At 58.0% G+C, this 113,687-nt stretch carries 107 protein-coding genes, 1 tRNA gene and 6 pseudogenes (1 of these 114 running past the window's edge); 54 read left to right on the forward strand and 60 right to left on the reverse strand.

Annotated features, from left to right (window positions below):
- The 5 genes and pseudogenes from ybgF to nadA form a co-directional block, all read left to right on the forward strand.
- Window positions 1-786, forward strand: a pseudogene (ybgF, locus tag ACIF4X_RS10095) (tol-pal system protein YbgF); the annotation flags it as partial.
- A 165-nt stretch (window positions 787-951) separates the two neighbouring features.
- Window positions 952-1,599, forward strand: a complete 648-nt coding sequence (queE, locus tag ACIF4X_RS10100; protein WP_223028042.1) for a 7-carboxy-7-deazaguanine synthase QueE — start codon at window positions 952-954, stop codon at window positions 1,597-1,599.
- A 1-nt stretch (window position 1,600) separates the two neighbouring features.
- Window positions 1,601-2,293, forward strand: a complete 693-nt coding sequence (queC, locus tag ACIF4X_RS10105; RefSeq protein WP_397482008.1) for a 7-cyano-7-deazaguanine synthase QueC — start codon at window positions 1,601-1,603, stop codon at window positions 2,291-2,293.
- 62 nt (window positions 2,294-2,355) lie between these two features.
- A tRNA-Lys gene (locus tag ACIF4X_RS10110) sits at window positions 2,356-2,431 on the forward strand.
- Window positions 2,432-2,702: 271 nt separating this feature from the next.
- Entirely contained in the window at window positions 2,703-3,761 is a 1,059-nt protein-coding gene (gene nadA / locus ACIF4X_RS10115; RefSeq protein ID WP_003227499.1) for a quinolinate synthase NadA, read from the forward strand.
- An 83-nt stretch (window positions 3,762-3,844) separates the two neighbouring features.
- Here nadA and ACIF4X_RS10120 read toward each other — a convergent pair whose 3' ends face one another.
- The 12 genes from ACIF4X_RS10120 to arcD (ACIF4X_RS10175) all read right to left on the reverse strand — a co-directional run bounded on the left by ACIF4X_RS10120 (window position 3,845) and on the right by arcD (ACIF4X_RS10175) (window position 18,773).
- Entirely contained in the window at window positions 3,845-4,333 is a 489-nt protein-coding gene (locus ACIF4X_RS10120) for an RDD family protein (RefSeq protein WP_397482009.1), read from the reverse strand.
- Between the two features lie 97 nt (window positions 4,334-4,430).
- A complete protein-coding gene (locus ACIF4X_RS10125) occupies window positions 4,431-4,643 on the reverse strand; it encodes a cold-shock protein (RefSeq protein ID WP_003227496.1) in 213 nt (70 codons plus the stop codon).
- A gap of 404 nt (window positions 4,644-5,047) precedes the next feature.
- The gene (gene gcvT / locus ACIF4X_RS10130; protein WP_397482010.1) at window positions 5,048-6,172 is read right to left on the reverse strand and encodes a glycine cleavage system aminomethyltransferase GcvT; all 1,125 of its coding nucleotides are present in this window, start codon (window positions 6,170-6,172) and stop codon (window positions 5,048-5,050) included.
- A 139-nt stretch (window positions 6,173-6,311) separates the two neighbouring features.
- A complete protein-coding gene (locus ACIF4X_RS10135; protein ID WP_397482011.1) occupies window positions 6,312-7,688 on the reverse strand; it encodes an L-serine ammonia-lyase in 1,377 nt (458 codons plus the stop codon).
- Window positions 7,689-7,891: 203 nt separating this feature from the next.
- Window positions 7,892-10,744, reverse strand: a complete 2,853-nt coding sequence (gene gcvP, locus ACIF4X_RS10140; protein ID WP_397482012.1) for an aminomethyl-transferring glycine dehydrogenase — start codon at window positions 10,742-10,744, stop codon at window positions 7,892-7,894.
- 11 nt (window positions 10,745-10,755) lie between these two features.
- Window positions 10,756-11,139 carry a glycine cleavage system protein GcvH gene (gene gcvH / locus ACIF4X_RS10145; RefSeq protein ID WP_397482013.1) on the reverse strand — a complete coding sequence of 128 codons (384 nt, stop codon included), beginning with the start codon at window positions 11,137-11,139 and terminating at the stop codon, window positions 10,756-10,758.
- A gap of 432 nt (window positions 11,140-11,571) precedes the next feature.
- Window positions 11,572-13,080, reverse strand: a complete 1,509-nt coding sequence (locus tag ACIF4X_RS10150; RefSeq protein WP_397482014.1) for a sigma-54-dependent transcriptional regulator — start codon at window positions 13,078-13,080, stop codon at window positions 11,572-11,574.
- Window positions 13,081-13,468: 388 nt separating this feature from the next.
- Window positions 13,469-13,831 carry a DUF5064 family protein gene (locus tag ACIF4X_RS10155; protein WP_397482015.1) on the reverse strand — a complete coding sequence of 121 codons (363 nt, stop codon included), beginning with the start codon at window positions 13,829-13,831 and terminating at the stop codon, window positions 13,469-13,471.
- Between the two features lie 62 nt (window positions 13,832-13,893).
- Window positions 13,894-14,823 (reverse strand): carbamate kinase, encoded by a 930-nt coding sequence (arcC, locus tag ACIF4X_RS10160; protein WP_016983838.1) that lies wholly within the window; start codon window positions 14,821-14,823, stop codon window positions 13,894-13,896.
- Between the two features lie 152 nt (window positions 14,824-14,975).
- Window positions 14,976-15,986 (reverse strand): ornithine carbamoyltransferase, encoded by a 1,011-nt coding sequence (locus ACIF4X_RS10165; RefSeq protein WP_016983839.1) that lies wholly within the window; start codon window positions 15,984-15,986, stop codon window positions 14,976-14,978.
- 69 nt (window positions 15,987-16,055) lie between these two features.
- Window positions 16,056-17,312: an arginine deiminase gene (gene arcA / locus ACIF4X_RS10170; protein WP_008086806.1), complete on the reverse strand. Its 1,257-nt coding sequence runs from the start codon at window positions 17,310-17,312 to the stop codon at window positions 16,056-16,058.
- 33 nt (window positions 17,313-17,345) lie between these two features.
- The gene (gene arcD, locus ACIF4X_RS10175) at window positions 17,346-18,773 is read right to left on the reverse strand and encodes an arginine-ornithine antiporter (protein ID WP_397482016.1); all 1,428 of its coding nucleotides are present in this window, start codon (window positions 18,771-18,773) and stop codon (window positions 17,346-17,348) included.
- A 438-nt stretch (window positions 18,774-19,211) separates the two neighbouring features.
- Between arcD (ACIF4X_RS10175) and arcD (ACIF4X_RS10180) the strand changes: the two genes are divergently transcribed.
- Together arcD (ACIF4X_RS10180) and ACIF4X_RS10185 are read left to right on the forward strand one after the other, a co-directional pair.
- Entirely contained in the window at window positions 19,212-20,639 is a 1,428-nt protein-coding gene (arcD, locus tag ACIF4X_RS10180; RefSeq protein ID WP_160041547.1) for an arginine-ornithine antiporter, read from the forward strand.
- Window positions 20,636-21,499 (forward strand): DNA-3-methyladenine glycosylase family protein, encoded by an 864-nt coding sequence (locus tag ACIF4X_RS10185; protein ID WP_397482017.1) that lies wholly within the window; start codon window positions 20,636-20,638, stop codon window positions 21,497-21,499. The genes arcD (ACIF4X_RS10180) and ACIF4X_RS10185 overlap by 4 nt, the downstream gene beginning before the upstream one ends.
- A 224-nt stretch (window positions 21,500-21,723) precedes the next feature.
- On the opposite strand, the gene ACIF4X_RS10190 is transcribed toward ACIF4X_RS10185, so the two are convergent.
- The 9 genes and pseudogenes from ACIF4X_RS10190 to gap all read right to left on the reverse strand — a co-directional run bounded on the left by ACIF4X_RS10190 (window position 21,724) and on the right by gap (window position 32,386).
- The gene (locus ACIF4X_RS10190; protein WP_397482018.1) at window positions 21,724-23,073 is read right to left on the reverse strand and encodes a CoA transferase; all 1,350 of its coding nucleotides are present in this window, start codon (window positions 23,071-23,073) and stop codon (window positions 21,724-21,726) included.
- Window positions 23,074-23,279: 206 nt separating this feature from the next.
- Window positions 23,280-24,035, reverse strand: coding sequence for a methyl-accepting chemotaxis protein (locus tag ACIF4X_RS10195; RefSeq protein WP_371260381.1), 756 nt, complete (start codon window positions 24,033-24,035; stop codon window positions 23,280-23,282).
- A 150-nt stretch (window positions 24,036-24,185) separates the two neighbouring features.
- Window positions 24,186-25,418 (reverse strand): annotated as a pseudogene (locus ACIF4X_RS10200) (chemotaxis protein); the annotation flags it as partial.
- Window positions 25,419-25,608: 190 nt separating this feature from the next.
- Complete coding sequence (locus ACIF4X_RS10205; protein ID WP_397482019.1) at window positions 25,609-26,019, reverse strand: YbaN family protein; 411 nt, start codon at window positions 26,017-26,019, stop codon at window positions 25,609-25,611.
- Between the two features lie 153 nt (window positions 26,020-26,172).
- A complete protein-coding gene (locus ACIF4X_RS10210) occupies window positions 26,173-26,769 on the reverse strand; it encodes a biliverdin-producing heme oxygenase (RefSeq protein WP_397482020.1) in 597 nt (198 codons plus the stop codon).
- 111 nt (window positions 26,770-26,880) lie between these two features.
- A complete protein-coding gene (locus tag ACIF4X_RS10215) occupies window positions 26,881-29,466 on the reverse strand; it encodes a TonB-dependent receptor (RefSeq protein WP_397482021.1) in 2,586 nt (861 codons plus the stop codon).
- Between the two features lie 121 nt (window positions 29,467-29,587).
- On the reverse strand, window positions 29,588-30,553 hold the full coding sequence (locus ACIF4X_RS10220; RefSeq protein WP_397482022.1) for a FecR family protein: 966 nt from the start codon (window positions 30,551-30,553) through the stop codon (window positions 29,588-29,590).
- A 125-nt stretch (window positions 30,554-30,678) separates the two neighbouring features.
- A complete protein-coding gene (locus ACIF4X_RS10225; RefSeq protein ID WP_093430467.1) occupies window positions 30,679-31,197 on the reverse strand; it encodes an RNA polymerase sigma factor in 519 nt (172 codons plus the stop codon).
- A 187-nt stretch (window positions 31,198-31,384) separates the two neighbouring features.
- A complete protein-coding gene (gene gap / locus ACIF4X_RS10230) occupies window positions 31,385-32,386 on the reverse strand; it encodes a type I glyceraldehyde-3-phosphate dehydrogenase (RefSeq protein WP_077574258.1) in 1,002 nt (333 codons plus the stop codon).
- 220 nt (window positions 32,387-32,606) lie between these two features.
- Here gap and edd point away from each other — a divergent pair, with 220 nt between their 5' ends.
- From edd to ACIF4X_RS10285, 11 genes are all read left to right on the forward strand, one after another.
- Window positions 32,607-34,433, forward strand: a complete 1,827-nt coding sequence (gene edd / locus ACIF4X_RS10235) for a phosphogluconate dehydratase (RefSeq protein ID WP_095112266.1) — start codon at window positions 32,607-32,609, stop codon at window positions 34,431-34,433.
- Entirely contained in the window at window positions 34,430-35,383 is a 954-nt protein-coding gene (locus tag ACIF4X_RS10240; protein WP_397482023.1) for a glucokinase, read from the forward strand. The genes edd and ACIF4X_RS10240 overlap by 4 nt, the downstream gene beginning before the upstream one ends.
- A 154-nt stretch (window positions 35,384-35,537) precedes the next feature.
- Window positions 35,538-36,269 carry a response regulator gene (locus ACIF4X_RS10245; RefSeq protein WP_025112821.1) on the forward strand — a complete coding sequence of 244 codons (732 nt, stop codon included), beginning with the start codon at window positions 35,538-35,540 and terminating at the stop codon, window positions 36,267-36,269.
- Entirely contained in the window at window positions 36,259-37,728 is a 1,470-nt protein-coding gene (locus ACIF4X_RS10250; protein WP_397482024.1) for an ATP-binding protein, read from the forward strand. The genes ACIF4X_RS10245 and ACIF4X_RS10250 overlap by 11 nt, the downstream gene beginning before the upstream one ends.
- Window positions 37,729-38,023: 295 nt before the next feature.
- The gene (locus tag ACIF4X_RS10255; protein ID WP_397482025.1) at window positions 38,024-39,283 is read left to right on the forward strand and encodes an AGE family epimerase/isomerase; all 1,260 of its coding nucleotides are present in this window, start codon (window positions 38,024-38,026) and stop codon (window positions 39,281-39,283) included.
- Between the two features lie 118 nt (window positions 39,284-39,401).
- Window positions 39,402-40,703 carry an ABC transporter substrate-binding protein gene (locus tag ACIF4X_RS10260; protein WP_016983700.1) on the forward strand — a complete coding sequence of 434 codons (1,302 nt, stop codon included), beginning with the start codon at window positions 39,402-39,404 and terminating at the stop codon, window positions 40,701-40,703.
- 155 nt (window positions 40,704-40,858) lie between these two features.
- Window positions 40,859-41,767, forward strand: coding sequence for a carbohydrate ABC transporter permease (locus ACIF4X_RS10265; RefSeq protein ID WP_007917874.1), 909 nt, complete (start codon window positions 40,859-40,861; stop codon window positions 41,765-41,767).
- Entirely contained in the window at window positions 41,760-42,605 is an 846-nt protein-coding gene (locus ACIF4X_RS10270; RefSeq protein ID WP_277758977.1) for a carbohydrate ABC transporter permease, read from the forward strand. Before ACIF4X_RS10265 ends, ACIF4X_RS10270 begins: the two co-directional genes overlap by 8 nt.
- A 2-nt stretch (window positions 42,606-42,607) precedes the next feature.
- Window positions 42,608-43,768 carry an ABC transporter ATP-binding protein gene (locus tag ACIF4X_RS10275; RefSeq protein WP_397482026.1) on the forward strand — a complete coding sequence of 387 codons (1,161 nt, stop codon included), beginning with the start codon at window positions 42,608-42,610 and terminating at the stop codon, window positions 43,766-43,768.
- A 221-nt stretch (window positions 43,769-43,989) separates the two neighbouring features.
- Window positions 43,990-45,339: a carbohydrate porin gene (locus ACIF4X_RS10280; protein WP_007917870.1), complete on the forward strand. Its 1,350-nt coding sequence runs from the start codon at window positions 43,990-43,992 to the stop codon at window positions 45,337-45,339.
- A gap of 113 nt (window positions 45,340-45,452) precedes the next feature.
- Window positions 45,453-46,307, forward strand: coding sequence for a D-hexose-6-phosphate mutarotase (locus ACIF4X_RS10285; protein WP_397482027.1), 855 nt, complete (start codon window positions 45,453-45,455; stop codon window positions 46,305-46,307).
- Window positions 46,308-46,514: 207 nt separating this feature from the next.
- Here ACIF4X_RS10285 and ACIF4X_RS10290 read toward each other — a convergent pair whose 3' ends face one another.
- Complete coding sequence (locus tag ACIF4X_RS10290; protein WP_171057240.1) at window positions 46,515-47,375, reverse strand: MurR/RpiR family transcriptional regulator; 861 nt, start codon at window positions 47,373-47,375, stop codon at window positions 46,515-46,517.
- Between the two features lie 226 nt (window positions 47,376-47,601).
- Here ACIF4X_RS10290 and zwf point away from each other — a divergent pair, with 226 nt between their 5' ends.
- From zwf to ACIF4X_RS10310, 4 genes are all read left to right on the forward strand, one after another.
- Window positions 47,602-49,068 (forward strand): glucose-6-phosphate dehydrogenase, encoded by a 1,467-nt coding sequence (zwf, locus tag ACIF4X_RS10295; RefSeq protein WP_064119140.1) that lies wholly within the window; start codon window positions 47,602-47,604, stop codon window positions 49,066-49,068.
- Window positions 49,055-49,768, forward strand: coding sequence for a 6-phosphogluconolactonase (pgl, locus tag ACIF4X_RS10300; protein ID WP_397482028.1), 714 nt, complete (start codon window positions 49,055-49,057; stop codon window positions 49,766-49,768). Before zwf ends, pgl begins: the two co-directional genes overlap by 14 nt.
- Window positions 49,769-49,860: 92 nt before the next feature.
- A complete protein-coding gene (locus tag ACIF4X_RS10305) occupies window positions 49,861-50,451 on the forward strand; it encodes a bifunctional 4-hydroxy-2-oxoglutarate aldolase/2-dehydro-3-deoxy-phosphogluconate aldolase (RefSeq protein WP_397482095.1) in 591 nt (196 codons plus the stop codon).
- Between the two features lie 267 nt (window positions 50,452-50,718).
- Window positions 50,719-51,198: a hypothetical protein gene (locus ACIF4X_RS10310; protein ID WP_397482029.1), complete on the forward strand. Its 480-nt coding sequence runs from the start codon at window positions 50,719-50,721 to the stop codon at window positions 51,196-51,198.
- Here the strand turns inward: ACIF4X_RS10310 and ACIF4X_RS10315 are convergent.
- Window positions 51,195-52,376, reverse strand: coding sequence for an aminotransferase class V-fold PLP-dependent enzyme (locus ACIF4X_RS10315; protein WP_397482030.1), 1,182 nt, complete (start codon window positions 52,374-52,376; stop codon window positions 51,195-51,197). The two genes, ACIF4X_RS10310 and ACIF4X_RS10315, sit on opposite strands and share 4 nt — an antisense overlap.
- Window positions 52,377-52,406: 30 nt before the next feature.
- A complete protein-coding gene (locus ACIF4X_RS10320) occupies window positions 52,407-52,643 on the reverse strand; it encodes a DUF3820 family protein (RefSeq protein ID WP_003227425.1) in 237 nt (78 codons plus the stop codon).
- Window positions 52,644-52,848: 205 nt separating this feature from the next.
- Between ACIF4X_RS10320 and ACIF4X_RS10325 the strand changes: the two genes are divergently transcribed.
- The gene (locus tag ACIF4X_RS10325) at window positions 52,849-53,316 is read left to right on the forward strand and encodes a PA2169 family four-helix-bundle protein (RefSeq protein WP_034153383.1); all 468 of its coding nucleotides are present in this window, start codon (window positions 52,849-52,851) and stop codon (window positions 53,314-53,316) included.
- 277 nt (window positions 53,317-53,593) lie between these two features.
- On the opposite strand, the gene ACIF4X_RS10330 is transcribed toward ACIF4X_RS10325, so the two are convergent.
- Together ACIF4X_RS10330 and ACIF4X_RS10335 are read right to left on the reverse strand one after the other, a co-directional pair.
- Window positions 53,594-54,064, reverse strand: coding sequence for a MaoC family dehydratase (locus tag ACIF4X_RS10330; protein WP_003227420.1), 471 nt, complete (start codon window positions 54,062-54,064; stop codon window positions 53,594-53,596).
- A 42-nt stretch (window positions 54,065-54,106) separates the two neighbouring features.
- Entirely contained in the window at window positions 54,107-55,051 is a 945-nt protein-coding gene (locus tag ACIF4X_RS10335) for a lysophospholipase (protein WP_397482031.1), read from the reverse strand.
- A 200-nt stretch (window positions 55,052-55,251) separates the two neighbouring features.
- On the opposite strand from ACIF4X_RS10335, the gene fadD2 reads away from it, so the two are divergent.
- Together fadD2 and fadD1 are read left to right on the forward strand one after the other, a co-directional pair.
- Window positions 55,252-56,940 (forward strand): long-chain-fatty-acid--CoA ligase FadD2, encoded by a 1,689-nt coding sequence (gene fadD2 / locus ACIF4X_RS10340; RefSeq protein ID WP_116029959.1) that lies wholly within the window; start codon window positions 55,252-55,254, stop codon window positions 56,938-56,940.
- Window positions 56,941-57,287: 347 nt separating this feature from the next.
- Window positions 57,288-58,985 (forward strand): long-chain-fatty-acid--CoA ligase FadD1, encoded by a 1,698-nt coding sequence (gene fadD1, locus ACIF4X_RS10345; RefSeq protein WP_077574244.1) that lies wholly within the window; start codon window positions 57,288-57,290, stop codon window positions 58,983-58,985.
- A gap of 252 nt (window positions 58,986-59,237) precedes the next feature.
- On the opposite strand, the gene ACIF4X_RS10350 is transcribed toward fadD1, so the two are convergent.
- Window positions 59,238-59,615: a hypothetical protein gene (locus ACIF4X_RS10350; RefSeq protein ID WP_007917843.1), complete on the reverse strand. Its 378-nt coding sequence runs from the start codon at window positions 59,613-59,615 to the stop codon at window positions 59,238-59,240.
- A 198-nt stretch (window positions 59,616-59,813) separates the two neighbouring features.
- Between ACIF4X_RS10350 and ACIF4X_RS10355 the strand changes: the two genes are divergently transcribed.
- The 3 genes from ACIF4X_RS10355 (at window position 59,814) to def (ending at window position 61,663) form a co-directional block, all read left to right on the forward strand.
- The gene (locus ACIF4X_RS10355) at window positions 59,814-60,005 is read left to right on the forward strand and encodes a CsbD family protein (RefSeq protein ID WP_053122994.1); all 192 of its coding nucleotides are present in this window, start codon (window positions 59,814-59,816) and stop codon (window positions 60,003-60,005) included.
- A 165-nt stretch (window positions 60,006-60,170) separates the two neighbouring features.
- Window positions 60,171-61,121, forward strand: coding sequence for a YihY/virulence factor BrkB family protein (locus ACIF4X_RS10360; protein WP_397482032.1), 951 nt, complete (start codon window positions 60,171-60,173; stop codon window positions 61,119-61,121).
- Between the two features lie 2 nt (window positions 61,122-61,123).
- Window positions 61,124-61,663: a peptide deformylase gene (gene def / locus ACIF4X_RS10365; RefSeq protein ID WP_397482033.1), complete on the forward strand. Its 540-nt coding sequence runs from the start codon at window positions 61,124-61,126 to the stop codon at window positions 61,661-61,663.
- A 129-nt stretch (window positions 61,664-61,792) separates the two neighbouring features.
- Here the strand turns inward: def and ACIF4X_RS10370 are convergent, their stop codons facing one another.
- Window positions 61,793-62,212: a GNAT family N-acetyltransferase gene (locus tag ACIF4X_RS10370; protein ID WP_397482034.1), complete on the reverse strand. Its 420-nt coding sequence runs from the start codon at window positions 62,210-62,212 to the stop codon at window positions 61,793-61,795.
- 325 nt (window positions 62,213-62,537) lie between these two features.
- Between ACIF4X_RS10370 and ACIF4X_RS10375 the strand changes: the two genes are divergently transcribed.
- The 6 genes and pseudogenes from ACIF4X_RS10375 to ACIF4X_RS10400 form a co-directional block, all read left to right on the forward strand.
- Entirely contained in the window at window positions 62,538-63,479 is a 942-nt protein-coding gene (locus ACIF4X_RS10375) for a fatty acid desaturase (protein WP_397482035.1), read from the forward strand.
- A 54-nt stretch (window positions 63,480-63,533) separates the two neighbouring features.
- The gene (locus tag ACIF4X_RS10380; RefSeq protein ID WP_397482036.1) at window positions 63,534-64,325 is read left to right on the forward strand and encodes a phosphate/phosphite/phosphonate ABC transporter substrate-binding protein; all 792 of its coding nucleotides are present in this window, start codon (window positions 63,534-63,536) and stop codon (window positions 64,323-64,325) included.
- Window positions 64,326-64,439: 114 nt separating this feature from the next.
- A complete protein-coding gene (locus ACIF4X_RS10385; protein ID WP_397482037.1) occupies window positions 64,440-64,967 on the forward strand; it encodes a sigma-70 family RNA polymerase sigma factor in 528 nt (175 codons plus the stop codon).
- Window positions 64,964-65,977, forward strand: coding sequence for an ABC transporter substrate-binding protein (locus tag ACIF4X_RS10390; protein WP_397482038.1), 1,014 nt, complete (start codon window positions 64,964-64,966; stop codon window positions 65,975-65,977). The genes ACIF4X_RS10385 and ACIF4X_RS10390 overlap by 4 nt, the downstream gene beginning before the upstream one ends.
- 580 nt (window positions 65,978-66,557) lie before the next feature.
- Window positions 66,558-67,334 (forward strand): annotated as a pseudogene (locus tag ACIF4X_RS10395) (PAS domain-containing protein); the annotation flags it as partial.
- Window positions 67,335-67,454: 120 nt separating this feature from the next.
- Window positions 67,455-67,877: pseudogene (locus ACIF4X_RS10400) on the forward strand (methyl-accepting chemotaxis protein); the annotation flags it as partial.
- A gap of 71 nt (window positions 67,878-67,948) precedes the next feature.
- On the opposite strand, the gene ACIF4X_RS10405 reads toward ACIF4X_RS10400, so the two are convergent.
- The 5 genes from ACIF4X_RS10405 to ACIF4X_RS10425 form a co-directional block, all read right to left on the reverse strand.
- On the reverse strand, window positions 67,949-68,377 hold the full coding sequence (locus ACIF4X_RS10405) for a hypothetical protein (RefSeq protein ID WP_397482039.1): 429 nt from the start codon (window positions 68,375-68,377) through the stop codon (window positions 67,949-67,951).
- Between the two features lie 39 nt (window positions 68,378-68,416).
- Entirely contained in the window at window positions 68,417-68,833 is a 417-nt protein-coding gene (locus ACIF4X_RS10410; RefSeq protein WP_322844529.1) for a hypothetical protein, read from the reverse strand.
- Window positions 68,834-69,016: 183 nt separating this feature from the next.
- Window positions 69,017-69,553, reverse strand: a complete 537-nt coding sequence (locus tag ACIF4X_RS10415) for a hypothetical protein (protein ID WP_397482040.1) — start codon at window positions 69,551-69,553, stop codon at window positions 69,017-69,019.
- Between the two features lie 155 nt (window positions 69,554-69,708).
- On the reverse strand, window positions 69,709-71,133 hold the full coding sequence (locus tag ACIF4X_RS10420) for an MFS transporter (protein WP_397482041.1): 1,425 nt from the start codon (window positions 71,131-71,133) through the stop codon (window positions 69,709-69,711).
- A 125-nt stretch (window positions 71,134-71,258) separates the two neighbouring features.
- On the reverse strand, window positions 71,259-71,699 hold the full coding sequence (locus ACIF4X_RS10425) for a PACE efflux transporter (protein WP_034153370.1): 441 nt from the start codon (window positions 71,697-71,699) through the stop codon (window positions 71,259-71,261).
- Between the two features lie 122 nt (window positions 71,700-71,821).
- On the opposite strand from ACIF4X_RS10425, the gene ACIF4X_RS10430 reads away from it, so the two are divergent.
- Window positions 71,822-72,694: a LysR family transcriptional regulator gene (locus ACIF4X_RS10430; protein ID WP_397482042.1), complete on the forward strand. Its 873-nt coding sequence runs from the start codon at window positions 71,822-71,824 to the stop codon at window positions 72,692-72,694.
- Window positions 72,695-72,735: 41 nt separating this feature from the next.
- On the opposite strand, the gene ACIF4X_RS10435 is transcribed toward ACIF4X_RS10430, so the two are convergent.
- Window positions 72,736-73,767, reverse strand: a complete 1,032-nt coding sequence (locus ACIF4X_RS10435) for a LacI family DNA-binding transcriptional regulator (protein ID WP_397482043.1) — start codon at window positions 73,765-73,767, stop codon at window positions 72,736-72,738.
- Between the two features lie 215 nt (window positions 73,768-73,982).
- On the opposite strand from ACIF4X_RS10435, the gene ACIF4X_RS10440 reads away from it, so the two are divergent.
- Together ACIF4X_RS10440 and ACIF4X_RS10445 are read left to right on the forward strand one after the other, a co-directional pair.
- Window positions 73,983-74,516 carry a gluconokinase gene (locus tag ACIF4X_RS10440; protein ID WP_007917804.1) on the forward strand — a complete coding sequence of 178 codons (534 nt, stop codon included), beginning with the start codon at window positions 73,983-73,985 and terminating at the stop codon, window positions 74,514-74,516.
- A gap of 82 nt (window positions 74,517-74,598) precedes the next feature.
- Complete coding sequence (locus ACIF4X_RS10445) at window positions 74,599-75,954, forward strand: GntP family permease (RefSeq protein ID WP_099756982.1); 1,356 nt, start codon at window positions 74,599-74,601, stop codon at window positions 75,952-75,954.
- A 163-nt stretch (window positions 75,955-76,117) separates the two neighbouring features.
- Here the strand turns inward: ACIF4X_RS10445 and alaC are convergent, their stop codons facing one another.
- Window positions 76,118-77,335: an alanine transaminase gene (gene alaC / locus ACIF4X_RS10450; protein WP_397482044.1), complete on the reverse strand. Its 1,218-nt coding sequence runs from the start codon at window positions 77,333-77,335 to the stop codon at window positions 76,118-76,120.
- Between the two features lie 139 nt (window positions 77,336-77,474).
- Here alaC and ACIF4X_RS10455 point away from each other — a divergent pair, with 139 nt between their 5' ends.
- The 3 genes from ACIF4X_RS10455 to ACIF4X_RS10465 all read left to right on the forward strand — a co-directional run bounded on the left by ACIF4X_RS10455 (window position 77,475) and on the right by ACIF4X_RS10465 (window position 79,512).
- Window positions 77,475-78,137 (forward strand): LysE family translocator, encoded by a 663-nt coding sequence (locus tag ACIF4X_RS10455; RefSeq protein WP_397482045.1) that lies wholly within the window; start codon window positions 77,475-77,477, stop codon window positions 78,135-78,137.
- Window positions 78,138-78,204: 67 nt separating this feature from the next.
- The gene (locus ACIF4X_RS10460; RefSeq protein ID WP_038362587.1) at window positions 78,205-78,699 is read left to right on the forward strand and encodes a GyrI-like domain-containing protein; all 495 of its coding nucleotides are present in this window, start codon (window positions 78,205-78,207) and stop codon (window positions 78,697-78,699) included.
- Window positions 78,700-79,023: 324 nt separating this feature from the next.
- Window positions 79,024-79,512 (forward strand): GNAT family N-acetyltransferase, encoded by a 489-nt coding sequence (locus ACIF4X_RS10465; protein WP_397482046.1) that lies wholly within the window; start codon window positions 79,024-79,026, stop codon window positions 79,510-79,512.
- A 212-nt stretch (window positions 79,513-79,724) separates the two neighbouring features.
- On the opposite strand, the gene ACIF4X_RS10470 is transcribed toward ACIF4X_RS10465, so the two are convergent.
- The 8 genes from ACIF4X_RS10470 to ACIF4X_RS10505 all read right to left on the reverse strand — a co-directional run bounded on the left by ACIF4X_RS10470 (window position 79,725) and on the right by ACIF4X_RS10505 (window position 87,301).
- Complete coding sequence (locus ACIF4X_RS10470) at window positions 79,725-80,411, reverse strand: dTMP kinase (protein WP_397482047.1); 687 nt, start codon at window positions 80,409-80,411, stop codon at window positions 79,725-79,727.
- Entirely contained in the window at window positions 80,408-81,544 is a 1,137-nt protein-coding gene (locus ACIF4X_RS10475) for a radical SAM protein (protein ID WP_397482048.1), read from the reverse strand. The genes ACIF4X_RS10470 and ACIF4X_RS10475 overlap by 4 nt, the downstream gene beginning before the upstream one ends.
- Before the next feature lie 22 nt (window positions 81,545-81,566).
- Window positions 81,567-82,403 carry an inositol monophosphatase family protein gene (locus tag ACIF4X_RS10480; RefSeq protein ID WP_397482049.1) on the reverse strand — a complete coding sequence of 279 codons (837 nt, stop codon included), beginning with the start codon at window positions 82,401-82,403 and terminating at the stop codon, window positions 81,567-81,569.
- Entirely contained in the window at window positions 82,400-83,257 is an 858-nt protein-coding gene (locus tag ACIF4X_RS10485) for a hypothetical protein (protein WP_397482050.1), read from the reverse strand. Before ACIF4X_RS10485 ends, ACIF4X_RS10480 begins: the two co-directional genes overlap by 4 nt.
- 233 nt (window positions 83,258-83,490) lie before the next feature.
- Window positions 83,491-84,822, reverse strand: coding sequence for an MATE family efflux transporter (locus tag ACIF4X_RS10490; RefSeq protein ID WP_397482051.1), 1,332 nt, complete (start codon window positions 84,820-84,822; stop codon window positions 83,491-83,493).
- A gap of 33 nt (window positions 84,823-84,855) precedes the next feature.
- Window positions 84,856-85,917, reverse strand: a complete 1,062-nt coding sequence (locus tag ACIF4X_RS10495) for a hypothetical protein (RefSeq protein WP_397482052.1) — start codon at window positions 85,915-85,917, stop codon at window positions 84,856-84,858.
- Between the two features lie 274 nt (window positions 85,918-86,191).
- On the reverse strand, window positions 86,192-86,797 hold the full coding sequence (locus tag ACIF4X_RS10500; RefSeq protein ID WP_397482053.1) for a pyridoxamine 5'-phosphate oxidase family protein: 606 nt from the start codon (window positions 86,795-86,797) through the stop codon (window positions 86,192-86,194).
- Window positions 86,798-86,815: 18 nt separating this feature from the next.
- Entirely contained in the window at window positions 86,816-87,301 is a 486-nt protein-coding gene (locus tag ACIF4X_RS10505; RefSeq protein ID WP_116029945.1) for an N-acetyltransferase, read from the reverse strand.
- A 141-nt stretch (window positions 87,302-87,442) separates the two neighbouring features.
- On the opposite strand from ACIF4X_RS10505, the gene ACIF4X_RS10510 reads away from it, so the two are divergent.
- The 3 genes from ACIF4X_RS10510 to ACIF4X_RS10520 are packed head-to-tail and all read left to right on the forward strand — an operon-like array spanning window position 87,443 to window position 89,487.
- The gene (locus ACIF4X_RS10510) at window positions 87,443-87,868 is read left to right on the forward strand and encodes a YybH family protein (protein ID WP_397482054.1); all 426 of its coding nucleotides are present in this window, start codon (window positions 87,443-87,445) and stop codon (window positions 87,866-87,868) included.
- 40 nt (window positions 87,869-87,908) lie between these two features.
- A complete protein-coding gene (locus ACIF4X_RS10515) occupies window positions 87,909-88,253 on the forward strand; it encodes a YciI family protein (protein ID WP_008081988.1) in 345 nt (114 codons plus the stop codon).
- On the forward strand, window positions 88,246-89,487 hold the full coding sequence (locus ACIF4X_RS10520; RefSeq protein WP_397482055.1) for an RNA polymerase sigma factor: 1,242 nt from the start codon (window positions 88,246-88,248) through the stop codon (window positions 89,485-89,487). Before ACIF4X_RS10515 ends, ACIF4X_RS10520 begins: the two co-directional genes overlap by 8 nt.
- Before the next feature lie 477 nt (window positions 89,488-89,964).
- On the opposite strand, the gene ACIF4X_RS10525 is transcribed toward ACIF4X_RS10520, so the two are convergent.
- Entirely contained in the window at window positions 89,965-90,819 is an 855-nt protein-coding gene (locus ACIF4X_RS10525; protein WP_397482056.1) for a LysR family transcriptional regulator, read from the reverse strand.
- An 89-nt stretch (window positions 90,820-90,908) separates the two neighbouring features.
- On the opposite strand from ACIF4X_RS10525, the gene ACIF4X_RS10530 reads away from it, so the two are divergent.
- Window positions 90,909-91,346 (forward strand): multidrug/biocide efflux PACE transporter, encoded by a 438-nt coding sequence (locus ACIF4X_RS10530; RefSeq protein WP_397482057.1) that lies wholly within the window; start codon window positions 90,909-90,911, stop codon window positions 91,344-91,346.
- 118 nt (window positions 91,347-91,464) lie between these two features.
- Here ACIF4X_RS10530 and ACIF4X_RS10535 read toward each other — a convergent pair whose 3' ends face one another.
- Window positions 91,465-92,223 (reverse strand): SDR family NAD(P)-dependent oxidoreductase, encoded by a 759-nt coding sequence (locus tag ACIF4X_RS10535; RefSeq protein WP_397482058.1) that lies wholly within the window; start codon window positions 92,221-92,223, stop codon window positions 91,465-91,467.
- Between the two features lie 123 nt (window positions 92,224-92,346).
- Between ACIF4X_RS10535 and ACIF4X_RS10540 the strand changes: the two genes are divergently transcribed.
- Window positions 92,347-93,243, forward strand: a complete 897-nt coding sequence (locus ACIF4X_RS10540; protein WP_397482059.1) for a LysR family transcriptional regulator — start codon at window positions 92,347-92,349, stop codon at window positions 93,241-93,243.
- A gap of 120 nt (window positions 93,244-93,363) precedes the next feature.
- Here ACIF4X_RS10540 and ACIF4X_RS10545 read toward each other — a convergent pair whose 3' ends face one another.
- Window positions 93,364-94,977 (reverse strand): inorganic phosphate transporter, encoded by a 1,614-nt coding sequence (locus ACIF4X_RS10545; RefSeq protein WP_397482060.1) that lies wholly within the window; start codon window positions 94,975-94,977, stop codon window positions 93,364-93,366.
- A 224-nt stretch (window positions 94,978-95,201) separates the two neighbouring features.
- The gene (locus ACIF4X_RS10550; protein WP_099756971.1) at window positions 95,202-96,224 is read right to left on the reverse strand and encodes a transporter; all 1,023 of its coding nucleotides are present in this window, start codon (window positions 96,222-96,224) and stop codon (window positions 95,202-95,204) included.
- Between the two features lie 856 nt (window positions 96,225-97,080).
- Between ACIF4X_RS10550 and ACIF4X_RS10555 the strand changes: the two are divergent.
- The 3 genes and pseudogenes from ACIF4X_RS10555 to ACIF4X_RS10565 all read left to right on the forward strand — a co-directional run.
- Window positions 97,081-97,191: pseudogene (locus tag ACIF4X_RS10555) on the forward strand (hypothetical protein); the annotation flags it as partial.
- Between the two features lie 228 nt (window positions 97,192-97,419).
- On the forward strand, window positions 97,420-98,124 hold the full coding sequence (locus tag ACIF4X_RS10560) for a methyl-accepting chemotaxis protein (protein WP_397482096.1): 705 nt from the start codon (window positions 97,420-97,422) through the stop codon (window positions 98,122-98,124).
- 110 nt (window positions 98,125-98,234) lie between these two features.
- Window positions 98,235-98,675 carry a hypothetical protein gene (locus tag ACIF4X_RS10565; RefSeq protein ID WP_397482061.1) on the forward strand — a complete coding sequence of 147 codons (441 nt, stop codon included), beginning with the start codon at window positions 98,235-98,237 and terminating at the stop codon, window positions 98,673-98,675.
- 256 nt (window positions 98,676-98,931) lie between these two features.
- Here ACIF4X_RS10565 and ACIF4X_RS10570 read toward each other — a convergent pair whose 3' ends face one another.
- Together ACIF4X_RS10570 and ACIF4X_RS10575 are read right to left on the reverse strand one after the other, a co-directional pair.
- Window positions 98,932-99,237, reverse strand: a complete 306-nt coding sequence (locus tag ACIF4X_RS10570; protein WP_007963131.1) for a PepSY domain-containing protein — start codon at window positions 99,235-99,237, stop codon at window positions 98,932-98,934.
- Between the two features lie 161 nt (window positions 99,238-99,398).
- Window positions 99,399-100,526 carry a glycerophosphodiester phosphodiesterase gene (locus tag ACIF4X_RS10575; protein WP_397482062.1) on the reverse strand — a complete coding sequence of 376 codons (1,128 nt, stop codon included), beginning with the start codon at window positions 100,524-100,526 and terminating at the stop codon, window positions 99,399-99,401.
- Between the two features lie 221 nt (window positions 100,527-100,747).
- On the opposite strand from ACIF4X_RS10575, the gene ACIF4X_RS10580 reads away from it, so the two are divergent.
- Entirely contained in the window at window positions 100,748-101,074 is a 327-nt protein-coding gene (locus ACIF4X_RS10580) for a DUF2025 family protein (RefSeq protein ID WP_397482063.1), read from the forward strand.
- 132 nt (window positions 101,075-101,206) lie between these two features.
- On the opposite strand, the gene ACIF4X_RS10585 is transcribed toward ACIF4X_RS10580, so the two are convergent.
- Window positions 101,207-101,512, reverse strand: a complete 306-nt coding sequence (locus tag ACIF4X_RS10585) for an antibiotic biosynthesis monooxygenase family protein (protein ID WP_397482064.1) — start codon at window positions 101,510-101,512, stop codon at window positions 101,207-101,209.
- Window positions 101,512-102,216 carry a CTP synthase gene (locus tag ACIF4X_RS10590; protein WP_397482065.1) on the reverse strand — a complete coding sequence of 235 codons (705 nt, stop codon included), beginning with the start codon at window positions 102,214-102,216 and terminating at the stop codon, window positions 101,512-101,514. The genes ACIF4X_RS10585 and ACIF4X_RS10590 overlap by 1 nt, the downstream gene beginning before the upstream one ends.
- 15 nt (window positions 102,217-102,231) lie before the next feature.
- Here ACIF4X_RS10590 and ACIF4X_RS10595 point away from each other — a divergent pair, with 15 nt between their 5' ends.
- Complete coding sequence (locus ACIF4X_RS10595) at window positions 102,232-103,173, forward strand: LysR family transcriptional regulator (RefSeq protein ID WP_397482066.1); 942 nt, start codon at window positions 102,232-102,234, stop codon at window positions 103,171-103,173.
- On the opposite strand, the gene ACIF4X_RS10600 is transcribed toward ACIF4X_RS10595, so the two are convergent.
- The 5 genes and pseudogenes from ACIF4X_RS10600 to ACIF4X_RS10620 form a co-directional block, all read right to left on the reverse strand.
- Window positions 103,174-103,707, reverse strand: coding sequence for a DUF1003 domain-containing protein (locus ACIF4X_RS10600; protein ID WP_397482067.1), 534 nt, complete (start codon window positions 103,705-103,707; stop codon window positions 103,174-103,176).
- A 176-nt stretch (window positions 103,708-103,883) separates the two neighbouring features.
- A complete protein-coding gene (locus tag ACIF4X_RS10605; protein ID WP_397482097.1) occupies window positions 103,884-104,444 on the reverse strand; it encodes a methyl-accepting chemotaxis protein in 561 nt (186 codons plus the stop codon).
- A pseudogene (locus tag ACIF4X_RS10610) lies at window positions 104,430-105,203 on the reverse strand (PAS domain-containing protein); the annotation flags it as partial. The gene ACIF4X_RS10605 and the pseudogene ACIF4X_RS10610, both read right to left, overlap by 15 nt.
- Window positions 105,204-105,393: 190 nt before the next feature.
- The gene (locus ACIF4X_RS10615; RefSeq protein ID WP_397482098.1) at window positions 105,394-106,461 is read right to left on the reverse strand and encodes a diguanylate cyclase; all 1,068 of its coding nucleotides are present in this window, start codon (window positions 106,459-106,461) and stop codon (window positions 105,394-105,396) included.
- A gap of 156 nt (window positions 106,462-106,617) precedes the next feature.
- Window positions 106,618-107,226, reverse strand: coding sequence for a TetR/AcrR family transcriptional regulator (locus tag ACIF4X_RS10620; protein WP_397482068.1), 609 nt, complete (start codon window positions 107,224-107,226; stop codon window positions 106,618-106,620).
- A gap of 215 nt (window positions 107,227-107,441) precedes the next feature.
- On the opposite strand from ACIF4X_RS10620, the gene ACIF4X_RS10625 reads away from it, so the two are divergent.
- Window positions 107,442-108,497 (forward strand): MBL fold metallo-hydrolase, encoded by a 1,056-nt coding sequence (locus tag ACIF4X_RS10625; RefSeq protein WP_397482069.1) that lies wholly within the window; start codon window positions 107,442-107,444, stop codon window positions 108,495-108,497.
- Window positions 108,498-108,518: 21 nt separating this feature from the next.
- Here ACIF4X_RS10625 and ACIF4X_RS10630 read toward each other — a convergent pair whose 3' ends face one another.
- The 3 genes from ACIF4X_RS10630 to ACIF4X_RS10640 form a co-directional block, all read right to left on the reverse strand.
- The gene (locus tag ACIF4X_RS10630; RefSeq protein WP_397482070.1) at window positions 108,519-108,800 is read right to left on the reverse strand and encodes a helix-turn-helix domain-containing protein; all 282 of its coding nucleotides are present in this window, start codon (window positions 108,798-108,800) and stop codon (window positions 108,519-108,521) included.
- Between the two features lie 10 nt (window positions 108,801-108,810).
- Complete coding sequence (locus ACIF4X_RS10635; RefSeq protein ID WP_397482071.1) at window positions 108,811-109,128, reverse strand: XRE family transcriptional regulator; 318 nt, start codon at window positions 109,126-109,128, stop codon at window positions 108,811-108,813.
- A 93-nt stretch (window positions 109,129-109,221) separates the two neighbouring features.
- On the reverse strand, window positions 109,222-109,989 hold the full coding sequence (locus ACIF4X_RS10640; RefSeq protein WP_397482072.1) for an AraC family transcriptional regulator: 768 nt from the start codon (window positions 109,987-109,989) through the stop codon (window positions 109,222-109,224).
- 112 nt (window positions 109,990-110,101) lie between these two features.
- Between ACIF4X_RS10640 and ACIF4X_RS10645 the strand changes: the two genes are divergently transcribed.
- From ACIF4X_RS10645 to ACIF4X_RS10655, 3 genes are all read left to right on the forward strand, one after another.
- Window positions 110,102-110,917, forward strand: coding sequence for a sulfite exporter TauE/SafE family protein (locus tag ACIF4X_RS10645; protein WP_397482073.1), 816 nt, complete (start codon window positions 110,102-110,104; stop codon window positions 110,915-110,917).
- Between the two features lie 77 nt (window positions 110,918-110,994).
- Window positions 110,995-111,714, forward strand: a complete 720-nt coding sequence (locus ACIF4X_RS10650) for a DUF6933 domain-containing protein (RefSeq protein WP_397482074.1) — start codon at window positions 110,995-110,997, stop codon at window positions 111,712-111,714.
- A gap of 85 nt (window positions 111,715-111,799) precedes the next feature.
- Window positions 111,800-112,990: a hypothetical protein gene (locus ACIF4X_RS10655; protein WP_397482075.1), complete on the forward strand. Its 1,191-nt coding sequence runs from the start codon at window positions 111,800-111,802 to the stop codon at window positions 112,988-112,990.
- A gap of 3 nt (window positions 112,991-112,993) precedes the next feature.
- Here ACIF4X_RS10655 and ACIF4X_RS10660 read toward each other — a convergent pair whose 3' ends face one another.
- Window positions 112,994-113,687, reverse strand: the 3' portion of a protein-coding gene (locus tag ACIF4X_RS10660) for a hypothetical protein (RefSeq protein ID WP_397482076.1). It continues 296 nt past the right edge of the window; only the last 694 of its 990 coding nucleotides appear in the window; the start codon falls outside the window, past its right edge; its stop codon occupies window positions 112,994-112,996.

Consider the following 113,687-nt stretch of genomic DNA (forward strand, 5'->3'; position numbering starts at 1 on the left):
GCCGCTTGCGGTGTGGGCTGCGGTTCCTGTGTCGATGACAACTCCGGTTATAACAATAGCGGGAGCAGTTATCCGCCTGCAGGTTACGGTACGAACGGCGCCTATGCCGGGGGAGCGGCTTCGGCCCCTGCCTCGGCACAAGGCATGCTGTTCAACCAACTGCAACAAATGCAGGATCAGATATCGCGCCAGCAAGGTGTGATTGAAGAACTGCAGAATCAGGTTGCGCGCATGAAGCAGGAATCCCTGGAGCGATACCAGGATCTTGATCGGCGCATAGGATCCGGTGCTGCACCTGCCGCGACTCCTGAGAATTCTTCTGCCGGTGGCGATGCAAGTGCTGCTGCCGGTGCTGCCGCTGGCGCCGGGGCTGCTGCCCAGGCACCTGCTGCAAGTACTGAACCGGGTGATCCGGCCAAGGAAAAGCTGTATTACGATGCCGCTTTTGACCTGATCAAAGCCAAGGACTTCGACAAGGCCAGCCAGGCTTTTGCCGCTTTCCTGCGCAAATATCCGAACAGCCAATATGCGGGCAATGCCCAGTACTGGTTGGGCGAAGTCAACTTGGCCAAAGGCGATCTGCAAGGTGCAGGTCAGGCGTTTGCCAAGGTTTCGCAGCTGTATCCCAAGCACGCCAAAGTGCCGGATTCGCTATACAAGCTGGCTGATGTAGAGCGCCGCCTTGGTCATACCGACAAGGTCAAAGGCATTCTGCAGCAGGTGGTGGCCCAATATCCGGGTACCTCTGCGGCTCAGTTGGCCCAACGCGATCTGCAACGCATGTAAGCACGCTGACCCGTTTGGAAGAAACCCGCGCTTGTCGCGGGTTTTTTCGTTAGAATTCACGCCCTTTTTCTGAAACACGCTTCTTGTAGTCCGCGCGTTGGCGCGATTACCTGAAGTGCCTGACGGAGGCGGACAGCCTGTTTAGCTGTTACGCCCGTGGCGACTATGCAAGACACATTGAGAATCACCGAAGTTTTCTACTCGTTGCAGGGGGAAACGCGGACTGCCGGGCTGCCCACGGTTTTTGTGCGCCTGACCGGTTGCCCATTGCGTTGCCAATACTGCGACAGCGCCTATGCCTTCAGTGGCGGTACCGTGCGCACCCTCGATGACATCCTCGAGCAAGTGGCCGGATTTCGCCCGCGCTACGTCTGTGTCACTGGCGGTGAGCCGCTGGCACAGCCCAATGCCATTCCTTTGCTCAAACAGTTGTGTGATGCCGGTTATGAGGTCTCGCTGGAAACCAGCGGCGCCCTCGACGTCTCGGCTGTCGATCCGCGCGTCAGTCGCGTTGTCGACCTGAAGACGCCGGACTCGAAAGAGGCCCATCGCAACCGTTACGAGAATATCGAACTGCTGACGCCCAACGATCAGGTGAAGTTTGTTATCTGCTCGCGGGACGACTATGACTGGGCCGTCTCCAAATTGATTCAGTACGGTCTCGATCAGCGTGCCGGCGAAGTGCTGTTTTCCCCAAGTCACCATGACCTCAATGCTCGGGATCTGGCGGACTGGGTGGTGGCGGACAACCTGCCGGTGCGGTTGCAATTGCAGTTGCATAAATATCTATGGAATGACGAGCCGGGGCGCTGAGATGACCGAACAACTGAACACCACCGAAAAACGTGCAGTCATTCTGCTGTCCGGCGGCCTCGATTCGGCTACCGTCGTCGCCATGGCGCGTGCCGAAGGTTACGCCTGCTACACCATGAGTTTCGATTACGGTCAACGTTCGCACGCCGAACTGCATGCCGCTGCGCGCGTGGCGCGCGATCTGGGCGTGGTTGAACACAAGGTGATCGGTCTCAATGTGAACGGCATGGGCGGTTCGGCGCTGACCGACAGCAGTATCGATATCCCGGAAGAACTGGGCGAAGGCATTCCGGTCACTTACGTGCCGGCGCGCAACACAGTGTTCTTATCGTTGGCGCTGGGCTGGGCAGAAGTGCTTGGTGCGCGCGACATCTTTATTGGTGTCAACGCTGTGGACTATTCCGGTTACCCGGATTGTCGTCCCGAGTTCATCGAGTCGTTTGAGCGCATGGCCAATCTGGCGACCAAGGCGGGCGTGGAAGGCAATGGTTTCCGCATCCAGGCGCCGTTGCAAAACCTGAGCAAGGCACAGATCGTCCAGGCGGGCGTGAAGCTCGGCGTTGATTATGGCCTCACCGTGTCCTGTTATCAGGCCGACGATGAAGGCCGCGCGTGCGGTAAATGCGACAGCTGCCGGCTGCGCGCAGAAGGCTTTGCGGCCGCTGGTGTGAGTGACCCAACACCTTATTTTTGATTATTTTCAAAAAGGTGTTGAATAGTCCTTAAAAATCAGTATTATACGCGCCACCACACAGCGGGTCGTTAGCTCAGTTGGTAGAGCAGTTGGCTTTTAACCAATTGGTCGTAGGTTCGAATCCCACACGACCCACCATATTTGGCGGTTTAGAAAATCCGGAAGGCCCACGAAAGTGAGGATTTCCGGGTTTTTTTTTGCCTGCAATTTCGCTCCGCGTTATTTCAATACCCGCAGCGCTGACGCAGGTCAGAATCATCTTTTGTATCAACGGGATATTCTGTAGCCTTGCGCAGCTTCAACGCTGTCCGTGCCTGATAATACTCACTCTCCCGGCGGTACCCTCAAGCGGTCCGGAGCCGGGTGTATACTCGACTTTCGCGCGAAAGCGCCTGCAGGTCTTGCGAACATGACGCAGATTTCCGAACGCCTTCTGGTTCAAGCCCATCTCGATGCCAAACAGCCCAAACCGCTGACGGCTGAGGAAGAGGCTTATTACCGTTCTGCCATCGCCGCCGAGCTCAAGGCTCAGGACGCGGTGTTGGTGGCCCACTTTTATTGCGACCCGGTCATTCAGGCTTTGGCCGAAGAAACCGGCGGTTGCGTGTCCGACTCCCTGGAGATGGCTCGCTTTGGCAACGCTCACCCGGCGAAGACTGTGGTGGTTGCCGGTGTGAAGTTCATGGGCGAGACCGCGAAGATCCTCAACCCGGAAAAACGCGTGCTGATGCCGACCCTCGACGCGACCTGTTCGCTGGACCTGGGTTGCCCGGTCGACGAGTTCTCGGCGTTCTGCGATCAGCACCCGGAGCGTACGGTGGTGGTCTACGCCAACACCTCCGCAGCTGTTAAGGCTCGAGCTGACTGGGTAGTAACGTCGAGTTGCGCGCTGGAAATCGTCGAAAGCCTGATGGACAACGGCGAGACCATCATCTGGGGCCCTGACAAGCATCTGGGCACGTACATCCAGCGCAAAACCGGCGCCGACATGCTGCTCTGGGACGGTGCCTGCATCGTCCATGAGGAGTTCAAGTCCAAGCAGCTCGAAGACATGAAGGCGCTGTACCCGGACGCCGCGATTCTGGTGCACCCGGAGTCACCCACTTCGGTGATTGAGCTGGCAGACGCCGTGGGCTCGACCAGTCAGCTGATTGCCGCTGCACAGTCGTTGCCGAACAAGACGCTGATCGTTGCGACTGACCGTGGCATCTTCTACAAGATGCAGCAGTTGTGCCCGGACAAGGTCTTCATCGAGGCGCCAACCGCCGGTAACGGCGCCGCGTGCCGCAGTTGCGCGCATTGCCCGTGGATGGCCATGAACACCCTTGAGCGCACGCTGAAGAGCTTGAAGGAAGGCACGAACGAGATCTTTGTGGATCCGGCGTTGATTCCGCAGGCGATCCGGCCGTTGAAGCGCATGCTCGATTTCACTCAGGCAGCGCGGATGAAGCTGGCCGGTAACGCCTGAAAGCAAAAGATCGCAGCCTTCGGCAGCTCCTACAGAGAACAATGTAGGAGCTGCCGAAGGCTGCGATCTTTTTTTGTGGGCGCTTACTTTTGTTTCTTCGGGATCCGCACTACGCGGGTGTCGGAATAGATGTCGTGCCACGTGCGCTTCTGCTTGTCGTACAGCGACCAGAAGAATCCCAACCCCACGCACAGCCACGATGCGATCGACACCATAAAGCGCAACAGCGCCTGCCACAGGCTGATCGCTGTGCCGTCCTTGTTCTGCACCCGAATGCCCCACACCTGCATGCCCAGTGTCTGCCCGCCATGGGTCCAGAACTTGGCGAAGAACCCAAACAGCACCAACAGCAGTACGGTGGAGTAGAGCGGATCGCCGTCGAGCTTGCCAGCATCGGTCATTACCCGCAGACGCTCTTCACCGATGATCGCTGCCTGGATCATTTTGTAAACGAAGCCGGTCACGATCAACAGCGCGGTGCACAGTAGAAAGTCATAGAACATCGCAGCCAGACGACGGCCCAGGCCAACGGCAGGAAAATCGCCCTGGGGCGTGAGCAGGTTTTTCGACATGGCAGCCTCTGAACGCAAAATGAAGCGCCATTTTACGGATTCGCGCGCACAAAAAAGCCCCTGATATCAATATCAGGGGCTTTTTCGTTACATAAGATCAGGCTTCTGCTTGTACTTCGTCAGCCTGCATGCCTTTCTGGCCTTGCACAGCAACGAAGGTCACTTTCTGGCCTTCTTTCAGGCTTTTGAAGCCGTTGCCCTGAATGGCGCGGAAATGCACAAACAGATCCGGACCGCTTTCTGGAGTGATAAAACCAAAACCTTTCTCGTCGTTAAACCACTTGACGGTACCGCTCTGACGTGTGGACATTTCTTATTTCCTTTGACGCAAAAATTGATGACAGTCTCTTTCTCATGAAAGAGTACTGGGGCTGGTTGCAGGAGAGTAAGAAGACGTCGAACGGGATGTAGCTAACTTGTAGGCTACTGCCCAGGTCACGATTCCAAGCTGACCCATGCAAACACAGTGGACAAACTCTACGCCAACTACGGGAGAAAAAACAAGCCCCCTGAAGGCCCCGGTTTTACTGTGCTTGATGGTAGTTAGTCAGTTCACTAGTGCAGCCTTAGACGATTCGCTTGTTCAATTGTTTTCGATCGTTATAAGCAAAGTTCATATTCGAATCGAATGTTAGAAAATGCACTTTTTTGTGGCGATTGCGTTACACATTAGTGCACGCATAACGCAATCGCGTTACTTATAGAAACAGTCAATCAACCACGATAGTAGCGTTGTGGAACAAATGGCATTTTGCTTACAAGCATTTGCACCTTTTTCCCACGAACGATGGCCCAGACCGATGTGTCGAGCGTTACATAAGCGCTGTCGAGATAACCCATAGCCAACGGCCCACCCAAGGTCGGACCGAAACCGCCACTGCACACGCTACCGATGATCTCGCCGGCTTCGTTGACGATTTCTGCGCCTTCGCGCACTGGCGTGCGTTCCTGAGGCAGCAGGCCGACGCGTTTGCGTGCGACGCCATTTTGTTGCTGGGCGAAAATGTTTTCTGCGCCCGGGAAGCCGCCAGCGCGTGCGCCGTCAGCGCGGCGTGGCTTGGACATCGCCCACAACAGGCTGGCTTCGATCGGCGTGGTCTCGGTGTTCATATCGTGGCCATACAGGCACAGGCCGGCTTCCAGGCGCAGCGAATCGCGGGCGCCGAGGCCGATGGCCTGGACTTCCGGCTCGGCGAGCAGGGCGCGGGCGAGTTTCTCGGCATCGACAGCCGGAACGGAGATTTCGAAACCGTCTTCACCGGTGTAACCCGAACGGCTGACAAAGCAATCCACGCCCAACAACGACACGCGGTTGAACTGCATGAAGGTCATCTTCGCCACGTCAGGAGCGAGGCGCGCCAGCACAGTAACGGCTGCCGGACCTTGCAACGCCAGAAGAGCACGCTCTTCAAACAGCGCCGTAATGGTGCACTGATCGCCAATGTGTTTTTGCAGGTGAGCCAGATCCTGATCCTTGCAGGCGGCGTTGACCACCAGGAACAGTTCGTCGTTGCCGAGATTGGCGACCATCAGGTCATCGAGGATGCCGCCGGTCTCGTTGGTGAACATCGCGTAACGCTGCATGCCCACCGGCAGATCGATGATGTCCACCGGCACCAGGCTTTCCAGGGCTTTGGCAGCGTTGGCGCCGGTCAGGCGAATCTGACCCATGTGCGAGACGTCGAACAGCCCGGCTTGTTCACGGGTGTGTTGGTGTTCTTTCATCACGCCAAGCGGGTACTGCACGGGCATGTCGTAGCCGGCGAACGGCACCATGCGGGCGCCGAGTTCGAGGTGCAGAGCGTGCAGCGGGGTTTTCGACAGTTGTTCGGTGGACATGCGTGGCTCCTTGAAATTTGAGTTTGGGGGTTGGGGCAAGATCAAGATCAAAAGCCCCTCACCCCAGCCCTCTCCCGGAGGGAGAGGGAGTTAGTAACGTTTCTCTCCCGCAGGGAGAGGGGGCTGGTTACGGGGCTGATCAGCATTCGATAATGTTGACCGCCAGACCGCCGCGGGCGGTCTCTTTGTATTTGCTTTTCATGTCGGCGCCAGTCTGGCGCATGGTGCGGATGACTTTGTCGAGGGAGACGAAATGCTGACCGTCGCCGCGCATCGCCATGCGCACCGCGTTGATCGCTTTCACCGAACCCATGGCATTGCGCTCGATGCACGGCACCTGAACTAACCCGCCAATCGGGTCGCAGGTCAGGCCGAGGTTGTGTTCCATGCCGATTTCTGCGGCGTTCTCGACTTGCTGTACGCTGCCGCCGAGCACTTCGCACAACGCACCGGCCGCCATCGAACAGGCCACGCCGACTTCACCCTGACAGCCGACTTCGGCGCCGGAGATCGAGGCGTTTTCCTTGTAGAGAATGCCGATGGCCGCCGCCGTCAGCAGAAATCGCACGACGCCGTCGTCGGTCGCGCCGGGGATGAAACGCATGTAGTAATGCAGCACCGCCGGCACGATCCCGGCCGCGCCGTTGGTAGGTGCGGTAACCACGCGCCCGCCGTTGGCGTTTTCTTCGTTGACGGCGAGTGCGTAGAGGTTGACCCAGTCGAGTACCGACAATGGATCGCGCAACGCTGATTCCGGGTTCTTGCACAGTTGCCGATGCAGCGCTGCCGCACGCCGTTTGACCTTCAAACCGCCCGGCAAAATACCTTCGTTACGGCAACCTGCAGCCACGCAGTCCTGCATCACCTGCCAGATTTTCAGCAGGCCGGCGCGGGTTTCCGCTTCCGGGCGCCAGGCGCTTTCGTTGGTCAGCATCACTTGGCTGATCGACAGCCCATAGGTGGCGCAATGACCGAGCAAGTCCTTGGCACTTTTGAACGGGAAGGTCAGTGGCGTGGCGTCCTCGACGATGCGATCGGCACCGGCAGCGTCCTCGTCGACAACAAAGCCACCGCCGACCGAGTAGTACTCGCGGCTGCGGACCTGAATCCCCGCGGCGTCGAAGGCGCGAAAAATCATGCCGTTGGGGTGATAGGCCAGCGGCTTGCGGATCATTGCCAGGTGTTCTTTCTCGTTGAACGCAATGCTGTGTTCACCGAGCAGATTCAGTCGGCCGTTGCCGCGAATCTCTTGCAGGCGCGCAGCGACGGTTTCGGTATCGACGGTGTCCGGATGTTCGCCTTCGAGGCCGAGCAGCACGGCTTTGTCGCTGCCGTGACCTTTACCGGTGGCGCCGAGGGAACCGTAGAGTTCAACGCGAACGCTGGCGGTGTTGGTCAGCAGATGTTCACGTCGCAGGCCTTCGGCGAAACGCGCAGCAGCACGCATCGGGCCGACGGTGTGGGAACTGGAAGGGCCGATGCCAATCTTGAACAGGTCGAACACGCTTAACGACATGAGTGGTTCTCCGGTTTCTTGTTATAGGAATTGGCGGAAATATCAGGCTTGATGCGTTCCTTGTGGGAGCTGGCTTGCCAGCGATGGCGGTGGGTCAGGCAACAAAGATGTAGGCTGATCCACCCTCATCGCTGGCAAGCCAGCTCCCACAGGGTTTTGTGGTGTTCTGGAGAAAGGGGCAGGTAAACCCGCCCCTCATTCCATTAAGCGTAGCTTTCGATCGACGGGCAGGCGCAGACCAGGTTGCGATCACCGAAGACGTTGTCGACACGACCGACCGGTGGCCAGTATTTGCCTTCAACCAACGACGCAACCGGGTACACGGCCTGCTCGCGGCTATACGGGTGAGCCCACTCGCCAACCAGCTCTGCCGCCGTGTGCGGAGCGTTTTTCAGCGGGTTGTCGTCCTTGTCCAGCGTGCCGTTTTCCACTGCGCGGATTTCTTCGCGGATGCGGATCATGGCGTCGCAGAAGCGATCCAGTTCTTCCTTGGATTCGCTTTCGGTCGGCTCGATCATCAGCGTGCCCGCTACCGGGAACGACATGGTCGGCGCGTGGAAACCGAAGTCGATCAAGCGCTTGGCGACGTCATCAACGCTGATGCCGCTGCTGTCTTTCAACGGACGCAGATCGAGAATGCACTCGTGCGCCACCAGACCGTTGCTGCCGGTGTACAGCACTGGGTAGTGCTCTTCGAGACGACGGGAAATGTAGTTGGCGTTGAGGATCGCCAGTTGCGAAGCGCGTTTCAGACCGGCGCCGCCCATCATGCGAATGTACATCCAGGTGATCGGCAAAATACTTGCGCTGCCGAACGGTGCCGCGCAGACCGCGCCTTCCTTGCGTTCCATCTGGCCGTGGCCCGGCAGGAACGGGGTCAGGTGCGACTTCACGCCAATCGGGCCGACACCCGGGCCGCCACCGCCGTGCGGGATGCAGAAGGTTTTGTGCAGGTTCAAGTGCGAGACGTCGCCGCCGAACTTGCCCGGCGCGCAGAGACCGACCATTGCGTTCATGTTGGCGCCGTCGATGTACACCTGGCCGCCGTTGTCATGAATGATCCCGCAGATTTCGCGGATGCCTTCTTCGAACACGCCGTGGGTCGACGGGTAAGTGATCATCAGCGCGGCGAGGTGTTCGCGGTGCTCGATGGCTTTGGCGCGCAGGTCTTCGATGTCGACGTTGCCACGGGCATCGCACGCGGTCACGACTACGCGCATGCCGGCCATGTTGGCGGTGGCCGGGTTGGTGCCGTGGGCGGACGACGGGATCAGGCAGATGTCGCGGCGCTCATCGCCACGGCTCTGGTGATAGGCGCGGATCGCCAGCAGGCCAGCGTATTCACCTTGCGAACCGGCGTTCGGTTGCAGGGAGATCGCGTCGTAACCGGTGGCGGCGCAGAGCATCGCTTCCAGTTCATCGGTCAGTTGCTGGTAACCGGCGCTTTGCGCGGCCGGAGCGAACGGGTGCAGGGCACCGAATTCAGCCCAGGTCACCGGGATCATTTCGCTGGCAGCGTTGAGTTTCATGGTGCACGAACCCAGCGGAATCATGGTGCGATCCAGTGCCAGGTCCTTGTCGGCCAGTTTGCGCAGGTAGCGCATCAGCTCGGTTTCCGAGTGATAACGGTTGAACACCGGGTGGCTGAGGATTGGCGACTGGCGTACCAGCGAGGCTGGAATAGTGCTCTGCACGGATGCAGCGAGCGCAGCGAAGTCCGGCAGGGTCTTGCCGTCGGCGAACAGGCTCCACAGGGTTTCGATATCCGCCTGCGTGGTGGTTTCGTCGACCGACAGGCCCAGACGCTGAGCGTCGATCACGCGCAGGTTGATCTGTTGAGCGTGCGCCTTGTCATGCAGTGCGGCGGTTTGCGCGCCAGTGGCGACGGTCAGGGTGTCGAAGAAATTGGCTTGTTCGACGGTAGCGCCCAGTGCGGTCAGGCCTTTGGCCAGAATCGCCGTCAGGTGATGCACGCGGTTAGCGATCTGCGTCAGGCCTTTCGGGCCGTGGTAGACGGCGTACATGCTGGCGATGTTGGCCAGCAGCACCTGTGCGGTGCAGATGTTCGACGTGGCCTTCTCGCGACGGATGTGTTGCTCGCGGGTCTGCATCGCCAGACGCAGGGCCGGCTTGCCGAAACGGTCAACCGAAACGCCGACCAGACGGCCCGGCATGTCACGCTTGAACGCATCCTTGGTGGAGAAGTAAGCGGCGTGCGGGCCACCGAAGCCCAGCGGCACGCCGAAGCGTTGTGCCGAACCGATGGCGACGTCAGCGCCGAACTCGCCCGGGGCGGTCAATAGGGTCAGGGCCAGCAGGTCAGCGGCCACGGCTACCAACGCGTTGGCGGCGTGGAAGCGTTCGGTCAGTTCGCGGTAGTCGAACACGTCACCATTGGTGGCCGGGTATTGCAACAACGCGCCGAAGAACGGCGTCACGTCGGTCAGTTCACGCTCATCGCCAACAACTACGTCGATGCCCAGCGGCTCGGCACGGGTGCGCAGTACGTCGAGGGTTTGCGGGTGGCTGTGGATTGAGGCGAAGAACTGGTGGCTGCCCTTGTTCTTGCTCAGGCGTTTGCAGAAGGTCATGGCTTCGGCAGCAGCGGTGGCTTCGTCGAGCAAGGATGCGTTGGCGATCGGCAGGCCAGTGAGGTCGCTGATCAGGGTCTGAAAGTTCAGCAGCGCTTCGAGACGGCCCTGGGAAATTTCTGGCTGGTACGGGGTGTAAGCGGTGTACCAGGCCGGGTTTTCCAACAGGTTGCGCAGAATCGGCGAGGGTGTGTGGCAGTTGTAGTAGCCCTGGCCGATGTAGGTCTTGAACAGCTGATTCTTGCCGGCGATGCCTTTGATCATTGCCAGGGCGTCGGCTTCGCTGAGGCCGTCGTCCATGCCGAGCACGCTAGTGCCCTTGATGCTTTCCGGGATGACGCTGGCGCTCAGCGCTTCGAGCGAATCGAAGCCGAGGCTGTTGAGCATGGCTTGCTCGTCACCGGCGCGCGGGCCGATGTGACGGGCGATGAATTCGTTGGCGGTGCCAAGGTTTACTTGAGTCATGTCGGTGTTCCTCAGGCTTCGGCTTGGGCTTTGATCAGACGATCGTACGCGTCCTGGTCGAGCAGTTTGCCGACAGCGGCGGCGTCGCTTGGCTGGAAGCGGAAGAACCAGCCTTCGCCCAGTGGATCTTCATTGACCAGTTCCGGGCTGTCTTCCAGCGCCGGGTTGGTCGCCAGCACGTCGCCGTCGAGCGGCATGTACACGCCGCTGGCAGCTTTCACCGATTCCACGGTGGCGGCTTCGGCGCCTTTTTCGTAAGCCTGCAGCTCAGGCAGTTGCACGAACACCACGTCGCCCAAGGCGTTCTGCGCGAAAGCGGTGATGCCGACAGTAACGCTGCCGTCAGCTTCGGTGCGCAGCCATTCGTGATCTTCAGTAAAACGCAACTCGCTCATGGAAACTCCTCAGGGGGCCAGACTCGTCTGGTGGACGCGGTGGAATAGTCGGGCGCGAAGGCCCTTATTTATGAGGGGTTGATTAGCAAGAATGCGGCCAACGTTTATTTATCGTTATAAATCAATGGTTTGCTTGTTTTTATGAAGCGGCTTGTCGGGGCAGGTGTAGCGAAATCGCTACAGGTTGGGGCGAGGAAAAAAGCTGAACGGGATCAAAGCCTTGCACAGCAGTGATCGGAGAAGGGTGTAGCGATATCGTTCCACTGTAGCGCTTTCAGTACAGGTGGAGGTCGTTTTTAACGCGGATCGAAAGACTGCTGCAAAACCTGTGGGAGCTGGCTTGCCAGCGATAGCGGTGGGTCAGACACCATCGAGGGTGCCTGTGCCGACGTCATCGCTGGCAAGCCAGCTCCCACAGGGTATGAGGTGATATCAGGGTTTGTTGGGAATGCCGTACTTGCGCAGGCGATGGGCGATGGCCGTGTGCGAAGTCTGCAGACGGCTGGCCAGTTGGCGGGTCGAGGGGTAGCTGACGTAGAGTTTTTCCAGCAGCGTTTTTTCGAAGGATTCAACCGCTAGTTCAAGGCTATCGACGTCGCTGTCGGTCTGCCGCGCGACAGAAGTGCCAGCAATGTCAAGATCGCCAATATCCACCAGGCTGCTCTCGCAAATTGCCGCCGCGCGAAAGATCACGTTCTGCAGTTGCCGCACGTTGCCCGGCCAGCGGTTGCCGAGCAGGGCCGGGTAGGTGCCTGGGGCGAGGCGGCAGACCGGGCGCTGGATCTGCGCACAAGCCTGCTGCATGAAATAGCGGGCCAGCAACAGAATGTCCTGACCGCGCTCGCGCAGCGGCGGGACTTCGACGTTTAGCACGTTGAGGCGATAGAACAGGTCCTCACGGAACAAGCCTTCGCTGACCATTTTCTCCAGATCGCGGTGGGTCGCGCTGAGGATGCGTACGTTGACCTTTACTTCACGATCACCGCCCACGCGGCGGAAGCTGCCGTCGTTGAGGAAGCGCAGCAGCTTGGCCTGCAAGTAAGGCGACATCTCGCCGATCTCATCGAGAAACACCGTGCCCTGGTTGGCCAGTTCCATCAGCCCCGGTTTGCCGCCACGCGCCGCGCCGGTAAAGGCGCCGGGGGCGTAGCCGAACAGTTCGCTTTCGGCGAGGTTCTCTGGCAACGCTGCGCAGTTCAATGCCAGAAAAGGAGCGCTATGGCGAGTGCTGATCGCGTGACAGGCGCGGGCGACCAGCTCTTTACCGGTGCCGGTTTCGCCTTGAATCAGCAGCGGTGCGTCGAGGACGGCAACCCGTTGCGCACGAGCCTTGAGCGTGCGGATTGCCGGGGATTCGCCGAGCAGCGCGTCGAAACCTTCGGCGTGGTCGTGGTGCAGCGCCGAGAGTTGTTCGCCGATACGGTTCGGTTGGTACAGCGTCAGCAGGGCGCCGGCGTCAGTGATCGGCGTGGCGTCGAGCAACAGGGTCTGGCCGTTGACGGTGATTTCACGCAGCGGCAGACGAAAGCCGTGTTCGAGCAAAGTGTCGAGCAGGGCTGAATCGTTGAACAGTTCGGAGACGCTTTCACCGGCCGGTTCGCGACCGTAAAGCGCGATCAACGCCGGGTTGGCCAGCAGCACTTTGCCGGCACTGTCGAGCGCCAGCACCGGGTCGGTCATCGCCGCGAGCAAGGCATCGAGTTGCAAGTGCCGACGCTGGCCGGGAAGGATGTCGACCACGGTTACCGCTTCCACGCCGAGCACACGAAACAACGCATCCTTCAGTTCTTCGAGCACTTGCGGGCTCAGGGTCGGCGCGTCGATGTAGACGTTCGGCGGGATCATCTCCACCGCATCCAGATTGAGATTGCGCCCACCGAGGATAGCCAGGACTTCCTGGGTGATGCCGACGCGGTCGATGAAGCTGACGTGGATACGCATGGGGCGGTTCAGTGATCTGCAGAGCGGAGGGTGGCAAGTATGCCTTAAATCAAAAGCCCCCTCACCCCAGCCCTCTCCCGGAGGGAGAGGGGGCCGACCGAGATGTCTGGTGCTATACGTCGACCTGTTAAATCGAGTCGATTATGGATTCAGTGATGCAGGGTCAGGTCGGCGTAGCTCTGAAGCATCCCCCAATCAGTCCCCTCACCTCAGCCCTCTCCCGGGGGGAGAGGGGCCGTTTGTGGAATGCTCACGAGGTACGCCGACCTGAAAATACGGCTGTGAATCCATAATCGACTCGGTTTTCCAGGTCGATGTCTGCCGTCAGACACTTCGGTCAGTCCCCTCTCCCTCCGGGAGAGGGCTAGGGTGAGGGGCTTTTAAAGGTTTACTCAAAATGCTCGGGATTGACCGGATCCCCGGATTGCATATTCAACTTCTGCCGAATGTCTTCAAACATCAGATCGTAATGCTTGTGCACCGAACCGATCTGGCTATGAGCCTTGGGAATCCCGTACTTCTCGGCAATCCGGGTCACGTCGCGGGCGAAGTTGTAAGCCTCTTCCTTGGGCAGGAAAAACACTTCCTTCATGTCCTTGCCCTGCATATTGCCGTGCAGGGTGAACTGTATCCCTTTGCCTTTTTGCGGGTCGGTGAACACTTCATAATCGAGGCACACGTTGTAATTGACGTCATCGTCGGTCAACGCATGCCGCTCAATATGCAAATGACCGGGTTCAAACTGGGCCATGGTTTTCTCCTTTCAAGGCATGGGAGAAGGGCAGACCTGAGGCCTGCCCCCGGAGTTTCTAATTATCGATAGCTGATGCCCGGCTTCGCGGTGGTCACGCGAGTGCCGGCGGTGCCCTGAACGATGGCTTCGATATCCGCCAGCGAACCGATCACCGCGACCTTGCCAGTATGGCGCGCGAATTCGCAGGCTGCCTGCACCTTCGGTCCCATGGAACCGGCGGCGAAACCGAGGCGTTCGAGTTCATCCGGGTGCGCTTCGGCAATGGCTTTCTGCGTCGGCTTGCCGTAATCGATGAACGCCGCGTTGACGTCCGTGGCGATCACCAGCAGGTCGGCTTCCAGTTGTTCGGCAAGCAGCGACGAGCACAGGTCTTTGTCGATCACCGCCTCGATGCCCTTGAGGTTGCGGTTCTCGTCATACATGGTCGGAATGCCGCCGCCACCGGCGCAAATCACGATGCTGCCCTTGTCCAGCAGCCACTTGATCGGGCGGATTTCGAAGATGCGTTTTGGCCGTGGGCTGGCGACTACGCGGCGGAACTTGTCGCCGTCCGGGGCAATTGCCCAGCCTTTGTCGGCGGCGAGTTTTTCCGCCTCGGCTTTGTCGTAGACCGGGCCGATCGGCTTGGTCGGGTTCTTGAACGCGGGGTCGTTGGCGTCGACTTCAACCTGGGTCAGCAGGGTGGCGAACGGCACTTCGAAATCGAGCAGGTTGCCCAGTTCCTGTTCGATGATGTAGCCGATCATGCCTTCGGTTTCAGCACCGAGCACGTCCAGCGGGTAAGGGGTGACGGAGGTGTAGGCCGCCGCTTGCAGCGACAACAGGCCGACTTGCGGGCCATTGCCGTGGGCGATGACCAGTTGGTTGCCGGGATGGATCTTGGCGATTTGCTCGGTGGCGATGCGGATGTTGGCGCGCTGATTGTCAGCGGTCATCGGTTCACCACGGCGGAGCAGGGCGTTACCGCCCAGCGCTACGACGATACGCATAATGCATGTCCTTCTAGAAGTTCGTGCAGGACGAATGCGATCCCTGTGGGAGTCGGGCTTGCCCGCGATGACGGAGTGTCAGTCAGCATTTCTGTCGACTGACACTCCGCTATCGCTGGCAAGCCAGCTCCCACAGTGACCGTGTCGATCGGTTAGAGGTCAGCCAGGGTCGAGACCAGAATCGCCTTGATCGTGTGCATGCGGTTTTCCGCTTGCTCGAAGGCAATGCAGGCAGGCGACTCGAACACGTCGTCGGTTACTTCGATGCCGTTTTTCAGGTGCGGATACTGCTCGGCAATCTGTTTGCCGACCTTGGTATCACTGTTGTGGAACGCCGGCAGGCAGTGCATGAACTTGGTGCGTGGGTTGCCGCTGGCTTTCATCAGTTCGGCGTTGACCTGATACGGCAGCAGTTGCTGGATACGCTCGGCCCAGGCTTCCACTGGCTCGCCCATCGATACCCAAACGTCGGTGTGAATGAAGTCGACGCCTTTGACCGCCGCTTTCGGGTCTTCAGTCAGGGTGATGCGCGCACCGCTTTCTTCGGCATATTTGTGGCAACGCTCGACCAGATCATCCAGTGGCCACAGCGCTTTCGGCGCACAGATGCGCACGTCCATGCCGAGTTTGGCGCCGACCAGCAGCAGCGAGTTGCCCATGTTGTTGCGCGCATCGCCCAAGTAGGCGTAGCTGATGTCATGGATCGGTTTGTCGGCGTGTTCACGCATGGTCAGCACGTCGGCGATCATCTGAGTCGGGTGATACTCATCGGTCAGACCGTTGAACACCGGCACGCCGGCGAACTTGGCCAGCTCTTCGACGATTTCCTGTTTGAAGCCACGGTACTCGATGGCGTCGTACATGCGACCCAGCACGCGGGCGGTGTCTTTCATGCTTTCTTTGTGGCCGATCTGCGACGAGTTCGGGTCGATGTAGGTGACGTTGGCGCCTTGGTCATACGCTGCCACTTCGAACGCGCAACGGGTGCGGGTCGAGGTTTTTTCGAAGATCAGGGCGATGTTGTTGCCCTTCAGGTGTTGTTGCTCGGTGCCGGTGTATTTCGCGCGTTTCAGATCGCGGGACAGGTCGAGCAGGTAACGCAGCTCACGTGGGGTGTGGTGTTCCAGGCTGAGCAGGTTACGGTTGTGAATGTTAAAAGCCATGATGGATCTCCTTCGGTGTCGGTTATCCCCCTGGCCGCACGTTGTAAGTGCCGGCCAGGGCTCAGAGGTTTAGTAATCGATCGGGTCGCGGATGATCGGGCAGGTCATGCAGTGGCCACCGCCACGGCCTCGGCCCAGTTCACCGGCGCTGATGGTGATGACTTCCACGCCGGCCTTGCGCAGCAGGGTGTTGGTGTAGGTGTTTCGGTCGTAGCCGATGACCACGCCCGGTTCCACGGCCACCACGTTGTTGCCGTCGTCCCATTGCTCGCGTTCGGCGGCGAAGCTGTTGCCGCCGGTTTCCACCACGCGCAGCTTCGGCAGGTTGAGGGCTTTGGCCACGGTGTCGAGGAAGGTGCCTTCTTCACGGCGGATGTCGATGCCGCCCTGTTTGCTTTCGTCAGGGCGCAGGGTGAAGGCGACAATCTGATTCACCACCTCAGGGAAAATCGTCACCAGGTCGCGGTCGCAGAAGCTGAACACGGTGTCCAGGTGCATCGCAGCGCGGGACTTCGGCAGGCCGGCGACGATGACTTTTTCCACGGCTTTGTTCTTGAACAGGTTCAGCGCCAGTTGGCCGATGGCCTGGCGGGACGAACGTTCGCCCATACCGATCAGCACCACGCCGTTGCCGATCGGCATGACGTCACCGCCTTCAAGGGTGGAGCTGCCGTGCTCCTTGTCCGGGTCGCCGTACCAGATTTCGAATTCGGCGTTGGTGAACTGCGGGTGGAATTTGTAGATGGCAGTCGCCAGCAAAGTTTCCTGACGACGCGCCGGCCAGTACATCGGGTTCAGCGTCACGCCGCCATAGATCCAGCAGGTGGTGTCGCGGGTGAACTGAGTGTTCGGCAGCGGCGGCAGAATGAAGCTGGAGTGGCCGAGGAAGTCGCGGAACATCTGGATGGTCTTGCCACCAAAGCTGTCCGGCAGGTCATCAGCGGAGACGCCGCCAATCAGGAATTCGGCGATGTGTCGCGGCTCGAGGCTTTTCAGCCAGGACTTCACTTCGTTGATCAGGCCCAGGCCCACCGAATCGGCGGTGACCTTGCGCTCGAGAATCCAGTCCAGCGCCTCAGGGATGGCGACGATGTCGGTCAGCAGGTTGTGCATTTCCAGCACGTCGATGCCGCGCTCGCGCATTTTGGTGACGAAGTCGAAGTGGTCGCGCTTGGCCTGAGCCACCCAGAGCACGTCGTCGAACAGCAATTCATCGCAGTTGTTCGGGGTCAGCCGCTGATGGGCCAGACCTGGGGAGCACACCATGACTTTGCGCAGTTTGCCGGCTTCGGAATGGACGCCGTACTTAACTTTTTCCGTGGTCATTTCAGATCCTCCAGATAACAAAACAATCAGGGGTTACAGAGTCAGGAAGCCGTCGTAGAGACCGTAGGCCGCCACCAGGGCGCCCACGACCACTGCGGCGAAAATCAGCTTCTCGACGTTAGTGAAAATCGGTTGTTTGAGTTCCAGCTTGGCTTTGGCGAACAGGATCGCGCCAGGTGCGTAGAGCAGGGCCGAGAGCAGCAAGTACTTGACCCCGCCGGCATACAGCAGCCACACCGCGTAGATCAGCGCGATGCCGCCGATAATCAGATCCTTGCGTCGCTCGGCCGCGAAGCCTTCGTAGCTCTCGCCGCGCACCGCCAGCAGCAGGGCATAGGCCGCTGACCACAGGTACGGCACCAGAATCATCGAGGTGGCGAGGTAGATCAGCGACAGGTAAGTACTGGCCGAGAACAGCGTGATGACGAGGAAAATCTGCACCATCGCGTTGGTCAGCCACAGGGCGTTGACCGGTACGTGGTTGGCGTTTTCCTTGCGCAGGAACTCCGGCATGGTGTGGTCTTTGGCGGCGGCGAACATGATCTCCGCACACAGCAGCACCCACGACAGCAGCGCTCCCAGCAACGAGATGATCAGACCGACGCTGATCAGCACCGCGCCCCAGTGACCGACCACGTGCTCAAGCACGGCGGCCATCGACGGGTTCTGCAGTTTCGCCAGTTCCGGTTGGGTCATGATGCCCAGCGACAGCACGTTCACCAGTACGAGGAACAACAGCACGGTGATGAAGCCGATCACGGTGGCCTTGCCGACGTCCGAGCGTTTTTCGGCGCGGGCGGAGAAGATGCTCGCGCCCTCGATGCCGATGAACACCCACACGGTGACCAGCATCATGTTGCGCACCTGGTTCATCACGCTGCCCAGATCCGGGTTTTTAATGCCCCAGATGTCGGCGGTGAAGATGTCCAGTTTGAAAGCGAACACCGCGATCAACACGAACAGCAGCAACGGCACGACCTTGGCGACCGTGGTCACGAGGTTGATGAAGGCCGCTTCCTTGATCCCGCGCAACACCAGAAAATGCACGGCCCACAGCAGCACCGAGGCACCGATCACCGCAGCAACGGTGTTGCCTTCACCGAACACCGGGAAGAAATAGCCGAGGGTGCTGAACAGCAGGACGAAGTAACCGACGTTGCCCAGCCAGGCGCTGATCCAGTAACCCCAGGCGGACGAGAAACCCATGTAATCGCCGAATCCGGCCTTGGCGTAGGCGTAGACACCGCCGTCCAGGTCAGGCTTGCGATTGGCGAGGGTTTGAAAGACAAAAGCGAGGGTGAGCATGCCGACAGCGGTGATGGCCCAACCGATCAGTACCGCACCGACGTCGGCGCTGGCGGCCATGTTTTGTGGCAAAGAGAATATCCCGCCACCGATCATCGAGCCGACTACCAATGCAACCAGTGCACCGAGTCGTAGTTTTCCGGGAGCTTCAGACATTGCATGACTCCATTGCAGGAGAGAAGAGATCACAGCGTAGTTCTGTTGTCTGTTCAAACAGCTGACTTAGATCAGTGCATGGTCACATTCCATTGTTAATGAATGACTTAGGCTTCGACTGAAGGCATAAAGCTATTGCCTGTAAGGCCCGTCCTAGAGGCTTTCTGGCTACATTTTTGGGAATGGCTATTATTACTTTCGAATTATCACGCTAGTTCTTTTTCAGCTTTTGGCAAATTTTCCGCTTCTGTTTTCAGTACAGAATTGAATTATCGGGATCAGTGCACAAAACTGTCTTAACGTGCTAGGCGTTAGCGTCATCCGCTATATATAAATAGGCGTTTGTCGGTATTACCTGATAAACGTGATCAAGCTTTATCCGTTTAGTTAATAGTTGTTACAAATAACAACTCACAACGCGCTTGAATGGAGATTCAGATGTCGCAACCGACGCAAAAGCTGCGATTAGGCGCGTTGATCGCCCTGGTGGTGGGTTCGATGATTGGCGGGGGGATTTTCTCGCTGCCGCAGAACATGGCGGCGCGCGCCGATGCCGGGGCGATTCTGATCGGTTGGGGGATTACCGCGATTGGCATGCTGACCCTGGCGTTTGTGTTTCAGACGCTGGCCAACCGCAAGCCGGAACTGGACTCGGGTGTCTACGCGTACGCCAAGGCCGGGTTTGGCGACTACATGGGGTTTTCCTCCGCGTGGGGTTACTGGATCAGCGCCTGGCTGGGCAACGTCGGTTATTTCGTCCTGCTGTTCAGCACCCTCGGTTATTTCTTTCCGGTGTTTGGCCAGGGCAACACGCCAATCGCCATCGGTTGTGCCTCGGTGCTGCTGTGGGCCGTGCATTTTCTGGTGATGCGCGGGATCAAGGAGGCGGCGCTGATCAATCAACTGACCACGGTGGCCAAAGTCGTACCGCTGATCATGTTCATCGTCATTGCGGCGGTGGCGTTCAAGGCTGACATTTTTACCCGCGACATCTGGGGCACCAGCAACCCGAATTTCGGCGGGGTGATGGATCAGGTGCGCAACATGATGCTGGTCACGGTGTTTGTGTTCATCGGCATCGAGGGCGCCAGTGTGTACTCGGCGCGAGCGGAAAAACGCAGCGACGTCGGCCGCGCCACGGTCATCGGTTTTGTCGGCGTGCTGGCGCTGCTGGTGCTGGTCAACGTGCTGTCGCTGGGGATCATGAGCCAGCCAGAGCTGGCGAATTTGCAGAATCCGTCGCTGGCGGCGGTACTTGAACACATTGTCGGGCCGTGGGGTGCGTTGCTGATCAGCATAGGCCTGGCGATTTCCCTGCTCGGTGCGCTGTTGTCGTGGGCGCTGCTGTGTGCGGAGATTCTCTTCGCCACGGCCAAGGACAAGACCATGCCGGCGTTCCTGAAAAAGGAAAACAAGAATCATGTGCCGGTCAACGCGTTGTGGCTGACCAACGCGATGATCCAGATTTTCCTGTTGATCACGCTGTTCTCGGCGGGCACCTACACCAGCCTGATTTATCTGGCGTCGTCGATGATTCTGGTGCCGTACCTGTGGTCGGCGGCGTACGCGGTGTTGCTCAGCGGGCGCGGCGAAACCTACGAACACGCCTCGGCCGAGCGCACCAAGGACCTGCTGATCGGCGGCATCGCCCTCGGTTATGCGGTGTGGTTGTTGTATGCCGGCGGGGTGAAGTATTTGCTGCTGTCGGCGTTGCTGTATGCACCGGGGGTGATCCTGTTTGCCAAGGCCAAGCATGAAGCGGGCGAACCGTTGTTCACCCATGTCGAGAAAGGCATTTTCACCTGCGTGGTCATTGGCGCGGGGTTGGCCGCGTATGGGTTATACAGCGGTGTGTTGTCGTTGTGAGGTTGTCGCTGGCGTATGCACCGCCGTATGACTGGGAGGCGATGTTGGGGTTTCTGGCGGCACGGGCGGTGTTCGGGATGGAGACCGTGGTCGATGGCGTGTATGCGCGCAGTATCGGGTTAAACGGTGTTCACGGCACGGTTTCGGTCTGGCTTGGGACGGCGGATGCGCTGGAGGTCGAGCTGGACTTTCCTGATCCGGCAGCGGTGCCCGAGGTCGTTGTCAGGCTGCGGCGGATGTTTGATCTGGATGCAGATCTGGTGCTGATGCAAGCGCATCTGGCGAATGATCCGTTGCTGGCGCGGTTGAATGCCGAGCGTCCGGGGTTGCGCATTCCCGGTGCGTGGGACGGGTTGGAGTTGGCGTTTCGCGCCGTGCTCGGGCAGCAGATTACGGTGGTGGCGGCGATTCGTCTGGCGGGGAAACTGGTGGCGCAATATGGCGCGCCGCTGGAATCCACAGTGCCTGGATTGACGCATGTGTTTCCCGAGACGCACGTATTGGCGGTGGCAGATCTGGCAGCGCTGGGCATGCCGAAGAGTCGCGGTCGGACGCTGTCGGGGGTGGCGCAGGCGTTGCTGGAAGAACCTTCATTGTTCGAGCCGAATCGCGAGGACGGCGTGGCACGGCTGCTGGCGTTGCACGGGATAGGTGAGTGGACGGCGCAGTACATTGCGTTGCGGCAGTTGCGGGATATGGATGGGTTTCCCCATGGCGATGTCGGGTTGTTGCGCGCGTTGGAGGTGCTCGAAGGCGAGCGGCCGACAGCGTGGGATCTGGCTTTGCGCGCTGAGGCCTGGCGCCCGTATCGAGGGTATGCGGCGCAGCTGTTGTGGACATCCTTGAGCCGGGCTGATTGATACATCATCGCCCGGCCTGAAATTGCAGCCCTCACCCCAGCCCTCTCCCAGAGGTAGAGGGGGCTGACCGAGGTGTTTTGCGCTGTCCATCGACCTGCAAGACCGAGTCGTTTATGGATTCCGCGCCAATCGTTCAAGTCGGTGAATCTCTCGAATATCCCCCAATCAGTCCCTTCTCCCTATGGGCGGTCCGACGTTTCGGGAGGGTTAGGGTGAGGGGCTTTTTAAACCCACTGTGGTCGGTGGGAACCCAACTCTGTCGCCGGCAAAGCCCATTGAATAGGTGTGCCGCCGATCTTCACCGGCACCTGCAAGCGATGCGCCGGGCCCCACGGGGTCTGTTCCAGAAATGAACCCTGATCCCGCTCATCTTCCGTCCGCAATGCCTCACTTGTCCCCGGCCCATGCTCGATCAACAACTTCGCCGTCCGCGCCAGCGACAACCGCGCCGAGCCACCGCGACCTGTCTCCAAACGCTCGGTCAACAGTCGGAGTGCACTCGCCGCCATCAAATAACCGGTCGCATGATCCAGCGCCTGCACCGGCAACGGCGTCGGTTTATCGGCCTGCTGCCAGTGTTGTCCGGCCTCGGCAATGCCGCTGCTCATCTGCACCAGGCTGTCGAAGCCGCGGCGGTTCTGCCACGGACCGCTCCAGCCGTAGGCGTTGAGGCCGACATCGATCAGGCCCGGTGCCAGTTGTCGGCGACGTTCGGCGCCGAAACCGAGATGCTCCAGTGCGTCGGCGCGGTAACCATGGAGCAAAATGTCGGCGTCTCTCAATAAATTCTCGAAAACTGCACGATCCGCCGGGTCATGCAGATCCAGTCGCGCGCAGCGTTTGCCGAGGGTCATTTCCGGGACGACGCCGGGTTCGTTCCAGGTCGGTGAATCGATGCGCAATACGTCGGCGCCAAGGCCGGCGAGAAAACGGCTGGCGGTGGGGCCGGCGAGCACGCGCGTCAGATCCAACACCTTGATCCCGGCCAACGGTTGCGCCACCGAACCTTGCCACGGCTGACTGTGTTCATCCTGCGAATCGAGGAAATGCACCAGCGGTTCGGCATTCACCGCCAGTCCCTGCGGATGCTGTTGCCACTGCGCCCAACTGCGCATCTCGGCCGCGCAGCCCTTGGCCTCGACGACCGCTCGCTCCAGATCCGTGCTCGCCCATTGCGCAACTTTCGCCGCCGTCGCGGCACGGTCGGCGCAGGCACCGAGCACGCGTTCAGCGGCGGCGCGGTGATGCGGGGCGTTGGTGTGCAGACGGATCCAGCCATCCTGTGTGGCGTAGTCGCCGGCAACCGGGTCCCACAGCGGTGGTACTCGCCAGCCCATCGGGCGCAGCGAGGTCGAGAACCAGAACGAGGCCAGGCGTCGGTCGACTGCAATGTTGGATAGGTGGCCGGTTTGCTGATGCAGGAGTTCGCTGACAGCCTGACCGGCAGCGGCGATGCTGGCGCAGGCAAGCTCAGTGACGGCGAACGCCGAGGGCAGGGCGCCGCTATTGGTGAACGGAATCGGCGTGCGGGGCAAGCCGAGTGCGGCTTGAATGGACGTGAGTAAATCAGTCATCGAAGGCCCTCCGGAGCGAGAGGGCGATGATAGTGCAAAAGAATCCCGAGTTAGATGAAATCCCCGATTGCAGGGTTGCCACTTGACCCTGTGGGAGCTGGCTTGCCAGCGATAGCGGAGTGTCAGTCAACAATGTACTGACTGATGTGCCGCCATCGCTGGCAAGCCAGCTCCCACAAGGTTTTGTGGTGGATTGAGTGGCGGGCTCAGACGCGGAACTGATCCATCAATTTCATCTGCTGACTGGCCAGTGCATTGAGCTGGCTGCTGATCGCCGCCGATTCGGTGGCTTGTTCCGTCAGCGTCTCGGTGACGGTGCGGATGGCCGAGACATTGCGATTCACTTCTTCAGCCACCGCACTCTGCTGTTCCGCCGCACTGGCAATCTGCAGGTTCATGTCGCTGATCACCGTCACCGCGTCGCTGATCTTGCCCAGCGCATCCACCGCCTGACGAATCTGCCCGGCGTTGTTGTGTGCCTGGGTCTGGCTCGAATGCATGGTCGCGACCACGCCCCGCGTACCGGTCTGAATCCGCTCGATCACGATGCGAATCTCTTCCACCGAATCCTGCGTGCGCTTGGCGAGGTTGCGCACCTCGTCGGCGACCACGGCAAAACCACGGCCGCTCTCACCGGCACGGGCCGCTTCAATCGCCGCGTTGAGGGCGAGCAGGTTGGTCTGTTCGGCGATGCTGCGGATCACTTCCAGCACCGAACCGATCTGCTCGCTGTTGACTGCCAACGCTTCAACCTCGGTCACCGCTTTGCTGACTTCATCGGCCAGTTGATTGATGTCGCGGGTGCTGCGTTCGATGATCGACATGCCGTCCCTGGCCGACTGATCGGCACCTTTCGCGGCATTGGCTGCGTTCGATGCGCTGTTGGCGACGTCGTGGGCAGTGGCGCTCATTTCGTTGGAGGCAGTGGCGACCTGGTCGATCTCGCGGAACTGCACCTGCATGCCTTCGCTGGTCTGGCGGGCGATTTCCGAAGACTGGTCGGCGGTGCCGCGCGCTTCGGTGATGCTTTGCTTGATCTGCGCGATGGTCGGTTGCAGCTTGTCGAGGAAGCGATTGAACCAGTTGACCAGTTCGCCCAGTTCATCCTGCTTGCTGTAGTTCAGACGCTGGGTCAGATCGCCTTCGCCGCTGGCGATGTTCTTCAGCATCTCGGCAACGCTGTTGATCGGACGCGTCACCCCGGACGCGGTCAGCCAGATCAGCAACAAGCCAACCAGACCGGCAACCACGGCGACCAGCAGCGCGGTGAGCACGCCGGTTTCCTGCGCATCGTCGAGTACCGCTTGCAGCTTGACCGAATCGGCCAGCAGCACTTGTTTTGGCAGGTCGATAACCACGCCCCAGGCGCGCGAGTTACCGATCGGATCGACCGGGTACACCGCACGAATCAGCTCGCCCTGTTCGAGAATCTTCGGTGTGCCTGAGGTCAGCAGTTGCAGCACATCCTGGCCATCGGCGCCGAGGGTGTCGTTGATCTTTTTGCCGACCTTGGTGGCGTCAGAACTGTCGGCACCGAGCACGCCGCTGCCGGAGACGATCAGCATGTGCCCGGCGTTGTTGAACAAGCTGCGCTGGGAATCAACGGCCGCTGCTTGCAAGGCATCCAGGGCGATGTCGACACCGACCACGCCGATGGCTTTACCGTCGACGATTAAGGGCACGGAGATGGTCGTCATGAGCATTTCCTTGCCACCGACGGTGTCGGCGTACGGATCGAGCAGGCACGTACGCTTGTTATCGCGAGGGCAGGTGTACCAACTGTTGTAAGGCGTGCCGCTGACGCTGAGTGTGGTTTTGGTCAGGTCTTCTTCGACCATGATCGTGTTCAGCGAAGCACCGGCGGCGCGACTCCAGTACGTGGCAAAACGTCCGGCTTCGTTGGACTGGCGAGCGGCATCGTTGGCGAATTCGCTGTCCTTGCCGTCGAGAGCGTTCGGTTCGAAGGCGAGCCAGATACCGAGCACTTTGTCGTTGCGCTCGAAGGCGGTTTTCAGGCTCAGGTTCAACTCTTCACGCAAGGCGCCGGCGTCCAGCGAACGCTTGGCGGCCATCACCCGCATGTCCTTGATCTGGTCGGCCAGGGCGGTGATCACCGTCAGGCTTTCGCCAAAGGTCTTCTGCACCCGCACGGCTTGTTCGGCGGCTTTGGCTTGTAACAGATTCTCGACGCTGGCGGTGAGCAACTTGTTGCTGGAGTCACTGACCAGTTCGTCATTCTGATTGGTCTGGTAGATGTTCATGCCGACGATCAGCGCAACCACACCGAGCAGGCATAGACCGGAGAGCAGAACGATTTTCAGGCGAATGGACAGAGAGTCGAACATGGGGCGATCTCGCGAATGAATAAACGGGTGGCAGGCGGATATGAACTATCCGGTTCGCCAAATCCATTCAGCGCCATTCAATGCTCATCGGCGTGGAAGCAGAGGGCATGAGGCGCGTGCCGACGGACGGTCAACGCTAAACGTTTGCGCAGGGGAAAGTGCTGAAAAAGTGATTAATTACAGGGATGTTTCAGTGCGAAGAAGTGTCGGTGCACACCGGCATGGACTCAGGGCGCGACCAGATCCACAGATTGCCCAGGCTCATCCCGGCAATCGCCAGATAGACAGGCCAGCCATGATCGAGCATCACCAGCATTAACGTCGCGCAGAGCAACATGCTCACCGTCGCGCTGACCTTGGCCTTGCGCGCGATGATCTTGCCATTGCGCCAGTTGCTGAGGATCGGCCCGAACAGGCGATGGTTTTCCAGCCAGGCACTCAGGCGCGGCGAACTGCGAGTCGCGGCCCAGGCGGCGAGGAGGATGAACTCGGTGGTCGGCAGGCCGGGCACGACGATGGCGATCAGGCCAATGCCGAGACTGACGTAAGCCAGCAGGCCGAACAGCACACGGGCGAGTTTCGAGGAGGCGGGTTGCGGCATGGGCTACGCGGTGGCTTCTGAAGCGGAAGGGAGATCTTACAGGCTTACGCAGTTCCCCTGTAGGAGCTGCCGAAGGCTGCGATCTTTTGATGTTGTTTTCAAGATCAAAAGATCGCAGCCTTCGGCAGCTCCTACAGGGGGATGTGTGTTGTGTCAGGCCGGTTCGGCTTCGGTGGCGTACGCCTGTTCCAGCAGCACGGTGAAGCGGTTGAACGCATCGATCGCGCCTTGCTCGACTTCGGCTTCTTCCTCGGCACTGAACTGCAGCGAGTCGAGGGTACGCACGAAGCTCTTCCAGCCCTCGGCACGGCCACCTTCTGGCTCACCCAGGTGACGGGCGCCAAAGGTTTCGCTTAGCTCCAGCGCCACGGCACGTTTGATCAGGAACGCCGCGCCGAGCTTCGAACCTTCGGAGACAAAGATCCAGCCCAGAGCACGAGCCTTGCTTGGGTTTTTCACCGCGCCCACAACCGGCGCCGGCACTTCGGTGTCCAGATCAGCCAGGTCAGCCTTGGCCGCTTCGGCGCGGCAACGCGCTGGCAGGTCAGGGACAATGGCAGCCAGTTCGGCATCGTTGTACAGGTCGACCAGTTCCGACTGGAACAGGTATTGCGCAACGACGAAGCGGGCGAAATTGGCGCGGGTCTCGAATGGCGCATGCGCTTTCACCAGTGCATCGAGCTTGGTGTGCGGTTCGTTAGTGATCTGGTTCAAGCGTTGTGAACGCAGGGCTTTTTCCGAAGTGGTCATGACATGTCCTTGATAAAAGAGGCGCTTGATAACGAGACGAACAAGAAGACGTGCAAGCGTAAAAAAACCTCACGGCGCGGTGCCTGAACACGCGCAGTGAGGTTGGCCGGATCAGATGTCCCAGATCAGATTGATTGCGAAGTTGCGGCCCGGTTGGGTCAGGCGATCGAGGTTGGCCGGTTGTGTCACCGAAGCTTCGCCGACGCTGTCGTAACCGCGCACGTCATCCCACAGCCAGTATTTCTTGTCGGTCAGGTTGTAGATGCCGCCGCTGACGGTGACGTCGTCGGTGACTTTGTAATAACCGGCCAGATCAAGAATGCCGAAGCCGGGGGTTTTGAATTGGCTGCTGACGCCATCCGGCGACTTGAAGTTGCTGTCGTCGACGCGATCCTTTTTCTTCACCACGGTCCAGCTCAGCAGGCCGCCGTAGTTGTCCTGGTCGTAACCGAGGCCGAACACGCCAGTCAGCGGGTTGACGCTGTTGAGCGGCTCGCCGTTGTCGTTGTTGCGACCGTAGGCGTAGGCGATCGAGCCTTGGGTGTAGAGGCCTTGCGGGGCGCCGAACGCATCCAGATTCAGGCGACCTTTGACTTCCGCACCTTTGATGGTGGCGTGCTTGATGTTGGCCGACTGGAAGGTCAGTTCGTTGCGGCCGGGGGTCACAGCGTCTTCATTAATGAAGTCGCGGTACTTGTTATAGAACACCGCTACGTCGAACGAGCCTTGCTCGAAGTTGCCGCGCAGACCGGTTTCATAGCTTTTGCTTTTCTCCGGTTCGAGGTCTGGGTTTGGCGCCACGCTGTAACCGGTGGTGGTGTTTTCGAAGCGGCCGTACAGGGCTTTCGCGGTCGGGGTGCGGAAACCTTCGGCGTACTGACCGTACCAGGTGTAATTCTCGGTCAGGGCGTAGGTCAGGCCGAATTTCGGCGAGACTTTGTGCCACGTCTTGTTCTTGTCGCTGACCGTGCCTTGGCCGTCAGCTGCCACGGTGTTGAGGAATTCCTGGGTGATGTGCGGCTTGAGCTGGGTGTAGTCGTAGCGCAGGCCCGGCAGGAAGGTCCAGTTGTTCCAGCTGATCTGATTCTGAGCGAACACGCTGTAGGTGTTGATGGTCGGGTCCGGGAAGTCGGTGGCCTTGGCCAACACGTCAGCAGTACTGGTTGCGCCGATGGCGCTGCAGCCGCGACCGACCGCCAGGCACGTGCCGTCGCCGCTGCGCGAGCCGGTGACTTTCTGCTGCTTGATGGTGGTGCCGTAGGTCAGCACGTGATCGGTTTCACCGATGGCGAAGGCCTTGTCCAGTTGCGCGTCGAACACCCACTGTTTCTCTTCGTAAATCGTGTCGCGAGTACGCAGCACTTTACGGGTGATCGGGTAGTAAAACTCGGTGGTGCTCTGGTCGGTTTTGGCGATCTGGTGGTTGAGGCTCCACTTCACGTTGTCGACCAGCAGACTGTCGAGGGCGAACGAGTGCTCGATACCGAAACGCTCACGGGTGATGGTGTCGTTGCCGGTGCGCCACTGGTACATGCCGCCGGGCAGCACGCTGTTGGGGATGGTCGGGGCGCCATTGAAGTACGGGCCGCCGTAGGCGCTTTTCTGATCGGTGTCGCGATCGTCCTTGTACTTTTCGTAGGTCAGGCCCAGGCGCGAATCTTCGTTGTAGTTCCAGCCGATCTTGGCCAGCACGTTGTAGGCATTGACGTCTTCCGGGTTGGCGGCGGTGCGTTCCAGACCGGTGCCGTTGTTGCTGCCGTAGGAATCAGTTTCGTGACCGTCACGCTGGCTGTAGTGCAGCAATCCGTCGAACTGCTCGGCACGGCCGGCCACGGTGGCGGACTTCAACCAGCTGTCATCGGCCGAGCTGTAACCGCTTTTCAGACGCGCGCCGACGTCCTTGCCGGGCTTGATGATGTCGTCGGCATCGAGGGTGTAGTAGCTGACGGCGCCGCCGATGGCGTTGCTGCCGTACAGCACCGAGGCCGGGCCACGGAGGATTTCCACGCGTTTGACGATTTCCGGGTCAACGTAATTGCGCTGGGTCTTGGCGTAGGGGCCGTTGAAGAAACCGTCCGGCACTTCCACGCCATCCACCTGAGTCAGGATGCGGTCGCCGTCGATACCGCGAATGTTGTAGCCGCTGATGCCGCCACGTGTGCCGGCGCCGCCGACGGAAACCCCCGGCTCATAACGCACCAGATCCTTGATGGTGTTGACGTTGTTGCGGTCCAGATCCTGACGGGTCTGCACGGTGACGGTGGCCGGCACGCTAGTGACCGACTGCTCCTGACGGGTGGCGCTGATGGTCACCTGATCCAGATTGAGCGTGCCGCTGGCGTTGCGCTTTTCCAGCACGACGTTGTTGTTGCTGATTTTGCGGAAGCTCAGGTTGGTCCCCACCAACAGACGCTCCAGGGCTTTTTCCGGTGGCAGCGAGCCACGCACGCCCGGCGACGACACGCCCTGACCCAGTTCTGCCGGCAAGCCGACCTGCCAACCAGTCACGGCGGTGAAGGCATTGAGCGCCGACACCAGCGGCTGCTGGCCGATGGCGAACGAGTAATCGCCCATGTTGCGTGCCGGTTGCTCGGTGGCCGCCATCAGCGGCGCAGTGCCGGCCATCAGGATGGCCGCGGTCAGCAGCGACAATACGCGGGAAGGGGAAGCAGTCTGGCGGGTAAGGCGAGAGGACATCGATAGCGCTCCGTGTCGCACGAATCTTTATAGGTGCTGATTGAATCGCGTGTTGCGAATCAATTGCATTGGCTATAACGAGACGTACTGGCGTTGGCTATCGAGTAAAAATAATTCTCATTTAGTTCAGGATCACCAGCGCGGGGAATTCCTGCAGGCGCGCCGAGGTGATGTGCGCGAGGGAGCGAACCACGTCGAGCGGCTGATCGAGACGGTAATTACCGGTCACGGCGACGTCGGCCAGTTGCTCGTTGGTGTTGATGATCCAGCCCGGGTAGTAACGGCGCAGTTCGGCCAGCACCTGGTTCAGCGGGCAGTTTTCGAACACCAGTCGGCCCTGGACCCAGGCCAGATCCGTGTTGGCGTCGAGTTTGGCCGGGCCGTCGAAGCCGTTGGGGCCGATGCGAATACTTTCGCCGGCCGTCAGGCGCACACGGGCATCGTTGTGGGTGGCGCGCAAATCGACGTCGCCACGTTGCACATTGACCTGCGCGACGCCATCGAGATAGCGCACGGCGAACGCGGTATCGCGCACGCTGGCAGTGACTGGCCCGGCATCGATTTCCAGCGGTTGACCGCGGCCGCTGGCGATTTCGAAAAACGCCTCGCCCTGAAACAATCGGGCAACGCGCTGCTGATCATTGATGGTGCTGGAAAACGCTGAATTGGTATTGAGCAGGACTTTCGAGCCGTCCTCCAGTTGCAGACGCTGGCGCTCGCCGACGACGGTCAGATGATCGGCTTGAATCCGCATCGGCAAGTTACTGAAACTGAACAACCCGAGAATCAGCACTGCCGCGGTTGCCAGCGGTTTCCAGTGCGGACGCAGACGCTTCAAGAAGGTGACTTTCGCAGGCTTGGCCGCCAAGCTTTGCGCGCACTGGGCGATTTGCGGGCCGTCCCAGATCGCCTGGGCCTTGGCGAACGCTTCGGCATTTAGCGGATCGGCCGCCAGCCAGGCATGGAACTGCCGGGTCTGCTCCTCGTCCGGGCTGCCGAGCACGATGAGCCAGTCCAAAGCCTGGTCCATTGCGTTGGCAGCGTCCTGCACCGAATCCGGCGAAGGCGAGCGGTGGGTGTCCGTCACGGTGTTTCCTCGACAGTGTCTGCGCACGGCTGTTTTTTCAAGTGAAGCGTAAAAGTCGGGCAAGGGTAACAAAGCCCGATGATCCGTGCAGGCGATCCTGGCACTTACAGAAAAGGCCTACGACCTCAGTCGCCATTCAGGCGTTCAGCGACACCGATGCAAATGCTCATGATCAGCTTCAGTTCTTTCTGCACGGTGCTGAGGGAGACGTTCAGTTCATCAGCGATTTCCTGATAGCTGTTCCCGTGCAAACGGCTGAGGATGAAAATCTGCTGCTGGCGGGGGCTGAGTTGACTGAGGCTCACGTTCAGGCGCTCCAGCATCTGTTCGGCGTGGGCGGCATCTTCGGCGCTGCTGGCGGGGGCGGCGACGCTGTGCACGACATCCTGCGGCACGTCGTCGACCATGGTTCGCGAATGGATCTTGCGCGCACGCAAATGATCCAGCGCCAGATTGCGTGCGGTCTGGAAGACAAAAGGTTCGAGGTGATCGATGGCCCGCTCGCTCAACGCCCGCGTCACGCGCAGGTAGGTCTCCTGCAACAGGTCTTCAGCGGTGCTGTGATTGTTGACCATCCGTTCCAGCGTGCGCAGCAAGGACGTGCGCTGGGTAAGGAAGACGTGGTTGAAGCGCGATTGACTCACGGGAGGACCTGATCCATTTCAAGCGAATGATAATGCTTATCATCTATTCGAATGGTCAAGTGTTGTTTTGTGATCGACACAGATAAATGCAGGAGCTGCCGAAGGCTGCGATCTTTTGATGTTGATCTTAAAAACAAGATCAAAAGATCGCAGCCTTCGGCAGCTCCTACAGGGGATCAGGACAATCTTACTCGGCGTTACACAGCGCCAGGCAGTTATCCAGCATGCGGTTCGAGAAGCCCCACTCGTTGTCATACCACGCCAGCACCTTGAGCAATTTGCCGCTGGACTTGGTGTGGTTGGCGTCGAAAATCGATGACAGCGGGTTGTGGTTGAAGTCGCTGGAAACCAGCGGCAACGTGTTGTAACCCAATATCTTCGAATGCTGGCTCGCAGCCTTGAGCAGGGCGTTGACTTCCTCGGCGCTGGCTTCTTTTTTCAGCTGTACGGTCAAATCCACCAGCGACACATTGATCACCGGCACCCGCACGGCCATGCCGGTCAGTTTGCCGGCCAGTTCCGGCAACACCAGGCCCACGGCCTCAGCGGCGCCGGTCTTGCTCGGGATCATGTTCTGCGTGGCTGAACGCGCGCGGTACGGGTCGGTGTGATAGACGTCCGTCAGGTTCTGATCGTTGGTGTAGGCATGGATCGTAGTCATCAGACCGCTTTCAATCCCCAGCTCGCGGTGCAGCACCTGCGCCACTGGCGCCAGGCAGTTGGTGGTGCACGAAGCGTTGGAGATGATCTGGTGCGACTGGCGCAGAATGTCGTGGTTCACACCATAAACCACAGTGGCGTCGGCACCTTTGGCCGGGGCCGAGATGATCACTTTGCGCGCGCCGGCAGTAATATGCGCGGCCGCTTTGGCGCGATCGGTAAAGAGACCGGTGCATTCGAACACCACATCAATCTTTTCCGCCGCCCATGGCAGTTCGGCCGGGTTGCGAATCGCGCTGACCGCAATGCGGTCGCCGTTGACGGTCAGACTTTCATTGTCATGCTCGACCTGAGCGTCGAACGTGCCGTGAACGGTGTCGTATTTGAGCAGATGAGCATTGATCGAGCTGTCGCCCAGATCGTTGATGGCGACGATCTGCAAATCCTGTCGATAGCCTTGGGTATACAGTGCGCGCAGGACATTACGGCCGATGCGGCCAAAACCATTGATTGCGATTCGAAGAGTCATGGAACAGCGCCGCCGTCGTTTTGTTGTTGGAATTACAAGATTATTCGCATAAAAATAGAAAACAAGCCTTTTTAGTGGCAATATTTTGTTTTATCTACAACGAGTGACCTGAATCAACTGGTCCGAATGGTCAAAAAAGCCGTCTGTCATTCCAACAACAACGGCGTTTGATCAGCATAGACAATCAGGTCGCCACATCCGTTAGCCTGGAGTTCTACACATGCATCCCCGCGTCCTTGAGGTCACCGAACGGCTTATCGCCCGCAGCCGCGCCACGCGTCAGGCTTACCTTGCACTGATTCGCGGCGCCGCCACTGACGGGCCGATGCGCGGCAAGCTGCAATGCGCCAACTTTGCCCACGGCGTGGCCGGGTGCGGCAGCGAAGACAAGCACAGCCTGCGGATGATGAACTCGGCGAACATCGCCATTGTTTCTTCGTATAACGACATGCTCTCGGCGCACCAGCCGTACGAAGTGTTCCCGGAGCAGATCAAGAACGCCCTGCGCGAAATCGGCTCGGTCGGCCAGTTCGCCGGCGGTACGCCAGCCATGTGCGACGGCGTCACCCAAGGTGAGCCGGGCATGGAACTGAGCCTGCCGAGCCGCGAAGTGATCGCCATGTCGACGGCCGTGGCGCTGTCGCACAACATGTTCGACGGCGCGCTGATGCTCGGCATCTGCGACAAGATCGTCCCGGGCCTGATGATGGGCTCGCTGCGCTTCGGTCACCTGCCGACGATTTTCGTCCCGGGCGGGCCGATGGTCTCGGGGATTTCCAACAAGGAAAAAGCCGACGTGCGCCAGAAGTACGCTGAAGGCAAAGCGACCCGCGAAGAGCTGCTGGAATCGGAGATGAAGTCCTACCACAGCCCGGGCACTTGCACCTTTTACGGCACCGCCAACACCAACCAGTTGCTGATGGAAGTCATGGGCCTGCACTTGCCGGGCGCCTCTTTCGTCAATCCGAACACGCCGCTGCGCGATGCGCTGACCCGCGAAGCCGCGCATCAGGTTACGCGTCTGACCAAACAAAATGGCAACTTCATGCCGATTGGCGAAATCGTCGACGAGAAGTCGCTGGTCAACTCGATCGTTGCGCTGCACGCGACTGGCGGCTCCACCAACCACACCCTGCACATGCCGGCCATTGCCATGGCGGCGGGTATCCAACTGACCTGGCAGGACATGGCCGACCTCTCCGAAGTCGTGCCGACCCTGAGCCACGTCTACCCGAACGGCAAAGCCGACATCAACCACTTCCAGGCAGCGGGCGGCATGTCGTTCCTGATCCGCGAACTGCTTGGCGCCGGTCTGCTGCACGAAGACGTCAACACCGTGCTCGGTCATGGCTTGAGCAAATACACGAAAGAGCCGTTCCTTGATAACGGTGAACTGGTCTGGCGCGAAGGCCCGGTCGACAGCCTCGACGAAAATATCCTGCGTCCGGTCGCCCGTGCATTCTCGGCAGAGGGTGGTTTGCGGGTGATGGAAGGCAACCTCGGGCGCGGTGTGATGAAGGTGTCCGCTGTTGCGCTGGAAAACCAGATCGTCGAAGCGCCAGCGATGGTGTTCCAGGATCAGCAGGATCTGGCCGACGCGTTCAAGGCCGGCCTGCTGGAAAAAGATTTCGTCGCCGTGATGCGCTTCCAGGGCCCGCGTTCCAACGGCATGCCGGAGCTGCACAAGATGACGCCGTTCCTCGGCGTGCTGCAGGATCGCGGCTTCAAAGTCGCGCTGGTGACTGACGGACGGATGTCCGGCGCCTCGGGGAAAATCCCGGCGGCAATTCACGTCAGCCCCGAGGCTTATGTCGGTGGCGCTTTGGCGCGGGTGCAAGAGGGCGATATCATCCGCGTCGATGGCGTCAAAGGCACCTTGGAGCTCAAGGTCGACGCCGCAGAATTTGCAGCGCGCGAACCCGCCAAAGGCCTGTTGGGCAACAACATCGGCAGCGGTCGCGAACTGTTTGGCTTCATGCGCATGGCCTTCAGCTCGGCGGAGCAGGGCGCCAGCGCCTTCACTTCTGCCCTGGAGACGCTTAATTGAAACTGGCTTTGGTCGGTGACATCGGAGGCACCAACGCGCGGTTTGCGTTGTGGAAAAACCAGCAACTGCAATCGGTTCAGGTGTTGGCCACGGCCGACCATGCCAGCCCGGAAGAGGCGATCAGCCTGTATCTGAGCGGGCTCGGTCTGGCGCCGGGTTCGATCGGTTCGGTGTGCCTGTCGGTGGCCGGCCCGGTCAGCGGTGATGAATTCAAGTTCACCAACAATCACTGGCGCCTGAGCCGCACCGCGTTCTGCAAAACCTTGCAGGTCGAGCAGTTGTTGCTGGTCAACGACTTCTCGGCGATGGCGCTGGGCATGACCCGTTTGCAGCCGGGCGAATTCCGCGTGGTCTGCGAAGGCACGCCGGAGCCGTTGCGCCCGGCGGTGGTGATCGGCCCGGGCACTGGCTTGGGCGTCGGCACGTTGCTCGATTTGGGCGAGGGTCGTTTCGCGGCGTTGCCGGGGGAGGGCGGTCACGTCGATCTGCCTCTGAGCAGCCCGCGTGAAACGCAGCTGTGGCAGCACATCCACAATGAAATCGGCCATGTCAGCGCCGAAACCGCTTTAAGCGGCGGCGGTTTGCCACGGGTTTACCGGGCGATCTGTGCGGTGGACGGGCATGAGCCCAAGCTCGACACGCCGGAAGCGATTACTGCCGCCGGTCTGGCGGGCGATCCGATTGCGCTGGAAGTGCTGGAGCAGTTCTGCTGCTGGCTCGGCCGTGTCGCCGGCAATAACGTACTGACCACGGGCGGGCGTGGCGGGGTGTATATCGTTGGCGGGGTGATTCCACGGTTTGCCGATTTCTTCCTGGAAAGCGGTTTTGCCCGCAGCTTCGCGGACAAGGGTTGCATGAGCGATTACTTCAAAGGCATTCCGGTGTGGCTGGTGACAGCGCCGTATTCTGGCCTGATGGGCGCGGGTGTAGCCCTCGAGCAAGCTGGCTGAGGATCGTTCCCACGCTCTGCGTGGGAATGCAGCCCGTGACGCTCCGCGTCACTGGACGCGGAGCGTCCCCAGAGGCATTCCCACGCAGAGCGTGGGAACGATCGGTTCATCAGGCATAATCCGCCCCAATTCCAACAACAAGGATGCCTTCGAAGTGAGCTCAGTCAACAAGTCGATATTGTTGGTCGATGACGACCAGGAAATACGCGAGTTGCTGGAAACCTACCTGACCCGCGCCGGGTTTCAGGTGCGGGCCACCGCCGATGGTGCCAGTTTTCGTCAGGCCCTCAACGAGGCGCCGAGCGATCTTGTGATCCTCGATGTCATGCTGCCCGACGAAGACGGCTTCAGCCTGTGCCGGTGGGTACGTCAGCATCCGCGTCAGGCGCAGGTGCCGATCATCATGCTCACCGCCAGTTCCGACGAGGCCGATCGCGTGATCGGTCTGGAACTCGGCGCCGACGACTACCTCGGCAAACCCTTCAGCCCACGCGAACTGCAAGCACGCATCAAAGCCCTGCTGCGGCGTGCGCAATTCGGTCAGGAACGCAGTGGCAGTGAAGTGCTGGCCTTCGATGAGTGGCGGCTGGACATGGTCAGCCATCGGCTGTTCCACACCGACGGCGAGGAGGTGATTCTCTCCGGCGCCGACTTCGCCCTGCTGAAGCTGTTCCTCGATCACCCGCAGGAAATCCTCGACCGCGACACCATTGGCAACGCCACCCGTGGCCGCGACCTGATGCCGCTCGATCGCATTGTCGACATGGCCGTCAGCCGTTTGCGCCAGCGTCTGCGCGACACGGAAAAACCGCCACGGCTGATCCGTACCGTGCGCGGCAGCGGCTATCAACTGGCAGCCAACGTGGTTGCCGGCAATGGTCACTGATTCGTTGCGCAAACTTGCCGCCAAGGTGCCGGTACCACGCTCGCTGCTCGGGCGAATGCTGCTGTTGACCTTGCTCGCGGTGCTGTTCGCGCAGACGTTATCCAGCGTGATCTGGGTCTCGCAACTGCGCGCAACCCAGCTCGAAGGTCTGGTCACCAGCGCCCGCAGCCTCGCCCATTCAATGACCGCCAGCGTCAGCTATTTCCGCTCATTACCGGTGGCTTATCGACCGTTGGTGCTCGACCAGTTGCGCAGCATGGGCGGCACCCGCTTTGTCGTGACGCTCAACGACAAGCCGTTGGGCATGGATGTGTTGCCGGTCACGCCGCGTAAAGCGGCGGTGATGAAAGCGGTCGACGAAGTGCTGCGCCAGACCCTCGGGCATGACACCGATATATCAGTGACCTTCGTCAGCCCCGAAGACCTGCGGATCTTCAACGCAGGGCTGAAACTCGATGAGCTGCCGCGCTCGTGGGCGCATTACGCGCTGACCCTGGAGCCGGTGAATCCACCCGTGTTGGTCACGCAGATTCAAATGGCGCCGGGCGAATGGCTGTACATCGCCTCGCTGTTGCCCGAGCCGTACACCAGCCTTGAAGAACAAGGCCTGCCCTCGCAGCAGGTATGGTTCATCGTTCTCACCAGTGGTTTTCTATTGCTGTTCATCGGCCTGCTGGTGCACTGGCAAAGCCGGCCGCTCAAACGTCTGGCGCGGGCAGCGCGGGATCTGTCGCTGGGCGCCGACGTCGAGCCGGTGGCCGAGGGTGGTGGCAGCGAAGTGGTCGAAGTGGGTCGTGCTTTCAACACCATGCGCGAACGCATCAGCCGTTACCTGACCGAACGCAGCCAGTTGTTCAGCGCGATCTCCCATGACCTGCGCACACCGATCACGCGTTTGCGTTTGCGCGTCGAATTGCTTGAAGACGAGAAGCTGCAGGCCAAGTTCGGTCGTGATCTGGATGAGTTGGAGCTGCTGGTCAAAGGCGCGCTGCAATGTGTGAAAGACACTGACATCCACGAGAACATCGAGCCGGTGGATCTTAATCATGTGCTGGATTGTCTGGTCGAGCCTTATCTGGCGCCGAACGGCAACGGTCGCGTGACTCAGCATGGCCGGGCGCTGGCGGCGTATCCGGGTAAGCCGCTGGCGTTGAAACGCTGCATCGGCAACCTGATCGACAACGCGTTGAAGTATGGGCAGAACGCGCATCTGCATATCGATGACGATGACAGCGCGTTTGTCTTGCACGTTGATGATGAAGGGCCGGGCGTGCCGGAGCAGCGTTTGGAGCAGGTGTTTGAGCCGCACTTCCGGTTGGCGGGACAGCAGCAGGGTTATGGGCTCGGGCTCGGGATTGCGCGGAACATTGCCCACAGCCATGGCGGAGAGGTGACGTTGCAGAATTTGCGTGACGGTGGGTTGCGGGTGACCCTGCAACTGCCGCGTTCGGCGGATTGAGTCAAAAGCTTTCCCTCACCCTAGCCCTCTCCCGGGGGGAGAGGGGACTGATCGAGGGATGCTGCAGAGATACGCCGACCTGGAAGTCCGGTAGCGAATCCATAATCGACTCAATGTATCAGGTCGGCGGATAACTCATTACACCTCGGTCGGCCCCCTCTCCCTCCGGGAGAGGGCTGGGGTGAGGGTGGCTCTTTTGTCACGGATCGGTGACAAGCCCCGCCCCCTTCGTTACAAGCCCACCCCGGCCCGTTGTTTAGACTCCCCGCAGTCATAACAACAAAAAAGGCCACCCATGGATCTTTTCCACCCAGGCTTCAGCAGTTGGCTGAACGCCCCTGCCCACCAGCAATGGCTCGCCGCCGAAGGCCTGCGTCTGCTGGATTTCGCCAAGGCATCAAAACTCCCGCAAGGCTTCGGCAACCTCGACGAACGCGGCCGTCTGCCAGCGAACGCACAAGCCGAAACCATGAACACCGCGCGCATGACCCACAGTTTCGCCATGGCCCACATTCAGGGGCTGCCGGGATTTGCCGAACGGGTCGATCACGGCATCGCCGCCCTGCGCGGGCCATTGCGTGACGCCTTGCACGGTGGCTGGTTTGCGGTCGCCGAACACCGCGACGGCAACACCGGAAAGAATGCTTATCTGCATGCCTTTGTCGCGCTGGCGGCGAGCTCTGCGGTGGTCGCGCAACGTCCCGGCGCGCAAGCGCTGCTGGACGATGCCATCGACATCATCGACACGTATTTCTGGAGCGAAGAAGAGGGCGCCATGCGCGAGTTCTTCAATCGCGACTGGAGTGAAGAAGAAGCCTATCGCGGCGCCAACAGCAACATGCACGCGACCGAGGCGTTCCTCGCACTGGCCGATGTCACAGAAGATCCGCGCTGGCTGGTGCGTGCGCAACGCATCGTCGAGCGGGTGATCCACGGTCATGCTGCCGCCAACGGTTACATGGTCATCGAGCATTTCGACCGCGACTGGCAACCGCTGCGCGACTACAACCACGACAATCCTGCCGACGGTTTCCGCCCGTACGGCACCACACCGGGTCACGGTTTTGAGTGGGCGCGGCTGTTGCTGCACCTCGAAGCGGCGCGGGTGCAGGCCGGCATGTTGACGCTCGGCTGGCTCGCCACTGACGCGGCAAAACTCTTCGAGAACAACTGCCGCAACGGTTGGAACGTCGATGGTTTGCCGGGCATCGTCTACACCCTCGACTGGGACAACAAAGCCGTTGTCCGCCATCGTCTGCACTGGACACACGCCGAAGCCAGCGCCGCTGCCAGCGCGTTGCTCAAACGCAGCGGAGATGCGCAATACGAAACCTGGTACCGGCTGTTCTGGGAATTCTGCGAGGTGAATTTCATCGACCGTTGCGACGGCAGCTGGCACCACGAACTCAACCCGCAAAACATCCCGAGCGCCGATATCTGGGCGGGCAAACCCGATCTGTATCACGCCTGGCAGGCGGTGCTGATCCCTCGTCTACCCTTGTCACCGAGTATGGCGACTGCTTTAGCGCAGTTGTCTCACGGTTCTCCTGTGTAACCATGTGGTGACATTCGCGCGTCCCTTCGTTACCTGCGAAGGGAAACGTCCTGTTTAAACTCCTGTGCAGCGCAAGCACCAGACTTGCATGCATAACAACAAGAAAGGTACATCTCAGATGAATGCGATTTCTCGCCTCGCTACTGTCATTTCTGTCGCCTCCCTGTTCCCGCTCGCAATTCTGCCTCTCAGTGTTTCCGCTGCCGAATCCAAAGGTTCGGTCGAAGTCGTGCACTGGTGGACGTCCGGTGGCGAAAAAGCCGCTGTTGATGTGCTCAAGGCGCAAGTCGAAAAAGACGGTTTCACCTGGAAAGACGGCGCTGTCGCCGGTGGTGGCGGTGCCACTGCCATGACCGTGTTGAAAAGCCGTGCCGTTGCCGGCAACCCGCCTGGCGTCGCCCAGATCAAAGGCCCGGACATCCAGGAATGGGCGTCCACCGGCCTGCTCGACACCGACGTGTTGAAAGACGTCGCCAAGTCGGAAAAGTGGGACAGCCTGCTCGACAAGAAAGTCTCCGATACCGTGAAGTACGACGGTGATTACGTGGCCGTGCCGGTGAACATTCACCGCGTGAACTGGCTGTGGATCAACCCGGAAGTGTTCAAGAAAGCCGGTATCACCAAGAACCCGACCACCCTCGAAGAATTCTATGCCGCTGGCGACAAGCTGAAGGCTGCGGGCTTCATCCCGCTGGCTCACGGCGGTCAGCCTTGGCAGGACAGCACCGTGTTCGAAGCCGTGGTGCTCTCGGTCATGGGTGTCGATGGTTACAAGAAAGCCCTGGTTGACCTGGACAACGCCGCGCTGACCGGTCCGGAAATGGTCAAGGCGCTGACCGAGCTGAAGAAAGTCGCGACCTACATGGACGCCGACGGCAAAGGTCAGGACTGGAACCTGGAAGCGGCCAAAGTCATTAACGGCAAGGCCGGCATGCAGATCATGGGCGACTGGGCCAAGTCCGAATGGACCGCCGCCAAGAAAGTCGCCGGCAAGGATTACGAGTGCGTAGCCTTCCCGGGCACTGACAAGGCGTTCACCTACAACATCGACTCGCTGGCCGTGTTCAAGCAGAAGGACGCAGGCACTGCGGCCGGTCAGCAGGACATCGCCAAAGTCGTGCTGGGTGAAAACTTCCAGAAAGTCTTCAGCATCAACAAAGGCTCGATCCCGGTTCGCAACGACATGTTGAACAACATGGACAAGCTCGGTTTCGATTCCTGCGCGCAGACCGCTGCCAAGGATTTCCTGGCAGACGCCAAGTCCGGCGGCCTGCAGCCAAGCATGGCGCACAACATGGCGACCACGCTGGCGGTGCAAGGCGCGTTCTTTGACGTCGTGACCAACTACATCAACGACCCGAAAGCCGACCCGGCCGACACCGCCAAGAAACTGGGTGCAGCGATCAAATCGTCTAAATAAGCATCGGTGCACAGGCTTCCCCTGTGGGAGCGAGCCTGCTCGCGAAGGCGTTGTGTCAGTTGCTCCATCCGTCGACTGACACACCGCATTCGCGAGCAGGCTCGCTCCCACAAGGGATCTCACTGTAGTTTTTATTCCCTGTACTGGATTTCCCCATGAGTTCTGTTGCTGTGTTCAGCAAGGCCTCGCCGTTCGATGCATTGCAACGCTGGCTACCCAAACTGGTGCTGGCGCCGAGCATGTTCATCGTGCTGGTGGGCTTCTATGGCTACATCCTGTGGACGTTCGTGCTGTCGTTCACCACCTCGACTTTCCTGCCTAACTACAAGTGGGCCGGTCTGGCGCAATACGCGCGGTTGTTCGACAACGACCGCTGGTGGGTCGCGAGCAAAAACCTCGCGGTGTTCGGCGGCATGTTCATCGGTATCACTTTGGTGATCGGCGTGTTGCTGGCGGTGTTCCTCGACCAGCGCATTCGTCGCGAAGGCTTTATCCGCACCATTTACCTGTACCCGATGGCGCTCTCGATGATCGTCACCGGTACCGCGTGGAAATGGCTGCTCAACCCGGGCATGGGCCTGGACAAATTGTTGCGTGACTGGGGCTGGGAAGGCTTCCGTCTCGACTGGCTGATCGACCCTGATCGCGTGGTCTACTGCCTGGTGATCGCCGCTGTCTGGCAAGCCTCGGGCTTCATCATGGCGATGTTTTTGGCCGGCCTGCGTGGCGTCGATCAATCGATCATCCGCGCTGCGCAGATAGATGGCGCGAGCATGCCGACGATCTACTGGAAAGTGGTGCTGCCAAGCCTGCGTCCGGTGTTCTTCAGTGCGGTGATGATTCTGGCGCACATCGCGATCAAGAGCTTCGACCTGGTCGCGGCGATGACCGCCGGTGGCCCGGGTTATTCCTCCGACCTGCCCGCAATGTTCATGTATTCCTTCACCTTCAGTCGCGGCCAGATGGGTATGGGCTCGGCCAGTGCGATTCTGATGCTCGGTGCGATCCTCGCGATCATCGTGCCTTACCTGTATTCCGAGCTGAGGACCAAGCGCAATGACTAGTCTCGCTGCCAAACCTGCTATCAGCCTGAGTCGCATCGCGATCTACGCGGTGCTGATCCTCGCCGTACTGCTTTATCTGGTGCCGCTGGTGGTCATGTTGCTGACCAGCTTCAAGACCCCGGAAGACATCAGCACCGGCAACTTGCTGAGCTGGCCGACCGTGGTCAGCGGCATCGGCTGGGTCAAGGCCTGGGCCACGGTTGACGGGTACTTCTGGAACTCGATCAAGATCACCGTTCCGGCGGTAGTTATTTCCACCGCCATCGGTGCGTTGAATGGTTATGTGCTGTCGTTCTGGCGCTTCCGCGGTTCGCAGTTGTTCTTCGGTCTGCTGTTGTTCGGCTGCTTCCTGCCGTTCCAGACCGTGCTGCTGCCGGCCTCGTTTACCCTCGGCAAGATGGGCCTGGCGAGCACCACCACCGGCCTGGTGTTTATCCACGTGGTTTACGGTCTGGCGTTCACCACACTGTTCTTCCGCAACTACTACGTGAGCATTCCGGATGCGCTGGTGAAAGCCGCACGCCTCGATGGCGCGGGTTTCTTCACGATTTTCCGCCGCATCATCCTGCCGATGTCGACGCCGATCATCATGGTCTGCCTGATCTGGCAATTCACCCAGATCTGGAACGACTTCCTGTTCGGTGTGGTGTTCTCCAGCGGTGATTCGCAACCGATCACGGTGGCGCTGAACAACCTGGTCAACACCAGCACCGGCGCCAAGGAATACAACGTTGATATGGCAGCGGCGATGATCGCCGGCCTGCCGACCCTGCTGGTCTATGTGGTCGCAGGCAAGTATTTCGTGCGCGGGCTGACGGCCGGCGCAGTCAAGGGGTAATCATGGCAACGCTCGAACTTCGCAACGTAAACAAGACCTACGGTGCCGGCCTGCCGGACACCTTGAAGAACATTGAACTGTCGATCAAGGAAGGTGAGTTCCTGATCCTCGTCGGCCCGTCGGGCTGCGGCAAATCGACGTTGATGAACTGCATCGCCGGTCTGGAAACCATCACCGGCGGCGCGATCATGATCGGTGATCAGGACGTCAGCGGCATGAGCCCGAAGGATCGCGACATCGCCATGGTGTTCCAGTCCTACGCGCTGTACCCGACCATGAGCGTGCGCGAGAACATCGAGTTCGGCCTGAAGATTCGCAAGATGGCGCAGTCGGCGATCGACGAAGAAGTCGCACGCGTGGCCAAACTGCTGCAGATCGAACATTTGCTCAATCGCAAGCCGGGTCAGCTTTCAGGTGGCCAGCAGCAGCGTGTGGCGATGGGCCGTGCGCTGGCGCGTCGTCCGAAGATCTATCTGTTCGACGAACCGCTGTCCAACCTCGACGCCAAGCTGCGTGTCGAGATGCGCACCGAAATGAAACTGATGCACCAGCGCCTGAAAACCACCACGGTCTACGTGACCCACGACCAGATCGAAGCGATGACCCTGGGCGACAAGGTTGCGGTGATGAAGGACGGCATCATTCAGCAGTTCGGCACGCCAAAAGAGATCTACAACGATCCGGCCAACCTGTTTGTGGCGAGCTTCATCGGTTCGCCGCCGATGAACTTCATTCCGCTGCGCCTGCAACGCAAGGACGGTCGTCTGCTGGCGCTGCTCGACAGTGGCCAGGCGCGTTGTGAGTTGCCGATGAGCATGCAGGACGCCGGGCTCGAAGATCGCGAAGTGATCCTCGGCCTGCGCCCGGAGCAAATCGTGCTGGCGAACGGCGAGGGCAATGGCCTGCCGAGCATTCGTGCCGAAGTGCAGGTGACCGAACCGACTGGCCCCGACACCTTGGTGTTCGTCAATCTGAATGACACCAAAGTCTGCTGCCGTCTGGCGCCAGACGTGGCACCGCAGGTGGGCGAGAACCTGACGCTGCAATTCGATCCGTCGAAAGTGTTGTTGTTCGATGCCAAGACCGGCGAGCGCCTCGGCACTGCCGGGCAACCACAGACCGATGCGCGGTCTGCGAACGTCGCCCAATTCAAAGGCCGGTGAACAGATCAAGGTTGGAATGCAGTCATGTGGGAGCTGGCTTGCCAGCGATGCAGGCAACTCGGTTCACAGTGGAACAGAGTCGATGCCATCGCTGGCAAGCCAGCTCCCACAGGGATTGGATTCCAAAAGGAGCACGCGGTGGATTGCCTGTAATCCATCGCAATTTATGTAAACCGCGTTAGATAAAAACAGTTAATAACAATAAAGACGAGGATGTAGGGATGAAAAAGAAACACGTCAATGCCCGGTTGATCTGCCAAGTGTCGGCTGCGGCGGCCTTGGTGCTGGCCGGTAACGCCATGGCGGCGGATGCCTTCAGTTCCGATTCGAAATGGATGACGGGCGACTGGGGTGGCGAGCGTACCAAGCTGATCGAGCAGGGTATCGACATCAAGGCCGACTACGTTGGGGAAGTCGGTGGCAACCTGAACGGTGGCTACAACGACGACAAGACCGCGCGTTACGCTGACCAGTTCGGTCTGGGCGTGGCACTCGATCTGCAAAAGCTGTGGGGCTGGGATAACACCCAGGCGAAGATCCAGCTGACCAACCGTAATGGCTACAACATCTCCAACGACCGCGTTGGCGATCCGCGTGCCGGCACCTTGAGTTCTTCGCAAGAAGTTTACGGTCGTGGCCACATGGTGCGTCTGACCCAATTGTGGATTCAGCACCAGTTCTTCGATAACAAACTCGACGTCAAGGCCGGTTACTTCGGTGAAGGCGAAGACTTCAACACCTTCCCGTGCGACTTCCAGAACCTGGCGTTCTGCGGCTCGCAAGTGGGTAACTGGGCGACCAACATCTGGTACAACTGGCCCGTCAGCCAGGCCGCGATCCGCGTGAAGTACAACATCAACGACGAGCTCTACGCGCAGATCGGTGCGTACAACCAGAACCCGTCGCAGCTGGAACACGGCAACGGCTTCAAGCTCAGCGGCAGCGGCACCAAAGGTACTGTCTTGCCGGTTGAATTGGTCTGGTCGCCGAAGGTCAACAGCCTGCCGGGCGAATACCGCGTCGGTTACTACAAGAGCACCGCCGATGCCGACGACGTTCGCGAAGACGTCAACGGTTTCGACGCTGCTACTACTGGCGACGCGTACAAAACCCACAGCAGCAAAAGCGGCTACTGGTTCGTGGCGCAACAGCAACTCACCAGCCACAACGGTGATGCTTCTCGCGGTCTGAACATCGCGGCCAATGCCACGTTCCACGACAAAGACACCAACTTCATCGACAACTATCAGTCGGTGATGTTTGTCTACAAAGGCCCGTTCGACGCGCGTCCGAAGGATGACGTCGGTATCGGCGCGGCGCGTATCCACGTCAACGACGATGTGAAGAAAAACGCCGAGCTGCTGAATGCGTCCAACGGTGTTTCGGATTACGACAACCCGGTGTTCTCGCCGATTCGTGAAACCGAATACAACTACGAGATCAACTACGGCTTCCACGTCACCAACTGGCTGACCGTACGTCCTAACCTGCAGTACATCACTCACCCGGGTGGTGTGGATGAAGTGGACAACGCATTGGTCGCTGGCCTGAAAATTCAGTCTACGTTCTAACGCGTCTGCGATAAGCTCCTCTCTATGTGCGCATATTTGCGGACAGCCAAGGCTGTCCGCTTTTTTTTGAGGGGCAGTAATCCCCGTAACAGATGAATTCGGAACCGTGGCAAATGCATGAGCATCCGCTACAACGCTTCTTCAAATCCCTGCGTGAACAACCGGTGTTCGCCTGGGAGCGCTATCAGATGCGCGACGTGTTGGTGATCGATCATCCGCTGTGTCAGGCGGTGTTCAGTCGTCAAGGCGCGCAGTTGCTGCACTTTCAGCCGCGCGGGCAAAAGCCGTGGTTGTGGTGTGCGGCGAAGTGGCCGCATGTCGGTGCGATCCGTGGTGGCGTGCCGGTGTGTTGGCCGTGGTATGGCCGTCATCCCAGCGAAAACGCCTGGCCATCGCATGGTTGGGCGCGACTGCTCGACTGGAAGTTGCTCGACAGCAGCAGCGCCGACGACGGCGTGCGCCTGCACTGGCAATTGCAGCTGTGCGACTGGCAGGTTGACCTGCATGCACATCTGGGCGAACGCATGGAATTACGCCTGAGCACCGAGCATCAGGACGACATGCCGTGCCAGTTGAGCCAGGCTTTGCATGCTTACTGGCGTATTGGCGATGTCGGTGAGATAGCGCTGTCTGGGCTCGAAGGGGCGCAGGGTTATGACCAGTTGAATCGCCAGGTTTGTCAGCAGGAAGGCGAGCTGCGGGTCGATGGCGGTTGTCAGCGGGTGTTCCAGCATGACGGCGAGTTGCAGCTCAAGGATCACGCCTGGCAGCGCGAGTTGTGCATTGATACCGGTGACAGTGCGGACACGGTGGTGTGGCATCCTGGGGCGCGGCCGTTGTTGGGTGTGAGCTGGGATGAGGTGTTGGAGTTTGTTTGCGTGGAAGCCGCGGCGGGTGGGACTGACAGCTTGCACCTGGCACCGGGGGAGAAGGCGCATTTGAGTTTGCAGGCGTGGGCGGCGGCTTAGTGTGTCAAGTACACCGCGACCCTCACCCTAGCCCTCTCCCGGAGGGAGAGGGGACCGAATGGGGGATGTTCGAGAGATGCATCGACCTGAACGAATGTCGGTGAATCCATAATCGACTCAGTGTTTCAGGTCGATGTACAGCGCAAGACACCTCGGTCGGCCCCCTCTCCCTCCGGGAGAGGGTTGGGGTGAGGGTGCTTTTGATCTTTAGTTGAACTCGTCACCCACCGGATACCGGCTCGCATTCAAACTCTCTTTGATCTTGCGCAAATGCGGCTGGAAATCCACCCCGCGACGCAAGGTCATCCCGGTCGCCAGCACATCCAGCACCGTCAACTGAATGATCCGCGATGTCATCGGCATATAAATGTCGGTGTCTTCCGGCAGCGGAATATTCAGGCTCAAGGTACTCGCCTTGGCCAGCGGCGAATTCTCCGCCGTCAGGCCCAGCACCGAAGCGCCATTCTCGCGAGCAATGCGTGCCACTTCCACCAGTTCGCGAGTGCGGCCGGTGTAGGAAATGATCACGAACAGCTCACCGGTGTGCGCCACCGACGCAATCATCCGCTGCATCAACACATCAGCATGCGCGGTCACCGCGAGGTTGAAGCGGAAGAACTTGTGTTGCGCATCCAGCGCCACCGGCGCCGAAGCGCCGAGGCCGAAGAAGTGGATCTGTCGGGCCTGAATCAACAGGTCGACGGCGCGGCTGATCAGGTTCGGATCAAGTGCCTGGCAAGCGCTGTCCAGAGACGCAATGGCGCTGCCGAAAATCTTCTGTGTGTACGCCTCGGGATTGTCGTCGGCCTCGACCGCGCGACTGACATACGCCGCGCCACTGGCCAGACTCTGCGCCAGTTGCAGCTTGAGTTCGGGATAGCCGCTGACGCCGAACGAACGGCAGAAACGGTTGACCGTCGGCTCGCTCACCGAGGCTGCCTGGGCGAGGGCGGCGATGCTGAAGCGGGTGGCCTGCTGCGGGTTGAGCAGGATCACCTCGGCGACTTTGCGTTCGGCCTTGTTCAGGTCTTCAAGGCGACTCTGGATCTGTTCCAGTAAATTTCGCACGCGGTCCATATGGAATTCCTAATTCACCTGCGCAAAGGTGCGCCGGGCTATGCAAATTGGGCCTTTGATATGGCCGGTAACGGTGGCCTATCCTACTGATGCGTCCGAGCGACCACCACTCGGAATCTGTATTTTGCGAAAATGTTGTGGTTATTACTACATTTTCCCTTGAGTGATGCCTTGAAAAAAGGTATTTGTAGCTTAACTTGATAAAAGAACAAACATCATGCCTTCGATTACGGTTGAACCGTGCACCTTTGCCTTGTTCGGCGCGCTTGGCGATCTGGCCCTGCGCAAGCTGTTTCCTGCCCTTTATCACCTCGATGGCGCCGACCTGCTGCACGAGGACACGCGCATCATCGCGCTGGCCCGTGAAGAAGGTTCCGAGCAGCAGCACATGGCGTTCATCGCCGCCGAACTGCGCCGCTATGTGGGCAAAGAGCTGGACGAGGCCGTCGCCGAGCGTTTTCTCGCACGCCTGACCTACCTGCACGTCGACTTCCTCAAATCCGAAGATTATGTGGCGCTGGCCGAACTGGCCGGCAGCACGCAACGCATGATTGCCTACTTCGCCACGCCGGCCGCGGTGTACGGCGCGATCTGCGAGAACCTGGCGAAAGTCGGTCTGGCGGAAAACACTCGCGTGGTGCTGGAAAAACCGATCGGCTCCGACCTCGAATCGTCGCGCAAGGTTAACGACGCCGTGGCGCAGTTCTTCCCGGAAAACCGCACCTACCGCATCGACCACTACCTGGGCAAAGAAACCGTCCAGAACCTGATCGCCCTGCGTTTCGCCAACAGTCTGTTCGAAACCCAGTGGAACCAGAATTACATCTCCCACGTGGAAATCACCGTGGCCGAGAAGGTTGGCATCGAAGGCCGTTGGGGCTATTTCGACAAGGCCGGCCAACTGCGCGACATGATCCAGAATCACCTGTTGCAACTGCTCTGTCTGATCGCCATGGACCCGCCGGCCGACTTGTCCGCCGACAGCATCCGTGACGAGAAAGTAAAAGTGCTCAAGGCGCTCGCGCCGATCAGCCCGGAAGGCCTGACCACTCAGGTGGTGCGCGGCCAGTACATCGCCGGCCACAGCGAAGGCAAATCCGTACCGGGTTACCTCGAAGAACCGAACTCCAACACCCAGAGCGACACCGAAACCTTCGTCGCTCTGCGTGCCGATATCCGTAACTGGCGTTGGGCTGGCGTGCCGTTCTATCTGCGTACCGGCAAGCGCATGCCGCAGAAACTGTCGCAGATCGTCATTCACTTCAAGGAACCGTCGCACTACATTTTTGCGCCGGAACAACGCCTGCAGATCAGCAACAAACTGATCATCCGCCTGCAACCGGACGAAGGCATTTCCTTGCGCGTGATGACCAAAGAGCAGGGCCTGGACAAAGGCATGCAACTGCGCAGCGGCCCGCTGCAACTGAATTTCTCCGACACCTGGCGTAGCGCGCGGATCCCCGACGCCTACGAACGGTTGTTGCTGGAAGTGATGAACGGCAATCAGAACCTGTTTGTCCGTAAAGATGAAATCGAAGCCGCGTGGAAATGGTGTGACCAGCTGATCGCCGGGTGGAAAAAATCCGGTGACGCGCCCAAGCCGTATGCGGCCGGGTCGTGGGGGCCGATGAGCTCCATTGCATTGATCACGCGGGACGGGAGGTCGTGGTATGGCGATATCTGATGTGCAACTGCCGGCGGGCGTAAGTGCCCACGAATTCAACAGCCCGGCGCTGTTGGCCGAAGGTTTGGCGCTGAACGTTGCCAAACAACTGAGCGAAGCCATTGCTGCGCGCGGCAACGCGGTGCTGGTGGTGTCGGGCGGTCGTAGCCCGGTGGCGTTTTTCCAGCACCTGGCCAAGCAGGAACTGGACTGGTCGAAGGTCGTCGTGACCCTCGCCGACGAGCGTTGGGTACCGGTTGAACACGCTGACAGCAATGCCGGTTTGCTCAAGCAATACTTGCTCAAAGGCCCGGCGGCGAAAGCGCAGTTCCTCAGCCTTTATAGCGCGGCGGCGAACGTCGAGCAGGCTGCTGAACAGGCTGACCGTTTGCTCGCTGAACTGCCGCCGATCGACGTGCTGGTGCTGGGCATGGGTGATGACGGTCACACCGCGTCGCTGTTCCCCGACAGCCCGAACCTGGCCGAAGCCCTGCAAGCCGATGGCACCCGCCGTTGCTGGCCGATGCTGGCGCCGAGCGTGCCGCGTCAGCGCCTGACCATGAGCCGTGCGCTGCTGGCCTCGGCCAAACACAAGATTCTGTCGATTTCCGGTCAGTCGAAACTGATCACCCTGAATGCCGCACTGGCATCCGATGACGTCGCCGCCATGCCGGTGCGCGCGTTTCTGCAACCTACGTTAGAGATTTACTGGTGCCCATGAGCCAAGGAACAGCCGCTATGACAACCCCATCCCCGACCGTTTCCATGGCGGACAAAGTTGCCCTGTTCGACAGCCTCTGCGCCTAGGCGCGGATCTTGCCGGTGATCACCATCGCTCGCGAACAGGACGTGCTGCCGCTGGCCGACGCCCTGGCCGCCGGTGGTCTGACCGCGCTGGAAGTGACCCTGCGTTCGCAGTTCGGCCTCAAGGCCATTCAGATCCTGCGCGAGCAGCGTCCGGAGCTGATGACCGGTGCCGGCACCGTGCTCGATCGCAACATGCTTGCGGCGGCCGAAGCCGCCGGTTCGCAATTCATCGTCACCCCGGGCATTACCCGTGATTTGCTCGAAGCCAGTGTCGACAGCCCGATTCCGCTGTTGCCGGGCATCAGCAACGCCTCCGGCATCATGGAAGGCTATGGTCTGGGTTATCGCCGCTTCAAGCTGTTCCCGGCGGAAGTCAGCGGTGGCGTAGCAGCGATCAAAGCCCTTGGCGGGCCGTTCGGCGAAGTGAAATTCTGCCCGACTGGCGGCGTCGGCCCGGCCAACATCAAGAGCTACATGGCGTTGAAAAACGTCATGTGCGTGGGCGGTAGCTGGATGCTCGATCCGGAGTGGATCAAGAACGGCGACTGGGCCCGTATTCAGGAATGCACCGCCGAGGCGTTGGCGCTGCTGGACTGATTGTTACCAGACACTTCGTTGTGTGTTCTACGGCTTTACGGTGCGCTCGGTCGGTGCACCGTTTTTTTTGTCTTGAAGAAAGTGCGAGGACATCACGCGATACATAGTTACCGCACAGCCGCGTTTGCGTGGCGCTAATCTGCGTTCATCTTACGGAAGAGAGAACGCCTCATGGACGACCATCAATCTGTCGCTTTAATACCTAACCCAGTACATCAACCGGGACCGCAGCCCGGCAGCTCAGTCTGGCGCGAAACGCCGGCAAAGGTGCGCAACATCAGCCATGGCGTAGAAGGTTCGCCCCTGGTGTTGCGTCTGGCCCTGGTCGATGCGATGACCGGTGAGCCGGTGGTTGGCGCGTTGGTTCGGATCGAACAGCACATTGGCGCCGATACACTGTGTGGCACGCAGGCGACCGACAGCCAAGGCATCGTGCGCTTTACCAGTATTTATCCGGATCAGCAGTCGGGCGGTGCTACATGCATCGCCATGTCGGTGGGCATTGCTGGTGATGATCAATCCCCACAGGCACGTCACGAGGCCTGGACAGGACAGCTGCATCTGCCCAGTGCTTGCCGCTGTGAACCCCCCGGGGATGCCGCCTCGCGGTTGGTGTTGCAACCGATTGGTGGTGAAGGCCTGGAGGACGGCTACTTCGGCAGCCTGACCATCGGCGTCGACACTTTTGCGGTGTCGTCGCAGATCGGCCTTGCGGGCTTCGAAAAATGCACGGGGGCGGTGTTTTAGCGCAGCTCGTCCAGTGCACGCACCAGCAACTGCATATCGGCGGCGGTGGTGGTCAGCCCCGGCGTGATGCGGATGCTCGGGCCGCTGGCGGCGCCGTTGCGCACCACGGTGAACAGGTTGTAATCGTTGAGCAGGCGCTCGGCCATCGCTTGTTGATCGTCGTGCCGGGTGAAGCGCAGCGATGTGATGCCGCAATACAGCCGAGGATCGTCAGGTGTCATCACCTCGATGCCCGGCAAGTTCCGCACCGCGCGGACCCACAAGTTGCGCAGATAATTCAGGCGAGCGCCTTTGGCCGGTGCGCCGCCGAGCGAGCGGTGCTCTTCGAACACCAGCGGCAAGGTCATCAGCGCCGGAATGTTGGGCGTGCTGTACGAAGTGCGCGAGCGAATGTCATTCACCGTGTAATGCATTTCACCCATGTCCGGATCGATATCGGCCAGGCGTTGTGGCGCGATATAGAGGAAGCCGAGGGTGAGTGGCGCGCCGATCCATTTGTGCAGGTTGAATCCGGCGAAAGAGATGCCCAGCGCCTCAAGATCGAACTCGATCTGTCCAAGTGCATGGGCGCCGTCGAGGATGACATCGACGCCATGCTCTTTGGCGAGCGCGGCGATGGCTTGCACCGGCATGACCAGACCGGTGCGGTGAGTGACGTGAGTCAGGGCCATCAGCTTGATTTTCGGATAACCAACGAAGGCTTCGCGGTAAGTCTCCACCAGGCTGTCGTAGCTCGCCGGGTGCGCATGTGCGATCTCGATCACTTCGGCACCGCGATGTTTGGCCAGCCAGCGCATGGCGCCTTTGACCGTGTCGTATTCCAGGTCACCGATCAGCACCTGATCGCCCGGCTGCAGCCGGTTGTAGTTGCGGATCAGCGATTGCAGGCCTTCAGTCGCGTTGCGGGTGAACGCCACGCTCTGCGCGCGCACGCCGATCAGCTCGGCCAGTTGCGCGCGAATGTCGAGGTTGTCGTGCTGTTCGAAACGCTGGCGTACATACACCGAGTTACTGGTGTTGATCAGCTCGATATTGCGCTGGTATTCCTCGATCACCGTGCGCGACATGCGCCCGAAGTAACCGTTTTCCAGGTTCACGGGGCCGGGTTGAACGTCGTAACGATCAGCGAATGTCTCCCAGAAGACTTCGTCACGGGCGCGGCGGGTGTTATCGGGCATGGTCGGCTAACTCAGGAAGAGGAGGGCGCTTCAGTGGCGCGGGGCAGGCTTGCCGTGTTTGGCGCGCAGCGGTTCGAGCAAATCCGACAGGCCGTTATGGTCGATTTCCTGCATCAGCGCGAGCAAACCACCGAGTTCGCCGTGCGGGAAACCTTCGCGGGCAAACCAGTTCAAGTACGGCCCTGGCAGGTCGGCAATGATCCGGCCCTTATACTTGCCGAAAGGCATTTCTCGCGTGATCAGCAGTTCGAGTTTTTCGGGATTCATCAGGGTTTTCGTCTGGCTTCAAAACAATCAGGAAAATACAGGCATTCTGCATGCAGGCCAAATGACAGATCATGCAAATAACCGTGATACAGATAGTTCATTTATATTTAAGTCATTGATATATAACGATTTTATGTAAACAAAAAAGCTGGCATGCACACTGCAATATCCCTTGCATCTTCAACCAATCGCAAGGAATTGAAAAATGACCGACATGAATAAAGAAGCCATCTCTGTACTCAATGACCTGATTGAAACCAGCAAGGACGGTCAGGAAGGGTTCAAGACTTGCGCTGAAGACATCAAACATCCAGAACTGAAAACCCTGTTTGTCACTCGCTCTGCCGATTGCGCCACCGCTGCTGCGGAACTGCAAGCCGAAGTTCGCAAGCTGGGCGGCGATCCGGAAACTTCCACCAGCGTCAGCGGTGATCTGCACCGTCGTTGGGTCGACGTCAAAGCCATGTTCACCGGCAAGGACGAAGAGGCTGTGTTGAACGAAGCCGAGCGCGGTGAAGACCATGCGCTGAAGGCTTATCGTGAAGCCATCGAGAAGATCAACAAGCATAACCTGGTGGGTATTCGTGATCTGGTTGAACGTCAGTATCACGGCGTACAACGCAACCACGACCAGGTGAAAGCCCTGCGTAACCAGGCTCGCGCACGTTCGTAAGCATTTGCCGGGTACAAAAAACGCCAGCTAGTCTGGCGTTTTTTTATGGGGCTGGGAAAAGCAGAAGCAGAAGCAGAAGCAGAAGCCCCTCACCCTAGCCCTCTCCCGGAGGGAGAGGGGACTGATTGGGGTGGATGTTGGGGATAGACCGACCTGAAATATCCAGTCGAACTCGGGATTTGAATTCCACATAGATCGGCTCCCTTTCCCCCTTGCCCCCCTGGGGGAGAGGGCTGGGGTGAGGGGGAAAAGCTCTATCTGACACACCACAAATCAATCAGCCAATGCTGATCGCCGGCAGAGTAGGCAGCGTCACCGTCTGCTGCTTGCGCGGTGCGAGGATTTCAGCCTCACCATCCACCACCAACTCATCACGCTGATTGAACACACGGGTGGCAATGCGCACACGAAACTTCGGCAGCTTCTCGAGAATCTCCAGACGCACGGTCAACGTGTCGCCAATCTTCACCGGCTTCTGAAAGCTCATCTGCTGACCGATATAAATAGTGCCCGGCCCAGGCAGTTCGCAAGCCACTGCAGCACTGATCAACGCACCGCTGAACATGCCGTGAGCGATGCGCTCCTTGAACATGCTCGCGGCAGCAAACTCGGCGTCCAGATGCACCGGGTTGTGGTCGCCCGACATCGCGGCAAACAGTTGAATGTCGCGCTCTTCAACAGTCTTGCTGTAGCTGGCGGTCTGGCCGACTTCGAGGGCTTCGTAAGGGATGTTGGTAACCTGGGTCATCGGTCTCGATTCCTGTGACGGATTCAGTGAATCCACAAAAAACTATTCGCTGCGATGAGGGCGCGGATGGCTCAGGGCCTGATCGATCCAGGCCAGCACATCCGCAGTCACTTCGTCGCGGTTGGTGTCATTGAACAATTCGTGCCGCGCCTGCGGGTAGATCTTCAGTTGCAGGTGCTGGCTGCCGGCCGTGCGCAGCGCATTGGCCAGATCTGTCAGACGCTTGCCTTCACTCACCGGATCACATTCGCCGCCGATTATCAGCAGCGGCAGGCCCGGGTCGATCTGGGCGAGATTGGACGCTTTGCTGATCTGCTGCAAGCCGCCGAGCAAGTCGATCCACAGTTGATTGGTGCAGCGAAAGCCACACAGTGGATCGGCAGCGTATTTGTCGACCTCGGCCGGGTCGCGACTCAGCCAGTCGAAGCGTGTGCGTACCGGTTTGAATCTGTTGTTGAACGAGCCGAATGAAAGCCATTCGATCAGCGCACTGCGGCCCTTGCCACCCTGACGCAGTTTTTCCAGACGGGCGATCTGTCGCGCAGCGCCGTACAGCGCCACGGGCTGAAAGTTTGAACCACTGAGAATCGCCCCGTGCAGGCTGGCGCTGTGATGCAGCAAATAACCCTGGGCGATGTAGCTGCCCATGCTGTGCCCCAGCAGAATGATCGGCACGCCGGGATGCTGCTGGCCGATGTGCTGGTTGAGGCTGGCCAGATCGCCGAGCACTTTGCACCAGCCATCATCATCGGCGAAGTGGCCGAGGGTACCGTGATTGGCGGTTTTGCCATGTCCGCGTAAATCCGGCGCGTACACGCCATATCCTTTGTCGCAAAACGTGTCGGCCAGTCGCGCGTAGCGGCCACTGTGTTCCGCCATGCCATGGGCCAGCAGGATCACCGCTTTCAACGGCGCCGCCGGCAGCCATTGATTGACGAACAGGCGGCTGCGGTCACTCGCGTCCAACCATAAGGTGTCGTGGATCATGGCGATTCCTTTGCTCAGAGTCGGATCATTGTATAGCGCGTCTGATCAGCCCACGCCACGGCAGGAAGATTCACACGATCAATGACGGCTTTGTCCATATTTGCCTCAATGGCCATAGCTGCTAGTGTCCGTGAAGCTCCGCTTTTTCAGAAATGACAGAAAGCGGCCCCGGATCGGCTCAGGTAAAGAGGACAAGAACAATGCAACCTGATTTCTGGAACGACAAACGCCCGGCCGGCGTACCGCTGGACATCGACATGGGTGAGTTCAAGTCGGTGATCGAGGTGTTCGAACGTTCCTGCAAAAAGTTCGCCGACCGCCCGGCATTCAGCAACATGGGCATCACCCTGACTTACGCCGAACTCGAGCGCCAGAGCGCTGCGTTCGCCGGTTACCTGCAAGCGCATACCGATCTGGTGCCGGGCGATCGCATCGCCGTGCAGATGCCTAACGTCCTGCATTACCCGATTGCCGTGTTCGGTGCCTTGCGCGCCGGTCTGATCGTGGTCAACACCAACCCGCTGTACACCGCACGGGAGATGCGCCACCAGTTCAAGGATTCCGGCGCACGAGCATTGGTGTACCTGAACATGTTCGGCCAGAAGGTCCAGGAAGTGCTGCCCGACACCGACATTCAGTACCTGATCGAAGCGAAGATGGGCGATCTGATGCCCACCGCCAAGGGCTGGCTGGTCAACACCGTGGTCAGCAAAGTGAAGAAAATGGTCCCGGCGTATTCGCTGCCCCAGGCGATTTCCTTCAAGAGTGCGTTGCGTATGGGCCGTGGCCTGGGCATCAAGCCTTTGAAGGTCAGCCTCGACGACATCGCCGTGCTGCAATACACCGGCGGCACCACCGGGCTGGCGAAAGGCGCGATGCTCACCCACGGCAATCTGGTGGCGAACATGCAGCAAGTGCGCGCCTGTCTCGCCCAACTCGGCCCGGACGGCCAGCCGCTGCTGCGCGAAGGCCAGGAAGTGATGATCGCGCCGCTGCCGCTGTATCACATCTATGCGTTCACGGCGAACTGCATGTGCATGATGGTTTCCGGCAACCACAACGTGCTGATCACCAACCCGCGCGACATCGCCGGCTTCATCAAAGAGTTGAAGAACTGGCGCTTCTCGGCGCTGCTGGGCTTGAACACCTTGTTTGTGGCGCTGATGGAACACGCGGATTTCAAGACCCTCGATTTCTCCAGCCTCAAGCTCACCAACTCTGGCGGCACCGCGCTGGTCAAAGCCACCGCCGAACGCTGGGAGCAGATGACCGGTTGCCGTATCACCGAAGGCTATGGCCTGACCGAAACGTCGCCGGTGGCCTGCACCAACCCGTACGGCGATCAGTCGCGGCTGGGCACGGTCGGTTTGCCGGTGCCGGGCACCTTGCTCAAAGTCATCAACGATGACGGTGTCGAGCAGCCGATGGGCGAGCGCGGCGAGTTGTGCATCAAGGGCCCGCAGATCATGAAGGGTTACTGGCACAAGCCTGAAGCCACGGCCGAAGTGCTGGATGCAGAGGGTTGGTTCAAGTCCGGCGATATCGCGGTGATCGATCCGGACGGTTTCGTGAGAATCGTCGATCGCAAGAAGGACATGATCATCGTCTCCGGTTTCAACGTGTACCCGAATGAAATCGAAGACGTGGTGATGGCGCACCCGAAAGTCGCCAACTGTGCGGTGATCGGTGTGCCGGACGAGCGTTCGGGGGAGGCGGTGAAGCTGTTTGTGGTGGCGCGGGAAACCGGGGTCAGCCTCGAAGAACTCAAGGCCTACTGCAAAGAGAATTTCACCGCGTACAAAGTGCCGAAACACATCGTGTTGCGTGAGTCATTGCCGATGACGCCTGTCGGGAAAATTCTGCGGCGTGAGTTGCGCGATATCGCCTGACGGTTAAAAGCAAAAAGATCGCAGCCTTCGGCAGCTCCTACCTCGGAATGCATTTCCTGTAGGAGCAGCCGAAGGCTGCGATCTTTTGCTTTACGTCCCCGAAAACCGGGGCTTTCAAGGTTTTATAGGATTTTTGCTCTAAAATGACTGCTGGGTAGTCTTGAGTCATGATAATGACTGTAGGGGCCGCTTTTGGCTCTAGTCGACCCTTGGCAAAGCTGCTACTCTCGGCGCGCTTTGTGACTTCTCGGCCTCTGTAAAAGCCAGATTCACCAATACCAAACACACACCAATAATAATCGCATCAAATGCGGTGAAGAATTCGCGTTGCTGAGGAGTGGGCTTCCATGATCGAAGACTTTTGGAAGGATAAATACCCGGCTGGAATTGCTGCCGACATCAATCCGGACGAGTATCCGAACATTCAGGCAGTGTTGAAGCAATCCTGCCAACGCTTCGCCAACAAACCGGCATTCAGCAACCTGGGCAAGACAATCACCTACGGTGAATTGTACGAATTGTCCGGTGCGTTTGCCGCGTATCTGCAACAGCATACCGATTTGCAGCCCGGTGATCGAATCGCCGTGCAACTGCCCAACGTTCTGCAGTACCCGGTGGCCGTCTTCGGTGCGATTCGCGCCGGGCTGATCGTGGTCAACACCAACCCGCTGTACACCGCGCGGGAAATGGAACACCAATTCAACGACTCCGGCGCTAAAGCCCTTGTTTGCCTGGCGAACATGGCGCACCTGGCCGAAGCCGTGGTGCCGAAAACCGGCGTCAAACACGTTATCGTCACTGAAGTCGCCGACCTGCTGCCGCCGATCAAGCGCCTGCTGATCAACAGCGTCATCAAGTACGTGAAGAAAATGGTGCCGGCCTATCACTTGCCAAAAGCCGTCAAGTTCAACGACGTGCTGAGCAAGGGCCAGGGCCAGCCGGTGGCCGAAGCCAATCCGGACAGCGGCGACGTTGCGGTGCTGCAGTACACCGGCGGCACCACCGGCGTGGCCAAAGGCGCGATGCTGACCCATCGCAACCTCGTCGCCAACATGCTGCAGTGCAAAGCGCTGATGGGCTCCAACCTCAATGAAGGTTGCGAAATCCTGATCACGCCGCTGCCGCTGTACCACATCTATGCGTTCACCTTTCATTGCATGGCGATGATGCTGATCGGCAACCACAACATCCTGATCAGCAACCCGCGCGACCTGCCGGCGATGGTCAAGGAACTGTCGAAGTGGAAGTTCAGCGGTTTCGTCGGTTTGAATACCTTGTTTGTGGCGCTGTGCAATAACGAAGGTTTCCGCAAGCTGGATTTCTCGGCGCTGAAAGTCACCTTGTCCGGCGGCATGGCCTTGCAACTGGCCGCTGCCGAGCGCTGGAAAGCGGTCACCGGTTGCGCCATCTGCGAAGGTTACGGCATGACCGAAACCAGCCCGGTGGCCACGGTCAATCCGATCCAGAACATCCAGATCGGCACCATCGGTATTCCGGTGCCATCGACCCTGTGCAAAGTCATCGACGATGCCGGTGTCGAGCAGCCGCTGGGTGAAATCGGCGAACTGTGCGTCAAGGGCCCGCAAGTGATGAAGGGCTACTGGCAGCGTCAGGAAGCCACCGATGAAATGCTCGACAGCGAAGGCTGGCTGAAGACCGGTGATATCGCGCTGATCCAGCCGGACGGCTACATGCGCATTGTCGATCGCAAGAAAGACATGATTCTGGTCTCCGGTTTCAACGTCTACCCGAACGAGCTGGAAGACGTGTTGGCGACCCTGCCGGGCGTGTTGCAGTGCGCGGCCATCGGCGTGCCGGACGAGAAGTCGGGCGAGGCGATCAAGATTTTCATCGTCGCCAAACCGGGCGTCACGCTGACCAAGGAAACGGTGATGGAGCACATGCGCGCCAACGTCACTGGCTACAAGGTGCCGCGTTCGGTGGAATTCCGCGATGCGCTGCCGACCACCAACGTCGGCAAGATCCTGCGCCGCGAGTTGCGTGATGAAGAGCTGAAGAAGATCAAGGCCAAGTCCGCCGCTTAAAACACGAAGCCCCGCAGATGCGGGGCTTTTTGTTGGTGCAGGCTGTAGATTTGCAGTGCCTGGTAAATCTACCCCTTCACCCAACCCTCTCCCCCAGGGGGGGCGAGGAGGAAGGAAGCCGATCGGGGGGGGCTTTTCAGAATCTGAGTTCGACTCGATATCTCAGGTCGGTGTAGCTCATCCAGACACCTCGGTCAGTCCCCTCTCCCTCCGGGAGAGGGCTAGGGTGAGGGGAAGGGGGCTGAACAAATCCTACTGTCGAAACGGCGCGAAATTCACGTTGGTCCCCGCCGGACGCATGTCTTGCAGATACGAATCCTTGTCCGCACTCAGCTCCAGACTCAGCGCCGCCTTACGCTTGCCTTCGTTACGAATCACCAGGCCCTCAAGCTTTTCGCGGAGGAAAACCGTCGGCACTTTCAGGTGCAGCAGTTCATCGGTAGCCGGGGTGTGCATCAGCAGGTGAATCCACTCGTACTGACCGATCGCCAGTCGCGACACCGGCAGGTCGAACCACCAGATGTTGCGGTTGCGGTTCAGTTCGGCGAAGTGGCAGTTGTTGGTGCCGAGCACGGCGCCGCCCAGTTCCTTGTTGCGACGGGCGATGGCCTGCGTTTTATCGAGTTTCATAACATTCCTGCGGTATCGGTTCACTGGCGCACAGCGCCCATATGGAGCGCATTCTCGGGGCTTCGCACGCAAACATAAAGCCCAACCTGCACGCCGCGACGAAATGAACCTGCGAAAATAAATGAAACTTGGCGTAAATCCGGCCAGTCAATCATTACGTACTGACTTTTCCCCCTTAATGCACCAAGGAGAAACACCATGAGTAGCACAGGCGATAAAGTAAAAGGCATGGCCAACGAAGCGGTCGGCAACGTCAAGCAAGGCGTCGGTAAAGCCACCGACAACACCAAGCTGCAGGCCGAAGGCAAGGTTCAAGAGAAAAAAGGCGAAGCCCAGCAAGCCGTCGGCAAAGCCAAAGACGCTGTGAAAAAAGGCGTCGACAAGGCGTAACTCAGCCTTGAACGAAAGACACGAACGGCCATCCAAGGATGGCCGTTTTTGTGTCGAAATCCTGCTGACACCCGGCAAGGTTCGCCAAACAAGCTACCTTGATGTAAAAAACGGCCCCTGAGTCGCCACGACTTCAAACCTGTACTGCGGCGAAAGGAGACGCGAATGATATTTCCAGACATGAAAGGTCTGCCCCTGCATCGGGTGATGATGCGCACGGTCACTGAATTCGTCGACGACGAAATGTCGACCTACGCCTCGGCACTGGCCTACCAGATGCTGTTCTCGCTGTTCCCGTTCATTCTGTTTCTGATTGCCTTGATCGGTTTCCTGCACCTGCCGGACTTCTTTTCCTGGCTGCGCCTGCAATCGGAACTGGTCTTGCCACCGCAAGCACTGGAGCAGGTGAATCCGGTGATCGATCAGTTGCAGCAGTCCAAGGGTGGCCTGCTTTCCGTCGGTATCGTTATCGCCCTGTATACCGCCTCCGCCGGTGTGCGCTTGATGATGAGTGCGATGAACGCCGCGTACGACGTGGTCGAAGGCCGGCCGATCTGGAAGCGTTTCCCGCTGTCGATTGTCTACACCGTCGGCATTGCCGGCATGCTGCTGGTGGCCGCCGCGCTGATGGTGCTCGGGCCGCAGGTAATGGGCTGGATCGCCGCGCAGGTCGGGCTGGAGGAGGTCATCGTCACCGTATGGACCATCGCGCGCTGGCCGGTGATCGTGATTCTGATGATGGTCGCTGTCGCCCTTATCTACTACGTCATGCCCGACGTCAAACAGGAATTCCGCTTCATTACACCCGGTTCGGTATTGGCCGTGGTGGTGTGGATCATCGCCTCACTGGGTTTCGCGTTCTACGTGAAAACCTTCGCCAACTACAACGCGATGTATGGCAGCATCGGGGCGATCATCGTGCTGTTGCTGTACTTCTACATTTCTGCCGCTGTGTTGCTGCTCGGCGCCGAGATGAACGCGGTGATCGAGCACATGTCCAGCGAGGGCAAGGATGCGGGTGAGAAAGTCCCCGGCGAACTCGATGAACATCCCAAACAACACGTCTCGGGCCTGGGCCGCGATCATTCGCTCAAGCCGGACACTGACGAAGTCTGATCATGATTCGTGAAATTCTGAAAATGGGCGACGAGCGCCTGCTGCGTATCGCCCCGCCCGTGCCGGCCGAGATGTTCGACAGCCCTGAGCTATGGCAACTGATCGACGACATGTTCCAGACCATGGAAAGCGTCGGCGGTGTCGGCCTGGCTGCGCCGCAGATCGGTGTCGATCTGCAACTGGTGATCTTTGGTTTCGAACACAGCGAACGCTACCCGGACGCTGAAGCGGTGCCGCAGACGATCCTGATCAATCCATTGATCACACCGTTGAGTCCGCTGAAGGAAGAGGGCTTTGAAGGCTGTCTGTCGGTGCCGGGTTTACGCGGTGCGGTGGAGCGTTATCAGCAGATTCGCTACGAAGGGTTTGATCCGAAGGGGGAACCGGTTGTGCGCATCGCTTCAGGTTTCCACGCCCGCGTCGTGCAGCACGAATGCGATCACCTGATCGGCCGGTTGTACCCGTCGCGCATCACCGACTTCAGCAAGTTCGGTTTTACCGAAGTGATGTTCCCGGATCTCGATCCCACTGCCGACGATTGATCCAAGACCCAGCACATATCCCTGTGGGAGCGAGCCTGCTCGCGAATGCGCAATGTCAGTGACAGATTCTGTGACTGACACACCGCTTTCGCGAGCAGGCTCGCTCCCACATTGGTTTTGCGTTGCACATCAGGATTGAGAGGAGCTCAGCTCCATCGCAATCATCGGCTTGCTCCGCGCATACCGGCTCAACCGCTCCGCCATCGCCTGGGGCAGCGCCGGGTCGAACGTGAACCCGCGCCGCTCATAAAACCCGCGCAGATCCGGATGACAGAACAGCCACACCGGCTCGCTCACATCCTGCACCGCCGTCGCGATCAAATGCGCGGCAAGCCCCTGCTCACGACAGCCCGGATCAACAAACAACCCGGTCAACCAATGCCCACCCGCGACCGGCCGCAAGCACAACGCGGCAACAATCTCTCCCCGCCGCGCGACCCACAATTGCGCATCGCGAACCGCTTTCATCGAGGACTGGTGGCTGCGGTAAAACTTGTTCATCAACGGCCATAACGACGCGTCGAGCAAGGTGTATTGGGTGTCGGGCATGGGATCGGACTGTCGGCGCTGAAAGCGGCGATTATAAAAGAACGCGCGCAACAGGATAGGTGTATACCTGAGCCTACATCCCCTGTGAGTGGAGTACGCATCATGTCCAAAGGTATGGATTCAAAGAAAGCCGCGAAGAAGAAACCGGCCAAGACCGCGATTGAAAAACGCGCGGAGAAAAAAGCCAAGAAAGTCGACATCTTCGGCCATTGATTTCGCCTTTCCGGAGCCCGGTTCTCGGGCTCCTGCCTGAACCCGAAAATAACCTGCAAGATTGCGCATCGTCGTTGCACAGAAGGGGAAGAATCCCGTTCCGAGCAATGCCATGTCCCATTACTTCGACGCCGCCCATCGTCAGCAGATCGACACCCTGCGCCAACGCTTTACCGCTCGCACCGAATGGCCGACCTGGCTGTTGCTGATCGGCGTCTATGGCGCCTGGTTTGCCATTGTTCTCAATAGTCATTGCCTGGGCCGTGCCTTGAGCACGCTGTTGCTGATCCCGCTGCTGGTGTTGTGGCTGTCGGTGCAGCACGAGTTGCTGCACGGGCATCCGACGCGCTGGGTTCGCTTCAACAAGATCCTCGGCTACGCGCCGTTTGCCGTGTGGTATCCGTACACGCTGTATCGCGACAGCCATTTGCTGCATCACCGCGATGAGGATCTCACCGTACCCGGCGTCGATCCCGAAAGCCGTTACCTGACCCGCGCTGGCTGGCAGGGCAGTTCGCTGTTCGAGCGCAGCTTGCATTGGTTGAACAAAACCGTGCTCGGACGCTTCCTGATTGGCGCCCCGCTGGCGTTGATAGCGTTGGCCAAAGAAGAGTTGCTGCGGCTGAAAAACGGCGAGCGCCAGGCCTGGCTGATGTGGTTGACTCATGGTGCGTTTACATTATTGATGCTGTGGTTTGTCGCCCGTGTCAGCGTGCTGCCGGTCTGGCATTACGTGCTGCTGATCAGCGTGCCGGCGCTGTCGATTGCGATGATTCGCTCCTACTACGAACATCGCCCGCATGCGCAACCGGAACAACGCACGGTGCTCAATGAGGCCGCTTGGCCGTGGCGCTGGTTATTCCTCAATCTGAACTTTCATCTGGTGCATCACGACTTGCCGAAGCTTTCGTGGTACGACTTGCCCAGGGTTTACCAGATGCATCGCGAGCAGTGGATTGCGCGCAGTGGCGGGTTTCTGGTGCAAGGGTATGGCGAGTTCTGGCGGCGCAATGGTTTCCAGCCGATCGACAGTCCCGAGCATCCCTTCCACTGATCTCAAGAACACTACCGTCCCACATTGGATATTTGTAACTCGGAAAATATGTGTATGGCTCAACACCACACCGAACTACTGATGTACGTCGCCCCCGAGCCCATCCGCGCGGCCAATGAGCGTTGGATTGCGCGCATTCTCGATCAACTTGGCCACACTCGCCTGAGCGCTGAAGGCCTGTCATTGCCCGAACTTTGGTTATCCCCCGAGTTGCTGCTCACGCAAACCTGCGGCTATCCGCTGATGACTGCATTGTGCGGACAAGTGCGCATCGTCGGCCGTCCACGCTACGAACTGCCCGACGCCAGCGATGGCAATCATTGCAGCCTGATCCTCGGCCACGCTGACGACCCACGCAAAACCTTGGCGGACTTTCACAACAGTCGCGGGGTGATCAACAGCGAAGACTCCAACAGTGGCATGAACCTGCTGCGTCAGCGCGTGGCGCCACTGAATCGGGACGGACAATTCTTCGCCTCGGTCGGTATCAGCGGCGGCCATCGCGAGAGCCTGCGCTGGCTGCGCGAAAACCGCGCCGATCTGGCCGCCATCGACAGCGTTACCTACGCCTATCTCGCCCGGTATGTGCCTGAAGACGTCAGCGCCTTGCGGGTGATTGCGCGCAGCGCCCTGAGCCCGACCCTGCCGTTCATTACCGTTGCCAGCGCCACGGACGAGCAGATCGAAACACTTCGGCACGTGATGAACCAGACCTTGCGCGAACAGCCCGACGTCTCGCAGACACTGGGCTTGCGGGAAGTACTTCCGGCGAACACCAGCGATTACCAGATTCTCCTCGACTATCAACAGCAGGCCGAAGGCTTGGGCTATGGCCGTATTCGCTAATGCATTTAGAGAATATAAGAATTCGTTTTAAGTATTTTTAACGAATAAGGCGCCTTGCTACGATCGCACCACCGGAACACCGGACATTCAGCGACCCCTCATCAAGGAGCCCCTATGTCCGGCGCCGAGCTTTGCCATCGCCACACCGTGGACGGTCTGTTCCGCGCCCACTATCGCTGGCTCTGCGCATACCTGCGCGGACATGTGCATGACAGCGCCAGCAGCGAAGACATCGCCGCCGAAACCTTCGCGCAATTGCTCCAAGCCCCGGCACTGACGCCCATTCGTGAACCTCGCGCCTTGCTGACGACCATCGCCCAGCGTCTGCTTTATCAGCGTTGGCGGCGTGCTGATCTGGAGCGTCGTCATCGCCAGTCAATCGATGTCGATTACGCCGCCTCGCCGGAAGACCTCGTCACGCTCTCGCAAACCCTCCACCGCTTGGATCACAGCTTGCAACGCTTGCCCGGCAAGGTCCGCTCGACCTTTCTGCTGGCGCGCATCGATGGCCTGACCTACCCGCAAATCGCCGCCGAACTGGGCATCTCCCAACGTTCGGTCAGCGTGTACATGACCCGTTCCCAAGCACTGTGCGATCGCCACAGCGCCAACCAATTCCTGCAAGACAAGAGGTCCGCATGAGATCGATCAAAACCCTGCTCGGCAGCTCGTTATTGGCGTTGAGCCTGAGTGTCGGCGCTGTATCCGCAACGGAAAAAACCGCGCCGATCCACTTCGGCGACATCACTTGGGAAAGCGGCAGTTTCATCACCGAAGTGCTGCGCCTTATCGTTGAAAAAGGCTACGGCTATCCAACCGATACACTGCCGGGCAGCACCGTCAGTCTCGAAGCGGCGCTGGCGAAAAACGATATTCAGGTGATCGGCGAAGAGTGGGCCGGGCGCAGTCCGGCGTGGGTCAAGGCCGCCGGCGAGGGCAAGGTGTTCGGCCTCGGCGACACCGTCAAAGGCGCGACCGAAGGCTGGTGGGTGCCGGAATATGTGATCAAGGGCGACCCCGAGCGCGGTATCAAGCCGCTGGCGCCGGAGTTGAAATCAGTGGCCGATCTGCCGCGCTACAAGGATGTGTTCCGCGATCCGGAAGATCCGTCGCGCGGACGCTTCCTTAATAGTCCGACCGGTTGGACTTCGGAGATCGTCAACAGCCAGAAGCTCAAGGCCTATGCGCTGAACGACAGCTTCGTGAATTTCCGCACCGGTTCCGGCGCGGCGCTGGATGCCGAGGTGGCATCGTCGATCAAACGCGGTAAACCGGTGCTGTTCTACTACTGGTCACCAACGCCGCTGCTCGGTCGATTCAAACTGGTCAAACTGGATGAACCGCCGTTTGATGCCGAGGCCTGGAAAACCCTGGCCGATGCCAATAACCCGCATCCCAAAGGCACCCGTTCGATGCCGGCGAGCCTTGCAATTGGCGTGTCGGCGCCGTTCAAGGCGCAGTACCCGGAACTGGTGACGTTCTTTGAAAAGGTCGATTTGCCGATTGATCTGTTGAACCAGACGCTGGCCGGCATGAGCGAAAAACGTTTGCAGCCGAGAGTAGTGGCGCAGGCGTTTTTGCGTGATCAGCCGCAGGTCTGGAAGCCATGGGTGCCTGCAGATGTGGCGACCAAGGTGAGCGGAGGTCTGTAAGTCGTTTTCTGTTGTTTTTGTAGTTTTGTAATGGCCTCATCGCTGGCAAGCCAGCTCCCACAGGAAACGCGCTGATTTGATCTAAAGCGCAGAACCCTGTGGGAGCTGGCTTGCCAGCGATGGCGTCAGACCTGCCATCACCTCCCCGCTGAACCGTTTCTTGTGCAAAAAGTGCCAGATACTGGCCGACTAGTGGCCTTGCGCAAGGCTTCCCGCTGGCTATGCTTCCTGTAACTAACTATGTCGACCGTCATGTCAAAACATGGCTGAAACACATCGTTGGTCCGTGAATTCATGCTGCCAGAGTGCGCAAGCCAAGGCACCGACACTGAACCAACAAGGAGCGTCGTCTACATGGAAGTTCTTCAACGCGTTAGGGCTGGCCCGCGTGCGGGCTATCAAGAGAAGGATGTCTTGATTAGAGCGTCGCTGCATGGACTCTCCGATTGATCATCATTTATCACCTGACAACTTCCTCCCGTGGAGGAATGCGTGTGCCTGTTCTGTGGAACGTAGTGGTGGATCTTGAAAGAACTGAACTTTCATCAAATCAAAAGTCCGCGCGGAAGGTGATACAACCATGTTCAACCTACATCACAAGGCTGACCTGCAGGAAATCGAGCGCTTCAGCTGCGCTCTGACTGAAGCCAATGCCAAGTTGGCGGCGATCAGCCGCTCCATGGCAATGATCGAGTTCAGCCCTGACGGCATCGTGCTCGATGCCAACGACAACTTCTGCAAGACCATGGGCTATAGCGCCGAAGAGGTGCGCGGCAAGCATCATCGGGTGTTTTGTGAAGAGGCGTTTTATCGCAGTGAGGAGTACGCCAAATTGTGGCGTGACCTGGCTCGCGGTGAGCCGATCAGCGGCACTTTTCTGCGCTTGAACAAGGCTGGCAGGGAAGTCTGGCTCGAAGCCAGTTACATGCCGGTGTATGGCCCGGACAAGCAAGTCCAGAGCGTGATCAAAGTGGCAGCCGACATCACGGCTCGGGTGAATAAAGAACACGAAGAAGAAAGCATGTTGGCAGCGATCAGCCGTTCCATGGCGGTGATCGAGTTCACCCCGGAAGGCAACGTCATCGCCGCCAACGACAACTTCCTCAAGACCATGCAGTACTCGCTCAACGAAATCGTCGGGCATCACCACAGTCTTTTTTGCCATCGTGCCGAAGCCGAGTCTGCGCAGTACAAAGCCTTCTGGGCTTCGCTCAATCGTGGCGAATATCACTCGCATCGTTTCGAGCGCAAGAACAAGTCGGGGCAGATGGTTTACCTGGAAGCGTCTTACAACCCATTGTTCGACGCCAAAGGCCGCTTGTACAAAGTGGTGAAGTTCGCCAGCGACATCACCCATCAGATGACCACCTTGCAGAACGCCGCCGAATCGGCCCACAGCACCTCGGTACAAAACGACGCCTGCGCGCAAAAAGGCTCACAGGTCGTGCAGCAAACCGTGCAGATCATTCAGGACATTTCCCGCGACCTCAACGAAGCGGCATCCAGTATCGATGCGGTCAGCAAACAATCGGACATCATCGGCACCATCGTCCAGACCATTCGCGGCATTGCCGATCAGACCAATTTGCTGGCGCTTAATGCCGCCATTGAAGCGGCGCGAGCCGGTGAACATGGGCGCGGTTTTGCGGTGGTTGCGGATGAAGTGCGCAGCCTCGCGGCAAGGACGAGTCAGGCCACGCTGGAAATTGTCGAAGTGGTGCGCAAGAACCATGACCTGTCGCTGAGTGCGGTATCGAGCATGCAGTCGAGCCTGAGTCGCACCGGGCTCGGGGTTGAGCTGGCGAATGAAGCGGGGGAGGTGATTCTGGAGATTCAGCAGGGCTCAAGGCATGTGGTGGATGCGATCAGTCAGTTCAATGAAACCCTGCAACTGAACTGAGGATGACAGAGCACCTGTCACTCGGACTTGAGGGACAGGTGCTGATCAGCACGCGCACGGCAATGCCCTGACTATTGTTGCAAATTGAAGTTTCCATTGATTTCGGCGGATTGGCTCCCGTCTTGCGAGGTGGCGGTAAAAAAGAAACTGCCTTTTGCAGTTTTATTTTCCCAGTCTATTTCGTCGATTTTGATCTCACCGCTACCGGAGCTAGAAGACCAGGAACTGCTCTCGAAATTTGCCGGGTTGTAGTTGCCACGGGCTCCTTCTGATTCGAAGAGGTAAGTTTTGTTTGCTTCGATTTTTCCGAAAATGTAGATATCTGCACCCTGTGAATCGAGATTCTTATCAGCGAACCCAGCTACATAAAACTGATCAGTGCTCAGGTCTAGCATGAGGCGGGAGGTTGGAACAGGCTTACACCCTTCGTTGTTTTCATTCACGTTCAACGCAAAGTGCCCAATGGCTCTGGTAGCTTTTTTTCTCAAGTCTTTGTTCATGTATTGTCTTCCTGCTAAGGGGGGATGGCCTTCGCCCGATCACTGCTTCGAGAACGAAAAATTTCCGTAGACGTCTGCGGTTTTGTCTTTGTCGTGACTGTCCTGGACGGTGAACTGGAAGTTGCCGGCAATACTTCTTGTCTCGATGTCGACTGCCGTCACGGTAATTTCGCTGGCATCACTGATCGAGCCCCAGGATGCATTGGCGTTTATCGGGTTATAGAAGCCGCTGTTACTGGAGTTATTAAAACTGTACGTACCCACTTTAATCGGCTGACCGATGTGGAACTCTGCACCCCACTGCGGTGCGGTAGTTTTATTGTCGAATCCGCCCACTCTCAATAGATCGGGCGTCAGATCGAAAATGATGCGGCTGGTGGGGATCAATTCTTCCTCTCCACCTTTTTCCTTAACCTTCAGATTGAGAAAGTCGACGGCGTTTTTATCCTTGCTCATGGTCTTATCCCTGCAAATCATTAATGGAGTTACGCATAGGGTTATGCGCGAACAAATCCATAGTTCTTCAGGCAGAGCATGTCGTCTACTGTCAGAAATTACAGGTGCGACGGTATTTGCGACGAACGGTTTACCCCTCCAAACAAAAAAAGTCCCTGGCGGGACTTTTTAAAAACAGCCGAATCACAGCGCAGCGAGAAACTTGTCCGCCTGCTTGTCACTGTCCTTCACATCGTTGTCTTTTTCCGCCTGCGCCAGCTTCATCTTGTCCTGCAAACGCTCCGCGATCTCCTTGCCGACGGCCAGTTGCTTCTCCGGCGGCATGGCTTTGATGTCATCTTCGGTCAGCCCCATCGACTGCAGGATACTGTCGCGCAGACGCTGTTCCGGCGTCTTGCTCATGTAGTCCTTGAATTCATCGGTGGCGGATTTTGCCGAGGCCGTGGTGGCATCGGTGGCTTGCAGGTTGACGCGGGTCTTGGCGAAGGCTTCGTCGACGTTGTCGCTGATGCGCGTGGCTTCGCTGACTTGCTGGGTGGCGATCTGCGTGGCCGAATCCTGCACCTTGGCGGTGGCTTCTGCGGTTTGCGCCTGGGTCTGGTTTTGCAGGATGGCGCCGTGCAGACCACCTTGCAGACCGGCGGCAGCGGTGGACGTCGCATCGTCATTCAGCGCTTTGGGCAGGTGAATGATTTGCTGTTGTTTGGCACTGATCAACATGATGTGTAGACCTGTAGGTAATTGCTGACTGGCGTAATAGAGCAATTACCGTGCCTTCTGAATAAATCCTATTATTTCAGCAGCATAGAAATAAACTTAGTGTTCGCAGCGGTCATCCTTTGCCGATAAGCGGCAGAGGATGACCGTTGCGCCCGTCAGCGATGGGCAATGTTCTCCAGCGCCAGATTGCGTGTGCGCGGGCCGAACCAGCCGATGGTCAACATCACGATCAGCATGCTGCTGACGATGAACGCCAACACCCCGGGCGTGCCGAAATTGTCGAGAAACAAGCCGATCAACAGGCTGCTGAACACCGTCGACAAACGACTGAACGAATAGCAGAAACCTACTGCGCGGGCGCGGATGTTGGTCGGGAACAATTCGCTCTGGTACGAGTGATAACTGAAGCTCAGCCAAGCGTTGCAGAAGGTGATCATCACCCCGCAGAAGATCAGCCCGAATGCGCTGGTCTGCAGGGCGAACAAGGTGCCGAAGGTCATCGCACCGAGGGCCGAACCGACGATCTGCCATTTGTTCTCGAAGCGGTTGGCGAATTTCACGAACAGCAACGGGCCGAGCGGGTAGGCGAGGGTGATGATGAAGGCGTACATCAGGCTGTGGGTGACGCTGACACCCTGACCGGACAGCAGCGCCGGCAGCCAATTGCCGAAACCGAAGAAACCGATCGCCTGAAAGATGTGGAAGACAATCAGCATCAACGCGCGACGGCGATAAGGCGGCTGCCAGATATCGGCGAAGCGGCCCTTGCCCTCGACATCGACCGGGACCGTTTCGGGCACGTCCAGTGGCTGGCCGTGATCCTTTTCGCAACGTGCTTCGATGTGGTCGAGAATCCGGTTGGCCTCATCAAAGCGCCCATGCTGCGCCAACCAGCGTGGCGACTCCGGCAGGCGTTTGCGCAGCCACCAGATAAACAGCGCAAACACCGCACTGGCCAACACCACCCAGCGCCAGCCGCTGATGCCGAACGGTGCTTGCGGCACCAGCCACCAGGACATCAGCGCCACTGCCGGCACCGAGAGGAACTGTATGAAAAACGCGAAGGCAAAGGCCGAGCTGCGCATGCGTTTGGGCACCAGTTCCGAGAGGTAGGCGTCGATGGTCACCAACTCGATACCGAGGCCGATACCCACCAGAAAGCGCATGCAGATGATGCCCAGCGCCGAACTCTGAACGCCCATCAACACCGTCGCGACCGTGTACCAGACCAGCGCAAAGGTGAAAATCGCACGGCGCCCGAAGCGATCTGCCAACGGGCTGAGCAGGCTGGCGCCGAGGAACAGGCCGAGGAACGTCGCCGAAGCAAACGCTGCTTGATCAGAGAAACCGAATACGCCTTGATTGCCAGTGGCAAAGATGCCGTCGCGAATCAGCCCAGGGCTGATGTAAGCGGTCTGGAACAGGTCGTAGAGTTCGAAGAAACCACCGATTGACAGCAGCGCCACCAAGCGCCAAATCGTCGCGACCGCCGGAAGGCGATCGATGCGGGCGGATACCTGAGCGGCGCGGATCGGGTCGATACCGTCGCTTTGCGCGGCGGCGGGGGCGTGTGCAGTCATGGGCTGATCCATTTTTTATTGATGGAAAAGCTTAGCCTGCTATCGGAGTTGATGGATTGTGAATATCGGCGGTTTACGCGGATAAACCGCTGATTTCTCGCAATATCTGTTTACGGATTAACGATTTATGCCGCAGCCGCCGAATCTGGCAACGCCGAGGCCGGCAGTCCGAAGATCCGGTCAAACAGCCAGTTGAAAGCAAACGTGTAGCACGGGATGAAGATAATCAGCGCCAGATCCAGCAGAAACGCCTGTACCAGACTGATGTTCATCCACCACGCGATCAACGGAATCAGGAACACGATCAGCGTCAGTTGAAAGCCGACGGCGTGAGCAATGCGTCGTTTCACCGTGCGGGTGCGCGATTGCTGGCGGCTTTCCCAGTGCTCGAACAACGAGGTGTAAATGAAGTTCCAGGTCACGGCGATGGTAGTGATGATCACCGCCAGTGGCCCGGTACTGCCCGGCGAAGTACCGGACAACAGTGCCAGTCCAAGGGCGGAGAAGGTCATGCCGATCACTTCGTAGAGCGACACGTAGACCAGTTTGCGTTTGACGCCTTGCATGGGAAATTGCCTCTTTCTTGCCGTTTGTTGGCCAGCGGGACTGGCGAAGGCGACGAAAGATAGCTTCAATAGGGATGACAGAAAAAGTCAGCTACTTTCAGTTTTATTGATAGGTGTACAGGGTGAATTTCAACAGCGACAGCATCGAGCTGTTTCTTGCCGTGATCGAACGCGGCTCGTTTTCAGCGGCGGCGCGTGCGTTAGGTCGGGTGCCTTCGGCGGTCAGCATGGCCATCGGCAATCTGGAAGCGGAACTCGGTTATCCACTGTTCGACCGCAGCCATCGCGAACCGCAACCCACGGCGATGGCGCTGTCACTGGTGCCACACGCGCGGCTGATCGCCGAGCAACTCAAGCAATTGCAAGTGCACGCGGTGGAACTGTCGTTGGGGCTGGAGAGCAAGTTGTCGATTGGCGTGGTCGCGGACATCGACCGGCGGCGTTTGCTGGCGGCGATCAAGGTGATCGCCGAGCGTCATCCATTGCTCGATATCGAAGTGCTGACCGCACCGCAGGATGACGTGCTGGCGATGTTGCACAGCGGCCGGGTCAGCGTGTGTCTGGCGTTCGCCGGGTTGAGCATGAACGTGCTGGAGCGTTTTCAGTTTGTCGGCAGCGAGCGGATGATCGCCACGCTGGCGGCGGACAGTCCGCTGTTGCGTGGGCAGGATGTGTTTCTCGAGGATCTGGTTCATGTGCGGCAGATCATCGTTGCCAGTCGCGACTTGCCGATCAGTGAGACACGGCCGTTGGTGGCGGAATCGTATTGGCGCACCGACAGTCTTGAGACAGCGATGGAAATGGTTGAGGCGGGATTGGGTTGGGGCAATTTTCCGTTGTCGGTTGTGCAGCCGCGACTGGACAGCGGACGGCTGAAACGCCTGAATTTTCGCAACATCGAAAACGGCCTGGTGATGCCGGTGCATGCGGTGTGGCTCAAGAGCCAGCCTCTACAGAAAGGCGCGCATGCCCTCGTCGAATTGTTGGGCGGTTGATCGTTCCCACGCAGAGCGTGGGAACGATCGGTTACCTGTTGTCAGGTACTTTCGCGGATCTTCAGTTCGAAACCCATGTCTTCCACCGGACGAGCAACGCTGTTACCGGCCATCAACGTCAGCATCTGCTCTGCCGCACGCCGGCCAATCGCTTCACGCGGAGTGTTGATGCTGCTCAAACGCGGCACCATATGTTCGGACATCGGCAAGTCGTTGAAACCGAGAATCGCCACTTGCTCGGGAATCTTGATGCCGTGGCGCAACGCTTCCAGCAAAGCGCCCTGGGCCAGGTCGTCGTTACCAAAGAAGATCGCATCGACATCCGGATGCGCCGCGAGCAGTTGCAGGAACAACTCCCCGCCCAAACCCACCGATGAAGAGCGAGGCGTCAACACTTCCAGATCCGGGTCATAACGGCCGGCCTTCTGCAGCGCTTTGCGAAAACCTTCACCGCGCAGCAGGGTCCGCTGGTCAAGTTGCGCGCCGATATACGCCAGACGCTTGCGCCCACGGGAGAGCAAATGTTCGGCCGCCGTTTCACCGGCACTGAGCTGCGAGAAACCCACGCAGTTCACCCCGGCTGCACTGTCCAGTTCCATCATGTACACGCAAGGAATGTTGCTCGCCTCGATCATCCGCCGCGAACTTTCCGTGCGGTCAAACCCGGTCAACAAGAAACCGCGCGGCTGATAAGCCATGTAGTTGCGCAGCAGGTTTTCTTCTTCATCTCGGGAATAGTGGAAATTGCCGATCAGCACTTCGAAGCCTTTGGGCGTCAATACCCGATGAATGGCTTCCAGCGTATCGATGAACAGCAAGTTGGATAACGAAGGCACCAGAACCACCACCGAATGGCTCTGCGCCGAGGCTAAAGCGCGGGCGGCCGGGTTGACCACGTAGTTGAGTTCGAGGGCGGCTTTCTGGACTTTTTCCACCAGTTCGGTGGCGACCGTGCTGACCCCACGCAAGGCGCGGGAGGCGGTAATCGGGCTGACACCGGCCAGGCGGGCAACTTCATTCAGGGTGGGACGGCCGGTGGTGCGGGTATTTTTATCGTTTTTAGGGGTGGTCATCGACGGCTTGCCAAACAAAAATCAAGGCACTAAGGTAGCGCTGTCCTGATGCAGCTGTAAATGCGTAAGCGAGGTCCTGCCTGATCTTCGCTTTTTGGCGTTGGGCGCAAACCTGCTGCAACCCAAAAAAACGACAAGAAGGCGTCGGCAACTTCTGCCTGTGCACTAGAGTCATAGCTAGCAAAGGTAGCGCTGTCTGCGCGCTGAGGTGTTATATGAGTCATCCCATCACCGCCCTGGTCATCATGGGCGTTGCCGGTTGCGGCAAGACGTGCGTCAGCGAGGCCCTGTGCCAATTGAGCGGCGCCACTGCCATTGAAGGCGATACTTTCCATCCGGCCGCGAACATCGAAAAGATGAGCGCGGGGATCCCCCTGAACGACGACGACCGTGCCGGCTGGCTCGACAGCCTGTGCGATGAACTGCGTCGCGTCGATGCATCGGGCAAACGCCCGGTGCTGACCTGCTCGGCCCTTAAACACAGTTATCGCGAAGTGTTGCGCAGCGCCTTGCCGGGCCTGGGTTTCGTGTTTCTTGAATTGACCCCTGAAGTCGCCGCTGAACGTGTGTCCCATCGTCCGGGCCACTTCATGCCCGCCACGTTGATCGAAAGCCAGTTCGCCACGCTCGAATCGCCCAAGGGCGAGCCGTTGACATTGGCCCTGAATGCTTCGATCCACAGCGTTGAAGAACTGGCGTCCCAGGCTCATGTCTGGTGGCAGGCCCACGGTCTGAAGCAGGCGGTATGAGTGTGTTGAAAGAGCTAGCGCTGTCCTCCCGACTTCTGTTTAACCCGCTTTAATAACAACAACAATCCAGGAGACACCCCCAATGTTTGGCATGTCCCACGACGCCTACCTGCTGCTCGATGCAGTGGTCACGGTAATCGGCCTGATTATCCTGATCACCAAATTCAAGATTCACCCATTCATTTCCCTGACCATCGCCGCCGCGTTCCTCGGTCTGACGTCGGGCATGCCGATCGGCACGATCATCAAAGCGTTCCAGGACGGCTTTGGTGGCGTGCTCGGTTTTGTCGGCATCATCCTCGCGCTGGGCACCATGCTCGGCAAAATGATGGCCGAATCGGGCGGGGCGGATCAGATCGCCCAGACCCTGATCCGTGCGTTCGGTAAAGACAAAGTCCAGTGGGCAATGATGTTCGCCGCGTTCCTGGTGGGCATTCCGCTGTTCTTCGAAATCGGCTTCGTCCTGCTGATTCCACTGGTGTTCATCGTTGCGCGTCGCACCGGTGTGTCGATCATCAAGATCGGTATTCCGCTGCTCGCCGGCCTGTCCGCCGTGCACGGTCTGGTGCCACCGCACCCGGGCCCGCTGCTGGCCATCGGCGTGTTTGGCGCAGACATCGGCAAGACCATTCTGTACGGTCTGATCGTTGCGCTGCCGACCGCAATCATTGCCGGTCCGATTTTCGGTACGTTCATCGCCAAACACATTCCGGGTCACCCGAATCAGGAACTGGTCGATCAACTGGCCCGCGAAAACGACGACTCGGCCAAGCTGCCGAGCTTCACCATCACCCTGATCACCGTGCTGCTGCCGGTGTTCCTGATGCTGCTGAAAACCTTCGCTGACGTGGCGCTGCCGGACGGTCACTTCTTCCGCACCTGGATGGACATGATCGGTCACCCGATCTCGGCACTGCTGCTGGCGTTGCTGCTGTCGCTGTACACCTTCGGGCACAAGCAGGGCATCGGTTCCCAGCAGATGCTCAAGTGGCTGGACGCAAGTCTGGCACCAACCGCCGCGATCATTCTGATCATCGGTGCCGGCGGTGGCTTCAAGCAGATGCTGGTCACCAGCGGCGTGGGCGATGTGATCGGCCACATGGCGGTCAGCGCACAGATCTCGCCGATCCTGCTGGCGTGGCTGGTGGCGGCGGTGATTCGTATCGCGACCGGTTCGGCGACTGTGGCGACCATCACTGGCGCGGGCATCGTGGTGCCGGTGGTGGGGATGATTCCGGGCGTTAACCGTGAGTTGTTGGTGCTGGCCACTGGCGCCGGTTCGTTGATTCTGTCCCATGTGAACGACGCTGGTTTCTGGCTGGTGAAGCAATACTTCAACATGACCGTGGCCGAGACGTTCAAGACCTGGACGGCGATGGAAACCATCCTCTCCATCGTCGCGTTGGGCTTTATCCTGCTGTTGTCGCTGTTCGTTTAAGCGCTTCTTGCAGACACAAAAAAACCGCAGCGATGCGGTTTTTTTGTGGGTGATCGTTCCCACGCTCTGCGTGGGAATGCCTCAATGGACGCTCTGCGTCCGCTTTGGGACGCGGAGCGTCCCGGGCTGCATTCCCACGCGGAGCGTGGGAATGATCTGTGGGTCAGGCGGAAGTTTTCGGGGCCAGGCCATCGGCCCGGAACATGCCGCGAATCCCGCGTACGGCCTGACGAATCCGGTCCTGGTTTTCGATCAGCGCAAAGCGCACGTGATCGTCGCCATACTCACCAAACCCCACACCCGGCGAGACGCACACCTTGGCTTCGGCCAGCAGTTTCTTGGCGAATTCCAGCGAACCCAGATGCGCGTACTGCTCAGGAATCTTCGCCCAGACATACATCGACGCCTTCGGATTTTCGACCATCCAGCCCAGTTCGTGCAGGCCTTTCACCAACACATTACGCCGCTGGCGATACTGCTCGGCGATGTCGCGCACGCATTGCTGATCGCCTTCCAGCGCAGCAATCGCCGCCACTTGCAACGGGGTAAAGGTGCCGTAGTCGTGGTAGCTCTTGATCCGCGCGAGGGCGTTGACCAGTTCCGGATTACCGACCATGAAACCGATGCGCCAGCCGGCCATGTTGTAGCTCTTGGACAGAGTGAAAAACTCCACCGCGATGTCCTTGGCGCCCGGCACCTGCATGATCGACGGGGCTTTCCAGCCGTCGTAGACGATGTCGGCGTAAGCCAGATCGTGAATCACCAGCACGTCGTACTGCTTGGCGAGGGCGATCACCCGTTCGAAGAAGTCCAGCTCCACGCACTGCGCAGTCGGGTTCGACGGGAAGCCGAGAATCATCATTTTCGGCTTCGGGATCGAGCCACGAATCGCTCGTTCCAGCTCATCGAAGAAGTCCACGCCCGGCACCAGCGGTACCGAACGCACCTGGGCGCCGGCAATCACCGCCCCGTAGATGTGAATCGGGTAGCTCGGGTTCGGCACCAAAACGGTGTCGCCCTGGTCCAGGGTCGCCAGCATCAAATGCGCCAGGCCTTCCTTGGAACCGATGGTGACAATGGCTTCGCTTTCCGGGTCGATATCGACCGCGTAGCGATCCTTGTACCAGTTGGAAATCGCCCGGCGCAGGCGCGGAATGCCCTTGGACGTCGAGTAACCGTGGGTGTCTTCGCGTTGGGCAACTTGTACGAGTTTTTCAACAATGTGCGGCGGCGTGGCCCCGTCGGGGTTGCCCATGCTCAAGTCGATGATGTCTTCACCACGACGCCTGGCGGCCATCTTCAGCTCGGCGGTGATGTTGAAAACGTAAGGGGGGAGTCGATCTATGCGCGCAAAGCGGCGCGGCGAACCTTGTTCAGCCATTGTTGCCTCGGATAACGTAAGCGCCCGGAACCGTCCGAGCGACGCTGGTCACTGCGGTGACCTGTGGCGGAAGATAAGGTCAGTGATGGCATACTGTCCAGCCCGTTTGTAAACAATTTTGTCCCAAGGAAATCGGTAGATGGAATTCACCAGCGGCTTCTTGCTGAGCCTTTCGCTGTGCCTGGATATCGGCGTGGCCAACATCGCGATGATCACGCTGGCGATGCAACGCGGTTACTTTCAGGGCTTTGCGCTGGGCCTCGGCACCTGTGTCGGCGACCTGATTTACGCGGTGCTGGCGCTGGCCGGGATGACGGTTTTGCTGCAATACGAAACTGTCCGCTGGGTGCTGTGGATCGGTGGTTCGGCGCTGCTGATCTACTTTGCGGCGAAGATGATTTACTCGGCGATCCATCACGAAGCCTTGCTGGCCGAGACGGCGGAAGTGGGGCGCAACTCCCATCGCAAGGAATTCTTCCGGGGGATTTTTCTCGCCATGTCGTCGCCAAGCGCGATTCTCTGGTTTGCCGCTGTTGGCGGCACGTTGATCGCTCGTTCCGGCGGTGGCGGCCCGGTCAGTTCTGCGCTGTTCCTTGGCGGTTTCCTCTGCGCCGGGCTGCTGTGGTCTGCGGGTTTATGCTTTGCCGCGAGCCACGGTGGCAAGCTGCTGGGTGATAAGCTGTTGCGCTATTCCTATATGGCATCTGCAGCGATCTTCTGTTATTTCGCGGTCTACGTGATCGTATCCGGCTATAACGAGTTTGTCGGTTCGGGCGCCGTCGAGCAGTTGCATTCGCTGTAAGCGTGCGAATTGGATTGGGCTTTCTATACTCCCAGCCGAACCCTTTTTTTGTTCCAGGAGTCGAGTCATGGATGAGCAAACACGCGTCGAAGTGGCTGAACCTCGCTTCGAACATGGACACTTCCTGCTGATTGCAGGCTTTCGCGGTCGATTTACTCAAGACACAGCCAAAGACATCCCGGCGCTGTGGGAAAAGTTCTTGCCGCACCTGGGAAAGATCCAGGGGCAAAAGAACGAAGTGACCTACGGTGTTTGCAGCAATTTCGACGGCAAGGGTGGCTTCGATTACATCGCCGGGGTGGAAATCAGCAAGCTCGATGACCTCGACCAGAAGGTTTATCAGTGGGTGGAAGTGCTGCCCCGGCAGTACGCGGTGTTTGAGCACAAGGGACCGCTCGATCAGTTGCCGCAAACCCTGCAATACATCTACAAGACCTGGCTGCCGAGCTCTCATTACGTGGAGCTCAACGCCCCGGAACTGGAGCGCTACAGCGCCGATTTCAATCCGCGGCTGCACACCGGCAAACTGGAAATCTGCGTACCGGTCGATACCAAGGCCTGAGCCGACAACCATGAGGCGGATCAATGATCCGCCTCATGGTTTTCAACCGCGTTTACCCTTGGCCAACCGTCGCGCCCGCAACAGGTCGATGCCGAGAGTGATAAAGCCGAAAGTACTGATGCCCAACACCATCAACAGGCCGATTTCAACGCTGCTCATAAACGGTTTCCCCCAAGGGTGATCAGAGACACACCTGAGAAATAGCCCGCCGCGAACACGAAGAAAAGCACTTATACGCAGGCTTTACGCCGCCCATGCGCATCGATATGCAGGCCTTATTCCTTTATGCTTTCGGCACTTTCTTCTGCTGATTTCCGAGCCGCCATGAACACCGTCATCCGCAACGTCACCGCCACCGACCTGGACCGCTGCTACGCCATCGAAACCGTTGCCTACGAAGGCGACGAAGCGGCCACCCGCGAGAAAATCGCCACGCGCATCGCCACCTGGCCGGAAGGTTTTATCGTTGCCGAGGTGGATGGCGTGGTAGCGGGTTTCGTCAACTCGGGCGCGGCGTTTGACGTGCAGATGTCCGACGAGGCGTTCAAGGAACTGATCGGCCACGACCCGCAAGGGCCGAACGTGGTGATCATGTCGGTGGTGGTGCACCCGGATTATCAGGGGCAGGGCTTGGCCAAGCGCTTGATGGGCGAGTTCATCGAGCGTATGCGCGGGATGGATAAAGCGACGATTCATTTGATGTGCAAGGAACAGCATATTCCGTTGTATGCCGGGTTTGGCTTTGCCTACATCAAACCGTCGGAGTCGGATCACGGCGGGATGGCGTGGCACGAGATGATCCTCACACTCTGACCCAACACTGATCAAAACTGTGGGAGCGAGCCTGCTCGCGATAGCGGAGTGTCAGTCAACATTGATTTAACTGGTAACCCGCTATCGCGAGCAGGCTCACTCCTCCAGGGGACCGTGTTGAGTCAGTAAAGCGTGTCGCTCACACATTTTGGCGCTTCGCGCTCGTAGCTGTCGGCGTCGATCAGCTCGTCGTTAGAAACGTTCGTTGCTTTCTACTCCCTACGAAGAATGCTCTGGACTGCAGTCACCGCCTTATCGAGAACGGCTTCCTCACTTAGGTCGGTTGTATCGATTCTTATCCAGTTCACTAGACCGCAGCGCTCATAACTGGATCTAACTCGATTCTGATAGTCAATGAAGCCCTTCTGGGGATCTGCATTGGCGCCATCATAGGCTCCACTCTCGCTAAGGCGAAATGATCCTTTTCTCTGTGCTGCCAGTGCCGGATCAACATCTAAAAAAATTATGAAGTCAGGTTTTCTGATTGTTGAGAACATTGTCAACGCATCCTCAGCCAAATCAGTACTCTTCAGCAAGAAGCGCGCCAGGTATTTATAATGCCAACCATCGGCGATGCAACTTGCGCCAGAATTGATTAAAGGTTTTATAGCCGCATGATCTGTGGCGTGAAACCACGCTGTTATGAGGCTCATCCAGTGTTTGTCACCTAATTGTTCCAGAGGAGCGTTGTCCGGATAATCCCATAAGACTTCACGTAGCCGAGACATATGAAACTCTGTATAGCCTGTAGGCACTGGAGGGCGGTTTTTGTCTATATAGTGCAGTGCAGAATGGGATTCAAGAATTCTGTCATAAGTCGCTCGCGCAACCGTTGATTTTCCTGCACCATCGGTACCTTCGAATGCAATAAATACTCCTTTGTTCAAAGAATAATTCATGCAAAACCTCCTAAATACGCTTCAGTATCTAAAGAGTTTCTTCCACTTCCTTCTATTAACGGTTTAAAGCCTTCTCTATGATAAATTTCTGACATTTTTTTACCGAGTGTACTTAGGAAGTCAACGGAAGGACGCGCTTTTGTAGAGTAGTATGAGCCTGCATCGGGGTGGAATACTGCAACCGCGGGCACCACTCCCATATTTCCGAAATATTCGATTCCTTCAATGATTGACTCTAAAGGTTCCATGCCTGCCACAAAGCCTGCGTATACATTTCCGCGACCAAGAACTTCGACAGCGGCTTCAAACGCAGAGAGGAAGCGTGCTCTTGTGTAATCCTGTGATTTTCCAGGGCAAACTTCAGAAAACAAATCTGCATTGAATACTTCCAGGCTCATGGATAAATTATTGCCCAGTCCTTTGAATCGCTCGAATAGCCGGAAATCTTTGGGTGGCATCGAAATTAAGTGGTATTCGAGTTTGCTTGCAGTGTTTCTCTCTTTAACTCGCTCCATTAAGTCTAAATGCATTGAGTAGCCTTTATCATAGTCCCGGATCGTGCCGCCATTAAACAGTACTCTCTTGTAACGTCCACTCTCGACTTCAGTGGCTATCTCTACTGCTTCTCCTGCCAAATCACCTTTGATACGCATTTTGTGATCGGAAAGGTTTTCTCTGGCAGCGCCCAGAGAGCAGAATTTGCACTCTCGGCCATTATTGAAGTAGTAACAGTGGCCAGGTGAGAATACTCCGAGGGTGGAGTTTCCATAGACGGTTAAATGTGTTTCGAATAACTCGCCGTTGCTTAGATGTTTTCCATAAGCCGTCGGTCTAGTGGGGAACGTGATTTTTATAATTTTACTTCCATGCCTTAATGCAGGATATCCTTGTGCTAAGACGACTTGGTACGCTGAGTTAGGGTTGTAATTAGCGGCTGCGATGATTTGTCCATCTAGAATTATTTCCTGCGGTGTGTGGGTGTTTGATTCAAGTATTACACTATCACCTGTACCATATGCTCGTCTTTTTTCAATGTGAGTCGATTGATTCTGAAAGTAATCTAGGAATTCTTTAGAGAAATTAACACCATTAGACAATAATTCGAGTTTTAGGGCGACTGTTTCGAATAGCATGATTCGTCTCCAGTTCAGTATGTTATAAAAGTAATCGTATAAGTTCTTTCGTGGATAGGGCTATTAACGTTCCGGTGTCCGATAGCGATGTTTGTGAAGGGGGGAGACTGTTTCTGATACCACCTTTGTCGTCGAATAATGCGCCACCCGCCTCTCTGAGTATCAACTCTGCTGCGGCAATATCACAACTCCGTTCGTGTCCGGGTGCGCCTACGTCAATAAAAGCATCAAGTACCCCGGCAGCAATAAGACAGATTTCCAGTGAGGAACAGGAATAAATTCGAACCTTCGCCGCGGACCATATTACTTTTTCAATTCTGGATCTCTCCTGAACGTTTTTGGGGCGATGTAAAGAAACTCTCATATCTGTTAGAGAGTGGGTGGTGCGTGTTTTAAGTCTTTTAACAATTATCGAGGATTGCAGATACGCTCCCTCGTTTAATGCTGCCGTGTACACTAAATCTCTTGATATGTCATACACCCATCCAAAAATATATGCGCCTTTGTGATAAAGCGCCACACTTGATGTGTAGCCAGGGAAGCCAAGGACTGCGTTGTGCGTGGCGTCTAATGGGTCAATAAGAAGTGAGAACTCTTCGCTTTCATCGGAGCTGCTGAAGTTGTCAGTTTCTTCCGAGTATATTGTGATCTTGAAACTGATATTTGAAAGGCATTCAAATAATATAGATTGGCAATCTAAGTCTGATTGTGTTTGGGCGTTTATCCACTTGTCTTGTGGTATGTCGTAGTCAGGTAAGCATGCGAGCGTTCCAGCCCAATAACGACGTAGTTGCTTCCTAGCCTTGTAGAGACATTCTTCCAGTTCAGAAACGTGTTCATCTCTGAATAAAGCTCTCATGTTGATTGCTCGGATATGAGTTGTGTGTGCCAGGTTTCTCTGTTCAGGCGTGATGCGTAGAGTCTCACTTCAAATAGTTTTCCTGCGTAAACGGCGTAATCCGCGCTCATGAATGCGCTAAATGTTTTCGGGAACAATGCGAGAGTTCTAACCTCAGCTCTATAACCTATTTTTTTTCTAATCATATTCCCAGCTTGCCTAAGGCTACCGCCTGTATATGACTTGTCTATAATCAACCAAGGCTCATTTGTTATTTCTTTGTCAGGGAAAATATCCAAAAACTCACTATCGCGTGTCAGTAAATTTGCATCGTTTTGTCGATGAATTTCTGAAAAGAATATCTTTTCATCTCCAGTTGCTGCGAGATAACCTAGAGCAATAGGTAGTCCAGCTGATAATAAAAATAGTTTGTTCTTGGATAGTGTTTTGATCTTATGCCAGATTGGATGGTCTTCGTAAATATATCGGGTGTTCAACGTAATGCAGCTGTCCCAATGCTCGTGTGATATGTAGGCACTGTAAAATGCGCAGAAGCGGTTGTGAAAGTTAATGGTGTTATCATTGGTATCTATGAGTAATCTGTTTTTCGATATACCACGCTTCGTTGATTGGGTGTGTGAGGATCTTTTCTGTTTCATCAATTTCGGTAGGATTTTTTCGATTAACTCATTTTTAAAATCGAGGAGCTTTTGCTTACTTGGCCCAGAAATAGCTATTTCCGGTGATAGGCCATCGCCTAATATTTTGCGCATGCCTTCAAATTTTGATTGATTAATGGCTGAGTTGATTTGATACCAGGTTTTCACTATTTGTAAATCAGACATGTAGTTAAAAATCGGCTCGAGATTGCTCAAGTCACATATCATTACCTCGGGGTGGCGTAGTTCGAATAAAGCACGTTGAAGATGACACCCATTAAGTAATGCGTTGCGGTATGCGTAATAGTCGGTAGTTTGTAATCCACTCAATGTTCGCCAGGCATGATGCTCGCTAATTATCGTTGTCAAAGTTGACTGCTGATGTTTTGTGTTGATAAATGAGGAGGTCTGTCTCATTGGTCGATTCTCGCAAAACTAATTAGGAAAGGTCAGCGCTGTTTTATTCGGTGTAGGTTCTCTTCAATGCAGAGAGTTTTAGATGCGTATTTTAATGTGCACCTTAATCTCCAGAGTAAAAGCAACATTAAAGTAAATGAGCATAGTACTAATGCCAGGAATATTGAGCGCACGTTGTGCTCGTAGAGTAATAATAGGGTTGCTGAAGAAAGCACACCAAAAATGTTTAGTGTCAGTATTGTCATTATTGTGGGTATCCAAAAGTCGTTCATACTTCTTAAAGTCAATCTGGCGACAACGAAGATGAACTCAAATACTAAAAAGGGTATTGAGATAATGATGTTGTTTTCTATGAGAATCCTCGTCGCTGTGTCGGATGTGTAGATTAGAGCGATACGTTCACTAAAGAAATAAAAAGACACTAGGATGGGTGCCAGTACGAGTAATCCGAGTCCGATAGACAATAGGAACGTTTTTGAGATTGCTTGGATATTCTTCGTAATGTAATGGCGTGCTGTAATTATTCCTGCGGCATTTCCTATTCCTATAGAAATCATATATATGATACTGGCTGCATGGATAGAAGCTTGGTATGCAGAAAGGCTGATGTCATTTATATGTTTTGATATCAGGGAAAGTAAAAAGAAAAGGAGGCTTTCGCTGCCTAAGCACAGTGCCATAGGGAAGCCGTTAATCGTGTACTTTATATAGTCATCTCTTGATATATTGAGGCGGGGAGAGCTTTTAAAGAGTCTGTTTGTTGTTGTTCTGAAAAAGATCAGCGCTGCACATGAGAACACATAACGCAGGCAAACGTATGTGATGATGAAATCGTATAGATTTATACTTGACTCTATGTTCATGAGTGCAAAACATGTCAGTGCGAGTGCGCTATTTAATAGCCAAGTGTAAGTGAGTTCGTATTGCGTTTTTCTGATGCCATTATAGACGTTGAAAATGGTGGTTTGTAGGAAAACGGCAGGCAGCGAAATCGAAAGTGTTAAAAGTACTTTGAAGTCTTCCAGGTTGTTGGGGTCGGTATCCAGTTCTAAAAAAATTTTACCTGCTAGAAATATCGTGACCGGAACTAATAGCCCATAAAAAATTGCAAGATTAAATGATGTGGTTATTTCGGAGTTTATGCTGGTGGTGCTTAAGTTGTTTGCGCCTGCAACGGTTACTAATGTTTTTGAAAAGAAACCGATCCCGACAACGGTCAAAAAAGATATTGAAGCCAAAGCGAATGACGCTGCACTCAGAGAGTCGACAATGTGATGGCCGATAAATGAGAAGAAAATCAGTGACCCTATCATATCTCCCAATCTCGAAAGCATCAGTGGTACAGATAATTTAAGTACTTCCATAGTGTGGGTCGCTTGTGGCGTTTCGGGAGGGGATTAGTCCCATTCTTTAAGTAATGTCGTTAATGGAGGAGTCTGGGAAGCAGCAAAATACTTTTTCCTAAAGTAGTACTCGCACACAGATGTTTTATGTTTGGTTTGCTTGCGTTCATTGAATTCATTATCAAGCGCGGCAAGGGAGGTTTCTCTCGTTGGATAGATATCTATTGTTTTTAGAAGGCCTTCAATCGCGAGGAATACCAAGTCCATGTAGTCCAAAATCTCTTGTATGTAAGATCTGCATTCTGTTTCCGTAGTTGCTCCTTGCCTGGCTAAATCGAAAAACTTATTTTTGATGGCGTCGAACCCTTCAATTCGATACATATTTGAATATATCCACTTGTAATGCTTGTTCGAGGTGCCAGTGAGGTAGGTGAAACTCATGGATGTTTTTAGCATCATGTCCCTGGCTATCTCACAGCCCATCCATAGATTTCCTGACTGCCAGCAACCTTGAATATCCTGAAATGCGTAAAAAACTGGAAGCTTTTCGCGATGTGCAATGTAGATATGTTTTTTCAGAGGGATTTGTGCTCTTATTGAATCAAATTTTTCTTCGTTGGTAATTGCATGCCCAATAATAGAGCGGTGAACGATGTTGTTCTCTGTATTTGTGAGTACAGGGTCATATAGAAATCGTTGGTCCGAAATCACTTCATCAAATGCTTTGTTGATTTTTTTATATATATCTTCAATTTCTGAGAAGGTGATGTAGTCAGCGTCGATGTGGATGCTCGTATCGCCGTAGAAGTCGGTTGTGTTGTGAACTTTTTCGTTTTTTGTAATATGGCGATAATTCTCGTCAGTGACAAATGCGTGTTCGATATCTTTAATGTTGCAAGCTTTGGGGTGTTCGTCGCAGAGTATAATGCAGTCAATGTCGGAGTGAATTGTTCCGATGCCCTCAATTAAAGATCCGGAAATAATCAGGATGCTTGTCGGTTCTAAAAATGCTTTCTCTCGGAGATAGCTTTTCGGGATTGAGATTATTCCGTCCAATATGATTATTTCATTGGGCGTGATTTTTGATTTGGCGGTTTTTATTAGAGTGTCTATCATGTTGTTCTCTTTACTATAAAAAACGAGTGGTGCAGTGATTTAAGTGTCCGTTTATATGTTGAAGGCCGATGTTCGAATATATATAGGCTGTTGAGTAATTAATAAAATTTGCTCATAGCTAAAACCTAGATTGTTTGACAGCGAGGCGTCAATATCCAGGATGAAAATCAGAATTTACTTACAGGGTTTTTTCTGTTTTAAATGATTTGAGATTTGTTCATGGGATAACTCTTACAGGATGATTTAGTCCTGTAAGAGAACATGAGATCTTTTTTCAGTAGAGGCTTTCGCGCACCCGCGTCGGTGCTTCGCGGTCGTAGGTCTCGGCATCGAACTGGCCATCATTCAGGCGCTTGTGGAAGGCGCCAGCAGAGGGCAGGGCCGAGCGCGGCAAGTGCGTTTCCGGGTTCCACGCATCCGAGCGTACAAACGCTTTTGAACAATGAAAAAACGCCGCTTCCACCGTCACCAGCAACACCGTTTTCGCCGGTTTGCCATTCACCGCAAAGCTTTCCAGCAACTGCGGCTCCGCGCTGATCGTCGCCGTGCCATTAACCCGCAACGTTTCACCAATCCCCGGAATGATGAACAGCAGCGACACCCGCGAATCCTGCAGCACATTGCGCAAGGTATCGATGCGGTTGTTGCCCGGGCGATCCGGCAGGGCCAGGGTGTTTTGATCAATGATCCGCACAAACCCGGCTTTGTCACCCCGCGGTGAATTGTCGAGGCCATCGGCGCCCACCGAGCTGACAATCACCAGCGGCGAAACCCGCACCATCGCCTGATAATCCTCGTTGAGAAAACCGATCTTCTTGCGCACCGCGCGCTCGTGGGGCAGTCCGTAAATCGCTTCCAGCGCTTCGATTGAATCGATCATCCTTGCTCTCCCACTCACTTAGAAAAACAGCCCCATGCGCCGTTCGTAACCGATCCGGCCCTTGTACGCTTCGCCGCTGTCGACATAGCCGTGTTTGGCATACAGCGCGATGGCTGCGTCGTTATCCGCGTCCACCGACAATTCCAGCCCTTTGATCTCCGGCCAGGCCTGACGCGCGACTTCGGGCAACGCTTGCAGACACGCCTTGCCGAAACCTTTGCCCTGCGCCCGGTGATCAACCTGCAACGCATGCAATGTTGCACTGTGCTCATTGGCCCAGGCTGGCAACACCGGCGGGCGCTTGAGCAGCAGAAACGCCACCGGTACCTCATCCGCCAACAGCGCGAAACCTTTCACGCCGGGGCCGGGTTTCGACAGCAGGGTGTGCAAGGCCCCGTGGATATCGCCGGAAAATTTGATCTGCTCGGCATGGATTTCAATCGCCTCGACTTGCTGACGCTGCAAGGCGTTCAGGCTGTCGTACGGCACGAGTTGGGCTGACACGGGAATTTCCTTTTTCCTACAAAGATGAGCCTCGGATTCTAGCGATTTTGGCTTGAGTGGAAATTTTTTGTTTCGACTGTCGATCTGCCGACTCTCCAAGCGACTAAGGGTGTCTTCACAACAAAAACCACGGAGAACACCATGAGCGCACAAGCTGAAATCCAGACACTGATCAACACCTACCGCGAAGCCGTCATGACCAAGGACGTGGAGAAAGTCATGGCGTTGTACGCCGACGACATCGTCTCCTTCGACGCGATCAAGGCCCTGCAATTCAAGGGCAAACCGGCCTACCGCGAGCACTGGGTGGCGTGCATGGAAATGTGTCCCGGCCCGCACGTCTTCGAATTTCACGAAATCGCCATCGAAAGCGCTGACAACATCGCTTTCGCGCACTGGGTTGCCAATTGCGGCGGCACCAACGACAAGGGCGAAACCCAGAGCTGCTGGATGCGCGTCACCGCCTGCTATCGGCAGATCGGCGGGGCGTGGAAAATCGCCCACGAACACTGGTCGGCACCGTTCGATCCGATGAGCGGCGCGACCCTGTTCGATGTGACTCCCTGATCTTCAGCCATAGTTGATCCGTCCGATTCAGGAGAACGCCATGAAGTACTTATGCCTGGTCTACAGCGATGAACGCTTGCTGCATTCGTCCCCCGACAGTCCGGAAGACGCCGAGTGCTGGGCTTATGCCGAGTCGATTCAGGGCAGCGGCCGGATGGTTGCCGCCGAGGCGCTGGAGTCGGTGCAGACCGCCACCACGGTGCGCATGCGTAACGGCAAGTTGTCGATCACCGACGGCCCGTTCGCTGAAACCAAGGAGCAATTGGCCGGTTTCTACCTGATTGACGCCAAGGATCTCAACGAGGCGATTCAGGTCGCCGGCAACATTCCGGCGGCTCGGGTTGGCAGCGTCGAAGTACGGCCGGTGCGGCAGTTGAATGTCTGAGGTTCGGGCGCGGGTCGAGCAGGTCTATCGCGAAGACTCGCGGCGGATACTGGCGACACTGATTCGCTTGCTGGGGGATTTCGACCTCGCCGAAGAAGCCTTGCACGAGGCGTTCTTCGTCGCGGTCGAGCGCTGGCAACGCGACGGCGTGCCGGACAATCCGCGCACCTGGCTGGTGTCGACCGGGCGCTTCAAGGCAATCGACGTGTTGCGCCGCCGCGCGCGGTTCAAGGCCTCGCAGCCAATGTTATTGGCGCAACTGGAGGAACTCGAACAGGCCGACTGGAGTGGCGAAGACGTGGAAGACGATCGTCTGCGGCTGATCTTCACCTGTTGTCACCCGGCGCTGGCGGCGGATGCGCAAGTGCCGTTGACGCTGCGTGAGGTCTGCGACCTGACCACCGAGGAAATCGCTCGTGCGTTTCTCTCGGCACCGGCGGCGATTGCCCAGCGCATCGTGCGCGCAAAAGCCAAGATCCGTGACGCGAAAATCCCTTATCAAGTACCGAGCCTGAGCGAACTGCCCGAGCGCCTCGACAGCGTGTTGCGGGTGATTTATCTGGTGTTCAACGAGGGGTATTCGGCGTCGGTCGGCGCCGAGTTGACCCGTGAAGAGCTGACCCGTGAGGCGATCAGGCTGGGGCGGTTATTGATGGAGTTGCTGCCGGAACCGGAGGTGATGGGGCTGCTGGCGATGATGTTGCTGCATGAATCGCGACGGGCGGCGCGCACCTCGCCGGACGGCGAATTGATCTTGCTCGACGATCAGGATCGATCATTGTGGGACAGCGAGTTGATCACTGAGGGTTGTGCGCTGGTCGAGCGTGCGCTGACTACGCGGCGGTTTGGGCCATATTGTTTGCAGGCGGCGATTGCGGCGGTGCATGCCGAGGCGCCGACGGCGGCGGAAACGGATTGGGAGCAGATCGTTGGTTTGTATGACGTGCTGTTGCGCGCGGTGCCTTCGCCGGTGATCGAGTTGAACCGGGCGGTGGCGGTGGCCAAGCGTGATGGGGTGTTGGCGGGGTTGAATCTGATTGAAGGGATTCTTGATCGCGGCGAATTGCAGGATTACCACTTGGCGCATTCGGCGCGGGCGGAGTTTTGTCGGCAGTTGGGTCGGGTGGAGGAGGCGCGGGCGGCGTATTTGCGCGCCTTGGAGCTGACCCGGCAAGAGCCGGAGCGGCGCTTTATTGAAGGGCGGCTTTCGGCGCTGGAATTGCCCTCACCCTAGCCCTCTCCCAGGGGGAGAGGGGACTGATTGGGGGATATTGGAGAATTTCACCGACTTGAAAGCTCAGTCGGGAATCCATGATCGAACCAAATTTCACGACCCTATATACCGCAGCAATCAATCTATAATCGACTCGGTTTTTCAGGTCGATGTACGACGCAAGACACCTCGGTCGGCTCCCTCTCCCACCGGGAGAGGGCTGGGGTGAGGGGCTTTTGAGCTCATATCCATTGAATCCATAATCGACTCGGTCTTTCAGGTCGATGTCTGACGCAAGACACCTCGGTCGGCCCCCTCTCCCACCGGGAGAGGGCTGGGGTGAGGGGCTTTTGAGCTCATATCCAATGAATCCATAATCGACTCGGTCTTTCAGGTCGATGTCTGACGCAAGACACCTCGGTCGGCTCCCTCTCCCACCGGGAGAGGGCTGGGGTGAGGGGCTTTTGACTTCTGGCTTGCCAGCGATCAGCAGCGCCGCTATTCCAGCATCTTGCTCAACAACCAGCTCCCCGCCGGCCCCGGCGGATACAGCCGCGACCACAAGGCATCGACAAACACCGGTTTCGGCCAGCCGCGCACCTTCAGTTCCACCAGCCATTCATTGCCATAACGCTGCGCCAGCCAACGCGGCAATGGCGCCCAGCCGAAACCTTTCTCTGCCATTTCCAGCAGCATCAGATAACTCGGCGCGGACCACACGCGGCCTTTGCCACGGCTGTCATACGGATTGACGATGGTCGCCAGACGCAATTCGCGATGCTGCTCCAGGATCTGCTGATCAATGTGATCAAGCTTGGCCAGTGCATGGTCGCGATTGACGAACAGGGCGATTTCCGTGCGTTCGGCCACCGTCGAAGTCGCCAGATCCGCTGGATAGTTCTCTTGCATTTCGGCGAACGCCAGATGCGCGCGACCACGCTGCACCAGTTCGATCAGGTCATCGCATTCGGCGATCAGGCATTCCAGCTCCAGATCCGGATAACGCTGCTCAAACCCGACCAACGCCGCTTCAAAACGGTACGACTGATAGGTATCGGAAATCGCCACGGTCAGCTTTGGCTCGACGCCTTGGGACAACTGCCGCGCGGTCATTTCCAGGCGACTGCTGGCCGCCAGAATTGCCTCGGCGCGTTGCAGCATCACATGCCCGGCCGGGGTCAGCGTCGGTTTGCGGCTGCTGCGATCAAACAGCTGCAGATCCAGATCAATCTCCAGGCTGGCCACAGCCGCGCTGATGGTCGACTGACTGCGCCCGAGCTTGCGCGCCGCTGCCGAAAACGAGCCTTGCGTGGCGGCCTGAACAAATGCCAGCAGTACTTCCTGCGAGATCATCAACTATCGCCTTGATCGATGGTTATTGATTATGAAGTATCGGTATCAAGATAGATCATGGCAACCATCTTCACTCAAGGAGTCAGGCCATGACTGCCCACAAATCCATCACTGAACGTATTTTCCAGGCCATCGGTTTCGAACTGCTGGCGATTCTGATCTGCACCCCGTTGCTGGCGTGGATCATGCAGAAACCGATGCTTGAAATGGGCGCGGTGACAGTATTGATCGCCATGCTGGCGCTGGGTTGGAACGTGGTGTTCAACCGCTTCTTCGATCGCCTGCTGGCGCGTATGAACGTTGCGCACAACGCCTGGGTAAGGGTGGTGCACGCGCTGCTGTTCGAGGGTGGTTTGATCGTGATGGGTGTGCCACTCATTGCCTGGTGGCTGTCGGTCAGCCTGTGGCAGGCGTTTTTGCTCGACATCGGCGTGCTGCTGTTTTTCCTGCCGTACACCTACGTGTATCACTGGGCGTACGACGTGCTGCGCGAACGCTTCATGACACGCCGCGTTTGCCAAGGCTAACCCGATCCCCGTGTAGGAGCTGCCGAAGGCTGCGATCTTTTGATCTTGCTTTATAAGGGCAAAATCAAAAGATCGCAGCCTTCGGCAGCTCCTACAGGGGTAGGTGCTTTCAGTGAAGTCAGAGGAACATGCCGCCAGAGGCTTCAACCCGTTGGCCGTTGATCCACTGCGCCCCCGGCGACAGCAACAACGCCAGCGCCCCGCCAATATCATCCGGCTGACCGGCGCGGCCCAGCGCAGTGTTGTCGGCGACCATCGCATTCACCGCGGCATTGTCGCGAACAGTCCCACCACCAAAGTCGGTTTCGATGGCACCGGGCGCCAAGGTATTCACGGCAATCTGCCGCGCGCCCAGCTCTTTCGCCTGATAACGGGTGAGCACTTCAATCGCGCCTTTCATCGCCGCATAAGCGCTGGCACCGGGGATGGTGAAACGCGCGAGGCCGCTGGAGATGTTGATGATCCGGCCGCCGTCGTTAATCAGTGGCAGCAGTTGCTGAGTCAGGAAGAACGGCCCTTTGAAATGCACGTTCATCAGCATGTCGAATTGCTCCACGGTGGTCTCGGCGAAGCTGACATGCAGGCCGACTCCGGCGTTGTTGATCAGGAAATCAAAGCGCTGGCGATCGAAGGTCTGCTGCAACGCTTGCTCAACCCGAGTGCCGAAATCGGCAAAGCTGTCGCTGCGGCCAACGTCCAGTTGCAGCATCACGGCTTTGCCGCCGAGTGCTTGCACTTCGGTCACCAGCGCCTGAGCCTCATCGGCGCGGCTGTGGTAAGTACCGATGATGTCGACGCCTTGAGCGGCAAGGTGCAGGGCGGCGTTTTTGCCCAGGCCACGACTGGCGCCGGTGATCAATGCGATTTTGCGATTCATGGGACTTCCTCGATTGCGGTAAGAGGTGGTGATGAGACTCAGTTTATTTGTCCGCCAAGAGGTGATAAACAGGCTGTAATCGGAATCACTGATCGGCTCAGCCGAACAATCGACGGGTGCCTCATGAACAAACTGGAACTGCTGCGCACCTTCGTGCGGGTCAGCGAGTTGTCGAGTTTCACCCTCGCTGGCGAGAACCTCGGTCTGCCGCGTTCAACGGTGTCGGAGCACGTACAGGCACTCGAGGCCCTGCTCGGCACTCGCCTGTTGCAACGCACCACGCGCAAAGTGCAGGCAACTCAGGACGGTCTGGTGCTGTACGAACGCAGCAAGGATCTGCTCTCGCACATGGACGAGATCGAAGGCCTGTTTCGCCAGGACGAGGCGTCGCTGACCGGACGTATTCGTGTCGATATGCCAAACATTCTCGCGCGGCGCCTGGTCATGCCGAGCCTGCCGCAGTTCATGGATCGCCACCCGAATCTGGAACTGGAAATCAGCACCACCGACCGCCGCGTCGACCTGCTCAGCGAGGGTTTCGATTGCGTGGTGCGCATCGGCGCGCAGCCGGATCAATCGGTGGTGGCGCGGCACCTCGGTGATTTCTCTATGGTCAACTGCGCCAGCCCCGCCTACCTCGCGCGTTACGGCGTGCCGCAGACGCTGGAAGATCTCGCGCAGCATCGACTGGTGCATTACGTCGGCGTGCTCGGTTCGCGTTCGGAAGGGTTTGTGTACGAGGAGGGTGGTCAGGTGAAACGCTTGCCGATGGCCGGCAGCATTACAGTCAATAGCACCGATGCTTACGAGTCGGCGTGCCTTGGCGGCTTCGGTCTGACCCAAGTGCCGAGAACAGGGCTGCAGCCGCATCTGGACAACGGCGAACTGGTGACAGTGTTGCCGCAATTCACCGCGCCGGCGATGGGTATTTCATTGTTGTATGCCAGGCAGCGACACCTACCTTTGCGAGTGCGCGTGTTCATGGATTGGCTCGGCGATCTGATTCGCTCAGCGCTCTAACCAACACCGAAAATCCAAATGTAGGAGCTGCCGGAGGCTGCGATCTTTTGATTTTGCTTTTTAAAAACAAGATCAAAAGATCGCAGCCTTCGGCAGCTCCTACAGGGGAATTGTGGAGGGTTAGAAGATCTGGGTGAACAGCCAGTAAAGACTGCCGGACAGCAGGATCGCCGCTGGCAGTGTCAGCACCCACGCCATCAACAGATTGCGGATGGTCTTCATCTGCAACCCGCCACCATTGGCAACCATGGTCCCGGCCACACCCGAGGACAACACATGCGTCGTCGACACCGGCAAACCAAACATGTCCGCCGCACCAATGGTCAGCATCGCCACGGTTTCCGCAGAGGCACCCTGCGCATAGGTCAGATGGGTCTTGCCGATCTTCTCGCCAACCGTCACCACAATCCGCTTCCAGCCAACCATGGTGCCCAGCCCCAGCGCGATGGCCACGGCGATCTTCACCCACAACGGAATAAATCGCGTGGCGTTGTCGATCTGCTGCTTGAACAATTGCAGTTTGCTGCTGGTGTCGGCGTCGAAATTGCCGACCTTGTTCTTGTCCATCAGGCGAATGCTTTCGCTGGCCAGGTACATGTCATTACGCACGTTGCCCATGGCTTCGGCCGGGACTTTCGCCAGCGAGCCGTAGCCTTTGACCTCTTCGCCAATGTGCCCGGTGAGGGCGGCAAGGGCCGGGATCAGTTGCGGCGTGGCGTCCTTGCTGCGCACGTAATCGGAGAGGACCGCACGCGGATCGGCCGGCGTCGGCAGCGGTGCACTTTTCACCAGCGCTTGCTGGGTGACTTGCGCCACGGCGGCAAACTGCAGCGATTGCTCTTCGGGCATCGTGCGGTTGAGTGCGTAGGCCATTGGCAGCGTACCGACCAGAATCAGCATGATCAGGCCCATGCCTTTCTGCCCATCGTTGGAGCCGTGAGCGAAGGACACACCGGTGCAGGTGGCGATCAGCAAACCGCGAATCCACCACGGTGGCGGCGCGTTGCCTTCCGGTGCCTTGTACAGCGAACGGTTCTTCACGAACGCGCGCAGTGCCAGCAACAACAACGCTGCACAACCGAAACCCACCAGTGGCGACAGCAGCAACGCGTAACCGATCTTGGTCGCCTGCGCCCAGTCGACACCGCTGGTGCCGTCGCGGCCATGCATCAAGGCATTGGCCACACCGACACCGATGATCGAACCGATCAAGGTGTGCGACGACGACGCCGGCAAGCCCAACCACCAGGTGCCGAGGTTCCACAGGATCGCCGCGATCAACAAGGCGAAGATCATCGCGAAACCGGCAGACGAACCGACCTGCAGAATCAGCTCCACGGGCAGCAGGGCAATGATGCCAAACGCCACCGCGCCGCTCGAAAGCAGCACGCCGAGGAAGTTGAAGAAGCCCGACCAGACCACGGCCACATTCGGCGGCAGCGAGTGGGTGTAGATCACCGTCGCCACGGCGTTGGCGGTGTCGTGGAAGCCGTTGACGAACTCAAAGCCCAGCGCTATCAACAGCGCCACACCGAGCAGCAGGAACGGCGTCCACGTGGTGACGACCGTGCCGAGTTCGTGCATGTCGTGCATCAGGCTGTAGGCGGTGAACAGCATTCCCATCGCCAGCACGGCGAAAAAGATCACGTAAGTAAACGGGCTGGTTTTTTTATCAAGGGCCGGCCTGCCGCTGGCGGCGGACGCGGGGCTGGCGGTCAGGGAGGGAGTAGCCATGGGAGGACAATCCTGAGCGAGGGAAGGAGTGTCGCCCATGATCGTTGCAGAATGTTACAGAGAGACTGCGCCATGTCAGTGTTTGGCTGAATAGCCTGACCGTCGGTCTTCTGCTCGTTCCCACGCTCTGCGTGGGAACGACGCCCGGGACGCTCCGCGTCCCTGTGACGCAGAGCGTCACTTGATGCATTTCCACGCAGAGCGTGGGAACGAGCGTTGAGGCGTCAGTAATCACCTCTTTTGCGGAAGGCCCAGCGCCCGGCAATCACGGTAAACGTCGCCACCAGCGCGACCAATATCCAGAACCCTTCCGGGTCCTGCGACAACGGCACCCCACCCACATTCATTCCGAAAAAACCGGCAATGATATTGATCGGCAACGCCAGCACCGTCACCACCGTCAGGGTAAACAGCGTGCGGTTGCTCTGTTCGTTGAGGTTGGCGGCGATCTCTTCCTGCAACAGTTTGATCCGCTCACCAAGGGCGGTGAGGTCGTTGATGATCAGGGCAAACTCCTCGGTGGACTTGCGCAGCTCCTTGACGTCCTCCTTCTGCAACCACGGCGGCGGACGGTTGAGCAGGCGCAGCAACGAACCCGGCTCCAGCGCCAGCAGCCGTTGCAGGCGCACCAGCACACGCCGGTTGGCACCGAGTTCGGCGCGGTTGGTCGACAGTCGCGAGGAGAGCAATTCGTCCTCGACCTGATCGACGCTCATGCTGGTCTTGCGCACGATCTGCGTCAGCACCTCGCCCTGATCACGGAGCAGATGCACGAGCAATTCCGAGGGCGAACGAAAGCGCTCGCCGGCCTTCACCGACGAGCGCAATTTGTCCACCGAGTGCAGCGGTTGCAGGCGTGCGCTGACGATCAGTTTGCTGCGCACACAAACCCAGAGCGTCGACACGTCCGAGGAGACCATGCTGCTGAGGTTGAACACCACGTCGTTGACCACCGCCAGCAACGCCGAGTCGACATGCTCGATACGCGTCGACCGTGAGCCTTCGTGCAGCGCCTCGAAAAACTCTTCGGGCAATTGCAGATGACTTTTCATCCAGCGCTCGCACGCCGCGTGCGCCAGATTGAGGTGCAGCCAAAGGAATTCACCCGTGTCGTTGTCGTCCTGCAAGCAGCGCAACGCTGTTGCCGAGTCGACTTCACGGCCCCGTTCGCCGGGCAGGAAACGAAAGCCGTAGAGCAGGCCAAACAGATCAGGATCGCGATGACTGATATCGAGGCTGTGGTTCATGAAGGCTCGCTGCGAGGAGGGTGCGTCGGTCGCGCAAATGGCAGGTTCACTGAGCCGCATCATCGCAATGTCACATGACGTTTGTGTGACAGCAAAATGACGTCAAATCAGCGACTTGCCGACGGTCGGATTTTCTTCAAGAAGCGCTCTGGCGCGCCGATCACAGGTGCGTTAGGTTGCGCGCCATTGGCCATGAGCCAAGGCTCGCCGACAGGGATGTCCGGCACAATTTCACGCCTTACCGGGCGTGCCTCATCCTTGTCCTGAGTATCTTTCGATGCTGCAAAAATCCCTGAGAGCGCAAATTCTCGCCCTGCTGAGCGGCAGCCTGCTGGCGATGCTGTTGATCGCGCTGGCCTGTTTTCATTTCCTGTCGAACGGCGTGCAAAGCTACAGCCAGTTGATCGCCGGTCCCTTGCACACCTCGCAATTGATCGACGAAGCCAACCTGCAATTCAAGGTGCAGGTGCAGGAATGGAAAAACGTGCTGCTGCGTGGCAAGCAACCGGCGGATCTGGCCAAGTATTGGGGCCAGTTCGAAGATCGTCAGCGCGATGTGCAGAACATCCTTGGTGAACTGGCCGGGCAGAAAGGCCTTGAGCCGAGCCTGAAAAACCGTATCGAACGCTTGCGTGATGAGCACCGTCAGCTCGGCTCCGCCTATCAGAAGGGCCGTGATGCCTATGTGGCTGCCGGTGGTGATCCGACCGCGGGCGACAACGCCGTCAAAGGTGTCGACCGTGCCACCAGCGATCAGATGAGCGAACTGGTCAGCGAGTTGCGCAAGCAAGGGACAGAGCAGTCGGCGCTGATCAGTGCCGAGGCCGATCGCACGGTGTTGTTCGGTCTGCTGGTGATGCTCGCATCGGGCCTGCTGATCGGCCTGTTGAGCCTGTGGCTGGTCAACCGCAACCTGGTCGAGCCGATCCGCAAACTGATCGATTACGTGACCCAGTTGAGCCGCGGCAAACTGGCCGAGCGTGTGGTCAGCGACCGTCAGGATGAGTTGGGCAACCTCGCCGCAGCGGCCAACACCTTGCGTGATTTCCTCGCAGAAACCTTCACCCGTCTGCAGCGCAGTGCCAGCGATCTGGACAGCGCCAGCGGCGAGTTGAATGCGATTGCCACGACCATGGCCGGCGGCACCAACGAGCAGTTCAACCGCACCGATCAAGTGGCCACGGCGATGAACGAAATGTCCGCCACCGCGCAGGAAGTGGCGCGCCATGCCGCCGACGCCGCACGCGCGGCCGACGATGCCGACCAGTCCGCCCAACAGGGTGAAAAGGTCATGCAGAGCACTATTCACTCGATCACGCAAATGCGCGGTGAAATCGCCAACACCGCCACGGTCATCCGTCGTCTCGAAGCCGACAGCGGTCGCATCGGCAAAGTACTGGAAGTGATTCGCGGCATTGCCGAGCAGACCAACCTGCTGGCGCTTAACGCGGCGATCGAAGCGGCGCGCGCCGGTGAGGCCGGGCGTGGTTTTGCCGTGGTCGCCGATGAAGTACGCAACCTCGCACAGCGCACCGCCGAGTCGATCATCGAGATCAACCAGATCATTCAGAGCGTGCAGACCGGCGCGGTGGACGCGGCGCAAGCCATCGACAGCGGCCAGACGCGCAGTGACGAAAGCGTTGAGCAGGTGACCCAGGCCGGCGCGATGCTGGAGCGCATTACTCACGCGGTGGAGGCGATTCGCGACATGAACCGGCAGATCGCCACAGCTGCGGAAGAGCAGACCTCGGTGGCCGAGGACATCTCGCGCAACCTCACCGAGATCACCTCGATCGCCAGCACCAACCTCGACAACGTGCAGCGCACCGAAAGCGCCAGCCAGAACCTGCATAGCCTGTCGGGGCAACTGAACGAAGTCACCGCGCGCTTGAGCGCCTGAGGCGATTGAACGTGTACCGGTTCGGATACCGAGTCGGTACACAGTCGATCTCAAATCGAGGCGGCCAGGGTCGATGACCGGTTATCTATAACCGGCATTGGAGCCTTTCCATGGTCAGCATCACTTCTGTTTCGATCAATCAGACTGTCACCACACCCACCAGCAAAACCTCGATCAGCGACGTCGGTGACGATACCTCCACCAGCGCAACCGCCAGCACTGGCGCAGCCACCGACGCGCCGAAAGCGGCTGGCGGCGCAGCACCTTCGGGTGGCAGCAGTTCCAGCAGCAGCGAAGAATCGGATTCGGTGAAAGAACTGCGCAAGCAGATTGCCGAACTGCAGAAGCAATTGCAGGAACAGCAGCAGGCGTTGCAAGCGGCGCAGGCGAAGCAGGAAAGTTCGGATGCCAAAGCTGCTGATGTTGCGGCGGCACAAGCACAGATCACCGCCACCTCGGCCTCCCTGTCCACCGCCACAGCCTCGCTGTTGCAGGCGTTGCAGGATTCCGACTCGAGTACCTCGGGTTCGCTGGTCAGCACCTCGGCGTGATGCCCTTTTCCCTCACCCTGGCCCTCTCCCAAGGGAGAGGGGACTGACCGTGGTGACTATTCGAGTTACGCCGACCTGAAATATCGAGTCGCACTCAGGCCTTGGATAGCCCGCGGTCTGCTCCCTTTCCCCTCGCCCCCTTGGGGGAGAGGGCTGGGGTGAGGGGGAGAAAATCTCACTGACAATCAATTAAAAAAGCCGAACACAAAAAAACCGCACGATCTCTCAATCGTGCGGCTTTTGGTGGTGCGTTCAATCAAGTGTCTTGCTTGTTGCTCAGCACCTTGCCAGTGGTCGCATCAAAGTCCACATCGAACTCTTTGCCATCAGCGGTCTTCAATTCAACTTCATACTCATAACCATTGAAGTGGTTATCCAGATCCGTGTCAGTGATGGTCGCACCCGGATGCAGTTTCAGCGCTTCGGCGTTCATCGACTCCAGCGACTTGATCTTGCCTTCCTTGACCAGTTGCGGAATCTGGTCAACGCGAACATCAGCCTGGGCCAGGCCAGCGGTGAGGGTCAGGGCAGCGGCGGTAAACAGGGCAGTCAAAGTTTTCATCGGTTCATTCCTTGGTTGATTCGTTTAAGTGGCCTCAGGTTAACCGGCGCAACTTAACTCACCCTTAAAATCCCAACGCCAAACAAAACGGGCAAGCCATGCACCTGCACAGAACCTGTGGGAGCGTGACTTGCCCGCGATGAAGGCGCCTCGATTTCAGATCAGAAACCGTTGTTCTTTAACACCTGATCGACACTGCCAACTGCCGGGCGCTTGTAGAACTTCAACAGTTCGCTGGCACGGTTGGTGAAGATGCCGTCGACACCCGCCGCCATGACTTTCTCGAAGTCCACCGGCTCATCGACGGTGTAGACGTGCACCAGCATGCCCTGATCGTGGGTGTATTTATTCATCCACGGTTGCACCAGATCCGAATAGCTCTGATCGCCACCCTGGGTCAGCTTCGCCGAAGGGCCGGTGCCGATTGCTCCTTGGGCCTTGGCGTAATCCACCCATTGTTTGAACTCGGCTTCGGACTTCGGCTCTTGTTTGCCGTAGAAAACGTTTTTGTCCTTCTCGCCGGACTCGGCAAACGTCACCTTGGATTTCGGCTCGATGCTGCCTTCGCCGACCCACAGCAGGAGAATCTTCGGCACTTGCGGCATTTCTTTTTCCAGCAGTTCGAGGCTGTTCTTCTCGAACGTTTGCAGGATCACTTTGCCTTTGCCCTGACCCACGCCCAGTGCGCTTTTCGCCAGTTTCGAACCGGCCGGGCTCAGCCAGCCGCGATCCTGCAGTTTCTCTTTCAGGTCTTTCTCGATCCCGGGAAACAACTGCGGCTCTTTGGTCTCGATGTACAGGCCAGGCTTGTGTTGCGGATTGGCCTGGGCGATGTCGATGATTTCATCGAGGGTCAGAATTTTCAGCCCGGCGTAAGTCGGGCGCGCGCGGTCGGGGTAGGCCGTGTTGTACCAGCTACCGGCGTCGAGGGTTTTCAGTTCGGCCATGGTGAAGGCGTTGGCCGGGCTGTCCTTGCGATCCGGGAACTTGGTCGCGACGTCGGTGGTGCGTTGCAGATTGTTGTCGTGCAGGGCGAACAGCATGCCGTCCTTGCTGCGCTGCAAGTCCATTTCCAGGTAATCGGCACCCAGATCGCGAGCCAGTTTGTAGGACGCGGCCGTGGATTCCGGCGCATCGAAAGAGGCGCCACGGTGAGCGATCACCGCCGGGTGCGGGATGCCGTTGGCGGCAGCGACTGCATTCGGATCAGTCTGGCTGGCGGCGTGCGCCTGACCAAGGCCGAGCAGCAGGCTCAGGAGCAGAGCGCTTTTGGTGAAAGTAGCGGGCATGTTCGAGTTCCTTTCGCAGGGCTTTTTCAAAGACGTACCTTTTAACAACTGAATCGATTGCGTGCTATCGCAGGACCGACATAAACGTATTAAAAGCGATTTTTCCTGCACTTTTGTGGCGCCGTTTGCAGTACGCTTGCCTTCGGCAGACGTCCCGGCAGAGGGCGCGCCGCTCAGTTGCCCTGCGTGTAAACCATCGATCATCTTTCGTGAGGTTTACCATGCGCATCACCTCCCAACTCATCTGCCAGGCCGCCGACGATCTCAAGGGATTTGTCGGCCTTAACCGCAAAACCGGCCAGTACATCGTGCGCTTCAGCGAAGATTCGTTCGGCATGGACGTGGCCGATGACGGCATTATTCCTGTGAACGAATTCGTCTGGGCGCCGGCGACAGCGCAGACCATGACGCTTAAACGCGAGTTGATTCAGTTGTTGCTGGATCAGCATATCGATGAGCGGATCAACATCACCGAGCCGTTACGCGTTTATATGAGCAAGGTTGAAGTGCCGGAGATTGAGGCGGTGCGCAGGCTGGTGCGCGGCTGATATTTTTTAGTGGCTGTACCGGCCTCATCGCTGGCAAGCCAGCTCCCACAAGTACGGTGTGATCTTCAGAACAGCGCATAACCTGTGGGAGCTGGCTTGCCAGCGATGGGGCCGGTGAGTTCACCACCAACATCACAGGCTGAACCGATACTCGCGTTCGACTTTGCACACCCGCGTATGAAACGCCGAATACCATTCCGAGCGCCCACGCGCTTGAATCACCCGATGCTCAGGGTGCTGTCGCCACGCCAGAATCGCTGCCTCGCTTTCCCAATACGACACCGTAATCCCGACGCCATCCGCGCCTCTGACTGACTCCACCCCAAGAAACCCCGGCTGCTCACTGACCAACGCGGCCATGCGCTCAGCCGCCTCGGCATAGCCGTTGTCACCCTCGGTTCGAGTCGAGGTAAAAATCACCGCAAAGCAGGAAGTCATCAACGTGACTCCACACAAGCTTCAACAAACGCACGCACCAGCAGCGGCATTTGCCCTTTGAGCGCCGCACGTTCCGGTTGAAACAATGTCGCCACAAAGAACGGATGATCCTTTAGCTCAATCGCGCGCAAATCCCCCGACGAATCATGACCGACAGCTTGTAGCCGATCGTTCAACAGTTCCCGTTCGAACAGCGGATTCACACCGAAGCGGCAGCGATAACCTTCACGAATCTCAGACGTTTCGTACGCCCTGGCGATCAACGAGCCGGGCACCAGGTGAATGCTGTCCACCGCTTCAACCAGCGAACAGGTCAACGGCGTGAGTACCGCGCGTTCAGAGTCTGGCGATGTTTCACCATGTTCCGCATCGACCCAGCCCAGCACGTTGCGGGAAAATTCCAGCACCGCATGTTGAAAACCGCCGCAGGTACCAAGGAAAGGTCGCTGCTGTTCGCGGGCAAAACGGATCGCCCGCAGTGCGCCGGCTTCACTTTTGTAGGGGCTGGCGGGTACGCACCAGAAACCGTCGAACCGCTCGAGCGGCGTATCGGCGTGGATCTGCTCGGTGGCCAGCCATTCGAATTGCACGTTGCGGTTGAGGTGTTCAGCGACCAGCCCGAGGGCGACGGGAATGGCTTGGTGGGCGGTAACTTGCGGGTCGTAATCGCCAATCAGGGCGATACAGATGGCGCTGTTTTCCATGGGAGTTCCCTGCGCTTGTTGATTGATGGCAGTCACTATAGATTGGCGTTCACGCACTCAATATTGGCGTTTGCCCAAGTGATCAATGCAGCGACGCACTATCAGCTCGACTACCCCGATCTGGCCCTGATTCTCGCCTTGGTGCGTGGTGGCTCTCTGGCCCGGGCCTCGCACTTGTTGAAAGTCGACGTTTCCACGGTATTTCGCGCGGTGCGGCGTCTCGAAGCCGCCCTTGGTCAGCAACTGTTCGAAAAAAGTCGCGCCGGCTATTTGCCGACAACCCTCGCACAAACACTGGCTGAGCAAGCCGAACGCGCCGAACAGGCGCTGGAGGCCGCGCGGATTGGCGTGGAGCAGGGCGGCGAAGTGGTCAGCGGCACGGTGCGCCTGACCTGCACCGACTCGGTATTGCAAGGCTTGCTGCTGCCGGCGCTGGCGCAGTTCATGCCCCATTACCCGGCACTGACCATTGAACTAAGCACCTCCAACGATTTCGCCAATCTCAGCCGCCGCGATGCCGACATCGCCCTGCGCCTGACGCGGACACCACCCGAGCACTTGGTCGGACGACAACTGGCGAAGATCTCCTACCGGGTCTGCGCCAGTGCGGGATATCTGCAGAATGTCGATGCATCGGATCTGGCCGCGCTGACCTGGATCGCCCCGGACGACTTTCTGCCCGATCACCCGACCATCGCCTGGCGTCGGCAGCACTTGCCCGGCGTCACTCCGGGCTATCGTTGCAACAGTATGTTGTCGGTGACGGAGCTGGTTCGTGCTGGTCTCGGCGTGGCGGCGTTACCGGACTTTCTGATCACCGAGGGGATGCAGGCGTTGAGCGAGCCGCTGCACGGTTACGACACCGCGTTATGGCTGCTGACCCGCCCGGATTGCCGGGCGTTGCGTTCGGTGGTGACGTTGTTCGATGAGTTGGGGCGAGCGCTGCGTTTGCCGTGATCAGCGCTGCGGATTCTGGCGCATGTGATCGTGCAACTCGCTGGTCAGGCTGGCGATACGTTCGGTGAGGTTTTTGGTCATCTCGGTGAGGCGGGTGTTCTGCTCCAGCAGCTCGAGAAGTTGCGCGGTGTTCTTCGCCGCTTGGGCCTGACGCTCGGTATTGGCCTGCGCCAGCGCTTCACGGTGTAGCGCATCGGCATCGGCTTGTGCCTTGTCGCGCGCGGCCTGACGGGTTTGGGCCAGCAGAATCAGCGGCGCGGCGTAGGCCGATTGCAGGCTGAAAGCGAGGTTCAACAGGATGAACGGGTAAACGTCGAAGGTGGTCACGCCAAACACGTTGAGGCAGACCCACAACAGCACAATCAGGGTTTGCGCACCGAGGAACATCGGCGTGCCGAAGAACCGCGCAAACGCCTCGGCGCGCAGGGCGAAGGTGTCGTTGCCGAAGGTAGTGCTGAGGTGGGCGTGGGGGCGGTGGAAGCGCAGGTGATCGACCGGGGCTGTTTCAGGTGTTGCGGGTTTTTCAGTGGTCATGATGCACTCGGCAGGGCGTGGGGCGTGTAGTCACTATAGCCCTGCGCTGTGGCGACCGGCCCCTTCGCGAGCAAGCTCGCTCCCACAGGTAGCCGGGTGTTTACAAATATTGTGATCAACCTAACCCCTGTGGGAGCGAGCTTGCTCGCGAAGGCAGCGACGCGCTCTACCTGCCTTTAACCCGGGGCCCGCTCATTGGCAAACATGCTCACCGCATCCACCGCTTCACTGGCACCATCACGAATCTGCAGAATCACCGTGCCCGCCTGATTCGCCAACTCGACGCCTTCCGCCGCACGGCCACGGGTGCCTTCCATGCTCTTGATGGCCTGACGGGTTTCGCTCTGGATCAAACCGATCATGCTGGAAATTTCCGCCGTCGAGCCGCTGGTACGTGCTGCCAGTTGTCGCACTTCATCGGCAACCACAGCAAATCCGCGGCCCTGCTCACCGGCGCGCGCGGCTTCAATCGCAGCGTTGAGCGCCAGCAGGTTGGTCTGGTCGGCAATCGCGCGGATGGTGTTGACGATGGCGGTGATTTGCTCGGAGCGCTCACCCAGTTGCGCAATCAACGTTGAAGATTCGGCAATGTCTTCGGCGATTTCACGCATTTCACTGGCGGCCTGCTGGATCACCTGCGTACCTTGCTCGGCGACTTTTCGGGTTGCCACGGAGATGTGATACGCCGCGCTGGCACTGCGCGCATCCTGCTCGTGTTGCTCGACCCGGGCAGTCACATCAGAAGCAAATTTCACCACTTTGCACAAGCGTCCGGAAGCGTCGTAGACCGGGTTGTAGTTGGCTTCGAGCCAGACGATTTGCCCGCGCTTGTCCACGCGCTCGAACTGACCCTGGAAAAGCTCGCCCTGGTTCAAGCGCCGCCAGAAATCCTGATAAGCGCTGCTGTTGACCAGTTCCGGCGTGCAGAACAAACGGTGGTGTTTACCTTTCAGCTCGGCGAGGGTGTAACCCATGCGCGTCAGAAAATTCTGATTGGCCGTGAGAATACTGCCGTCGAGGTTGAATTCGATGACCGCCATTGCCCGGTCAATCGCCTGCAACTTGGCGTTGGCTTCGCTTTCCTGCTGCACCTTGGCGGTCACGTCCATGGCGTACTTGACCACTTTTACCACGCGTCCCGAGGCGTCCTTGATCGGGTTGTAGCTGGCTTCAAGCCAGATCGGCTGACCCTTGCCGTCGACCCGTTCAAACGTACCGGACTGAAACTGGCCGTTTTTCAGGCGTGACCACAAATCAGTGTATTGAGCACTACGTCCGAATTCTGCTGTGCAAAAGCGCCGATGCGGCTGACCGATCGCTTGTTCGGCGGTGTAACCCATGGTCTTGAGAAAGTTGTCATTGGCACGCAGCACCACGCCATCGAGGTCGAACTCGATCACCGCCATCGAGCGATTGATCGCATCGAGCAGGCCGGCTTGGTCGGTGAGGGTGCGCTGAAGATCGTCGACGACGGCTTTGTGGCGATTGAAGAACATGTTCGAAGTACTCTGAAAGTAGGGAAGATCGAGGATTCAGTCCCTATTTCCGCGCCGGCAGACCGAATGCGCGGACGGCATTCGGCAATGACTGCTCAATGCCAGCATTCCATAGCTGGCAGATGGCTACTTATACAAAACTTCATAAACTTGTACAAGAAAGTAATTATTTGTAATTTTGTATAACTTTTTAGGCGCTTGCGTTGTCCGCCGCGGCACGGCTCAAGGCTACGCTGATGGTGTTGCGCCCCGTGTGTTTAGCGGTGTAGAGCGCTTTGTCGGCATCGTCCAGCCAGTCCAGTGCGTCCTTGTACAAGGATTGATAGCGCGCCAAACCGATACTCAGGCCCACTCGCAACGCTGGCACGTGCGGATGACGATACTGCTGCAATGCCTCGCGCAATTGCTCCATCAGGGCTTCGGCCTTGTGCAGTGGCAGTGTCGGCAGGATCACGCAGAACTCGTCACCGCCGTAGCGCCCGGCCAATTCGTACTGATCCAGCAGGCGCTTGAGCTCTTTACTCAATTGCCGCAGCACCTCATCCCCGACGATGTGCCCGAAGCTGTCGTTGATCTCCTTGAAATGGTCGATGTCGATCAATGCCAGCGTGGCTTGGCTGTTGTGTTGGCGGCACTGGTTGAATTTCAGGTGCAGCAGGTCTTTCCAGGCGCCATGGTTGACCAGGCCGGTGAGGCTGTCGGTACGGCTGAGGGCGCTCAGTGCGCGTTTGTGTTGAGAGAGTTTGATCGCCAGGCGATAACAGACCATGCCCAGTGCCAACGGATACAGGGTGAGCATCGGCAGGCAGGCCCAAACTTGCGTTTGGGTCATCGTCAGACTGAATTTGACACCGAAAATCGCCCAGCCCAGCAGTACACCGGCGAGTTGCGCGAGGGCGCCGAACACGAACAGGCGTTGGCCGCCGGCGGCGACGTTGTTCATGGTCATCATCGACAGGATGGTCACGGTGGTCAGTGGGTTGAACTGAAAGCACGCCGCCCAGAGTCCACCAAACATCGAGTCGTATAGCAAGTTGCGCCGTTCAGCCTGATACGGAAACGCCGAACGCGTGGAGATTTGATAGGCCAAATGCGGCCAGGCGAAACCGTTGAACAACAACAGCGCCCACAGCCAGCCGGGTATGTTCAGCGGAAACAGCGCCGCAGCGACGCTGAAGAATCCCACGCCCAGACCAATGGCTCTGGGCAAGTAAATACGTCGTGCGAATGACAAGCCTTTGCCGCGTTGGTTTTCCATGATGCCCTGCGCGAAATTCATCCTGAAATACTTTGCAGTATTTTCTCAGGCTAACCGTTCGTCGGTCGATTGTCGGACATTGTCATTTATTCCAACGGGAATAATCAGTGTCCTTCCAAGCCATTTAATCGGTGGCTCGCGCAGGAGAAGAGCGATCTAGAGCTGATAGCAGGCCAGAAACATCTCCAGCGCCGATTCGGCGACGGTGTTTTGCATGTCGACATCGAGGGCAGCGCGGCCCATCGACATCTGCGGCCAGAAGCCAAAGGTCTTGAGCAAGCCTTGTACTTGATGGGCGGCAAACTCCGGGTCGACCGGTTTCAATCGGCCGTCGGCCTGCGCAGCGCGAATCCACACGGTCAGGCCTTCTTCGCGCTCGCCCATGCGCTCGACCATATTCTGCGCGCGTTCCGGCGAGTGAATGGTGGCGGCAATTGCCACTCGGGCCAGGGTCAGGAAATTCTCGTCGGCCATCAACTGCACTTTGGCCTGAAGCATCTGCCGTAATTGCTCCCGCATTGGCTGATCACGGTTATAGACGACGGATTGCTCGGCGCTGATTCGTGCCCACAACTGGTTGAGAATTTCGGCAAACAGCTCTTCTTTGCTGGGGAAATGGTTGTAGACCGTGCGCTTCGATACACCGGCGGTGGCCGCGATTTTGTCCATGCTGGTGACCTCGAAACCGTTGGCCCGGAATTCGGCAATCGCCGCCTGAATAATGGCTTCGCGTTTACGGTCGGTGAGTCGCAGTGGAACTGTCATAAGTACGCTTCGGCAGAGAAAAGATGAAATTACACTTGGCAGTTTACTTGTCATCCGCTTTGATGCAACCTAGAAACTACACCGATCAGTGTAATGTTGCGTTAATCCTCGCAGCCTAAAAACCAGACAGTTCGGCCTATGCGTGCAGCCTTGGCCATTTATCGTCCCACCGCGGAAAACCGTGAATTACACGGTTTTTCTGGAGTCATTCAGTCATGGCCAATCCAGTTTCGATCCCGGATAACACATCCACGCCTGAAGCCTCGCGGCAGAATCAGGGGCTGTTTCGCAATCACGCACCGGTGCAGCGCGAAGGCGTGCGCAAAATGCTGCGGATCATGTGGAACATGATTTTCCATAAACCCCGCAATACTCGGCCCGCCGCGCCGATCCCGGTGCAAGCGTTGACCCGCGAAGCGTTATTGGCGGCGCCAAACCACAGTGTCTATCGCCTCGGTCACTCGACCTTGCTGTTGAAGCTGCGCGACAAATTCTTCATCACCGACCCGGTCTTCGCCGAGCGCGCATCGCCGGTGCAGTGGGCCGGTCCGAAACGCTTCCACCAGCCGCCGATCAGCATCGACCAGTTGCCACCGATCGAAGCGGTAATCCTGTCGCACAACCATTACGACCACCTCGATTACCAGGCCGTGCTCAGGCTGGCGGCCAAGACCAACCTGTTCCTGACCCCGTTGGGCGTCGGCGACACCCTGATCAAATGGGGCATCGATGCCAGCAAAGTCCGCCAGTACGATTGGTGGCAGGGCGCCGAGATTGCCGGCATCCGCTTCGTCGCCACACCGTCGCAGCACTTTTCTGGCCGTGGCCTGTTCGATGGCAACAGCTCCCTGTGGGCGTCCTGGGTGATGATCGACGGCGACACCCGAATCTTCTTCAGCGGCGACAGCGGCTACTTCGACGGCTTCAAACGCATCGGCGAACAATACGGCCCGTTCGACCTGACCCTGATGGAAACCGGCGCCTACAACGTCGAATGGCCACACGTGCACATGCAGCCAGAAGAAACCTTGCAAGCGCACATCGACCTCAAGGGCCGCTGGCTCTTCCCGATCCACAACGGCACCTTCGACCTGGCCATGCACGCCTGGCACGAACCGTTCGACCGAATTCTGGCACTGGCGTGGGAACGCAGTGTTTCGATTACCACGCCGCAGATGGGTGAGGCGTTTAACATCGCTCAACCGCAACGCGGTGAGGCGTGGTGGTTGGCGGTTGAAGGGGAGGGTGAGGCGGTGGTGCAGAGCGCCTGATCAGATGAGGACGGTTCGCGCCTAAGGGGGCGAACCGGTTGCTCCAGAAACAAGCCCTGAAATCTTACGGCTGTAATCAGCCATAGTAGTAACCGACACTTCTCGAAATTTTCCACGAAGTAATTGCTGCAGGTTCTCGAGAGGTATTCCCAGTCTTTGTGCAGCCTCAGATTCGCTCACGTCGCTGGACTCGATGAGCGAGATCAATTTTGTCGCGTACTCGGACTTGATCAGCATCTCGCTTGCACGCTCAAGATCTAAATCTTGATAAACATTGCCAGTGCTTTCTTCGATCTCGCTCATGTTTTTATCCTTACTCAGCCATCGCAAAATCCCCACGGCCCACCGCTTCCGACGACACACCCTGAACACTCGCACTACGCCCCGGCGCAAACCCGGGAAAGAACACCATCCCCTGCGCCTCAAACCGATAAGCCAGCGCCAGTCGCGCCGCATCCGCGACATCCTGCTGCGCTTCAAAGCGTTGAATGTCTTCCACCGAAACCTCAGCCTCCCGCGATAGCTGTTCCACGCTCCAGCCCAACATCGCTCGGGCCTGGACGCAGTGCGTCGGGGTGAACTGGAAAAGGGCAATGCGTTCGAGGATGTGGTTCATCGCAAGAGAGGCCATGGTGTGCTCCGGGCTCAAGAGTGCTGATTGAAAATGTACTGTGTTTTTGTACAGTTGTTTTCGGCCGGGATCAAACGCATTTTTTGATTTGCCCTAATTCGCCGCCTCCAACCAGACGGACGGTGCCTGGCCGAGGATCCGCCGGAACATCGTCGAGAACGCCGCCGGGCTCTCATAACCGAAGTCCAGCGCGATGCGCGTCACCGCTTCACCCGAGGCCAAGCGCGCCAGCGCCAGAACCACGCAGGCCTGCTGCCGCCATTGCCTGAAACTCAGCCCGGTCTGCTGACGGAAAAGTCTGTTGAAGGTGCGCAAGCTTATGTGTAATTGGTCGGCCCACTGCTGTGGTGATTGGTGGGCGTACGGCTGATGCAGAAAGGTCTGACACAGAGAGAGGAGCTTTCCGTCAGTCGGTAGCGGGATGTGCAATGGCAGCGGCGCACTGCGCGCCAGTTCATGCAGCAACAGATCGATCAACACACCATCGCGCCCGCCGAGGTCATAGGTCAGCGGTACTTCCACCGCCTCCATCAGCAAATGCCGCATCAACGGTGACACGCTGATTACCTGGCAGCGCTCCCCCAGATCCACTGCGCCCGGTTCGATGTACACACTGCGAGTACTGACCCCGAGCATCAACACCTCGTGCGCCACCCCCGGCGGAATCCACACCGCGCGCTGCGGCGGCACCACCCAGTTGCCGTCATGGGTGCTGACCTGCATCACACCGGTCGCGCCATACAACAATTGCGCCCGTCGATGCGTGTGAAAAGGCAGCAAGTGACCGTGGGAATAATCCGTACCGATCGCCACCACCGCGCGCGGCGTGTCATCCAGCAGATTGATCGAAACATTGCGCATCAGGCGTTTCCCGGTGGTTGGCGTAAACGCAAACATTATTGGCTGACTTGCTGAAGCAGGCCAAGCCATGCGGCTCTATCGTCGACCGCTCTTCTTCCACGGACGCCCCGACATGTTCTATTTACTGCTGACCCTCTTCGGCTGCCTGACCGGCATCACCGCCGTGCTCTTCGGCTTCGGCGGCGGCTTCGTCGTGGTGCCGCTGCTGTATCGCCTGCTCACCGCCAGCCACGGCGCCGATGACCCGATCGGCCAATCGGCAATGCACATCGCGGTCGCCACTTCGACCTGCGTGATGATCGTCAACGCCCTGATCGCCACCGACAAACATCGCCGCGCCGGCAACCTCATCCGCCATTACCTGTGGCCGTTGGGTGGGTTTATCGGAGTGGGTGCGGTCGTTGGCGCAATAGCGGCGGTTTGGGTCAGCGGCGACGTGATTCGCTACGCATTCATCGGCTACCTCGGCGTGACCATTGTCGATTGCCTGCTGCGACGCGGATTCCTCACGCAAAACGCAGACGTCATCCCACGCCGACTTGGCGCTATGGAAACTTCCGCAGGCGGTGTAGGCATCGGCGCCATCGCGACGTTTCTCGGTGTAGGAGGCAGCGTCATGACCGTGCCGCTGTTGCGCCGTTGTGGCTTGAGCATGTCGCAAGCGACGTCCATGGCCAATCCGTTGAGTGTGCCGGTGGCATTGGCCGGGACGCTGACGTACATGGCGTTGGCCGGGTTCAGTCAGGCTGACCTGGGCGCGTGGTTTGTCGGGTATGTGGATTTGCTGGCGTTTGCGGTGCTGACAGTGGGCTCGCTCATCGGGATTCGCTTGGCCGCGCCATGGATTGGGCGGATTCCGGATCGGGTGCATGCCTGGGTCTATATCGGGTTGCTGATTATTGTGCTGCTGTGCATTTCGCTTAAATGAACCATTGCCAGGCGACAGCGGAAGAAATCAAAATCGATGACCGAGCGTTGTCCTCCAGCAATGACCAGAGAACCAGGATGTTGATCTTCAATTGCACCGAAGCCGCCAGTAAGTTTTTCAGTCGTGTTCACAAAGGCAAAAAGATCACGCCGGTGGACGCTAATCCGCCGTCCGCAATCATTGAAGATGATGAGCTGAGCGGCGCTGACGAGCAGTGGCTGGTGCACGCGATAACGGTACAACGCAAGCATGTGTTACTGGTCATTCACGTCCAGACCCGTTATTGCCTGATTTTCGCTGATGCGAAAAAGGCTGACACAGAAGAATTTGTTGATCGATTTGTGGATCGTTGGGTCAAGGGGATAGTGATCAACGCCCATCATCATGACCTCGGGCAGTGGCTTAACCCGGAGTTGATGTTGGCGCGGCTGAAACAGACTTGTGAGCATCAACGGTTCTATCGGCGTAGTCATCGCAGCGCGCAAAAACACATTGATGAGATTGCATGGATTTTCCAGGACAAGGTCGCCCATACGGGTTCTTTGCCACCGGATGAAATCACAGCGATGGTATTTGACGAGCAAATGAATGACACGCCCAGGAACAGCAAGGGCGCCAAGTCCTACTACTTTCCGGATGAGGAAATGGCGCTTCACTGGCTGCGTCATTACTGCTTTCTTGATGACGTCCAGCTTCATGCTGCCAAGGAACGTCGCCAACAAATGGCTCGGGAAATAGCAGCCCTCGAGCACGAAGCCTGGCTTGAAAAGTACGAGCAAGAAAACTCGAATAGTTAAGCGGCGCCGGCCATAATCCGCAGCGTATTTTTAGCGCCGGCGCCTGTGTGCCGACGCGTTCTCCGACTCCTTCAAGGATTGATTCATGCTCAAGGGACTGATGCGCCTGGCGCCATATGCCGCGGCGCTGTTCACACTGATTTCCACTGCCCATGCCGAAGATGGCCGGCGCGTATTTACCGGCACATTGGGCAAGACGGCGATTGTTGTTGAACTCAACACCACACAGCCGGACGAAGTCACCGGCCGCTATTTCTACGAGAAATATCATCGCGACCTGGCGCTCAGCGGCTCGCTACAAGACAGCACGTTGAACCTTGTTGAAGGCAATAACCGCTACGGTGACGACAAGCCGCTGCCGACCTTGAGACTGGAAGAAACCGGCAACGGCTGGCAGGGCGAGTGGCAAAGTCCGAAGGGCAAGAAACTGCCGGTGAACCTCACCGAGGCCAAACTTACCGCGCCCACCTCAGCAACTTTACCTTTCATTGCCGCACTGCCATACGGCGAGCCTTACGAGTATTTGCGCCTGCAGGGACTCAAGCTCAAACCGGCGAAGAAAGAAAACTTCATGGGCTACGACCTGCAATGGTGGACCGAGCCTGAGACAAAGATTTCGCTCTTCAGCGTGGAGTCCGGATTGTCGAAAGATGATCAGCAACGGGTTAACCAGCAGTTGCTCGGGCGCCTCTGGAATGAAGTCATCAGCTATCACGGCTGCCAATCACAGGGCGGGGAGAACGTGGAGTTCATGCAGCAGGCAGAACCGAAAATGATCTCGCCAGCCGTGGTCAGCCTGAACATCTCAACCAGCTATTACTGCGGCGGCGCGCATCCTGATTTTGGCGATTCACCCCTCAACATTGATGTAAAAACTGGCCACCCATTGTCACTCGAAGATGTCTTTTGGGTAGGTAAGGGCACGCCGATTTTGCATGCCGAGCGCGACAGCCTGGGCGATAAGCCTCTGAGCAAGACCGAAAGTGACGCGCGTTATCAGTACGTAAGCAAAGAGTTGGTACCTTGGGTAATCAAGCAATTCACCGCCCTGTACCCCACAGAAATGAAGAAACCGACGGGAGATGACGACTGCAACTTCCAGGATGAGAGCATCTGGGGCACTTCACCTTGGTACTTCACCGAGAAGGGCTTGTACCTCGGCGCCTACTTCGCTCGCGTGCAACGCTCTTGCGACAGTCCTGACTGGTCGATCCTGCCGTACTCCGTCGTCAAACAACACCCCGGCGCCGTCAACCTACAACTACCCCAAGGCTAACCGTCACTCCAGGCCCGGCGCCTCACGAATAATGAAGTGATCCAGGTTCTCGATATTGGCATTGAAGACCTCGAAAGGCTTTTCGGGGTTCTTCTTGCCGGGCACCTGCTTCAACTCCGGCGTCACCCCATAGAAGAAACAGAACAACGCCTTGTCGCTATCCACCGCATGCTTGATCTCTTCCAGAAACGCCTTACGCTTGCGGTAGTTGTCGATCAGCTTCTTGTTCAGATAAACGCTGACCGGATACGGCTTCTTCTTACTGTCCTCGGGCTTCTTGAACCAGACCTTCTCTACGAAATCGATGCGAAAACTGGCACCACTGTGGAAGTCCTCGATCTTCTTGATTCGCCCCCAGTAAATCAGCCCCTTGTTGTCCGTCAGATACTCGATCTTCTTGAAGAACGAACTGTACGGCCCCGAATGCTCGCCGACCTTCAACGGCATCCGCTTAAGCAACTCCTTGTCCGCGAAGTTGGAAACAAAACACTCCACCGGATGCGCAAACACACTGGTCTTGTCCGGCGCCGACTCACGCCCCGCCGACTCTTTACCACCGTCCGCCGCCACCCGCACCGGATCATCACGCAACACATCCGCCGCCCCCGCTGGCGCGACAGGCTTGCGCACATACTCACGCCGGGTCAGCAACAACTCTGATGGGAAGTGTTCCTCACGCCCGTCATCCACCTCGCCA

Origin of the sequence: Pseudomonas sp. NPDC085632, assembly GCF_044541255.1 — a bacterium.
Taxonomy (GTDB): domain Bacteria; phylum Pseudomonadota; class Gammaproteobacteria; order Pseudomonadales; family Pseudomonadaceae; genus Aquipseudomonas.

Coding starts and splice junctions, on each gene's coding strand:
- queE (WP_223028042.1), top strand. CDS start 952: ATGCAAGACACATTGAGAATCACCGAAGTTTTCTACTCGTTGCAGGGG.
- queC (WP_397482008.1), top strand. CDS start 1,601: ATGACCGAACAACTGAACACCACCGAAAAACGTGCAGTCATTCTGCTG.
- nadA (WP_003227499.1), top strand. CDS start 2,703: ATGACGCAGATTTCCGAACGCCTTCTGGTTCAAGCCCATCTCGATGCC.
- ACIF4X_RS10120 (WP_397482009.1), bottom strand. CDS start 4,333: ATGTCGAAAAACCTGCTCACGCCCCAGGGCGATTTTCCTGCCGTTGGC.
- ACIF4X_RS10125 (WP_003227496.1), bottom strand. CDS start 4,643: ATGTCCACACGTCAGAGCGGTACCGTCAAGTGGTTTAACGACGAGAAA.
- gcvT (WP_397482010.1), bottom strand. CDS start 6,172: ATGTCCACCGAACAACTGTCGAAAACCCCGCTGCACGCTCTGCACCTC.
- ACIF4X_RS10135 (WP_397482011.1), bottom strand. CDS start 7,688: ATGTCGTTAAGCGTGTTCGACCTGTTCAAGATTGGCATCGGCCCTTCC.
- gcvP (WP_397482012.1), bottom strand. CDS start 10,744: ATGACTCAAGTAAACCTTGGCACCGCCAACGAATTCATCGCCCGTCAC.
- gcvH (WP_397482013.1), bottom strand. CDS start 11,139: ATGAGCGAGTTGCGTTTTACTGAAGATCACGAATGGCTGCGCACCGAA.
- ACIF4X_RS10150 (WP_397482014.1), bottom strand. CDS start 13,080: ATGCGTATCCACGTCAGCTTCATCGACCGCGTCGGCATCACCCAGGAA.
- ACIF4X_RS10155 (WP_397482015.1), bottom strand. CDS start 13,831: ATGGCCCAGTTTGAACCCGGTCATTTGCATATTGAGCGGCATGCGTTG.
- arcC (WP_016983838.1), bottom strand. CDS start 14,823: ATGCGTATCGTCGTAGCGCTGGGCGGTAACGCCCTGCTCCGCCGTGGT.
- ACIF4X_RS10165 (WP_016983839.1), bottom strand. CDS start 15,986: ATGGCTTTTAACATTCACAACCGTAACCTGCTCAGCCTGGAACACCAC.
- arcA (WP_008086806.1), bottom strand. CDS start 17,312: ATGACCACGGAAAAAGTTAAGTACGGCGTCCATTCCGAAGCCGGCAAA.
- arcD (WP_397482016.1), bottom strand. CDS start 18,773: ATGTCTGAAGCTCCCGGAAAACTACGACTCGGTGCACTGGTTGCATTG.
- arcD (WP_160041547.1), top strand. CDS start 19,212: ATGTCGCAACCGACGCAAAAGCTGCGATTAGGCGCGTTGATCGCCCTG.
- ACIF4X_RS10190 (WP_397482018.1), bottom strand. CDS start 23,073: ATGACTGATTTACTCACGTCCATTCAAGCCGCACTCGGCTTGCCCCGC.
- ACIF4X_RS10195 (WP_371260381.1), bottom strand. CDS start 24,035: ATGCAGGTGCAGTTCCGCGAGATCGACCAGGTCGCCACTGCCTCCAAC.
- ACIF4X_RS10205 (WP_397482019.1), bottom strand. CDS start 26,019: ATGCCGCAACCCGCCTCCTCGAAACTCGCCCGTGTGCTGTTCGGCCTG.
- ACIF4X_RS10210 (WP_397482020.1), bottom strand. CDS start 26,769: ATGACCACTTCGGAAAAAGCCCTGCGTTCACAACGCTTGAACCAGATC.
- ACIF4X_RS10215 (WP_397482021.1), bottom strand. CDS start 29,466: ATGTCCTCTCGCCTTACCCGCCAGACTGCTTCCCCTTCCCGCGTATTG.
- gap (WP_077574258.1), bottom strand. CDS start 32,386: ATGACTCTTCGAATCGCAATCAATGGTTTTGGCCGCATCGGCCGTAAT.
- edd (WP_095112266.1), top strand. CDS start 32,607: ATGCATCCCCGCGTCCTTGAGGTCACCGAACGGCTTATCGCCCGCAGC.
- ACIF4X_RS10250 (WP_397482024.1), top strand. CDS start 36,259: ATGGTCACTGATTCGTTGCGCAAACTTGCCGCCAAGGTGCCGGTACCA.
- ACIF4X_RS10255 (WP_397482025.1), top strand. CDS start 38,024: ATGGATCTTTTCCACCCAGGCTTCAGCAGTTGGCTGAACGCCCCTGCC.
- ACIF4X_RS10260 (WP_016983700.1), top strand. CDS start 39,402: ATGAATGCGATTTCTCGCCTCGCTACTGTCATTTCTGTCGCCTCCCTG.
- ACIF4X_RS10265 (WP_007917874.1), top strand. CDS start 40,859: ATGAGTTCTGTTGCTGTGTTCAGCAAGGCCTCGCCGTTCGATGCATTG.
- ACIF4X_RS10270 (WP_277758977.1), top strand. CDS start 41,760: ATGACTAGTCTCGCTGCCAAACCTGCTATCAGCCTGAGTCGCATCGCG.
- ACIF4X_RS10275 (WP_397482026.1), top strand. CDS start 42,608: ATGGCAACGCTCGAACTTCGCAACGTAAACAAGACCTACGGTGCCGGC.
- ACIF4X_RS10280 (WP_007917870.1), top strand. CDS start 43,990: ATGAAAAAGAAACACGTCAATGCCCGGTTGATCTGCCAAGTGTCGGCT.
- ACIF4X_RS10285 (WP_397482027.1), top strand. CDS start 45,453: ATGCATGAGCATCCGCTACAACGCTTCTTCAAATCCCTGCGTGAACAA.
- zwf (WP_064119140.1), top strand. CDS start 47,602: ATGCCTTCGATTACGGTTGAACCGTGCACCTTTGCCTTGTTCGGCGCG.
- pgl (WP_397482028.1), top strand. CDS start 49,055: ATGGCGATATCTGATGTGCAACTGCCGGCGGGCGTAAGTGCCCACGAA.
- ACIF4X_RS10315 (WP_397482030.1), bottom strand. CDS start 52,376: ATGCCCGATAACACCCGCCGCGCCCGTGACGAAGTCTTCTGGGAGACA.
- ACIF4X_RS10320 (WP_003227425.1), bottom strand. CDS start 52,643: ATGAATCCCGAAAAACTCGAACTGCTGATCACGCGAGAAATGCCTTTC.
- ACIF4X_RS10325 (WP_034153383.1), top strand. CDS start 52,849: ATGACCGACATGAATAAAGAAGCCATCTCTGTACTCAATGACCTGATT.
- ACIF4X_RS10330 (WP_003227420.1), bottom strand. CDS start 54,064: ATGACCCAGGTTACCAACATCCCTTACGAAGCCCTCGAAGTCGGCCAG.
- ACIF4X_RS10335 (WP_397482031.1), bottom strand. CDS start 55,051: ATGATCCACGACACCTTATGGTTGGACGCGAGTGACCGCAGCCGCCTG.
- fadD2 (WP_116029959.1), top strand. CDS start 55,252: ATGCAACCTGATTTCTGGAACGACAAACGCCCGGCCGGCGTACCGCTG.
- fadD1 (WP_077574244.1), top strand. CDS start 57,288: ATGATCGAAGACTTTTGGAAGGATAAATACCCGGCTGGAATTGCTGCC.
- ACIF4X_RS10350 (WP_007917843.1), bottom strand. CDS start 59,615: ATGAAACTCGATAAAACGCAGGCCATCGCCCGTCGCAACAAGGAACTG.
- ACIF4X_RS10355 (WP_053122994.1), top strand. CDS start 59,814: ATGAGTAGCACAGGCGATAAAGTAAAAGGCATGGCCAACGAAGCGGTC.
- ACIF4X_RS10360 (WP_397482032.1), top strand. CDS start 60,171: ATGATATTTCCAGACATGAAAGGTCTGCCCCTGCATCGGGTGATGATG.
- def (WP_397482033.1), top strand. CDS start 61,124: ATGATTCGTGAAATTCTGAAAATGGGCGACGAGCGCCTGCTGCGTATC.
- ACIF4X_RS10370 (WP_397482034.1), bottom strand. CDS start 62,212: ATGCCCGACACCCAATACACCTTGCTCGACGCGTCGTTATGGCCGTTG.
- ACIF4X_RS10375 (WP_397482035.1), top strand. CDS start 62,538: ATGTCCCATTACTTCGACGCCGCCCATCGTCAGCAGATCGACACCCTG.
- ACIF4X_RS10380 (WP_397482036.1), top strand. CDS start 63,534: ATGGCTCAACACCACACCGAACTACTGATGTACGTCGCCCCCGAGCCC.
- ACIF4X_RS10385 (WP_397482037.1), top strand. CDS start 64,440: ATGTCCGGCGCCGAGCTTTGCCATCGCCACACCGTGGACGGTCTGTTC.
- ACIF4X_RS10390 (WP_397482038.1), top strand. CDS start 64,964: ATGAGATCGATCAAAACCCTGCTCGGCAGCTCGTTATTGGCGTTGAGC.
- ACIF4X_RS10405 (WP_397482039.1), bottom strand. CDS start 68,377: ATGAACAAAGACTTGAGAAAAAAAGCTACCAGAGCCATTGGGCACTTT.
- ACIF4X_RS10410 (WP_322844529.1), bottom strand. CDS start 68,833: ATGAGCAAGGATAAAAACGCCGTCGACTTTCTCAATCTGAAGGTTAAG.
- ACIF4X_RS10415 (WP_397482040.1), bottom strand. CDS start 69,553: ATGTTGATCAGTGCCAAACAACAGCAAATCATTCACCTGCCCAAAGCG.
- ACIF4X_RS10420 (WP_397482041.1), bottom strand. CDS start 71,133: ATGACTGCACACGCCCCCGCCGCCGCGCAAAGCGACGGTATCGACCCG.
- ACIF4X_RS10425 (WP_034153370.1), bottom strand. CDS start 71,699: ATGCAAGGCGTCAAACGCAAACTGGTCTACGTGTCGCTCTACGAAGTG.
- ACIF4X_RS10435 (WP_397482043.1), bottom strand. CDS start 73,767: ATGACCACCCCTAAAAACGATAAAAATACCCGCACCACCGGCCGTCCC.
- ACIF4X_RS10440 (WP_007917804.1), top strand. CDS start 73,983: ATGAGTCATCCCATCACCGCCCTGGTCATCATGGGCGTTGCCGGTTGC.
- ACIF4X_RS10445 (WP_099756982.1), top strand. CDS start 74,599: ATGTTTGGCATGTCCCACGACGCCTACCTGCTGCTCGATGCAGTGGTC.
- alaC (WP_397482044.1), bottom strand. CDS start 77,335: ATGGCTGAACAAGGTTCGCCGCGCCGCTTTGCGCGCATAGATCGACTC.
- ACIF4X_RS10455 (WP_397482045.1), top strand. CDS start 77,475: ATGGAATTCACCAGCGGCTTCTTGCTGAGCCTTTCGCTGTGCCTGGAT.
- ACIF4X_RS10460 (WP_038362587.1), top strand. CDS start 78,205: ATGGATGAGCAAACACGCGTCGAAGTGGCTGAACCTCGCTTCGAACAT.
- ACIF4X_RS10465 (WP_397482046.1), top strand. CDS start 79,024: ATGAACACCGTCATCCGCAACGTCACCGCCACCGACCTGGACCGCTGC.
- ACIF4X_RS10470 (WP_397482047.1), bottom strand. CDS start 80,411: ATGAATTATTCTTTGAACAAAGGAGTATTTATTGCATTCGAAGGTACC.
- ACIF4X_RS10475 (WP_397482048.1), bottom strand. CDS start 81,544: ATGCTATTCGAAACAGTCGCCCTAAAACTCGAATTATTGTCTAATGGT.
- ACIF4X_RS10480 (WP_397482049.1), bottom strand. CDS start 82,403: ATGAGAGCTTTATTCAGAGATGAACACGTTTCTGAACTGGAAGAATGT.
- ACIF4X_RS10490 (WP_397482051.1), bottom strand. CDS start 84,822: ATGGAAGTACTTAAATTATCTGTACCACTGATGCTTTCGAGATTGGGA.
- ACIF4X_RS10495 (WP_397482052.1), bottom strand. CDS start 85,917: ATGATAGACACTCTAATAAAAACCGCCAAATCAAAAATCACGCCCAAT.
- ACIF4X_RS10500 (WP_397482053.1), bottom strand. CDS start 86,797: ATGATCGATTCAATCGAAGCGCTGGAAGCGATTTACGGACTGCCCCAC.
- ACIF4X_RS10510 (WP_397482054.1), top strand. CDS start 87,443: ATGAGCGCACAAGCTGAAATCCAGACACTGATCAACACCTACCGCGAA.
- ACIF4X_RS10515 (WP_008081988.1), top strand. CDS start 87,909: ATGAAGTACTTATGCCTGGTCTACAGCGATGAACGCTTGCTGCATTCG.
- ACIF4X_RS10520 (WP_397482055.1), top strand. CDS start 88,246: ATGTCTGAGGTTCGGGCGCGGGTCGAGCAGGTCTATCGCGAAGACTCG.
- ACIF4X_RS10525 (WP_397482056.1), bottom strand. CDS start 90,819: ATGATCTCGCAGGAAGTACTGCTGGCATTTGTTCAGGCCGCCACGCAA.
- ACIF4X_RS10530 (WP_397482057.1), top strand. CDS start 90,909: ATGACTGCCCACAAATCCATCACTGAACGTATTTTCCAGGCCATCGGT.
- ACIF4X_RS10535 (WP_397482058.1), bottom strand. CDS start 92,223: ATGAATCGCAAAATCGCATTGATCACCGGCGCCAGTCGTGGCCTGGGC.
- ACIF4X_RS10540 (WP_397482059.1), top strand. CDS start 92,347: ATGAACAAACTGGAACTGCTGCGCACCTTCGTGCGGGTCAGCGAGTTG.
- ACIF4X_RS10545 (WP_397482060.1), bottom strand. CDS start 94,977: ATGGCTACTCCCTCCCTGACCGCCAGCCCCGCGTCCGCCGCCAGCGGC.
- ACIF4X_RS10550 (WP_099756971.1), bottom strand. CDS start 96,224: ATGAACCACAGCCTCGATATCAGTCATCGCGATCCTGATCTGTTTGGC.
- ACIF4X_RS10560 (WP_397482096.1), top strand. CDS start 97,420: ATGTCCGCCACCGCGCAGGAAGTGGCGCGCCATGCCGCCGACGCCGCA.
- ACIF4X_RS10565 (WP_397482061.1), top strand. CDS start 98,235: ATGGTCAGCATCACTTCTGTTTCGATCAATCAGACTGTCACCACACCC.
- ACIF4X_RS10570 (WP_007963131.1), bottom strand. CDS start 99,237: ATGAAAACTTTGACTGCCCTGTTTACCGCCGCTGCCCTGACCCTCACC.
- ACIF4X_RS10575 (WP_397482062.1), bottom strand. CDS start 100,526: ATGCCCGCTACTTTCACCAAAAGCGCTCTGCTCCTGAGCCTGCTGCTC.
- ACIF4X_RS10580 (WP_397482063.1), top strand. CDS start 100,748: ATGCGCATCACCTCCCAACTCATCTGCCAGGCCGCCGACGATCTCAAG.
- ACIF4X_RS10585 (WP_397482064.1), bottom strand. CDS start 101,512: ATGACTTCCTGCTTTGCGGTGATTTTTACCTCGACTCGAACCGAGGGT.
- ACIF4X_RS10590 (WP_397482065.1), bottom strand. CDS start 102,216: ATGGAAAACAGCGCCATCTGTATCGCCCTGATTGGCGATTACGACCCG.
- ACIF4X_RS10600 (WP_397482067.1), bottom strand. CDS start 103,707: ATGACCACTGAAAAACCCGCAACACCTGAAACAGCCCCGGTCGATCAC.
- ACIF4X_RS10615 (WP_397482098.1), bottom strand. CDS start 106,461: ATGGAAAACCAACGCGGCAAAGGCTTGTCATTCGCACGACGTATTTAC.
- ACIF4X_RS10620 (WP_397482068.1), bottom strand. CDS start 107,226: ATGACAGTTCCACTGCGACTCACCGACCGTAAACGCGAAGCCATTATT.
- ACIF4X_RS10625 (WP_397482069.1), top strand. CDS start 107,442: ATGGCCAATCCAGTTTCGATCCCGGATAACACATCCACGCCTGAAGCC.
- ACIF4X_RS10630 (WP_397482070.1), bottom strand. CDS start 108,800: ATGAGCGAGATCGAAGAAAGCACTGGCAATGTTTATCAAGATTTAGAT.
- ACIF4X_RS10635 (WP_397482071.1), bottom strand. CDS start 109,128: ATGGCCTCTCTTGCGATGAACCACATCCTCGAACGCATTGCCCTTTTC.
- ACIF4X_RS10640 (WP_397482072.1), bottom strand. CDS start 109,989: ATGCGCAATGTTTCGATCAATCTGCTGGATGACACGCCGCGCGCGGTG.
- ACIF4X_RS10645 (WP_397482073.1), top strand. CDS start 110,102: ATGTTCTATTTACTGCTGACCCTCTTCGGCTGCCTGACCGGCATCACC.
- ACIF4X_RS10650 (WP_397482074.1), top strand. CDS start 110,995: ATGTTGATCTTCAATTGCACCGAAGCCGCCAGTAAGTTTTTCAGTCGT.
- ACIF4X_RS10655 (WP_397482075.1), top strand. CDS start 111,800: ATGCTCAAGGGACTGATGCGCCTGGCGCCATATGCCGCGGCGCTGTTC.